This is a genomic window from Pseudooceanicola nitratireducens, assembly GCF_900109195.1.
Lineage (GTDB): Bacteria > Pseudomonadota > Alphaproteobacteria > Rhodobacterales > Rhodobacteraceae > Pseudooceanicola > Pseudooceanicola nitratireducens.
The window spans coordinates 393724-505278 of the sequence record NZ_FNZG01000003.1 but is presented as its reverse complement, the minus strand read 5'-3'; the positions used below and the strand labels follow the sequence as shown (position 1 = coordinate 505278).

Here is a 111555-nt window from a genome sequence, read left to right as displayed (position 1 = left end):
CGCAGGTCGGGCAGGCGCTGTCGCCGATGATTGCCGGTCAGACCGTGTCGGACTGGACCGCGCCCAATGGCGACAGCTACGACGTGCTGCTGCGCCTGCCGGAAGAGGTCCGCAATGACGCCAGCCGGCTTGGATCCCTTCCCGTGGCGACCAATGCCGACGGCACCGGCGTGGTGCGTCTGGACCAGATCGCCGTGGTCGAGGAATCGCGCGGCCCGGGGGAGATCACCCGCGAAGGGCGCGAACGCTCGGTCCAGGTCACCTCGGGTCTCGACGGGCTGGATATCCGCACGGCACAGCCGCAGATCCAGGAGGCGCTGGCCGCGCTGGAACTGCCGCCCGGCTATCGCACGGGCTTTGGCGGTGACAGCGAACAGATCGCGGAATCCGGGGCTTCGGCTGCGGCGGCGCTGCTGCTGGCGGTGGTCTTCATCTACCTCGTGCTGGCCTCGCAGTTCGGCAGTTTCGTGCAGCCGCTGGCGATCATGTCGTCGCTGCCGCTGGCGATCATCGGGGTGATGCTGGGGCTGATGGTCGGAGGATCGACGCTGAACATGTTCTCGATCATCGGCTTCATCATGCTGATGGGCTTGGTGGTGAAGAACGCGATCCTTCTGGTCGACAATGCCAATCAGCATCGCGCGGCAGGCATGAATCTGTTCGACGCCCTGGTCGAGGCCGGCACGACGCGCTTCCGTCCCATCGTGATGACCACGCTGGCGATGATCTTCGGGATGCTGCCGCTGGCGCTGAACATCCACGGCGGGTCGGGGCAGAACGCGCCCATGGCCCACGCGGTGATCGGGGGGCTGATTTCCTCGTCGTTGCTGACGCTGGTGGTGGTGCCGGTGCTGCTGACCTATATCGACGCCTTCCTGCGCGCGATCCGGCCGCTGCTGCCGCGCGCGCCGGATGACAGCCACGCCTGAACCTGTCAGGGTACTCCCGGGTAAGACGACCAGGAGGACCCTGACATGCAGATTGACCGCGACGCGACCCTGGCCTTTGACGTCTATGGCACGCTGATCGACCCGCACGCGCTGACCCCGGTGCTGACGGACCTAGTCGGAGGCCAAGCTGCTGCGCTGTCCCAGCTTTGGCGGCAGAAGCAGCTGGAATATTCGTTCCGGCGCGGGCTGATGCGGGATTTCGTGCCCTTCTCGGTGGTGACTGGCCAGGCGCTGGATTTTGCCCTGGCCGCGACGGGCCTGCGGCTGGACGACGCCGACCGCGTCCATCTTCTCGATCGCTATCGCAGCCTTGATGCCTATCCCGACGCCGCGCCCGCCCTGCGTGCGCTGGCGCAGCTTGGGGTGGGCCGACAGGCGTTTTCCAATGGCGATCCCGCGGATATCGTGGCGCTGTTGCGCGCCCAGGGCCTTTGGTCGGATCTGCAGGGGGCGGTCTCGGTTCTGCCCGTGGGGACCTTCAAACCCGATCCCGCCACCTATGCGCATTTCTGCGCCAGTACCGGCGCGCGCCCCGAAAGCTGCTGGCTGGTGTCGTCGAACCCTTTCGACGTGATCGGGGCGCTTGGGGCCGGCTGGCGCGCCGTGTGGATCCAACGCGATCCCGCGCTGCCCTTCGACACCTGGGGCGTTGCGCCGACGGTGACGCTGAACACCTTGGCGGATCTGCCCAAGCTGATTGCAGGCTGATCGCGGGTTGAGAGCAGGCAAGGGGGCTGTCTGCCCCCTTCCGCCACGACTGCCCTTGGCAGCCATGGCGACCCCCGAGGATATTTGAAAAAACCAAAGAGGGGGGGGGGCGGTCTGCTGCTCTTTGGTTTTTTGAAAATATCCCGGGGTGAGGTGCCAAGGCGCCGAGGGGCAGCGCCCCTCTAACCCCCATGCCAGAATTCGATACGTCGGGTGTTCGGTCTTCGGAGATTGACAAGCCTTTCCAACGCTTCCAAAAATATCCAACATTTTTCAGGGGGAGGCCCGATGCTGTTCAAGCGATCGGAAACTGGCGGTACGAAGGACGGCGACACGGTCGTCGCGATGCTGGCCGCCGCGCTTCGGCGCGACATCTCCTTCGGGGCGCTGCTGCCCGATCAGAAGCTGAAGATCGAGGCCCTGCGCCAGCGCTATGGCGGGTCGAACCATTCCATGCGCGAAAGCCTGCGTCTTCTAAGTGCAGAGGGCCTGGTCGAGGCCACGGCGCAGCGCGGGTTCCGCGTCACCTCGGCCACGCAGGAGGATCTGCGCGACATCTGCCTGGTGCGCGGCGAGGTCGAGAAGATCGCCCTTGGCCTGGCCATCGCGCAGGGCGACACGGCCTGGGAAGGGCGCGTTGTCGCGGCGCACCATGCCCTTGGCAAGGCCGAGCGCGCGGTGGCCGGGGCCCCGGACGATCTGACCGCGCTGGAGTGGGACGAGGCCTGCCGGGCCTTTTCGCATGCGCTGATCTCGGGCTGCGGATCGCCGCGTCTGATGGATCTGCATCGCAAGTTCTTTGATCAGAGCCGCCGGTTCCGCCTTGCGCTGTTGCGCGAGGGGCGGCTGGATTTCGCGGGCCGCGCCGCGCGGCGGGATGGGCTGTTGCAGGCCGTTCTGGACCGGCAACAGGACAGGGCCATCGCCCTGCTGGATGCCGATATCGCGGCGGATTTCGGTCTGGGGGCAGTGGGGGCAGTGGGGGCAGTGGGAGGTGCGGATGCGTCCTCGGGCCCGGTCCCTGGCTGAGACAAGTTGAAACAATCGGCCCAGGGAAGATCCAGACGGCCGGAAGATGGGAAGAGCAGGGTCCGGGGGACCGGACCTGAGAACAGGACCAAGTGGGGCGGGACGCACAGCTGCGGCTCTGTCCGAAGATCATCGGGAGGAGAGATCATGATCAAACTCAACCGCCGTCAGGCACTCATCATGGGCGGCGCAGCCGCTGCCACCGCCCTGGCCGCGCCGGCCATCGCGCAGGGCACCAAGATCAAGGTGGGCGCGCTGCGCTTCACCTCGCATTCCGGCAGCTTCGTCGCCAAGGACCGCGGCTATTTCGCCGATGCGGGCCTGGACGTCGAACTGGAGTTTTTCCAGGCGGCCCAGCCCATGGCCGTGGCCATCGCCAGCGGTGATATCGACTATGCGGTCACCGCGATTTCCGGCGGGTTGATCAGCCTGGCGCAGAAGGGCGCGATCAAGGTCATCGGCGGCGCGCTGATCGAGGAAGAAGGCATCGACGGTCAGCAGATCCTGGCCTCGGACGCGGCCTTCCAGGCGGGCGTCACCGATCCGTCGAAGCTGGGCGGCAAAAGCTATGGCGTCACCCAGACCGGGTCGTCCTTCCACTATGTCGGGTCGCGCATCGCTCAGGCCGAGGGCATCGAGATGTCCTTCAAGCCGCTGCAGAAGGTCGGCGCGGTCGTCGGTGCGATCAAGTCGGGCCAGATCGACGCCTGGAACATTGTTCCCCATATCGCCAAGCCGCTGGCGGGGTCCGGAGCCGTGCATATCATCGGCGCGGTGCAGGATTACCTGCCGGGTTACCAGACCACGACCGTCTTCACCTCGGCCAAGAATGCGGCTGATCAGCGCGACAAGACCGAGGCCTTCCTGGCCGGGTTCTCCAAGGGTGTCGCCGACTATAACTCGACCATGATCGACCAGTCCGGCGGCGACGCGGGCATCGACGAGATGGTCAAGCTGATCCACCAGTATGTCTATGCCGACCGCCCCTTCGAGAAGGCCAAGCCCTCGATCGTGAACGGTACAATGCGGATCAATGAGGGGGCCAAGCTGAACATGGCCTCGGTGAAGGATCAGCTGGAGTGGTTCCAGTCCGGCGGCTACGTCGATGCCAGCGTCACCATCGACGACCTGGTCGACACCTCCTACGTCGAGATCGTGGGCTAAGCCCTTTCCGCACCAAGAAAAACGCGGGCGTCCGGTACGATGTGCCGGGCGCTGGCGCATCGCCGGCGACAGCCATGGGCGATGCAGGACGGCCCGAGCAATTTCCGGGCAAACCACAGGATCGGAGCCCGGCCGGGACCAAAAGGACAGACATGGACATCAAGCTAGAGGCCATCGGCCATTCCTACGACGGGGTCCGTGTGATGCGCGACATCACGCTGGATATCCCGGACGGCAGGATCGTCTGCATCGTCGGCCCCTCGGGCTGCGGCAAGTCGACCCTGCTGCGGTTCATCGGCGGGTTGGAACGTCCCATGGAGGGCCGGGTGGTGCAGATGGGCGAGGCCCCCGAGGGCTGCCTGAACCCGCTGACCTATATCTTCCAGGACTTCGCGCTGCTGCCCTGGCGGTCTGTCGCGGGGAACATCTCTCTCGTGCTGGAAGACCATGGGATCAAGGGGGCGAAGGCCAAGGCGATCATCGACGACGTGCTGGCCCGCACCAAGCTAAGCGATTTTGCCCAGGCCCTGCCCAAGCAGCTCTCGGGCGGGATGAAACAGCGGGTCGCCATCGCGCGGGCGCTGGCGGTGAACCCGGCGGTGATGCTGATGGACGAACCTTTGTCGGCGCTGGACAGCCAGACGCGGGAATTGCTGATGGACGATCTCGTCTCGCTCTGGTCGCGGCAGCCCTTCACGGCCGTTTATGTCACCCACAACCTGAACGAGGCCGTGCGCCTGGGCCACAAGATCGTCGTCCTGTCGCGTCGGCCCGGCCAGATCCGCGAGGTGGTCGAAATCGACAAGCCGCTGGATCAGCGCCAGTTCGGCGATGCGGACCTGGACGAGAAACAGAAATACCTTTGGCAGCTGATGCGCGAAGAGGCGCGGGCTGCGGATGCGGAGCTTTTGAATGTCTGACGCCACGCTTAACACGTCTCGCGCGGCCGGCACGCAAGGGCCGGACAAGCAGGCCGCCGCCATGGGTGAAACCGGCAAGCCGGTGGCCTTTCGCGGTGGCGGCTTCGCGCCGCGCTCGCCCAAGTGGGTGGGGGTCGCGGTCTTTGTCGTTCTGATCGCCATTGCCGAATGGGGCACGCGCACGGGCTGGATTTCCGCCCTGACTTTGCCGCGCCCGTCGGACGTGCTTGCCACCTTCCAAGAGCTTTACCAGTCCGGCATGCTCTTCAAGCATCTCGGGCCGTCGTTGGCGCGTCTGGCCGTGGGCGCGCTGATCGGGGTCAGCGTGGGCGTTAGCGTCGGTGTGTTGATCGGGCTGTTTTCCTATGTTCGCGCGGGCCTTGTGCCTCTGGTCGCGGCCATCTTCCCGATCCCCAAGATCGCGCTTCTGCCGCTGTTCGTCATCTGGTTCGGCATCGGTGAGGGGTCGAAATACGCGCTGATCGCCTTTGGCACCTTCACGCCCACGGTGGTCGCCACCTATGGCGCGGTGGACAATGTGGACCGCACGCTGATCCGCATGGGGCAAAGCTTTGGCCTGTCGTGGTGGTCGATCGTGCGCAAGATCGTCCTGCCGGGGGCGATGCCGGGGATCCTCTCGGGGCTGCGGATTTCGCTGGCCATCGCCATTATCCTGCTGGTCGCGGCGGAAATGCTGGGCGCGGAATATGGCATCGGGGCCTATATCCTGCAGGCCGGGTCGCTGTACGATCTGGAACGGCTGTTTGCGGGCGTGGTGATCCTGTCGGTGCTGGGGGTGGTGACCAGCACGGTGATCGGGTTGATCGAACGGCGCGTGCTGGGGTGGCGGACATGACGACCGGCCCGGATTACGACGTCATCGTCGCGGGTGGTGGCACGGCCGGTGTGGCGGCGGCCGTGGGCGCGGCGCGCGAAGGGGCCAGGGTGCTGCTGCTGGAACGCCACGGCTGTCTGGGCGGTGCTGCGGCGGTGCGAAATGTGCTGACGCTGTGCGGGCTTTACACCCTGGGGGACGACATGACCCCGGTTGTCGGCGGCATCGGGGCCGAGGTCGTCGCGGCCCTGGAAGACCGAAGTGCCATCACCGGGCCGCAGCGGTTCCGGGGGGTCTTTTCCTCGTTCGAGCCCGAGGCGATGAAGCTGGTGCTGGATCAGCTGGTGGCGGGCGCGGGCGTCGACACCCGCTTTGGCTGTCACGTCAGCGCCGCGACGCGCGACGGCGACCGGATCACCGGCGTCACCTTTTCCGATCATGGCGGCGACACCAGCGTCACCGCCCGCGCCTTTGTCGATTGCACGGGCGAGGGCGATCTGGCGCATCTGGGCGGGGCCTCGACCCGCTATGGCAATACGGATGGCGTGAACCTAGGCACGCTTGGCACCCGCTTCGGCGGGATCCCGGCCGATGTCACCGTCACGGCCCAGCAGATCGCCGAGGCGATCGGCGACATTGGCTTTGCCCCCGGCACGGTCACCAAGGACCGCTGCGTCATCGTGCGGCTGCCGGGATCGGCGGACATGGTGCTGTATCTCGCCTCGGCGGATTATGACCCGCGCGATGCCGCCAGCCTCAGCCGGGCCGAGATGGACGCCCGCCGCCAGGCCTGGGCCTATCTGGATGCGATCCGCACCATTCCGGGCTGTGCCCGCGCCTACCTGGTGTCGACGGGGCCGGAAATCGGCACCCGCGAAAGTCGCCATCTGAACGCGAGGCGACAGTTCACCTGGGCGGATATCGAGGCACGCGCCAGCCACGACGACACCATTGCCCTGGGGGCCTGGGCCGCTGAATGGCACGACCGGGGCAGTTATGCGTCCAGCTTCGATTACCCGCCCGAGAAGGCCGCCTATGAAATCCCGCTGTCCTGCCTGCATTCGGTCGATACGCCGAACCTGTTCTGTGCCGGGCGGCTGGCGGATGGCGACCGCAAGGGCGGCGCGGCGATCCGGGTGATGGGCACGGCCATGGCCACGGGGCAGGCGGCTGGTGTGGCGGCGGCGCTTGTGGCCCAAGACGCCTTTGACCCGGCCGAGGTCCGCGCAAGGCTGCGCCAGGGCGGGGCCCTGCTATCGGTGCAAGACCTGTCTTGAGCCAGGATACCCCCTGACAGCCCAGAAGGGGCTTGGCGGCGGTCCCGGGGCCTGTCACCAATGCCCCCGACATAATCGCAACGGGAGGAGACGCGGCGATGCACGAGGAGAGAGAGATACTCTGGACCCCCAGTCCGGAACAGGCAGAGGCATCGCGCATGGCGGAGTTCCTGCGCTGGCTCAAGGACGAACGGGGGCTGGAGTTCGAAGATTACCAGGCGCTCTGGCGCTGGTCGGTCAGCGACCTTGACGGGTTCTGGACCGCGATCATCGCCTTCTGCGACCTGCCCGTGTCCGGCTGGCACGCGGTTCTGCCCGAACGCAAGATGCCCGGGGCCGACTGGTTCCCCGGGGCCAAGACCAACCTGGCCGCCCAGATCCTGCGTCATGCCAGGGACCGGCCGGAGGCCGTGGCGCTGGTCGGCCAGTCCGAAACCTTCGGCCGCGAGGAACTGACCTGGGCCGAGCTGGACGTCCGCGTCGGATCGCTTCAGGCCAGCCTGCGCGCCATGGGCGTCGGGCGGGGCGACCGGGTGGTGGCCGTGCTGCCCAACACGCCCGCGTCGGTCATTGCCTTTCTGGCGGTGTCCGGGCTGGGGGCGATCTGGTCGCTGTGTGCGCCGGACATGGGTCATGTGGCGATCCTGGACCGGTTCCGCCAGATCGAACCCAAGGTGCTGATCGCGCAGGACGGCTATGCGCATGGCGGCAAGACCCACGACCGTGGCGATCTGCTGGCCAGCCTCGCCGGAGAGCTGGAGACGCTGGAGGCGAAGATCATGCTGGCCGCCGTGCGCGAGGGGGCCGGTTGGACCGGGCAGGGCTGGACGCTCTGGTCCGAGACCCAGGCGGATCCGCAGCCGGCAACGGTCGAAATGATGGAATTCTCGGACCCGGTCTGGGTGGTCTATTCCTCAGGCACCACGGGCAATCCCAAGCCGATCGTGCACGGCCATGGCGGCGTGCTGATCGAAGGCGCGAAACAGGCGCTGCATCAGGATCTTGGCCCCGAGGATCGCTTCAGCTGGCTGACCTCTTCGGGTTGGATCATGTGGAATTCGCAGCTGAACGCGCTGTGTGCCGGGTCGATGGTGGCGCTGTTCGACGGGGCCCCGAATTATCCTGACATGCTGGAAGTCTGGCGCATGGTCGCCCGCGAGAAGCTGACCTATTTCGGCGCGGGGGCGGCGTTCTTCCAGGGCTGCCTGAAGGCCGGGGTGCGGCCGGGGGCCGCGCTGGACCTGTCGTCGCTGCGCGCGCTTGGATCAACCGGGTCGCCGCTGAGCCAGGAGGGCTATGACTGGATCTATTCCGAGGTGAAGCGCGATCTCTGGCTGGGTCCGATCTCGGGTGGGACCGACCTTGCCGGGGCCTTTGTCGGGTCGAACCCCATGCTGCCCGTCCGCGCCGGAGAGATGCAGTGCCGGATGCTGGGCAATGCTGTGCGGGCCTTTGACGAGGACGGCAACGAGGTCATCGGCCAGGTCGGTGAATTGGTCTGCACCGAACCCCTTCCGTCGATGCCGCTGTATTTCTGGGGGGATACGGATGGGTCGCGGCTGCATGACAGCTATTTCGACACCTATCCCGGCATCTGGCGGCACGGCGACTGGATCGAATTCTCGCCCGAGGGCGGGTCGGTGATCTATGGCCGCTCGGACGCGACGATCAACCGGCGCGGGCTGCGGCTGGGCAGTTCCGAGATCTACCGCGCGGTCGAAGGGCTGGATGCGGTGCTGGACAGCCTGGTGATCGACCTGGAATTCCTGGGCCGCGACAGTTTCATGGTGCTTTTCGTGGTGCCGAAACAGGGCGGGCTGACGGAGGCCCTGCGCGATCAGATCCGGGGCGCGATCCGCGAGGCGGTTTCCGCCCGGTTCCTGCCGGATGAGATCGTCGAGATCACGGATGTGCCGCGCACCCTGTCGGGCAAGAAGCTGGAAGTGCCGGTGAAGAAGCTGCTGCTGGGGCAGGACCCGGCCAAGGTCGTGAACCGCGACAGCATGGCCAATCCCCACAGCTTCGACCAGTTCCTCGCCTATGCAAAGTCGCGTGAGGCGCTGGCGGGCTGAAAGGGCGTTCGGTCCCGTCCGGAGGCTTGCGCCGGGCGGGGTCTGCTCCTCCGCCCTTTTGGGCGTCCTCGCGCGAGCTTACGCTGTAAGTTTAGCCGTCGCGCCAGCGGGGATCGTCGGCGGGGCCGCGTTCAGGGTCTGGATCGCAAAGCCGGCGGCCTGTTTGTAGACGGCCATCAGATCGTCCTTTTCCTGCGGGCTGACCACGTCGTCGATGTGGTCGAACTGTCCGCCGCAGCGGTCGTCGATCAGGTTCAGAAGGGCAAAGGGCCCGGCGCCGCGATTGCGCAGCACCAGCGCCGAGACCGGTTCGCACAGCGCCGCGTCAAAGGCCGATAGCGCGGCAGGCGTGACGCCATGGGCCAGCATCTGCGCCCCGATCACGCGGGCGTCGATGATTGCCTGGCTCGCCCCGTTCGATCCCGTGGGATACATCACATGCGCCGCATCGCCCATTAGCGCCACGCGGCCATCAGCCCAGGTCGGCACCGGGTCGCGGTCGATCATCGGGTATTCCCAGACGTCCGAGGTGGCATTCAGCAGGGCAGGCACGTCGAGCCAGTCGAAGGTCCAGCCATCGAAGTGATGCACGAATTCCGAATGCTCGACCTTGCGGTTCCAGTCGCCCGACCGCCAGCCGCCCGAGTTGTCAAAGGTGACCTCGGCGATCCAGTTCATGGTGACCAGCCCGTCGGCATCGGGGTGCGAGATCGGATAAAGCACCATGCGGTGGCGCGAGGTGCCCAGCCCGATGAAGGACGCGCCCGTTCGCATCGGCGCGATCTTCGTGGTGCCGCGCCACATCACCGCGCCGCCCCATTGAATCGGCGGCTGGTCGGGATACATATGCGCCCGCACCGCCGAATGCAGCCCGTCCGCCCCGATCAGAAGACGCCCGCGGGCAGTGTCCTCGGTTCCATCGGCGCGGGTGATGCGGGCGGTGACGCCGCTGGCGTCCTGGTCATAGCCGGTGACACGCGCGCCCAGCACCAGGCGATCCGCGCCCAGACGCTCGATCACCTTGTCCAGCAGCATCATCTGCAGCTGGCCCCGGTGCACGGCATATTGCGGCCAGTTGTATCCGGCCTCTTCCCCGCGGGGTTCGGCATAGGCCTCTTGTCCGCGCAGGCCCAGCAGGGTCCATTCGCGGATCGGCAGGCCGATGGCGTCCAGATCCGCGCGGGAAATCCCCAGGTCGATCAATTCGCGCACCGCATTGGGTTGCAGGTTGATGCCGACGCCAAGGGGGCGGGGGTCTTCCACGGTTTCAAAGACGCGGCAGGGGACGCCGATCTGATGCAGGGTCAGGGCCAGGGCCAGCCCGCCGATACCGCCACCGGCGATCAGGACCTCTTGGGATGTTTCGGCCTGTCTGTCTGCTGTCATCTTCGGTCCCTTTGCCTGTTCCCCCATGCCCGGGCGATGCCCGGACGCACTGTCGGGCGGTTTTACCATCCGGCGGGTCAGTTGCAACGCTCAAGGGCAGTGGCGGAGGGGTGCCGATCATAGTTGACATAAAAAGTCGGGATTGACTTGTCCGAGTGTTTTGGTCAGTTTCTGCGTCAGAAACGGAATCGAGCCATGATGTTTTTCGCCCCAGGTCCTTCTTTCCTTAGTCCTTTTAGTGCCGGACCTTCTGTATCCGGGCCCAAGTCCCGCAGCTTTACCGTCCCGGCGCAGCCCGGCCGAAAAGGGGGTCCCCATGCGTCCTGAGGCCGGAGCAAGCCCCGTCGGCAAGATGGACATGCTGCCCAAGGGAGAGGCCTGGTGGATCCGCGCGCTGCGCCTGTGGTGCGACGGGCTGGACGGGCAGATCATGCTGCGGGACGAATTGTGCGCCCGCATGGGCCCCGACAATGCCGAGGCCTTCTTTACCCGCTTTACCGATCTTGTGGCGCTGTTGCTGCGGCACGGCCGCCGGCCGCTGATGCGCCACGGGGTCACCTGCGACTGCGTCGGCGCGGACGAGGCGGTGTTTGCCCTGTTCTGCGCCCAGGCGGTGCACGACCGGGAAGAGGCGATGATGATCGCCTGCCTGATCATGCGCGCCGATGTCGCCCCGATTGCCGTTTCGCTGGCCCAGACCCTTGGGCTGGACCTTGCGCGCGGCGGTGCGGCCTCTGGCACCCGCCACGGGGCCTTTGGTGGTGCCCGGGACGACCTCCGTAAGGGCCGGCGCGATCTATCGAGCGATCTTGCTAGTGATTTTGCAAGTGATCTGACGCGGGGCCCGCAGGTGCCGCGCAACAAATTGAACTGACAGACAGGAAGACCCATGACCCCGATCAAGACAGCCACCGCAGTCCTTGCCCTTTGCGCCGCCCCCGCGGTTGCCGTGGCGCAGGACAAGGCCGCCGTTCTGACCACCTATGCCGATATCGCCCAGGCGGGCTATACCGACAGCCTGACCTCGGCTCTGGCGCTGAAACAGGCGGTCGAGGCCCTGGTCACTGACGCGAGCGAGGCCAACCTGGCCGCCGCCCGCGCTGCCTGGATCGCCGCCCGCGTGCCTTATCAGCAGACCGAAGTCTTCCGCTTTGGCAATGCGATCGTCGACGACTGGGAAGGCAAGGTGAACGCCTGGCCGCTGGACGAAGGTCTGATCGACTATGTGGATGCGGCCTATGGCGGTGCGACGGATGAAAACCAATACGCCGCGCTGAACGTCATCGCCAACCCCAGCTTCACCCTGTCGGGAGAAGAGATCGACGCCAGCGCGATCACGCCGGAATTCCTGTCCGAAACCCTGCACGAAGCCGACGAGGTCGAGGCGAACGTGGCCACCGGTTACCACGCCATCGAATTCCTGCTGTGGGGCCAGGATCTGAACGGCACCGCGCATGGCGCGGGCGCACGTCCGGCCAGCGACTATGCCCAGGGCGAGGCCTGCACGGGCGGCAATTGCGACCGCCGCGCGCAATATCTGACGGCTGCAACCGATCTGCTGATTTCGGATCTGGAATGGATGGCCGCGCAATGGGGCGAGGGCGGTGAGGCCCGCACGACCCTTCTGGCGGACGAGGACGCGGGCATCGTCGCCATGCTGACCGGCATGGGGTCGCTGTCCTACGGTGAACAGGCGGGCGAGCGGATGAAGCTGGGCGTCATGCTGAACGACCCCGAGGAAGAGCATGACTGTTTCTCGGACAACACCCACAACAGCCATTACTACGACGGGCTGGGCGTGCGGAACGTCTATACCGGCGAATATGTCGGCATCGACGGCCGTGTCGTGTCCGGTGCCTCGCTGTCCGCACTGGTGGCGGCGGCCGATGCGGGCGTGGACGCGGAACTGCGCGCCGCGCTGGATCACACCATGGGCGAGCTGGGTCAGCTGAAGGCCGCGGCCGAGGCCGGGTTCTCTTATGACCAGATGCTGGAGCGCGGCAATGCCGGCGGCGAGGCGCTGATCATGTCGGCGGTCGATGCGCTGGTCGGCCAGACCAAGTCGATCGAACGGGCCGTGACCGCGCTGCAGCTGGACCAGATCGGGTTCGAAGGCTCGGACAGCCTGGATAACCCCGACGCGGTTTTCCAGTAATCCCGCCGGGTTGACCCCGGGACGACACCAGATCGGGGCCCGCGCTGGGCCCCGGACACCCCCGCGAAACAGCACGCCAGAGATATCGGAACACCGCCATGATCGTCTGCCATTGCAATTCCATCAGCGACCGCGACATCCATGCCGCCATCGACTGGATGCGGGCCGCGGATGCGGACACGATCATCACGCCGGGCAAGGTCTATCGCGCGCTTGGCAAGAAGCCCGATTGCGGCGGCTGCCTGGATCTGTTCATCGGCACGATGGAGAAATCCGACCGTCTGGGGGTTCCTGCGGATCTGGCGAATTTGCGCCCAAGACGCGGGCGCTATGCCGTTAAATAACCGTTTTTGTTGGTTATTATTTTTTGAATGATTCTAAAAAGAGCTTGCTGGCGGGGCTTGCCAGACCTATGTTGATCAGGTGAAAATCAACGGGTCAGACACGCGGCCTGCCAGAAAGGACCATGCCATGAAGGGCGACGAAAAGGTAATCTCGTATCTCAATGATGCCTTGCGCAGCGAATTGACGGCCGTCAGCCAGTACTGGCTGCACTACCGTCTGCAGGAAGACTGGGGCTATGGCCACATCGCCGACAAGTCCCGCGCCGAAAGCATCGAGGAAATGCACCACGCCGACAAGCTGATCAGCCGGATCATCTTTCTGGGCGGCCACCCGAACCTGCAAAAGCTGGACGCGCTGCGGATCGGTGAGACCCTGAAAGAAACGATGGAGGCCGACCTGGCCGGCGAACACGACGCCCGCAACCTCTATATCGAGGCGCGCAACCATTGCGACAAGGTCGGCGACTTCGTTTCGAAGAACCTGTTCGAGGAACTGATCGCGGACGAGGAAGGCCATATCGACTTCCTCGAAACCCAGATCGAACTGCACGACCGTCTGGGGGCCGAGAAATACGGCCAGCTGCAGGCGAAACCGGCCAACGAGGCCGAGTAAGCTTTGGGCCTTCGGGTCCGCCAGATCATCCGTCAAAGGCCGCGCCCGCCAGCGCGGCCTTTTTCCTTTGCGCCTAGCGGCCGTTCAGCCCCTTGCCCTGCAGGATCATCGGGCGGGCCTTTTCGATCCGGGCGCTGCGGGTCGCGGATTGCCTGGCCTGACCGATGTGCAGCGTCCAGGCGCGGCGTCGCCCTGGGGTGAGGGCGGCAAAGGCCTGTGCCAGGTCTGCGTCGCGATCCAGGGCGTCGGTCAGTTCCTGGGGCTGGGGCAGGTCATCCTTGGCGAATTCGACCTTCCGGCCCGAGGCCTCGACCGCGATCGCAGCCTGCACGTAGGCGCGCAGGGTATCGGCCAGCGCCTCGACCTCGTTCAGGCTGTGGAACTCTACCACCCGGGCACCGCGACTGTTGGGGCCGGGCGGGCGCAGGATGTCGGCCGGATCCTCTAGCAGTGCGCCCTTGAAGAAGGACAGAACGCAGCGATCCTTGAACCCCGCCGGCATGCAGATATTGCCGCCCGCGTGGGTATAGACCGGCTGATGCCACTTCAATTCCTCGCTCAGGGGCAGGCTGCGCAGCAGTTCGCGCAGGGCCAGATGTTCTGCGCGCCACTGGGTCAGCGTGGCGTAGTGCAGTTCAATCTTTTCCGCGTCGTCCATGGGGGCCTCCCGGGCTGGCGAAGCCTAGCCCGGGGGGAGGGGCCGGGCAACGTGTCACAGGTGCTCGCGGGGTTTTCCGATTGAAACGCTCGGGAATACGTGGCACCCGGCGGGCAGAGGTAACTGCCATGCGCCAATTCGCCCAGCCGATCCTTCTGGCCGCCCTGATCGCGGCCCCCCTGACAGCCGCCGGGGCGCAGGATCTGACCGCGCCCTTCCTGAAAGTCACGCCCCGCACCGCGGATGAGGCCGCGCGCATCGCCCGGGTCACTGCGCCGACACAGGACTTCTCCGCCGCCGAAAAATTCGAGGCCAACCCCGCCGGGGCCGCCACCGTCCGCGCCCGCACCGATGCGGATGCCTTTTCCCAGCCCTCGGGCAATATCTCGTTCGAAAGGGAACTGGACTTCAAGCTGGGCAACGGGCTGTTCAAGAAGCTCTGGGTGTCTTCGCCGTCCTCGACGCTGGCGTCCGACGGGCTGGGGCCTTTGTACAACGCGCGGTCCTGCCAGCGCTGTCACCTGAAGGACGGGCGCGGCCATCCGCCTGAAGGACCCGGGGATGACGCGGTGTCGATGTTCCTGCGGATCTCGGTTCCCGCCGGTGCCAAGGACGAGATGACACGGATCGAGGCCTTCCTGACCTCGCAGGGCGAGGCGCTGATCCGCACGCGCCCCGATCCGGTCTATGGCGGCCAGATGCAGGATTTCGGCGTCGCGGGCCATCCGGCCGAATACCGTCTGGACGTCACCTGGGAAGAAATCCCGGTGCAGATGAATGGCGAACACGCCAGCCTGCGCAAGCCCACATGGACGGCCCAGGATCTGGGCTATGGTCCGCTGGCCCCGGGGGCCATGCTGTCGCCGCGCGTCGCACCGCAGATGCTGGGGCTGGGGCTGTTGGAAGCCATACCAGCCACCGACATCCTGGCCCTGGCCGATCCGCTGGATGCGGATGGCGACGGGATCTCGGGGCGGGCGCAGGTGGTCTGGTCGTTTGAACAGGACCGGCCGATGCTGGGCCGCTTCGGCTACAAGGCCGGCGCGCCGACGGTGCGGGAACAATCGGCGGCGGCCTTTGCGGGGGATGTGGGCATCTCGACCCCGCTGTTTCCCGCCCATTGGGGCGATTGCACCGACGGCCAGCCCGCCTGCCGCACCGCGCCCCATGGCGGCGATGACGCCCGCGGGACCGAGATCGACGCCGAGGGGCTGGACCTTGTCACCTTCTATTCGCGCAACCTTGGTGTGCCCGCCCGCCGGGACACGGACGCACCCGAGGTCCTGAACGGCAAGCGCATCTTCCATCAGGCCCGCTGCACCGCCTGCCATGTGCCGAAATTCGTCACCAACCGTCTGCCCGACCAGCCCGAGCAAAGCTTTCAGCTGATCTGGCCCTTCACCGACCTGCTGCTGCATGACATGGGCGAGGGGCTGGCGGACAACCGGCCCGAAGGGCTGGCCTCGGGGCGGGAATGGAAAACCCCTCCGCTCTGGGGGATCGGCTTGACGCCGCAGGTGAATGGGCATTCCTATTACCTGCATGACGGCCGCGCCCGGTCGCTTCTGGAAGCCGTGCTCTGGCACGGAGGAGAGGCGCAATCCGCCCGCGACCACGTCATCGGCCTGACGCCGCAGGACCGTGCCGATCTGATCCGCTATCTGGAAAGCCTATGAAACATCTGACCCTTGCCTCGCTGATCCTGTCCCTTGGCTGTGCCGCGCCGCTGTCCGCCGGCGTGCCCGAGGCGGTGCAGGACCACGCGCTGCCGGCCGTGCAAAGCTTTGCCGTGCAGGCCCGTGCCCTGGCGGTGAATGCCGCAGCCGATTGCACCGCCGCTGCGGTGATCCCATCCTATCACAATGCGTTCGACGCCTGGCTGGGGCTGGCGCATCTGGGGTTCGGCCCCTTGGAGACCGACGGCCGCGCACTGACGATTGCCTTCTGGCCCGACAAGCGGGGCATGGTCGCCTCGACCGTGGCGCGGCTGGTGGCGGATCAGGATGCGGCGGTGGCGGATGCCGGCGAATTTGCGCAGGTCTCGATCGCCGGGCGGGGGCTGTTTGCGCTGGAACGGCTGCTGTTCGACCCGGAGTATGCGGGCTATGGTCGCGAGGATTACAGCTGCCGGCTGGTCGCCGCCATCGCCGGGGATCTGGACCAGATGGCCGGGGCGATTGCCGCCGACTGGTCGGACGAGGCCGCGGCGCTTCTGAGCGCCGGGGAGGAGGGCAATACACGCTACCTGAATGACGCCGAGGCCGCGCAGCGCCTTTACACCGCGCTGCTGGCGGGGCTGGAGTTCGTGGCCGATCAACGGCTTGGCCGTCCGCTTGGCACCTTCGACCGCCCCCGCCCCGAACGGGCCGAGGCGCGCCGCTCGGATCGGTCGCTGCGCAATGTGACCCTGTCGATTTCGGCTTTGTCGGATCTGGCGCAGGCCCTGTCGACCGCGCCGACGCCCGTCACCGATCAGGCCTTTGCCGATGCGCTGGACGAGGCGCGGGCGCTGGATGATCCGATCTTCGACGGCGTTTCGGATCCGTCTGGCCGGCTGCGGGTCGAGATCCTGCAACAGCGGGTCCAGGCCATCCGCACTGCCGTCAGCGCCGAGATCGGCGCGCAGCTGGGCGTGGGTACCGGGTTCAATTCGGCCGACGGGGACTGAGGGCGGATTGCCGGAGGACAGGCAGGACACGGCTGGCCCCGGTCCAACCCCTCCCGGATCGCGGTTCGGCGGGATGCGGCCGTTCAGGGCGGTGACCTGGGCCGCTACCCGGTGTCGGACTGCAAGCCCGACGTGGCAGTCCAAAACGGCATGACGAACACCAACGGACAAGGCCAGGCGGGGCACCCCACTCCTTGGTCAGGAAAGGCAAAGACATGACGACACGGCGCGGCTTTCTGGCCTCCCTTCTGGCGGCAAGCACCATGCCACGGCTTAGCTGGGCGGATGCGGGCAATCCCGCCTATCTCTCCGCCGCGCGCGAGGGTGACGGGGGCTATGCGCTGTTCGGCCTGTCGGAAACGGGCGCGGATGTCTTCCGCATCCCTCTGCCCGGGCGCGGCCATGCGGCCACCGCCCATCCCACGGCCCCCGAGGCCGTCGCCTTTGCCCGCCGCCCCGGCACCTTCGCGCTGGTGATCGACTGCGTCACCGGCCATGTCGCGCATCGGCTGGAAAGCCCCTCGGGGAGGCATTTCTATGGCCATGGGGCCTTTGTCGCCGGGGGCGACATCCTGTGCACCACCGAAAATGACATCGACAGCGGCGAAGGTCGGATCGGCTTCTGGTCACGCCGCGAGGGCTATGCCCGGATCGGAGAGATTGCCTCGGGCGGGATCGGCCCGCATGAGATCCTCGCACTGCCCGGCGATGTGCTGGCAGTGGCGAACGGCGGCATCCGCACCCATCCCTCGCGCGGGCGGGACAAGCTGAATATCCCCGAGATGCGCCCGAACCTGGCCTATGCGCGGGTTTCGGGCGTGGAAGAGGTGGTCGAGCTGGATCCCGACCTGCACCTCGCCTCGATCCGCCACCTGGCGAGCGACGGCACCACGGTCGGCTTTGCCATGCAGTGGCAAGGCGACCTTCCCGATCCCGCGCCGCTGCTGGGGCTGCACCGGCGCGGCTCTGCGCCGGTTTTGTGTTCCGCTGACCTGGCCGAGCAGATGGCGATGCAGGGCTACGCCGGCAGCATCGCCATGACGGGGGATCTCGTCGGCATCACCTCTCCCCGGGGTGGGCGGGTACACCTGTTCGGGCTGGACGGGGCCTTCCGTGCCGCCCTGCGCCGCGCGGATGTCTGTGGTCTGGCTTCACGCGGCGCAGCCCTGCTGGCGACGGACGGGCTGGGCGGTGTGCTGTCACTGGCGTCCGACCGGATGGAACCGCTCCGCGTTGCGCCCCGGGCCTGGGACAATCACCTGGTTCGGATCGTCTAGGCATTGCGGGGGATGGTGCGGCCGGGCAACGTCCGCGGCCTACGCCCCCTTAATCCGCGTCACGCGGGCGAGGGGGCGCTGTTCCGTCACGCCAGAGGCGTGCAACGTAGAGGTTAACGAGGGGGCGCTGCCCCCTCGCGCTCCCCCGGGATATTTTTGGCAAGAGGATGGAGGGATCGGGTGGTTGCCTTGGGGACCGGGTGGCCCTGCGTTTGTCTGGATTGATCCGGTGCGACGGGGGCGCGGCCCCCCCTGGATCATCTTGCCGAAAATACTCCCGCCGGAGGCGTTACGCGCTTTCCGCCGGCGCGGCGATATGAGGCTGGGCGGCGATCACGAGGGGGGCGAGTTCCGCGCCGCCGGTGGCCAGGTGCGCAAGCAATTGCCGGCGCATGCGGGGTTCCCAGAAATCATTGATATGGGCGGCGACACGTTCCGCCTGATCGTCGCCGGGCTGGGAGGCAAAGAAGGTGGCGATCTGGTTCGCCATGGTGATCATCTTCTTGGGGCTCATGGGGTGTTTCCTGTCAGGCGGGACGTATGGGTGAAGGCAAGGACCGAGGCAGCCCTGGAAAGGGCGACGAGGGTCACCCCCGCGGCATCGGCCGTGGCGATGGCGCGCGTGGTCGGGGCCGAGACCGCGATCAGCATGCCCGACCCGGCGAGGGCGCATTTCTGCACCAGCTCGATCGACACGCGGGAGGTCAGGACGAAGGCACCGGTCGCGGGGGAGATCCCTTGGCGGGTCAGCGCGCCGATCACCTTGTCGAGGGCGTTGTGGCGGCCCACGTCTTCGCGCGCGAGGAGGAGGCCGTCGCGGGTCAGGAAGCCCGCCGCATGGACCGACCGGGTGGCGTCGTGCAGGGTTTGGGCGGCGCGCAGGGTCTGGGTCGCGGTAAGCACGGATGCGAGGGGCAGGCGCGGGTCTGCGGTGATGTGGGGCAGGGCGCGCGTGGCCTCTGACAGGCTATCGATGCCGCAGAGGCCGCAGCCCACGGGCCCGGCCATGGCGCGGCGGCGGGTGGTCAGGGCGCGGGCCTGATCCTCGGCCAGCCACATGCGCAGCTCCGTCCCCGCGTCGTGGGTTTCGATGGAGAGGTCGGTGATCTGGTCGGGGTGGGTGATGATTCCTTCCGTCAGGGAAAAGCCATAGGCGAAGTCCGTCAGGTCCGAGGGGCTGGCCATCATCACCGCCTGGGTCGAGCCGTTGTAGGACAGCGCCACGGGCACTTCTTCGGCCAAGGCGCGCGACACCTTGCGTGGCGGGGCCGAGGCGCTGAGCTCCAGCGCCTCGCACGTCACGGCCCCCTGTGGCAGCTGGCTCATTCCGCGGCCGGAAGGATGCGCCGGGCCTGTTCGGCCTGGGCGGCGTAGTCTTCCTGCCAGTCCGACGGCCCGTTCGAGGGCGAGATCTGCACCGCCGTCACCTTGTATTCCGGGCAGTTGGTGGCCCAGTCGGAGAAATCCGTGGTCACCACATTGGCCTGGGTGTCGGGGTGGTGGAAGGTGGTATAGACAACGCCGGGGCTGACCCGGTCGGTGATCGTGGCGCGCAGCGTCGTCTCGCCCGAGCGCGAGGCGAGGCGGATCCAGTCACCTTCGCGGATGCCGCGGTTTTCCGCGTCATGGGGGTGGATTTCCAGCAGGTCCTGATCGTGCCAGACGTTGTTGTCGGTCCGCCGGGTCTGTGCGCCCACGTTGTACTGCGACAGGATCCGCCCCGTGGTCAGTAGCAGCGGGAAGCGCGGGCCGGTCTTTTCGTCCGTCGGCACGTATTCGGTGACGATGAAGCGGCCCTTGCCCCGCACGAAGGCGTCCACGTGCATCAGCGGCGTGCCCTCGGGCGTGGCGTCGTTGCAGGGCCATTGCACCGATCCCATTTCCTCGAGCAGGTCATAGGTGACGCGGGCGAAGCTGGGGGTGGTGGCGGCGATTTCTTCCATGATCTGGGCGGGGTGGGTGTAGTGCCAGCCCGCGCCCATGGCATTGGCCAGCATCTGGGTGATTTCCCAGTCGGCATAGCCGTTGCGGGGCTTCATCACCTCGCGGACGCGGTTGATGCGACGTTCGGCATTGGTGAAGGTGCCCTCTTTCTCCAGGAAGGAGGAGCCGGGCAGGAAGACATGGGCGTAATTCGCCGTCTCGTTCAGGAAGAGGTCATGCACGATGACGCAGTCCATGGCCGCAAGACCGGCGGCCACGTGTTTTGTGTCGGGGTCGGATTGCAAGATATCCTCGCCCTGGACATAGAGCGCCTTGAAGGTGCCCTCGACCGCGGCGTCGAGCATGTTGGGGATGCGCAGGCCCGGTTCGGGGTCGATCTGCACGCCCCAGGCGGATTCGAAAATCGCGCGGACCTCTGGGTTTTTCACATGGCGATAGCCGGGCAATTCATGCGGGAAGCTGCCCATGTCGCAGGAGCCCTGGACGTTGTTCTGACCGCGCAGCGGGTTCACGCCCACGCCCTTGCGGCCGATATTGCCGGTCAGCATGGCGAGGTTGGCGATGCCCATCACGGTGGTCGAACCCTGGGAATGTTCGGTGACGCCAAGGCCGTAGTAGATCGCGCCATTGCCGCCCGTGGCAAAGGCACGCGCGGCTTCGCGCAGGGCCTGGGCCGGAACGCCGGTCAGCAGTTCGGTGGTTTCCGGCGCGTGGCGGGGATCACGGATGAACTCGGCATATTGGGCGTAGTCGTCCCAGTCGCAGCGGGTGCGGATAAAGTCTTCGTCCGCCAGGCCCTCGGTCATGATGACATGGGCGATGGCCGAGACGACGGCGACATTGGTGCCCGGGCGGAGGGGCAGGTGATGCGACGCCCCCATGTGCGGGCTGGCCAGCAGGTCGATGCGGCGCGGGTCGATGACGATCAGGGTTGCACCCTGGCGCAGACGTTTGCGCAGGCGCGAGGCAAAGACCGGGTGGCCGTCGGTCGGGTTGGCCCCGATGACGATGACGACGTCCGTATCCTCTACGCTGTCGAAATCCTGCGTGCCGGCGGAGGTGCCGAAGGTCTGACCCAAGCCGTAGCCCGTGGGCGAATGACAGACCCGGGCGCAGGTGTCGGTGTTGTTGTTCATGAAGACCGCGCGGGTGAGCTTCTGCACCAGGTAGGTTTCTTCATTCGTGCAGCGCGAGGAGGTGATGACGCCAAGCGCCTTGCGGCCGTGGGTTTCGCGGATGTTCGTCAGGCGGGCGGCGGTGAATTGCATCGCCTCGTCCCAGGAGACCTCGCGCCAGGGATCCGAGACCTTGTCCCGGATCATCGGGTTCAGGATCCGGTCGGGGTGTTCGGCATAGCCATAGGCAAAGCGGCCCTTGACGCAGGAATGGCCGCGATTGGCCTTGCCGTGCTTGTAGGGCGTCATGCGCACCAGTTTGTCGCCGTTGAGTTCCGCCTTGAAGGAACAGCCGACGCCGCAATAGGCGCAGGTGGTCAGGACAGATCGGTCGGGCGTGCCCATTTCGGCCACGGATTTTTCCTGAAGCGTGGCGGTCGGGCAGGCCTGGACGCAGGCACCGCAGGACACGCAGTCGGAGGAGAGCACAGAGTCAGAGGCCCCGCCGAAGGAGACGCGGCTGTCAAAGCCCCGGCCTTCGATGGTCAGGGCAAAGGTGCCCTGGACCTCTTCACAGGCGCGGACGCAGCGCGAGCAGACGATGCATTTCGCCGGGTCGTAGGTGAAATAGGGGTTGCTGTCATCCTTGGGGATGTAGCGGAAGTTCTCGTCCCGCCCTTGCGTGCGGGCCTCGTGATGGGTGGCGAGGGGCTGATCGGTGGCGGTGTAGCGCACGTCGCGCAGGCCGACCATGCCGGCCATGTCCTGCAATTCGCAATCGCCATTGGCGGAACAGGTCAGGCAGTCGAGCGGGTGGTCGGAGATATAAAGCTCCATCACGCCCTTGCGGAGTTTGTGCAGGCGGTCGGACTGGGTGCGGACCGACATGCCCTGTGACACGGGGGTGGTGCAGGAGGCGGGGGTGCCGCGCCGCCCTTCGATTTCCACCAGGCAGAGACGGCAGGAGCCGAAGGCCTCGACAGAGTCGGTGGCGCAGAGCTTGGGGATCCTGATGCCCGCCTGCATCGCCGCGCGCATGACGGAGGTGCCTTCGGGCACGGTGACGTCGAAGCCGTCGACCTTGAGTGTCACGGTGGCGTCGGATTTCGGCAGGGGCGTGCCCATGTCCCAGTCCTTGGGCGGAATGACGAAGTCTTTCATGTGCTTAGTCCTTTGCCTTCAGGCGGGCGAGTTCATGGGCGACGATGGCATTGGCATGGCCATGGCCCAGCCCGTGGTCGGTTTTCAGCAGGGTGACGATCTGCATGTGTTTCAGCGCCGCATTGGCGCGGACGATCGAGAGCCAGTGGTCGATGGGCTGGCCATACTTTGCCTCGATCGAGGGGAAGTAGGAGGCGGGGCCTTTGACAGGGGGCGTTTTGGTCATCGCGCGCCCTTCGGCTGGGCTGGGAGGGGGCGCTGCCCCCGCTGCCGTTGGCAGCCACCCGGGATATTTCCGGCAAGAGGATGGGGGCGGGTCATTCTGCGGCCTCTCTGGTTGCGCCGAAGTCCTGCGGGAAGAGGCGAAGGGCGGACAGGACCGGGTAGGGGGTGAAGCCGCCGAGCGCGCAGAGCGAGCCGGAGGTCATCGTGTCGCAGAGATCGGTGAGCAGGTCGGTGGCGGCGGTATCGCCGGCGCGGATGCGGTCGATGGTTTCGACGCCGCGCACCGCGCCGATCCGGCAGGGGGTGCATTTGCCGCAGCTTTCCACGGCGCAGAACTCCATGGCGAAGCGGGCCAGGGTGCCCATGTCGGCGGTGTCGTCGAAGACGGTGATGCCGGCATGGCCGATCAGCCCGCCCGCCTGGTCGAAGTCCTCATAGCCGAAGGGCGTGTCGAACTGGTGCGGCGCGAAATAGGCCCCGAGAGGGCCGCCGACCTGCACCGCCTTGACCGGACGCCCCGAGGCCGTGCCGCCGCCGATGTCGTTGACCAGATCGCCCAGGGGCAGGCCGAAGGCGGTCTCAAAGAGGCCGCCGTGGCGCACGTTGCCGGCGATCTGGATCGGCATGGTGCCGCGTGACCGGCCAAGGCCGAAGTCGGCGTAATGCTGCGCGCCCTTTTCGAAGATCACCGGGATCGTCGCCAGCGACAGGACGTTGTTCACCACCGTGGGCTTGCCGAAGGCCCCTTCGAGCGCGGGCAGGGGCGGCTTGGCCCGGACCACGCCGCGCTTGCCTTCGAGAGAGTTGAGGAGCGAGGTTTCCTCGCCACAGACATAGGCACCGGCACCGACGCGGACCTCCATGTCAAAGGCATGGGAAGAGCCCAGCAGGGAATGGCCCAGCAGCCCGTGTTCGCGGGCGATCCGTATCGCCCGGTCCATCACGGCGATGGCGTCGGGATATTCCGAGCGGATGTAGACGAAGCCCTTGGTGGCATGGGTGGCGAGGCCGGCGATCGCCATGCCCTCGATCAGCGAAAGGGGGTCGCCCTCCATGATCATGCGGTCGGCAAAGGTGCCGCTGTCGCCTTCGTCGGCGTTGCAGACGATGTATTTCTGATCGGCCTGTGCCTGGCGGACCGTGTCCCACTTGATACCCGTGGGGAAGCCCGCGCCGCCGCGGCCGCGCAGGCCGGAGGTTTTTGTTTCCTCGACGATTTCGGCGGCGGTCATTTCCAGGGCGCGGCGCAGGCCGGTCAACCCGCCGTGGGCGATGTAGTCGTCCATCGACAAGGGATCGGTGATGCCGCAGCGGGCGAAGGTCAGGCGAGTTTGGCGGGCGAGGAAGGGGATATCCTCGGTCGGGCCCAGGTTCGGGGCGGTGCCATCCAGCAGCGCGTCGATCTGATCGGCGGTGACGGGACCATGGGCGATGCGCGGACCGCCGTCGCGCGAGATCTCGACCAGGGGTTCCAGCCAGATCATGCCGCGGCTGCCGGTGCGGACCAGGCGGATGTCGATGCCGCGGGCCGCGGCGCGGTCCTGCAGGGCGCGGGCGATGTCGTCGGCCCCAAGCGCCTTGGCCGCGCTGTCGAGGGATACATAGATGGTCAGGGGATGGGTCATGCCTGGACCTCCAGTGCGGCGGTGATCCGAGGGGCGTCGGCCCGGCCCAGCACCTTGCCGTCGATCATCGCGGCGGGGCCACAGGCGCAGAGGCCAAGGCAATAGACCGGCTCGATCGTCAGGCGGCCGTCCTGGGTGGTGCCGAAGGCGTCGAGGCCGAAGTGCGCCAGCACCTGCTGGATGGTGGCATCGGCACCGACCGACTGGCAGGCCTCGGCCCGGCAGAGCTTCAGCACGTGGCGACCGGCAGGGGCAGAGCGGAAGTCATGGTAGAAGCTGACGACGCCATGCACCTCGGCCCGGGTCAGGTTCAGCGCCTCGGCGATCAGGGGCAGGGCAGTGTCTGGGATATGGTCAAAGCGCGCCTGAAGCCCGTGCAGGATCGGCAACAGCGGGCCGTCGCGGTGCTTTTCTGCCGCGATGACGTCGCGGATATCGTCATCCGTGGGGGCGGCCCGGGCGGGGCGCATCGGTGGCTGGGTGGTCTGCATCTGGCGTCCGATCTGAAAGGTCCTGCGAGCGTGCCAGCCTACCATGGGTAAATCAATATCGCAGATCCGTCGGCTGATAGGGGTTTTCTATGATGCGTTCCGGGGCGCGATGTCCTTGGCTGTCTGCATCAGCGCGGCAAGGACAGGGGTGTGGGGTTCCTGAAATTCGGTCACCAGGCCGACGCGATGGCTTAGCGCAGCCCCGGCGATCGGCACGGCCACGGTGGCCCGGCCCGCCACCAGGAAGTCTGCCATGTCGCTGGGTAGGATCGTGACCCATCCGCCGCGCGCCACGGTCGCCGCCAGAACCACCGTCGAATTGCTTTCAATCGTTGCCATAGGCGTAACCCCGGCCTCGTGGAAATTGCGGTTGATGATCCGGCGGTTCTGCATGTCGGGCGTCAGCAGGCAGAGGTTCTGCGCGCCGAGATCGCCCCAGGTGACCTGATCGCGCCCGGCCAGGGGGTGATCGCGGTGACAGACCAGGTGATAGGCCTCGGTGTAAAGCTGCACTGTGGACACCCGGCCAAGGGGTTCGTTGTCCAGATAGGTCAGGCCTGCGTCGATTTCGAGATTGTCCAGCAATGTCTTGATGTTCTGCGACGTGGTCGAGGTGATCTGAAAGCTGACACCCGGGTGTTTCACCGTCATCTCGGCGGCCAGGTGCGAAGCCCAGGTCAACGCCGTGGGGATCACGCCCAGGCGGATCTTGCCGGTCAGCCCGTCGCGTTTCGCCCGCATCTCGTCGCGCAGACGGCGGCTGTCGCCGACGATGCGCCGGGCCATGACAAGGGCGCGCTGGCCCTCGGGTGTCAGCCCGCCGAAGCGGGATCCGCGTTCCACCAGCTTGACGCCCAGGTGATCCTCAAGCTGCTTGATCCCGGCGGACAGGGTCGGCTGCGTGATGCCAAGCGCCTCGGCCGCGCGGCCAAAGTGGCGTTCCTGGGCGAGGGCGATGAGCATCTCGAGTTTGGCGATCATGGCAGGCCTTGGCTTGTGATAGGAAATTCTTATCAAGCTCGGCAGAGTTGATCTATTGAATTCGATGATCTGTCAGGGGCGGCGGGCGATAACTGCTTGGTGCCGGAAGCGTGACGGCATCGTGACGCGGCTGTGTTCGGGTCTTTGCCCGCGGCGCGGTCCTGAAGGCGGGGCCGCGCAGGGCCCGCGCGTCAAAGGGGAACCGCGCCGCCCCTGCGGATTTCCGATTGCGGGCCCCGCCGCGATGTCCTATAGCCGCCCAAGCGGCACCCATAGCTCAGCTGGATAGAGCGCTGCCCTCCGAAGGCAGAGGTCTGAGGTTCGAATCCTCATGGGTGCGCCATTTCCTTAGATTAAGATGATCGGTCGAAGGCGGTTGCGCGTTTGGATCTGGTCGGTGTCTGCCGCTTTCAGCGCCTTGGCGGGGCGACGGTGGTGGCCAAAAGGGCCGCCATGCGCGCTGGTCACGAAAAAACTTTCCACGGGTGATACCTGCGCCGAAGCGGCGAAATGGGATGTTTGCGCGGGGCGTGGCACCCGCCAAAATGCTAGTCGTAGTGCGCCGGGAAGACCCTTGGCATGAAGGCGGATCGTGGCCGGAAAGGTCCCGGAAAATCGGTCCAAAATCGCGCTGATCAAGTGATCTAAATGACTATAGGAATTACCGCTATCCCATTGGTTGTAAGGCGTTTATTCCAAAAATTACCACTTGAAAACCCCTCTTTCCACCCTGACGATCAAAGCCCGCTTTCGGAGGTGTGCGATGGCAGTGATTCAGAATGGGTTTGTGCAACTGGGCTTTTCCAGGTTTCCGGCGGAATTCAAGGCGACGAGGTTGGGGGGCATCCTGTTTGCCTCGAAAGATCAGCTGAAGGCCTGCGCGGCGGCCGGGGCGGGAAAGATCCTGCTGTCCGGGGACCGCGCGCTTGAAGTCGTCTTTGACGAATTCTCGGAGGACTGGCCCTATCTGAGGTTCAAGCTGACCTGACCAAGCGGCGCACCGGAGAAAGCGCATGGCACGGCATTCCCCGTCTTGCCGGGCGCAGGGAAACCGGGCAGTCTGCGTCCAGGGCAGGCGATGGCGTCGCCAGCGCGGATGCGCGCCCGATCACCCATCCTGAACGCCGGGGTCTTGCTTTTCGCGAACCGCAGAAAGGGGACCCGCCCCGCTGTGGTCGCGCCACAAGGAGGAATGTTCCGATGGACCGTCCCGATTTCTACCGTTTCCACCAGGGCGACCGCGTCTTGCCCTTTGCGCCCGAGGAATACGATGCCCGCCTGGCCGGGCTGCGTGCCGCGATGGAGGACGCCGGCGTCGAGGCCTGCGTTTTCACCTCGATGCACAATATCGCCTATTACTCGGGGTTTCTGTATTGTGCCTTCGGGCGGCCCTACGGGCTTGTCGTGACCGCAAGCGAAAGCGTCACCATCAGCGCTGGCATCGACGCGGCGCAGCCCTGGCGGCGCTGTCACGGCGACAACATCACCTATACCGACTGGCAGCGGAACAACTTCTGGCGGGCCGTGGCCTCGGTCACCGGGCAGGGGGCGGTCGTGGGGATCGAGGGCGATCACCTGACGCTGGTGCAGCGTGACCTGCTGGAAGATTTCCTGAACCCCGCCGTGACGCTGGATGTGGCCCCGGCGACGATGAATCAGCGCATGCACAAATCGCCGGCGGAACTGGCGCTGATCCGGCAGGGGGCGCAGGTGGCGGATGTGGGCGGCTATGCCATCCGCGACGCGATCCGGGCGGGGGCGCGGGAAATCGACGTGGCCATGGCCGGGCGCGATGCGATGGAGCTGGAGATCGCCAAGCGCTTTCCCGACGCGGAATATCGCGACACCTGGGTCTGGTTCCAGTCGGGCATCAACACAGACGGCGCGCATAATCCGGTGACGGCGCGGGTGCTGCAACGGGGCGATATCCTGTCGCTGAACACTTTCCCGATGATCTCGGGCTATTACACGGCGCTGGAACGGACGCTCTTCGTGCAAGAGGTCGACCCCGCCAGCCTGAAGATCTGGGAGGCAAACGTCGCCGCCCATGAATACGGCATGAGCCTGCTGAAACCCGGTGTCTCCTGCGCCGAGGTGACCGGGGCGATCAACAGTTTCTTCGAGGAGCGGGACCTGCTGCAATACCGCACCTTCGGCTATGGCCATTCCTTCGGGGTGCTATCGCATTACTACGGCCGCGAAGCCGGGCTTGAGCTGCGCGAGGACATCGACACGGTGTTGGAGCCGGGGATGGTGATCTCGATGGAGCCGATGCTGACGATCCCCGAGGGCACGCCGGGCGCAGGCGGCTACCGGGAACATGACATCCTGATCATCACTGAAGACGGGAACGAGAACATCACCGGATACCCCTATGGGCCCGGGTTCAACGTCGTCGGCTAGAGCTTTCGGTTAGGACGAAAAACCGCCGGCGGGGTCACCTGGCCGGCGGTGCGTGGTTCAGCGGGTGGCGCGGGCCTCTTGCACCCAGGCGATGATCGTGCGGCGCGCCTCGGGGTCCATCTGGATCGCATTGGGCGGCGGCATGGCGTGGCTTAGCCCCGCCTGCACATAGATCTGATCGGCATGGCGCGCCACATCGCCCGGCGTCTCAAGATAGACGCCCTTGGGGGCCCATTGCATGTTGCCCCATACCGGTTCGCGGGCATGGCACATGGAACAATTGCCAACCACGCTGTCATAGGCGTCGCCAAAGCTGGGCAGGGCGGCCAGGCGTTCTTCCTGGGCGGTCAGGGGGCGGGCCTCGGCCTCTTCCCAGGTTTCACTGGGGCGCGCAGTCGACAGCCAGGCAATCACGAACATCAGAAGGACGGTGACGCCCCAGGTCCAGTGCGGGCCGCTGCCGGTGCGGTGCATGGTGTTGAAGTAATGCCGGATCGTCACCCCCGTCAGGAAGATCAGCGAGGCGATGATCCAGGAATATTCCGTGGCGAAGGCCAGCGGATAATGGTTCGACAGCATCAGGAAGACGACCGGCAGCGTCAGGTAATTGTTGTGGGTCGACCGCACCTTGGCGATCTTGCCATACTTCGCGTCCGGGGTCCGGCCTGCCTTCAGATCGGCCACCACGATGCGCTGGTTCGGCATGATCTGGAAGAAGACATTGGCGGTCATGATGGTGGCGGTGAAGGCCCCCAGGTGCAGCAGCGCGGCACGGCCGGTGAAGATCTGGTTGTAGCCCCAGGACATGACCACCAGCATGACAAACAGCAGCAGCATCAGCAGGGTCGGCTGTTCGGACAGTCTGGATTTGCACAGCCAATCATAGATCAGCCAGCCGATGGTCAGTGACCCGCCCGAGATCAGGATGCCTTGCCACAGGCTCAGTTCGGCCTTGGTGGGGTCCAGCAGGAACAGCTCTCCTCCGACCCAGTAGACGATCATCAAAAGCGCGGCGCCGGACAGCCAGGTCGTGTAGCTTTGCCATTTGTGCCAGGTCAGATGTTCCGGCATCCGCGCGGGGGCCACCATATATTTCACGGTGTGATAGAAGCCGCCGCCGTGAACCTCCCATTCCTCGCCATGGGCACCATCGGGCAGGGCGCGGTTGGGTTTCAGCATCAGGTCCAGCGCGATGAAGTAGAAGGACGCGCCGATCCAGGCCATGGCGGTGACGACATGAAGCCAGCGGACGGAAAAGGCGATCCAGTCCCAGAGAATGGCAAGATCATACATGGCGGGTCCTTGTTTGCTGGCGTGTCGGGGTGGTGTGGCCACAGTCTAGGCCTGACCCATTTGTTTTGCTATTGCTGTGAAAGTTCAAGCAGCATCAAAAATATCCGAAGAATGTCCTATCTCGACAATATCCGCACCTTCGTTCGTGTCTATGAATTGGGCAGCATGTCCGCCGCCGGGCGTGATTTGCGGATCTCTCCGGCGGTGACGTCATCGCGGATTTCCCAGCTTGAGGATCACCTGGGCGTGCGGCTGTTTCAGCGCACCACCCGCAGCCTGACGCCGACGGAACAGGGCCAGACCTTCTATCGTGGCGCGACCGAGATCCTGGCCACCGTCGAAACCGCCGAGGCGCAGATCGCCAATATCACCGAGAACCTGCGCGGATCGCTGTATGTGGCGGCCCCCCTGGGCGTCGGGCGGCGGCTGATTGCGCCGCTGGTGCCGCAGTTCCTGGCCGATTACCCCGAGGTCAGCCTGCGTCTGCGCCTGACGGACCGGAAGGTCGACCTGACGACGGAAGGACTGGACCTGGCGTTCTTCCTGGGCCAGCCCGAGGACAGCAACCTGCGCATCCGAAAGATCGCGGATGTCGATCGGGTGCTTTGCGCCGCGCCCGACTATGTAGCCCGGCGGGGGATGCCCCGGGATGGCGACGATCTGGTAGCGGGCGGGCATGAATGCCTGTCGCTGCGCTTTCCGGGAGCGACGGAATTCCAGTGGCGGCTGCAGACGCCAGAGGGGCCGAAACGCTTCCGCGTCGCGGGGCGCTACGAATCCGACGATGGCGATGTGCTGACCGACTGGGCGCTGTCGGGGCAGGGCGTGGTGATGAAACCCGTGTTCGAGGTCGCCGACCACCTGGCCGAGGGGCGGCTGATCCCCGTGGCCCAGGCCACCCCGCCCGAACCGATCCAGATGGCCTGTTTGTACACGCATCGGCGCCGGCAGGATCCCAAGACCCGGCTGTTCATGGAATTCGTGACCGACCGGATCGCGGATCAGGTGCGGGGTCAAGTCGGGGGCCAGACAGGAGGCAAGGCTGGGGACCAGATCGGTGCCGGAGCCGCTGGTTAGGCCCGCTCAGCTGCCGCGATAGGTGCTCATCCCGTAGGGGGACAGCAGCAGGGGCACGTGGTAATGCGCCTCGGGATCGGCCATGCCAAAGCGGATCGGCACCTGGTCAAGGAACAGGATCTCTCCGTCCGCCTGGCCACTTTCGCGCAGGTAGTCGCCGGCGAAGAAGATCAGCTCATAGGTGCCGGGTTTGAATTTGTCCGCTGGCAGGATCGGCGCATCGGTGCGGCCGTCGGCATTGGTGACCGTCTCGGCGATCTTCTTGTGGGAATTGCCGCTGACGCGGTACAGCGCGATCTTGATGCCCTGCGCCGGGCAGCCCCGGGCGGTGTCCAGAACATGGGTCGTGAGATATCCGGTCATCTTGATCTTGCTCCTGTGTCCGGCCCGAATGGCGCGTCTTTTTTAACCTTAGCCGTGGTCTTCCTTCTGGGCCAATCCCAGGAATTAGACAAAGCCGGTCTGCCAGAAGGCTGTTTATCGTTTTTTTTGAAAAACCGCCGGCATTTTCTGGTTTAATTGTCGGGACAAGAAAAGGACTTCCAGGTGACACGCTACCCCCGAGATATGACCGGATACGGCAACCGCATGCCCCAGGCCGCCTGGCCGAACGGGGCCAAGATCGCCGTCCAGATCGTGCTGAACTATGAAGAGGGCGGGGAAAACAACATCCTGCATGGCGATGCCGCGTCCGAGGCGTTCCTGTCCGAGATCACCGGCGCCCAGCCCTGGCCCGGTCAGCGGCACTGGAACATGGAAACCATCTATGAATACGGGTCGCGGGCCGGGTTCTGGCGGGTGCATGACCTGCTGAAGAATCTACCGGTCACCGTCTATGGCGTGGCCACCGCGCTGGCCCGCGCGCCGCAGCAGCTGGCCGCGATGAAGGCCGCAGGATGGGAGATCGCCAGCCACGGGCTGAAATGGGTCGAACACAAGGACATGGACGCCGAGGAAGAGCGCGCCCAGATCCGCGAGGCGATCCGCCTGCACACCGAGGTCGTGGGCACCCCGCCGCGCGGCTGGTACACCGGGCGCTGTTCGATGAACACCGTCGCCCTGGTGGCGGAAGAGGGCGATTTCGCCTATATCGCAGACAGTTACGCCGATGATCTGCCCTATTGGGTCGAAGCGGGGGGCAAGGATCAGCTGATCGTGCCCTATACGATGGACTGCAACGACATGCGCTTTGCGATCCAGGCCGGCTTTACCGACGGCCAGCAGTTCGAGGGCTATCTGAAAGACAGTTTCGACATGCTTTATGCCGAAGGGGTCGCGGGGGCGCCCAAGATGCTGTCGATCGGCTTGCATTGCCGTCTGGCGGGGCGTCCGGGCCGAGCCCTGGCGCTGAAGCGGGCCCTGGAGCATATGGCGGGGCACGATGGTGTCTGGTTCGCCACGCGCGAAGAGATCGCGGATCACTGGGCCAAGGTGCATCCGCCCGTGCATATCCAGCGTCCGTCGCAGATGAGCCGCGCGGACTTCGTCGCGGCCTACGGCGGCATTTTCGAACATTCCCCCTGGATCGCCGAGGGCGCGCATGGGCTGGAGCTTGGACCGACCCATGACAATGCCGCCGGGGTGCATAATGCGCTGGCGCGGGTCTTCCGGTCCGCCAGCGAGGATCAGCGCCTGGGCGTGCTGCGCGCGCACCCGGATCTGGCGGGGAAACTGGCCGCGGCGGGGCGTCTGACGGCGGACTCGACGGCGGAACAGGCGGGCGCGGGGCTGGACCTGCTGACCGACGCGGAACGCGCAACGTTCACCGATCTGAACACCCGCTACACCGAAAAGCACGGCTTTCCCTTCATCATCGCGGTAAAGGACAACACCAAGGCCAGCATCCTTGCGGCCTTCCAGCGCCGCATCGACAACGACCGCGCGACCGAGTTCGCAGAGGCCTGCCGCCAGGTCGAACGCATCGCCGAACTGCGCCTGATCGAGAAATTCGGATGAGCCGCGAGATCCGCATCCAGCCGCTGACGGCGCAGGCCTTTGCCCCCTTTGGCGATGTGCTGTCCGTCGCGGGCGATCCGGACAAGATGATCAACGCGGGCCTTTGCGGGCGCTATCACGACCGGGCGCAGATGGCGTTTGACGGCGGCCGCGCCGGGATCAGCCTGTTTCAGGCCCAGCTGCGGGCGCTGCCGCACAGTCTGGATCTGGTGGAACGCCACCCCGAGGGCAGCCAGGCCTTCCTGCCGATGAGCATGGATCCCTTCCTGGTCATCGTCGCCCCCGATCAGGGCGGCGTGCCGGGGCTGCCCCTGGCCTTCCTGACCCAGCCGGGGCAGGGCGTGAACTATCATCGCGGCACCTGGCACGGGGTGCTGACGCCGCTGTCGGGGCCAGGGCTGTTCGCCGTGGTCGACCGGATCGGTCCGGGTGCCAACCTGGAAGAGCATTTTTTCGACACGCCCTATCAGGTGGTGGACTAGCGCCGCCGCGCTCAGGGCGTGCCCGCCGCGAAAGGGGCAGGCGGAGGATATCGGCAGGGCTCGACCCTGCCTGGTCGGCCCGGGTTCTGCACGCAGGTCCGCGCACGGGGCCGGACCGCATAATCAAGGCCCGGAAAGGGCCATAGCACAGCGGGCCGCATCCCGGACGGGCCGCACAAATGGGAGGGACACCATGTCAGACGCATCCATCGGAACGCCGGAACAGCTGCGCGATCCGAATTACACGCCACCGCTTGCCAAGGCGGTGCCCCTGGGGATCCAGCACGTGCTGGCGATGTTCGTGTCGAACGTGACACCGGCGATCATCGTCTGCGGCGCGGCGGGCTTCGGCTTTGGGTCGAACAGCGCTGATTTCCCGCAGATGATCTACATGATCCAAATGTCGATGTTCTTTGCCGGCATCGCGACCCTGTTCCAGTCGATCGGCTTCGGCCCCGTTGGCGCGCGGCTTCCGATCGTGCAGGGGACATCCTTTGCCTTCATCCCGATCATGATCCCGCTGGTCGCCGGCAAAGGGGTCGAGGCCATGTCGGTCCTGATGGGCGGCATCCTCGTGGGCGGTCTGTTCCACGCTTTCCTTGGGCTGTTCATCGGCAAGCTGCGCTTTGCCCTGCCACCGCTGGTCACCGGGCTGGTGGTGACGATGATCGGCCTGGCGTTGGTCAAGGTCGGCATCCAGTACGCCGCCGGCGGTGTGCCCGCCATCGGCACCCCGGAATACGGGTCGGGCCTGAACTGGCTGATGGCCGGCACGGTGATCTTGGTGACCCTGGGGCTGAAGTTCTTCACCCGGGGGATGCTGTCGGTTTCGGCTGTGCTGGTCGGGCTGCTGGTCGGCTATGTCGTGGCCTTTGCCCTGGGCCAGGTGAACCTGGGCAACGTCGGGCGCGCGGCCCCCTTTGCGCTTCCCAACCCGCTGCATTTCGGGATGGAATTCTCGGTCGCGGCGGTGATCGGTTTCTGCGCCATGTCCTTCGTCTCGGCGGTGGAAACCGTGGGCGATGTTTCGGGCATCACCAAGGGCGGCGCGGGGCGTGAAGCCACGGACAAGGAGATCCAGGGCGCGACCTTTGCCGACGGTCTGGGCACCGCGGTCTCGGGCCTGTTCGGGGCGCTGCCCAATACCTCGTTCAGCCAGAACGTCGGGCTGATCGCCATGACCGGCGTGATGAGCCGCACGGTCGTGACCATCGGGGCGCTGTTCCTGATCCTCTGCGGGTTGGTGCCCAAGATCGGGGCGGTGATCTCCTCGGTCCCGATCGAGGTGCTGGGCGGCGGCGTCATCGTCATGTTCGGCATGGTCGTCGCAGCCGGTATCTCGATGCTGTCGGACGTGACCTGGAACCGCCGCAACATGGTGATCTTCGCCATCGCCCTGTCGCTTGGCCTGGGGCTTCAGCTGGAGCCGGGGGCGCTGCAGTACCTGCCGGGCACGCTGAAGGTGCTGATGACCAGCGGCATCCTGCCCGCCGCGCTGATCGCGATCATCCTGAACCTGGTCCTGCCGGATGAGCTGTCGGATGAATCGACCGAAGAGGTCTCGGGCGGGATGTCCGGGCACCGTCGGTAGTGCCGGTCTGAAATGGGTAAAAGGGTCCGGGTAAGGACCCGCGGGGGCGGTGCAGCGATGCGCCGCCCTTTGTCGTTTAGGGGGTGGGTGTAAAGCGTGCTTGACATGATGCGGGCTGCGGGTATTGTAAAGGTCACTTTACACGGAGGATCCGCATGACCCGAAACAGTCTTTTGCGCCTTGCGCTGCCGGTCGGGCTAAGCCTGCTGGCCTATGTCGTCGCTCTGGTGGTGTCTTTGCGCGTGCTGGGGCGGGGGATCGACAGCCCGGCGCTGGCGACCGCGATCAGCGTCGCCCCCATGCTGCCCGCCTGCGTGCTGGCGCTGTCCATCGTCCGCCTGTCGCGCCGCGCGGACGAGATGCAGCAACGCATCCAGCTTGAGGCGATCACCATGGCCTTTGTGGGCACGGCGCTGATTTCCTTCAGCTACGGGTTCCTGGAAAACGTCGGCTTTCCGCGACTGTCGGCCTTTGCGGTCTGGCCGCTGATGGCGGGGCTTTGGGTGCTGGGCGGGATCATCGCCACACTGCGCTACCGATGAAGAACATCATCCGCGATCTGCGCAGCGAAAGGGGCTGGTCCCAGGCGCAGCTGGCCGCACAGCTGGGCGTGTCGCGACAGACGGTGATCGCGCTGGAGCGCGGGCGCTATGATCCCAGCCTGCCGCTGGCCTTTACCATCGCCGCAACCTTCCAGCGCCGGATCGAGGAGATCTTCACCCCCGATCCATCCTGAACCGCGCGGGTCAGCGGCGGATCAGCGGCGGGTCAGCGACCGGCGGGCGGACGCAGCGGCATGTGCCGGTTCACGTCCTTGTAGAGCAGATAACGGAACTTGCCCGGCCCCCCGGCGTAACAGGCCTGCGGGCAGAAGGCGCGCAGCCACATGTAATCGCCGGCCTCGACCTCGACCCAGTCGTTGTTCAGGCGATAGACGGCCTTGCCTTCAAGCACGTAAAGCCCGTGCTCCATCACGTGGGTTTCCAGGAAGGGGATCACGCCGCCGGGTTCAAAGGTGACGATGGTCACATGCATGTCGTGGCGCAGGTCGGCCGGGTCGACAAAGCGGGTGGTGGCCCATTTGCCATCGGTGCCGGGCATCGGCGTGGGGGTGATATCCTGTTCGTTCAGGATCAGCACGTCGGGCGTGTCGAGCCCCTCGACCGGTTCATAGGCCTTGCGGATCCAGTGAAAGCGCAGGGTCTGATCGCCGGTGTTGCGCAGGGTCCAGCCGCAGGCAGGGGGCAGGTAGGCATAGCCGCCGGGGGTCAGCTCGTGCGTCTTGCCGCCCACGGTCAGGGAGGCGCTGCCTTCGACGACGAACAGCACGGCCTCGGCCTGGGCGTCGGTCTCGGGGCGGTCGGACCCGCCGCCGGGCTGCACCTCCATGATGTATTGCGAAAAGGTTTCCGCGAAACCGCTAAGAGGGCGCGACAGGACCCAAAGGCGCGTGCCGTCCCAGAAGGGCAGGAAACTGGTGACGATGTCGCGCATCGTGCCCTTGGGGATCACCGCGTAGCTTTCCGTAAAGATCGCGCGGTCGGTCAGAAGCTGGTCCTGGCCGGGGTGGCCGCCGTGGGGGGCGTAATAGGTCGGTGTCATTGCGGATCCTGAGAAAGGCTGCCCCGGGGGCTGTTGGTCAAAATATGCGCCCGGGCCGGGGGCAGGACCAGAGCGAAAGCGCCAAAGGCTCTGTTCGGAAAGTTTTGATAATCACGCGGGGCTTGCGCGGTTCGGGCGAAAATCAGGGGCGCATGTCAGGGGAACCGATCACGCCCGGCGGATTGGCGTCGGGTCCGAGGCGCGGCGGATCTCTCCGCTTCTGCTGATCTTGGTGGACCGCACGATGTCCGCGCCGCGGTGTGCGACGGAAATCCCGACCTCGTTCACCTCGTCGTCGCGGCCCTGGAAACAGGCGTGCATAGCCTGCAGGATGCCCACGTCCTCCAGCTGGTTGATGCGGGGATTGGGGTTGTTGCGCACGCTCGGCACGGTGCCGGGGAACAGGTAGATGCAGGGCGGCGGCAGCCGGTAGGGTCCGACCTCGGTCAGGCGATCGGGCGTGTCCCAAAGCTTGGGGCAAGGCCGGGCCGTGGTGCCGCAGATCCAGTCCCAGACCACCAGCCCGTCGATGCGCTGATTGCGGTCGATCATCTCGGCGCTCAGCCGGGTGTGGATGCCGGACCAGACGTTGTGGCGCGGATCGGCCCCGGGATTCGAACAAACCGACCAGAGGATGAATTCATCCGCATGTGGGGGGCGTTCGAAGATATTGGTGTTGTTGCCGTCCAGACAGCCCTTCAGCTCGATACAGGCGGTGCGGCCATTGTTCAGCCGCACGGAGTAATCGTGGCGGTTGGCTTCGCCGGCGGATTGCCAATGGGCGATGTAGCCGCCCGATTGCATGTGATCCAGCACCAGCGCAACAAAGCCGCGTTTTTCCTTCATCGAGGCCGAGAACTGCCCGCGAATCCGTTCGATCGCGCCGCGGAACAGGCCGGATTGATAGAAATCCTGTTCGTCTAGCCCATGCTCGCCCAGCTTATGCGCCTCGGTCTTCAGGACCTCGGCGAAGTCGAGGATCTTGCGGCGCAGCTCCTCGTTCTTCTCGCAGGGGATCTCGCTCATGCCTGGGCCTGTTCGGGGGCGGGCTGATGCGCGGCCAGAACGGGCTGGAAGATATGCCGGGCGATGTGGCGCACGACCGGAACGGCGATGCCGTCGCCGGTCAGGTGATAGGCCTCGTTATAGCGTTCGGGCAGCTTGTAGCTGTCGGGCAGGCCCATCAGGCGCGCGGTTTCGCGGGTCGACATCAGGCGGGACCGGATCGAATTGCCCTCGACCACCATGATCAGCTGGCGCGAGGATCCGCCGGCCGGGGTGCGCAGGCAGCCGGCGATGTCATCGAACCGGATCTCGGCGCGCTGCACCTTGATGCCGTGTTCGACGCGGGTGCGCTTGTAGATCGTGCCGACCATGCGGGTCTTGGCCTGGCGGGCGGTTTCGACCTTGGCCAGGTTGACCTCGGACATCATCGACAGAAGCGCGGTTGTCTCGGCCTTGGAGTGCCACTTGCACGAGGTCGGGGCATCCTCGATCACGTCGACAAGATCCAGCGTCCGGGGAGACGGGCGGGGCATCTGCCACCACAGCCAGTCCTTCTGCAGCTTGCGCGGCAGCCGGTCATAGGCATTTTGCAGGCCCTTGGTGTGCCAGGGCAGGGTGGGGGCGCTGCCGGTCTGGTCGGCGGGAATGGCGATGTCCTGGCGCACGGCGACCAGGAACAGGCGCGGTCGCGACTGCGGCACGAACAGCGCCGCATCGGCCACCAGCGCGCCATAGCGATAGCCCAGGTTGCGCAGCGCCTCGCAGATGGCGGCAAAGTCCTGCCCCTTGTGCGAGGTCAGCGTGCCCAGCACGTTTTCCAGCGCGATGATCGCAGGTGCCCGGCCTTCGTCACGCAGCGCCTGGATCAGCGAGATGAAGGGATAGAAGGTGCCCGACCGCTTGCCACCCAGGCCCGCGCCGCTTCCGGCCAGCGACAGATCCTGGCAGGGGAAGGACCCCCAGATCAGATCGGCGCGGCCCGGCATGTCCTCGGGGGCGATGTTGCGGATGTCGTCCACCACCAGGTGGTCAGAACCCCAGTTGGACGCATAGGTCGCGCCCTTCTTTGGGTCGAAGTCATTGGCCAGCAGGCAGGTCCAATCGGATCCCAAGCCCGCGCGCGCCATGCCCCCGCCTGCGAAGAACTCGTAAAAAGTTCTCGTCATGTTCTGCTCCTGTTTTGTCGATAGAAAACAGATTGGCGGCGGGGTCGCAATAAAAAAGGCGCGGAAGACCCGCGCCTTTGTGGCTTGTGATGCGGCCGCATCGGGCCGCGCCACGGGGCTTAATCGCAGGGCTTATTCGCTGAAGGTCGCCAGATAGGCCGCCACGTCGCCGGCGTTCTTGCGCATCTTGAAGGTCATCTTCGATTTTGCGCCCTTGTCGTCCAGGGTTTCCTGCAGGAAGGCCTTGGGGTCCTCGATATAGGCGGCCAGGCTGGCTTCGTCCCAGACCAGTCCCGCGTCGCCTGCGGCTTTCAGGTCGTCGCCATAGCTGAAATCCTCGGCGGTGCCGGCGGTGCGGCCGATCACGCCATAAAGGTTCGGGCCGGTCTTGCCGCCCTTGACGATGGCCTCATCGGCCGATGCGATCATGTGGCAGGATTTGCATTTGCGGAATTCCTTCTCGCCGGTGGCGGCGTCGCCTTCGGCAAAGACAGGGGCGGCCAGGGCCATCAGGGCTGCGGCAAGGGTCAGGGTCTGTTTCATTGGGCTTCCTCGTCCTCGGATTGGGTTGCGCGCTTCGCAGCAATAAATAGGGCATCCCCGATCAGGGCAACAGTGCTTTGGTCCTGTAGAATTGTCGCACCACCTGTCGCACGGGTCCGGCCGTGGTGCAGGGAATCGGTGTGTCTGTGTGGCTTGGGGCCGGCTGTTCGGCGGGTGGTCAGGCGCCGAAGGTCTGGTCGAAGGTCACGCGCAGGGCGACGTCCAGATCCTCCATCGTGACCGGAAGGCCTAGATCGACAAGGCTGGTCACGCCGTGGCCCTGGATGCCGCAGGGCACGATGCCGTCGAAATGGCCCAGGTCCGGATCGACGTTGATCGAGATGCCGTGGAAACTGACCCATTTGCGCAGGCGGATGCCGATGGCGGCGATCTTGTCTTCGCGCATGCTGCCATCGGGCAGGGCGGGCTTTTCGGGGCGGGGCACCCAGACGCCGACGCGACCGTCGCGGATTTCGCCGTGGATGTTGAACTGATCCAGGGTGGCGATCACCCAGGTTTCCAGCTTCTGGACAAAGGCGCGCACGTCCCGCCCGCGGCGGTTTAGGTCGAGCATCACGTAGACCACACGCTGGCCGGGCCCGTGATAGGTGTATTGCCCGCCACGCCGGGTGTCGAAGACGGGGAAGCGGTCGGGGTCGATCAGGTCCTCGCGCCGGGCCGAGGTGCCGGCGGTGTAAAGCGCGGGATGTTCGACCAGCCAGACCAGTTCCTTTGCAGTGCCCGCGGCGATGGCATTGGCGCGGTCTTCCATGCGGGCCACGGCGTCGTCATAGGGGGTCAGGCCCGGCGCGATCTCCCATTCGACATCTGCATCGACCTGAGTGTTGTCGATCTGATCGGGGGAAATCTGGGACATGGCGGTACACCTGAGGGTGGAAGGGGGCTGGTCTGCAGGGATAGGCGCGGGCGCGGGGAATGTCCACGGGCGGGCGGGGCAAGGCCGGTCTTATGGGGCGGTCGGGGGCACCCGGTTAGGGATCGTCCGGTCTGAAATCGCGGCGCATTGCAATGCAATTGCAACGGGAAATCCCCGCCGCCGCAATGGCTTGGCCAATAGGTTAATCCTATCAAAATGAAAAACCACGAAATTGACTCAAAAAGGGCTTCTGAATTGCCGGGTGCCGGGCGTAGCATTGCCGCAATTTCTGACCCTAAGGAGAATTTCGATGACTAGACGCACACTACCTGTCCTTGTGGCGCTGTCCCTGGCAGTCACCGCACCGGTTTCGGCCATGGCAGACAACCTTGGCGCGGCGATCGTCGGCGGGATCATCGGCGGCGCGATCATGAATTCGCAAAAGCCTCGCCAGAAGACCTATGTTAAGAAAAGCTACAATAGCGCGGCGCGGGCCCAGAACCGCGAAGTGCAGACCTCGCTGAATTATTTCGGCTTCCCGGCCGGCACGCCGGACGGCGTTCTTGGGTCGCGGTCGCGCACGGCGATTTCGCAATACCAGGCGCACCTGGGCTATCCGGTGACCGGGGCGCTGACCGAATACGAACGCCAGTTCCTGGTGTCCTCCTACAATCGCGCCCAGCTGGGCGGACCGCAGGTCGTGAAGATCCTGCAGCGCAGCCAGCAGGGGCCGCGCGCGCTTTTGACCGCCTTCCAGAAGGAACAGGGCGGCGGCGGCACCATGATGGCCGGTGGCCACGGGGGCTTTGGCTATGCCGGGCTTCCGGTGGAAGTGTCGGACGCGGTGGATGAAATCGCCCAAAGTTCCGAGCCTTCGGCAGAACAACTGCTGCAGCGCGCGGGATTTATCCAGACGGCGGATCTGAACGGCGACGGCAAGAACGACTATGTCATCGACACCGCCGTGACCGGGTCCAGCTTCTGGTGTGGTCAGACCGAATGCGCGACGCTTCTGTTCGCCTCGACCTCGGACGGGTACGCGCGCAAGCAGTTCATGTACAAGCTGAACGCACAGCGCACGAACAAGATCACCACGGCGGATTTCCAGTGTGACTATGCCGGGTGCAAGATGAACGACCCGATGCTGGCCTCGGCCACGGCGGTTCCGGCCCCGGCACCCGCAGCACCCGCCCCGGCGGCCCCGCAGGCGGGGGGCACGACGATGGCCTCGGCCTCGATCTCGGCGATCCCGATGTTCACCGCACCGGCCCCGACGGTGGCCCCGTCGCTGGCCAGCTATTGCGACAAAGTCGGTGTGCTGACCAACTCCAACGGTGGCTATGTCACGGCTGTGTCGATGACCGACAGCCAGCTGGCGCTGAGCGAACAGATGTGCCTGACCCGGACCTACGCCATCGCGCGCGGGGAATCGATGATCACCCAGGTCGCGGGTCTGAGCGCCGAACAGGTGGACGCCCAGTGTGACGCCTTTGGTCCCGCGCTTGCGCCCTATGTGGCTGCGCTGGAAGGCGGATCCGCGCAGGACGTCATGGGCCAGGTGCGCAGCTTTGCCCTGGGGGCCAATATGTCGATCGAACAGCTGCAGTCGACCGGGGCGATCTGCCTGTATTCGGGCTATCGCCGGGACAAGCAGGACGTGGCGCTTGGCGCGGCGCTGCTGTTGGTCGGTGCCGGTCAGGTCCCCTATGCCGAGACGGTCGGCCATCACCTGTCGCAGGGCTTTGGCGTGACCCAGAACGGCGAGACCGCGAAGGAATGGTATGACCTGGCGATCACCGCGCTGGATGGCGGGGCAGAGCCTGTCTATGCCCCGAGCCAGAAGGGCCGGGTCGAGCTTCTGAAAGCCGCCACCACCGGCGTTCCCTCTGGTCAGCCCGCCGCGACGCCGCAGCCCGCCGCGCTGCCGACGTTCAAGCTGGAGTGATCGGGCAAGCCGGGATCGGCGGGCTGCAATGTTCCGCCGATTTCCCGACCAAAGGCCGGTGAAAGCCAAACCAAAGACGGACGCCGCCCCTTCGGAGAAACCCAGGGGGCGGCGTTTTCGATTTCCCCCGGCCTTGCCGATTTTTCCGCTTCACAATGGTGAAAGGTCTCGGTATACGCCCGGAACCAAGTCAAGACAGTGCGGTCGTGGCGGAATTGGTAGACGCGCAGCGTTGAGGTCGCTGTTCCTTAACCGGAGTGGAAGTTCGAGTCTTCTCGACCGCACCAAATCTTTCACCTAAAGATATGATTTATATGGACTTCCCGAAGCGCTGCTTCGGCTGGTCCCCCATCTGGTCCCCCAGGCTGCGGATAAAGTCCAAAACCTCAGACACGATCACCAGCGAAACGCCGCCGGATTTGTAGATCGTGATGTGGCCCTCACGAGCCCAGTCGTAGATCTTGTCTTTGGACACGCCGAAGACGGCAGGGGCCTCGGTTGGGCGGCAGGAGGCGGGGGTGATCGTGCGTGGATGATGGGTCATTGCGGGATCCCTGTTTCAGCCTCGGTATATCGGCCCTCGAGCCGAGCAAGATATTCTCGCAGCATTGCGATCATGCTGTCCCGGTTCCCGTTGCTGATGTAGTTGACGCGTCCGTCTTCGATTTTGCCGAATTCCGACACGAGCAAAACAAAGCCGAACCGGCGGGCGGGCATCGTTTCCGAGTTCAGGATCTTGTCGATCCCCTCGGCAAGCGCGTTCATCGTGGCGTGGTGTTGTGCTTCGATATGGTCGGTCATGCTGCGGCCTCTCTTTTGATCAAGTGCTGGGTGTTGGCTTCTGCCAAGGCTTTCGCAACTTGAGGGCAGACGCTGTTCCCGACGCAGCTGATCTGCACGTCCTTGGAGAACGCTTTGAAGGTCCAGTCGTCGCCGTTCTCATGCCAAACGCCCTCGATCACGTAGTCTGTCGGAAAGCCTTGTGCGGTGAACAGTTCACGGGGCGTGAGCATGCGCATACCGACGTCCACGACTACGTAGGTTTCACCTTCAATCTCCAGCGTAACGAATTCACGCTCGTCCCATAGGTCGTGTTCGCGAAGGAGATCGGCAACCTTGCGAGCCTTGGCTTCGTGCTCGGCGCTGAATGGCGGCGCGGCCAGCTGCGTCTGAAGGTGCCCCATCCGATCCTTTACGGTGATGGTGTGCATGGGCTCGTCAGTGCGCGCGCCGTCGCCGGTCCCGTAATATTTCGCGAAGTAGGCGGCGACCGGGTTTTGATGGCTTCCAGTGGCCGTCACGCTCGATAGCGGTGTGTCAGCTCGACGACCGATCACCCCGGTGTTGTGTTGGGCCAAGTATGCCGCCACCGGTGCATGTTTGACCCCGCCTGCTACGATAGTTCCCAAGGGCGCAGCGACGTCCAGTGAGCGGGGTGCTTGCCCTTTTCGTTCGCCGTACCCGGTTTGAACCAGGGTGGGAACGATCACCGCGTTCTGGTCTTTGAGGCTAGCCGTGATCGTATGATGTGGCGCATCAATATCGCGAACTTGGCCACCGTGCTGGGCATAGGTCAGCACCGGGGAAATTAGGGCAGAATGACCGCCACCCGCCAAAACAGTGGGGTGTGGATTTGTGATGGCGCTGTCGCGCCTGGCGGTGCCCTTCATGCTCATAAGTGATGGCGCAAGGAGGCCAAGGGGGGCTGCGCCGCCTGGCTTTTTGATCCAGCTGTTGGCAGTGACTGTTGCGAGTGGGGCTGACACGGCGTGGCCAGTGCCTCCCGTCGTGAACTTGGCGATGGAAGGGCTGACGACTGCGTGCCCGATTGCCGTCGCAGTGACGACGCCGAAAGGCGCGTCCATTGGGTACTCTCGGCGTCCGCCGCTGTCGCCGTGTGCAATGCTTACCAGGAAAGGATTTGCCGCATTCACCACATACTTGCTTAGGCCCCGGGCTACTCGGGCCAATGTATTGTGGGCCAGCGGCCGCACGGCGCGCAGGGCGTATTTTTCCATGATCTCTGCCTTGCTGTCGAAAATCGACGGGCAGGGCAAAGACCAGTCGATGCATTCCGCGGCCGTCCGCCAGGGCTGCAGTTTACCAGAGGCCACTTCAGAAGATGCCGGGTCGCCATGAGATGGCTGCGGCCAGACAATCGGCAGGCCGTCGAATCGAATGATGACGAATAGCCGCTTCCGGATTGTCGGAGCCCCGTAATCGCATCCCCGGAGCTCCCTTTGCTCGATCTTGCCACCAAGGCGTTTGATCGCCTTCCGCCACGCAGTGAAGGTCTCGCCGCGTCGATCCGGGCAGGGCATCAATCCCTTGGGTGTTTCGATCAGGGGCCCCCACGTGGCGAACTCCTCGACATTCTCCATCATCACGACGTCGACGCGCCCGCCGCTCTTCTGGATCCTCTCGATCCATCCGGGGATAATCCAAGCCAGGTCGCGGATATTGCGTGCTACAGGTTTGCCCCCCTTCGCCTTCGAGAAATGCTTGCAGTCTGGCGAGAACCACATCAGACCGATGTGCCGGCCGGCGAGATGGTCCAGCGGGTCAATCCGATAGACGTTCTCGCTCAGATGCAGCGTGTCGGGATGGTTGGCAGCATGGAGTGCCAGCGCGGCCGGGTTGTGGTTGATCGCGATATCCGGCGACCGGCCGAGGGCCATCTCGATGCCAGTTGATGCCCCGCCGCCGCCTGCGAAGCTATCGACGATCAGGGGTCGATCCACAAGCGTCGGCGGCGATCCTTCCATTTCGAAAAGGGTGCTTCCGTCCATCATGCAGCAATCCGTTTAGAAGTGGTTGATCCGAGTTTGCGGAAGGTCAGAGTGGCCATCACCAGAACCTCCCAAAGGCAATGGCGATCTGGAGGCAGGCGCTCAGGCCGAGAAGCGGGGCCAAAGCAAGGATGGCCCGATGCCATCCGCACAGAACATACGGAAGGGCATTTTTCATCATGAGAACCATCAGCCCCAACCAAGCCGACCGACAGCCCTTAAGAAGCGAGCTTGTCAGCGGCTGCACCAGGCACTTCGAACCAAGCGAGACCAATGAGCGCGATCGTACGGACCGCTTCCCCCGCGGCTGGTGGCTGGCCTTGCGTTCGCGAGCGCAGCTATTCTGCGGCGACCGGCGGCGGGCCTTGGCGGTACAGCTCATGCACGGGGTGATCATGCGGCGTCGCCTCCGTCCGGTTGGATTGCGGTCAGGCGACGTGCCAAGCTGTTTCGATCTTGGATGACATCCTTCGGTTCCCGGCTCAGGTTGGGATTGGGCGGTAGCGCTCTCGGCATATGCCCCCCGACTTCGGCGAGCGGAGCGGGCAGGCCGACGAAACGGCAAGCTGCCGCCCAAAGGTGCATCCAGCGCGAGGGTTCACCAAGTGAGGGGCGTTCAATGGTAGCGGCTATCCGATTGACCTTTACGGTCGCGCGGTAGCCAACGACGGGTCGGCAATCGTCGGCGCTGTCCAACCCCTGTAAGGAAACACCATGACGAACATCACTGCACAAGTCCGTATCAACAAGGAATTGGTAGGCAAGTTCCACCACTTCAAATCTGGCATCAACGCCAATGGCCGCTTTTATGTGATGCCCTTAGCCCCGAACGGGGTGACGGTTGTCGAGAGTGCCATCGAGACCTTCGCAACCGAGGACGAGCAGATCGCCTACACCAAGGCCCTACAGCGCACCGTACCGCAGCCGGTCGAAGTGGTGACGGATGCTGAAATGGACACCCCGCCGGATGACGATAGCTGATCCCGAGGGACCGCTGAATTTCGAGTTTCGGCCGGGGCGGAAGATCCACCCGGCCGTCGCTCTCTATGACGAGATGAAGATCATTGCGTCCGTCCGCACGGCCGAGGTGATCGAGTTCATGACGCGCCGGCCAGGCAAGGTCTCGACCTACGATGACCTAGCTCACGTCATCGACAGCGACATGACCCCGAGAGAGATCAATTTCGTGATGGGGAAGGTGCGAAAGTGGATCCGCGCCTCTGGCCTGCCGATCGAGATCATCTCTCTCTACGGCATTGGGTATGCGGCTGAGTTCACAGATCCTGAATTTCGGTTGCCCTGGTAGTCAACTCTTGCGGCGCAACCCCAAAGCGAAGACGCCAGAAACCAGCAGGGCTCCGCCTGCAGGAAGCGGGACTTCCGTGACGGTCCAATTGATCGCAAGACCTTCTGAATCGGTCAGATCTAGGTAGGTCAACGCCAGCTCACCATCTGGCGTACACGTGAAGGGCGGGGAGGGGAGGCAGTCATACGTCTCGACGGCGAAGTTGACCTGAATATCGCCAAGCGTTTTTGCAAACAACGGGAAGTCGAGATAGGTCACGCGAGCTCTAGGAAAATCTCGATTGAACGGGCCTGTGGATTTTGTGTCGATTGTCGTGGGAGTGCTGCTGATAATACGCGCTTCGAACTGGTAATCTAGGACTTCGGCGTTTTCATCTAGGGTCACGAACCCTCTGGCTGTATGGCCGTTCCAAGATGCATGATAGGTCGCTGCAAACGAAGGCAGTCCAAATACCGCCAAAAAGGCGGCTGCAATAAATCGCTTCATAGTCACTCTCCAATGAATTGAAGGGAATTTGCTGCGATTCGGCGTCAGCTGTCGAGTCTGCCACTAGCCCTGCAGTGCATCGCCGTCTTTGCGGATTGACCAATCCGACTGTTCGCGCCACATGCGAACCATGTACTTCCTCTGGATCAAATGCAGATGTGGCGCTGAAGGTGACTTCCCGATCGAGAACAGGCACTTCCGCATGACCCGGGGCGAGATCCTCTCGCTCGCGATTTGCCAGAAGTGCCGCACCAGGTCGGCGGTTGATATGAGGCGGTACTGGAACCCGACGCCAAACGCACTCGATGGTGCTCAGGAAAGAGGGCGCGGCCCAGAGCGGGATGGCTAGGATTGTCTAGGCCAAAGTGTGACCTGTCTCAAAATGCCCCATTGAAGCCGCTCTTTGAGCGTTTAGCCTGCGCCCAGTTGCTGAGGGGTGAACATGGTTGCTGGTATTCAGAGCGCATTGCTGCTTGTCGGTCCCCGCCGTTTGCGCGTCGACTACAAGGTGACGCGGAAGGGCGGTGCAATTTTTGCGGAAAATGATGTGCTCTTTGAGTGCGCCATGGATGGGGAGGCAACACTCCTTCTGACGCATGACCGTTCAATTCCAATTGCGTTCGAAGCCCATCAGCTGGGAAAGCCTTTCCTGCGCTTCACTTTGGTATGAGGCGAGGGGGAGGAGTGGTAGTGTGAGGTGGCTTGACTATGCTGGTCGAGAATGTCGCCTAAACCATATGGGCTAGTCTGTAGCGCTTATGGATCCTGATTGTTGCTGTTGGGCTCGCTTGACCGAGGAGCCGTTGAGCAGTCCGCATTGGATCAATGCTCGGCGTGCATTTTCTGTCGCGCCATACCTCTCGACGTATTCCAGAAGGGCGGTTTCGAGCAGTCGAGTTCTGTTGTCCATGGGATCCCCTTTGGCGGGCTTCGGGCAACGAGAACTCCACCTGAAAATGGTTAACAAAAGGTTTACGCTGATTGGCGATATGTGCACTCGGCCAAGGGCGCTTGGCTTGGCGACCAGCGTTTCCGAGAGCTGAGCGCTTGCGTCTCCTAATTTCTTGGCTCAGATGCTTGGGCATGAAGATATTGATGACATGCCTTTCTCTAGCCGTTGTCGACGGCGACACCCTCAAATGTGACGGCGAGAGTCTTCGACTAATCGGAAGCGGCGCGCCGAATGTCGAGGGCTTCGATACCCCGGAAACTTGGAAACCGCGCTGCCAGCGTGAACTTCAGCTCGGCCTTTTGGCAAAGGACCGCTTGGGCGAACTCGTTGAGCAGCCTGGTGCAAGGATCGAGGCGACTGCCGTCCGCGACCGGTACGGTCGGATCCTCGCATCTGTACGACTCCGCGATGGTCGCACGGCAGGGGATGTGCTGATCGAGGAAGGCTTGGCTCGCGTCTGGCGGCCTGGATACCGCGCCAGCTGGTGCGATTGAGATCAGGGGCCGCCGAGGAGGCCTCCTTTCCTAGGTACTAAGTGAGCGAGCCCAACAGAGCTTCTTTGATCCGGAGGCCACTGCCATTCGGCGGTAGGGGAAGATTCGCGAGAAGGTGAGCTGCGACTAAAAACGGGGGCAATCCAATAGGGTTGGCACCTTAGCTTCGGTGGGGCACGTTTCTTTGGTTGATCGGTGTTGTTTTGCCATCTTCCCGCTGATGTGCAGATCTCATCTCAGATTTTGTAGTGAATTGCCTTTGCTAGCAGGTTCGTCGCTTCGTCAGTTTCGCACTTGCTTCGGTGGGGTAGTATAGCGATTTCTTGCAATGACGAACGAGCCTGGCGGATGCTTCGCGTCGAAATAGATGTCTTCCTTTGGTTCCTCACCCGAGGTCGCTCGTGGCAACGTATGGCTCAAGTGAACGGACAATGGGGCTATCGGCAGGCCCTGAACATGCCCTGAACTGTCCGGATAATTGTTGAACACTCCTTTCACGCCTCCATCTTCGAGGTAGTATCTTTCATCGAACCCTGAGACTTCAGAAAGCACTTTGGCGCAGTCAGCTAAGTCTAGCTGGCAGCCAAATTCGTCAATGAGCTTTTTTTGAAGTGAATAAGTCGCTCGTGCCCTATCTTCTTTCGAATGGCTTTCTTGTCCTCCCAAATGCTCGACGCCTGTGAACCTGACCAGAACTCCTCTGGACGCTGTCGCCTTCTCTTCAAATGGCAGGTGATGAAACAATACCAAAGCATGTGTAATCTTCTCATTGGTCGTTCGGTTCAAAAAGTGCGTCTGATCGTACGAGACACTCAGGCAGATCGCTCCCCCGGCATTCTCGACAACAGCCCTTGGCTTGCGACGTTCAAGATATCCGACAACGTAGACTTGGGCGTTTTGTTGGTTGATTGCCCATCCCTTCGCTCCAATCCGGCGTGCGGGATCATCCAAGCGTAGCCAAAGGCACCGGACAGCCCCAGTATCGTGCACATAGAACCGAAAAAACGATGGGCGAGCATAGCCTGCCGCATCGGCTGAAAATAGCAGGTAGTCACCCATCAGTGGGCAATTATCTGGCACAGTTTTGGGTGCTCCGGTTCGCGAGAAGCGGCGAAAAAAGTGTGGTTCAGCTCCGGCTTCTAAACCCATTGTCGAACGCCACAAGACCCTTAGGGCTTGATTCTTCCTGGACTTGTAAGACTTCAGTTCGGGCGTGAGCTTGCAGATCGGGACTACGTAGCGTTTAGCAAAGTGGCAAGACTTGTGGTCTGTGTTGTTGAACTCCAAGAACCTGGACGCGCTGAAATTCGGAAAGCCAGCCTTTTCCCGAAGTGCTTGTGTGAGTTCCTGTAACAGCGGATCGAAGGCTAGTTCGTTTTTGGGATCGAAGCTGCCAATCAAACCCTGCAGCCGAGCGAGGCGAAAGAACTTAAACAGCCTAAGCCTCAGTGCAGGAGCGCTTTGTGGTCCATGCTCTAACGACAGGGATGCAATCTCAGCGTCAAGATTCGCATAGTAGTTTTTTTTGTTCTCAATCCTCATGATCGTGACGCTAGCATGAGGGGACTGGGAAAAAATAGGATATTCGAAACTCAACCAGAAAAAGTAGGATTTCATGGTCTTTGTGTAGCGCTTTGTTTTCTAAAGGTTATCCCGCTAGTCCCCGGGGGCATGCGGTTGCTGCGCTGCAAAAAATCAAATTTCTTTTTTTGACGCTGAGTGCAACGATAGTCCTGTGGATGGGTCGCAAAACTATCCCAGGCGTTGCAATCAGCACCGGCTGCATAAGGTGGTTGATGTCGGATTGCAATGTTTCATCGAAAATAAACAGGAGAAATCGATGTTCATGACCATGTCTGTACTGCCGGAAGATACTGACTTTACCTGGAGTGATCTGCTGCAAGCAGCCGGATTGATCCGCACACTTCTTGAGCTTCTCGGTCGGATTTTGAGGCTGCTTCACAAGCGGGAAGCGAAGAAGCCTGTCTTGGATCCTGTGCGTAAAGACTACGCTAGCTTTCTTGGGGATCGTACCTTCGCTGGCCTCTGATTGGCTCAATTTCCGGTCTTGGAAGGGGGGGCATGCGCTCCCCTTCCTTTCTAAAGGCGCTGTCCCTTTTGGCAGGTCAGAGTTCGGCAACTTTTTCCAAGTTCCTTCGCGGAGGTTTTCTATGATGCCGTATGAGCCATGGCTGGTCGGGCGTTATACATGCTGCCATTGTGGCAGGCACGCGGGGTCCTCATAGGGGCCAGCTTTCGAGCATTTGGATCTCCCGCTTGGAACGCAAAAAGGCCGCCCTTTGGGCGGCCCTCCATCATGAGTTGCTCACCAGTCTTTACGCAGAGCGCCGGCCAACTACGTTTCGACGTGAATACTGGGATGCGTGCGCATCGCGTTGAGCAGGCTCACGCAGGGCGGCCTGAATCATTTCGCTTTGCGACCAACGTTCAATAGCTGCCGCGCGGCGTTCGCGAGCATTCTTCATGAACTCGATCTGCTCATCTCTGTTCAAAGGTGCTTGACCCATGTCGATCTCCCAATGCGGTTACACGATTCGTGCATGCACAGTTCTGTATGTAGGGCAGGAGTTACGTCTTTACAAACATCCAGATGCTTTGCCCGTCGAAGCTGTTGCCTTTCCCGCCGTCGTATCCGGCGAGTCGAATCGCCTGCGAAACCTTTCTGTATTTGGTTAACGCCTTGGCGGGCAGATTAGGCTGCGAAGTTGTCATCACTATGACGTCAGGTCGCCGCTCGGCCACGATGCTGGTTATCACCGCACATATCACCTCGAGCACGGTCGTTCGGTCTGCGCCGGAGAGAAATCTTTGTGTTTCGAGCCCGTTATCAAAAAAGTTTTTGTTGTCGCCGCTTGTCTCGACAATCTCGAATAAGAGCTCCGCCTTGTTCGTACCCTCATAGGGTTCAAGGCGTATCAGAGCAACATGGGCGCTGTACAAATTGCCATTGACTGGATTGTGACCGATCGGAACTGTGGCAAGTATTTCAAGAGAATTTTTGTGAATTCTGATCTCATACGGTTCATCGTCGAAGATATCGATAGAAAACGGCATTCGTATCCTAAAAATTGGTGGTCAACGCCATCTACACTTGGTTTAGATTGCTGCACAACTTGATTTGGTCTGCTGCCTTCAGAAGTTGTTGGTTGCATAATCTGACAATTGCTCTTCGAACAGCGTGGATCCGTGCTAACTGCGGAAACAACCTCCATTTATGAGACACATATCTGATGGAAAGCCCAACTCTGACAGGTCGAAGCAGTTTTTCCCGATGCCTAATGAGGATCTCGAAGTGAACGCCTTCTACAAGACCTTCTGGATGCCGGTCCTAGTTGCTACCTGTGCCACTGTGGCAAATGCGCAGCCAATATCTCAGTTTAAGGGCTATTGGGCGTTTTCTCCGTCTGGTGACAGGGCTGCAAGAGGTTGGGAAATGTTGGGGGCTTCAACCCTTGAATGGCCCGACGGAGGTCAAGCTCTGGTAACTTATTGGAGATCTCCTTCGGGCGACGAAGCTAGTCGGTGCATCGACCACTTCGATGCGGCAATGATGCCCACAGGTGGAGTTTGCGAGGATGCGTCTGGCTCGGGTTTCGATCGGTAAAGGTGCTTTGATGCTAAATGTCCTGCGAAACAGGTACGTGCAGACGATAATCGTCATCATATTGACGCTCACTTCGCCGCTCTGGTTTCCGTTTCCGATATCGCAATGACTGGCTTGTCACTTGGCATCGCTGTGGCCTCTTGCTGCAATGCGACAAATGATCAATGGTCCCCTCGTTTGATTCTAGGTTTCAAGGGTTTTGATAATGCATAAGCTCTCTTCGTTCGCGCTATGCTTCTTGATCGCGGTATCGGGAGCTGCTCCTGCCCAGGCGCTAACGTCTCAGCAGAAGAATGCCGTTCGTTCTGCGAAGAACTACCTGTCATTCATGGCCTTCTCGCGTGCGGGTCTCATTGGTCAGCTGTCGTCGTCTGCGGGTGACGGGTACAGTGTTGATGATGCGACCGCAGCGGTCGATAGCATGACGGTCGATTGGGACGCCCAAGCCGTCAAAGCGGCAAAGACCTATCTCGACCTGATGGGCTTTTCCTGCTCTGGTTTGATCGAGCAACTCTCTTCAAATGCAGGCGATCAGTACACTCGGGAGCAGGCAGCCTACGGTGCGCAAGAGGCTGGCGCGTGCTGAAGAGATTACGCTTCCAGGGTGGCGATCTTGGCGAAGGCGGTGCCGGTCACATAGTCAGCCCAAGACTGCATGACGACGGCGCGGCGCTCCAATAGGTCCGACCGTGCGTAGCTTCTCTCCACGCTTGTTCCGATCTTGTGACCGAGGATGGTCTCTGCCACCTCAAAAGAGCATGCGTCTGTGTCTTGGACCCAGGTGCGGAAGGCCGTCCTTAAGCCGTGCGGGCGTCCTTTCTCGCCGATCCTGTCCAGATAGACCTCGACAGCCCTGGATGTCACCGAGCTGCCGCGGTGCCCTACGAACATCAGTTCCTTCGAAAGCCGGCGCTGCTGATCGACGATTTGCAACGCCTGTTTTGGTAGGGGCACCCGAAAGTCCTCGACCCGGCCGACGCGGCCTTTGACTCTGTCCTGGGGGACAGTCCAGATGTCCTGATCAACCTCGGAAACGCTTGCGGCCCTGCATCCGTCAAAGCGGACCATGGTGAGGATCATCCATCGCAGGCAGAGGCCCGAGGCCAGCTCTGGATCCAGTCTTTGCCACAGGCCGGGGATGTCCTGCCACTTCGTCGCGGTGATGTGCTTTGTGACGTGCCGTACCTCGCCGAGCATCCGCCTGGCCGCATCGACGGTAAAGGGATCTACACCAAGCCCCATGTATCGCCCCTCATCGAAGATGATCCGGAGACGCTGGATCGCCTTTTCGGCGGTCGGGTGCTTGCTGCGCCAGATTGGTTTCAGAGCGTCGTAGATGTCGTGCTGCGTGATGCCCGACATGTTTCGCCCGCCCAGCCGGGGAATGACGTGCTTGTCAATCGGGCTGCGCCAGCGGCCACGGACGCCGCCGCCTCTAAGCCCGTCCTTCTTTGCCTCAAACACAATGTCGAACAGCTCTGCCAGGGTCGGGTCGCGTTTCTCGCGCTCGGCTTCTGCGGCGCGCTCAATCTCAGCGCTGCGCTCGACCATCGGATCGACGCCGGTGGCCAAGACCTCTGCCCACTTGTCGCGTGAGGCGCGGGCCCCTGCGAGCGACAGATCTGGCCAGGGCCCAAGGCCCATCTCTCGGCGTCGCTTTTGGTGAGAGTAGCGAAAGACCCACTTGCCTCTATCGCCCTTCTTGACGAGGATCAGGCCGCCGCCGTCTTGTAGCTTCCCGTCGGTGGCCTTCTTGATCGTCGCTGCTGTGAGTTGATGCCGCGCCACGTCAGTCCCCCATCTGGTCCCCCAAGTGCGGATTGCTGTGCAGCGTCGTATAACGACACATGGCGACAGATCAATCCCGGCAGGTCAATGCCTTACCCGGATTCGGCTTCGTGTGGCAACGCCGACAGATGCGGTTGGGAAGTTTCTCGACCGCACCATTTGATCCCCCCAGATCATCGTATCCCTGCCGTGTGGCGCGCCCTTTGGGGCGATTTTTGCGTTGTGGTGTCGGCACATGAAAAAAAACAGGCGCGCCCGGGGGCACGCCTGTTCGAAGGTCATTCAGAGGCGATCAGCGGGACTTGCGCCGCATCACGCCCGCGGCCCCAAGGGCCGAGATCAGAAGAACCGCGCCGGCGGGCAGGGGCACGGCGGGGGTGTTGGGCAGTTTCTCGACCACGTAAGTGATCGTGTAGTCCAGGCCCGCGTCGGTGCATTCGGCAGAGAACCCGGGGAAATTGGCCACATAGGTCTGCGCGCAGGTGCCCGTGGCGTCCAGCAGGTTCGAATAGATGCCTGCGCCGCGCGGGGCGAAGCTGGGGGCGTCGTAGCTGGCCGGGGCCACGTCAAAGGTCGATCCGACTGCCGTCGCCTCGAGCTGATCTTTCAGGAAGATCGTCGGGGTGGTGGTGCTTTCCTCCAGCGTCCAGGACGGCGCATTGGCGCCCCAGGTGTTCTGCTGCAGGAAACCTGCGGGCGGCGTGCTGAGGAAGTCGAAGGTCAGCCCGGGCAGGTTGGTCGCCCAGGCGATTGAGGCCGAGACCAGCTGATAGCCGGCGCTGATGCCGATCAGCCAGGCGTCGGCCGCATCCACCGGCGAATTGACGTTGCCGCTGAAGCTGTTGGAGCCTTCGACCAGGTAGAACAGGCCAAGGTCGGTCGGGCCGCCAAGCGTGTCGTAATCGCCGGGGCCGTCGACGGATTCGTCATATGCGCCGGTGTAGGGGATGACGGGCGATGCCTGGGCGGCAACGGGCAGGGCCGCGAGGGCGAGGCCCAGAAGTGCGTGGGTTTTCATGAAAATTCTCCCAAATGAATGGGGGGTGTATATCAGATTAACCCGCGCAGGGCCATGCGTTGCAGTGGCGCGGATCCTGCACAGGCCCTGTTGCGCTGACCGAAAGGGGCGGGGTCAACCCAGATCGAAGGTCGGCAGACTGTCCAGCGCGGTTTTCAGCGCGTCACCCCAGCCCTGGGACACGGTCTGAAAATAGGGGTCATCCAGCTCGATCCGGCCACTGCGGCCCAGGGTCAGGCTGTCGGCCTCGTACAGGTGATAATGGAAGGGCAGGCCCACGGTCAGGTTGGCCTTGAGGGTCGAATCGAAGCTGACCAGCAGAAGGCGCATCGCTTCTTCGAAGGACATGCCGGGTTCATAGGCGCGGACAAGGATCGGGCGGCCGTATTTCATTTCGCCGATCTGGAAGAAGGGCGTGTCGGTTCCGGCCTCGATGAAGTTGCCCTCGGGGTAGATCAGGAACAGCCGCGTCGGGCCGCCGTTGATCTGGCCGCCCAGGATGATCGTCGCGTTGAAGGCCGACGACGCCTGCTGGCCGTTCTGGTCGTGGTTCGCGATGACGTCGCGCAGGGTGTCGGCCACCAGGCGCGCCGCCTGGAACATCGACGGGGCCTTCAGGATCGAGGGTTCGCGATCATCGGGGGCCTTGGTGCGTTCATCCAGGATGCTGACCACGGCCTGGGTCGTCGCCAGGTTGCCGGCGGTCATCAGCGTCAGCACGCGGTCTCCGGGGATCTCCCAGTGGTGCATCTTGCGGAAGGTCGAAATGTTGTCGAGCCCGGCATTGGTCCGTGTGTCGGACATGAAGACCAGCCCGCGGTCCAGAACCATTCCCACGCAATAGGTCATCCGAGGCCCCGATCCCTGAAAGCAGCAGTTACTGCTGTTGTGCCACCTGTATCTGAACGGCGAGGGATTCCGTCTCTCCGCCGATCCGCGTGCCAATTACAGGCGCGGCATCGGAATAGTCCAGCCCTGTCGCAACGCGAACATAGCGTTCATCCGGACACATGGCATTGGAGACATCGAAACCGACCCAGCCCAGCCCCTCGATATGGGCCTCGGCCCAGGCATGCATGGCCTCCTGGTCGGTGCGGTCGTCCATCATCAGATAACCCGAGACATAGCGCGCCGGGATCCCCAGATCGCGGGCACAGGCGATGAAGACATGGGCGTGATCCTGGCAGACGCCGTGGCCTTCGATCACCGCATCCTCGGCCGACCAGTCGGCCTGCGATTTGCCCGGGGTATAGCTGACGGCCTCGGCCACCAGCGCCATCAGGTTGTGCATGCGGTCCAGTTCCGTGTCGCCTTCGACCTGGCGGGCCAAGCGGCGCACGGATGGCCCCGCCTTGGTCCTGTCGGTCTGCTTGGCGAACAGCCACAGGGGCGCGGCCCCCAGGTGGCGGCCGGTGACTCCGTTGGTGTTGCTGGTCTCGACGGTGCCGCGACAGGTCAGCGTCACCTCGGTCACGTCGCGCGACAGGGACATCAGCTGAACCTGGTTGCGGTGGTGGTCGAGAAACCCGGTTTCATGCTGGCCACCGGTGATGTCGATGGCCCAGTCTTTCACGGTCTGGCCCACATCGTCCAGCGGCGTCATGCGCAGCTGCTGCAGCCCGAAGATCACGGGCTGCTCGAACCGGTAGGTGGTCGTATGGGAAATGGTGATCTGCATCTTATTCGTAGAACCGATAGTCGATTTCGATCTGGGCCCCCACGTCGCCGATCGAGCGCAGGACGGTCTGGATATAATGGTGTAACCCTTCCTCGAAGACCGCGTCGATGGTTTTCGACAGATAGCGCTCTTCCAGTTCGGTCACCTTTTCATAGCTTTCCGGCGTTTCCCCATAGGTTTTCGCAAGATAGCCCAGGTTTCCACGGATCTTGCCGACACAGAAGGCCAGGCTGCGGGGCATCCGTTTGTCCAGGATCAGGAAGTCCGCGATATCCGTGGGCTTGTAGTCGTTGCCATAGGACATGCGGAACCCGCCCCGCGCCGAGACGGACCGCAGGATGGTTTCCCACTGCACGTTGTCGATGGACGATCCGACCGACATCACCGTGGGCAGCAGCACATAGTATTTCACGTCCAGGATCCGCGCCGTGTTGTCGGCGCGTTCCAGGAAGGTGCCGATGCGGGCGAAATCGTAGATGTCGTTGCGCATCATCGTGCCATGGGTCGCACCGCGCACAAGGGCGGTGATCTGGCGGATTTCGTTCAGGGCCTGGGGCAGGTCGCGTTCGTTGACCTTGCGCGCCAGCAGATCCTTGGACTTCATGTAGCAGCGGTTGACCGCTTCCCAGACCTCGGTCGTCAGGGCGGTGCGCACCATGCGGGCGTTCTGACGCGCGCCTTCAAGCGAGGTCAGCACAGACGAGGGGTTGGCCCGCGACCGCAGCATCCAGTCGACGGCCGCATCCTTGGTCAGCTCGTCGTTGTTGGCCTCGAAACTGGCCAGGACGCCGGCGGTCTGAAGGATGGATTTCCATTCGATCTCGGACGACGACAGCCGTGTCAGCCCGATCCTCTGGCCGGTTTCCACCAGCCGCGACGTGTTCTCGGCCCGCTCGAGATAGCGGTACATCCAGTAGAGGCCGTTTGCCGTTTTTCCTAGCATTCAGTCCTCCAATACCCAGGTGTCCTTGGTGCCGCCCCCCTGAGAGGAGTTGACCACCAGAGACCCTTTCTTCAGCGCTACGCGGGTCAGCCCGCCGGGCGTGATATTGACCTTGTTCGGGCTGACAAGGACGAAGGGGCGCAGGTCGACGTGGCGCGGCGACAGGCCCTTGTTGGAAAAGACCGGCACCGTCGACAAAGCCAGCGTCGGCTGGGCGATGTAATTCGCGGGTTTGGCTTCCAGTTTCTTGCGGAAATCCCGGATGTCCTTCTTGGTCGCGGTCGGGCCGATCAGCATGCCATAGCCGCCCGATCCGTGCACTTCCTTCACCACCAGTTCCTCAAGGTTGTCGAGGACATAGGCCAGGGCATCGGGTTCGGAACAGCGCCAGGTCGGCACGTTTTCCAGGATCGCCTTCTCTCCGGTATAGAATTCAACGATCTCGGGCATGTAGCTGTAGATCGCCTTGTCATCCGCGATGCCGGTGCCGGGCGCGTTCGCAATCGTGATGCCGCCGGCGCGGTAGACATCCATGATGCCGGGCACGCCCAGGGCGCTGTCGGGGTTGAAGTTCAGCGGATCCAGAAAATCGTCATCCACCCGGCGATAAAGAACGTCGATCGGCTTGTAGCCCTGGGTCGTGCGCATGGCGACACGGCCATCGACGACACGCAGGTCATGGCCTTCGACCAGTTCGACGCCCATCTGGTCCGCCAGGAAGGCATGTTCGAAATAGGCCGAATTGTAGATCCCCGGCGTCAGCACCGCGACGGTCGGGTTCGAGCCGGCCATTTCGGGCGCGCAGGCCGACAGCGAAGACCGCAGGTCGGACGGATAGGTCTCCACCCGCTGCACACGGTTGCGCGCGAAGAGTTCGGGGAACATCTGCAGCATGGTTTCGCGGTTTTCCAGCATGTAGCTGACACCGGACGGCGTGCGGGCGTTGTCTTCCAGCACGTAGAACTGGTTGTCGTCGGTGCGCACCAGGTCGATGCCGACGATATGGGTGTAGACGCCGCCGGGCGGGTTCACACCGATCATCTGCGGCAGGAAGGCCGCGTTGTTTTCTATCATCCGCGCGGGCAGGCGGCCCGATTTTATGATCTCTTGCCCGTGGTAGATGTCGTAGAGGAAGGCGTTGATCGCCCGGACCCTCTGTTCGATGCCACGGCTCAGGCGCTGCCATTCAGGGCCCGAAATGATCCGCGGGATGATGTCGAAGGGGATCAGCCGTTCCTCGGCCTCGGCGCGGCCGTAGACGTTGAAGGTGATGCCCGTGAGGCGAAACAATTCCTCGGCTTCGCGTTGCTTGGCCCTGAGACGGGCGGGTTCCTCGCCGTCGAACCAGTCTTTGAATAATGTGTAGGGGGCCCTCAGATCTTCTTCGCGGCCCCACATTTCGTCGAAAATTCGTTTTTCGGTCATGTCCCCACTCTGACGCATTCCGTTCCGTCCATCAGACGTGGCCGCGTCTCCCTTGACCATGGAAACTAACACGGGTTTCGCCGAAATCTATGATGTCTTTGAACTTTGCCGGATTTTTGGTCACAGGACCCGGCGTGCAATCTGTTGACTCTGCGGTAGATCCCTCTTCCCATGGGCGGAAATTCGGGGATTGCGTCGGGGAGGGACAGCATGACCAAGGTGCTGATCGCCAACAGGGGGGAGATCGCGCTGCGCATCGCGCGCACGCTGGCAGAGCAGGGCATGGAGAGCGTCGCGATCCACCCCGATGACGACGCCGGGGCGCTGCATGTGGCGCGGGCGGATCAGGCCCTGCGTATCCCGGGACGCGGCGCGCGCGCCTATCTCGACATTGATGCGGTGGTGCAAGCCGGGGTGCAGGCGGGCTGTGACCTGGTGCATCCGGGCTACGGCTTTCTAAGCGAAAACAGGGATTTCGCGGCCGCGGTCGAAGCGGCGGGGATGTTTTTTGTCGGCCCGACGCCCGACAGTCTTGAGCTATACGGCGACAAGCTGCGCGCCCGCGCGCTGGCCCAGGCGCATGGCGTGCCGATCCTGCAGGGCACCGGCGCGCTTGACGCCAGAGAGGCCACTGACTTCATGGCAGGTCTGCCCAAAGGCGCGACCGTTGTGCTCAAGGCCGTTGCGGGCGGCGGGGGGCGTGGCATGCGCGTGGTGACGGATCCGGCCGACCTGGCCCAGGCCCATGCCCGCTGCCGATCCGAGGCCCAGGCGGCCTTTGGCACTGGCGCGATCTATGCCGAACATTTCATCACCCGCGCCCGGCATATCGAGGTTCAGGTGCTGGGCGACGGGCAGGGCGGCGTGTTGACCCTGGGCGATCGCGACTGCACCCTGCAGCGCCGCCATCAGAAGGTGATCGAGATCGCGCCCGCCCCGGATCTGGACCAGGACCTGCGGCAGGCGCTGGCCGACCACGCCCGGACCCTGGCCGAGGCCGGGCAGTATCGCGGGCTGGGGACCTTTGAATTCCTGCTCGACATGGACAGCGGCGCGGCCTTCTTCATCGAGGCGAACCCCCGCATTCAGGTGGAACATACCGTCACGGAAGAGATCTTTGGCCTCGATCTGGTCGCGCTGCAATTGCGCATCGCGCAGGGGGCGCGGCTGGCCGATCTGGCGCTGACCCCCGTGGCGCGGGGCGTTGCGATCCAGGCGCGCGTCTGCCTGGAAGAGGTGACGCAGGATGGCACGGTGCAGCCCTCGGGCGGGGTGTTGTCGCGCTATGACCCGCCCGCCGGCCCCGGCGTGCGCGTCGATGGCCACGGGTTCGCGGGGTACGCGGCGGGCACGGCCTATGATTCCCTGATCGCCAAGGTGGTGGCGACGGGCCCGGACATGGGCCTGGCCCGCGCCCGCCTGGACCGCGCCCTTGCCGAATTCCGGATCGAGGGACCGGCGTCGAACATCGGCTGGCTGCGGGCGCTTCTGGCCGATCCGCTGGTGCAGGCGGGCAGGGCGCATACCACCCATATCGCCGCGATTGCCGGGGCGCTGGCCCAGGCGGCAGGGGGGCTGACGCCTGCGGGTGCGGCGATGGTGACCACGCAGGACAAGGCCCCGAAGGCAGTGGTTCCCGAAGGCCACCAATCGGTTGCGGCCCCGATGCAGGCGACGCTGACCGATTGGCGCGTCTCAGTCGGGGATGTGGTTCACGCAGGGCAAGAGATCGCGATCCTGGAAGCGATGAAGATGGAACACGTGGTGACCGCGCCCGCATCGGGGCAGGTCACGGCGCTGTTCCTGGGCCAGGGCGACACGGTGATGCAGGGCGACCCCCTGGCCGCTCTGCTGCCCGGCGAAGGGGCCGCCGATGCCACCGCGCAGGCCGAGGACCTGGACCTGGATCGCATCCGGCCGGATCTTCAGGACATGTTCGACCGCCGTGCGCTTGGCCTCGACGACGCCCGCCCCGAGGCCGTCGCCAAACGTCATGCCCGCGGCCAGCGCACCGCGCGCGAAAATATCGCGGATCTTGTCGATCCCGGATCCTTCAATGAATACGGGGGCTTCGCCGTGGCCGCGCAGTCCGGTCGACGCAGCCGCGCGGATCTTGAGGCGCAGACATCGGGTGATGGCATCCTGACCGGAACAGCGGCGATCAACGGCGATCTTTTCGGACCCGAGGCGACCCGCGCCGCCCTTGCCATCGGCGATTACAGCGTGCTGGCGGGCACCCAGGGGCAGCGCCATCATGGCAAGCTGGACCGCATCTTCCGCCTCGCGGGGGACCACGCCATTCCCATGGTGCTTTATGCCGAAGGCGGGGGCGGGCGGCCCGGCGATACCGATCGCAGCAATGTCTCGGGGCTGGATTCGCCGTCGTTTGCCGCCTTTGCCGAACTCTCGGGTAAGGTTCCGGTGGTCGGCGTGGTGGCCGGGCGCTGCTTTGCCGGGAACGCCGCGCTGCTGGGCTGTTCGGACGTGATCATCGCGACCGAGGACAGCAATATCGGCATGGCCGGTCCCGCGATGATCGAAGGCGGCGGGCTGGGCAGCTATCGCACGGAAGAGGTCGGGCCGATCGACGTGCAATGGGGCAATGGCGTCGTCGACATCCGCGTGAAGGACGAAGCCGAAGCCACTGCAATGGCGCGAAAATACCTTGGATACACCCAGGGCGACCTGCGCGACTGGACCGCCCCGGATCCGCGTCTTCTGCGTCATCTGATCCCCGAGAACCGGCTGCGCGTGCACGAGGTCCGCGATGTGATCGCCGCCTTGGCGGACACCGACAGCGTGCTTGAGCTGCGGCGCGGCTGGGGCCCGGGCATGGTCACCGCCTTCATTCGGATCGAAGGCCGGCCCTACGGGCTGATCGCCAACAACTCCAAGCATCTGGGCGGGGCGATCGATGCGGATGCGGCGGACAAGGCCGCGCGATTCCTGCAGCTGTGTGACGCCTATGGGCTGCCCGTGGTCTCTTTGGTGGATACGCCCGGTTTCATGGTGGGGCCCGAGGCCGAGAAGACCGCGCTGGTGCGCCATGTCAGCCGCATGTTCGTCGTCGGCGCGTCGCTGCGTGTGCCGATCTACGGCGTGGCGCTTCGCAAGGCCTATGGCCTGGGGGCCATGGCGATGGTCGGTGGCGGGTTCAAATCGGCGGCCGCCATGGCGTCCTGGCCGACCGGGGAATTCGGCGGCATGGGGCTTGAGGGCGCGGTGCGGCTTGGCTTCCGCAAGGAGCTTGAGGCGCAGCCGGACGAGGCGGCGAAACAGGCGCTGTTCGAGGAACTGTTGGGGCGGATGTACGCACAGGGCAAGGCGGTCGCCTATGCCTCGGCGGTGGAGTTGGACGCGGTCATCGACCCGGCCGAGACGCGCCGCTGGATCGCCAATGCGCGCCACGCCTGCCCGCCAGGTGGTGCAAAGGGGCGGCCTTTCGTGGATACTTGGTAGGGCGCTGGATTATATATTTACAATCTTTCGTCTTGATTGGCTGCTTCATTGGGCGATCATGATTGTGCAAAAGCGATAAATCTGTCCGTGTGTCCAAACCCCGCCATGACGATGGACGCACCCCGGCGAACCCTGTAGCCATGGTCAGGATCGCAGACGAAAAGGTGACAGGATGCAGCGCCAGATCCCCCTGACACGGGACATCGTTCTTGTGGGCGGCGGCCATGCCCACGCGCTGGTGCTGCGCATGTGGGGGATGAAACCCTTGCCCGGCGTGCGGCTGACCTTGGTCGATCCGCGCCCCGTGGCCCCCTATACCGGCATGCTGCCCGGCCATGTGGCGGGGCATTACACGGCGGATGAGATCGGCATCGACCTGGTGCGCCTGTGCCGCTTTGCCGGTGCGCGGCTGATCATCGGCGCGGCGGACGGGCTTGATCCCGTCAACCGCGTGCTGAGCGTGGGCAGCAGGCGCATCGGCTATGATCTTCTGTCGCTGGACATCGGCATCACCGGGGATCTGCCGCAGGTGCCCGGCTTTGACCGGCACGGCACGCCCGTGAAACCCTTCGTGCGCTTCGCCGCCGGGTGGGAGGACTTTGTGGCCAAGGGGCAGGGCCCAGCTGTGGTGATCGGCAACGGCCTGGGTGGGGTGGAACTGGCGCTGTCCATGGCGCGGCGGTTGGGACCGGGTCGGGTGAGCGTCGTCGGTGGCGAGCGTGTCGCCCATGTGGGCGCGGCGCTGAACCGGGTACTGCTGCGCCAGCTGCGCGCGCTTGGCGTTGTGCTGGTGCCCGGCCGCGTCGTCGGGGTCGAGGGCGGCGCGGTGCATCTGGCCGACGGGCGGATCCTGCCATCCGCCTTCACCGTCGGGGCCGCAGGGGCCACGCCGCAGCCCTGGCTGGAAGACACCGGTCTTCCGCTGAGCGATGGTTTCATCCGCACCGGGGCCGATCTGCAGGTCGAAGGCCATCCGGGCCATTTCGCCGCCGGGGATTGCGCGCATCTTGTGGCCTCACCCCGGCCCAAGGCGGGAGTCTTTGCGGTGCGCGCGGCGAAGGTGCTGTTTCACAACCTGCGTGCTGCCGCGATGGACAAACCCCTGCGCAACTTCCGTCCGCAGCGGCATTTCCTGCGGCTCGTCTCGCTTGGGGACCGCACGGCTTTGGCCGAAAAATGGCCCGCGCTGCCCCTGGCTCCGGCGGGGCGGCTGATCTGGCGCTGGAAGGATCGGATCGACCGGCGCTTCATGTCCAGACTGACCGATCTGCCACCTATGGTTGCGCCCGATTCGGGCGAAATCGCCACGGGCGTGCAAGAGATCCTGGGGCAGGCCCCCTTGTGTGCAGGCTGTGGATCCAAGGTCGGACCGGGCGTTCTGCATCAGGTTCTTTTGGGGATGGACCGTCCTGCGCGGGCGGATGTGATCAGCGGGCCGGGGGATGACGCGGGCGTGCTTGAGATCGGCGGCAGACGGCAGGTTCTGACCACCGATCACCTGCGCGCCTGTACCGAGGATCCCGGCCTGATGGCCCGGATCGCGGCGCAGCACGCGCTTGGCGATGTCCGTGCCATGGGGGCGGATCCGCAGTCGGCGCTGGTTCAGGTCATCCTGCCGCGCGCCTCGGACGCCATCCAGGCCCGCATGATGGAGGAGATCATGCAGGCCGCGGGCGATGTCTTCCACGCCGCCGGGGCGGTGATCCTGGGCGGGCACAGCACCATGGGGGCCGAGCTGACGATCGGGTTCACCGTCACGGGCCTGTGCGATGCGCCGATCACCCTGGGCGGCGCGCGTCCGGGCGATGTGCTGATCCTGACCGGGCGGATCGGATCCGGCGTGGAGCTGGCGGGCGAGATGCAGGGCAAGGCGCGCGGCGCGGATGTGGTGCAGCTGTGGCAGCGCATGGCGGAGGGGCCGGGCGACGTGGCGGCGCTGCGCGGGGCGCGGGCGATGACTGATGTGACGGGCTTTGGCCTGGCGGGGCATCTGATGGCGATTTGCCGGGCCTCGGGCACGGGGGCGCGGCTGGACCTGGCGCAGATCCCGCTGCATCCCGGCGCGCTGGAGCTGTCGGAACAGGGCGTGCGCTCAACGCTTTATCCGGCGAACCGCGACCATGCCCCGGTCTTCAGCCGCGAGGATGCGCGCACGGCCCTGTTGCATGATCCGCAGACGGCGGGCGGCTTCCTGGCCGCCGTCGCCCCGGATCAGGCCGAAGCGGTGCTGGCCGATCTGCGCGCGGCGGGGGTAGAGGCCAACCGGATCGGTGAGATCACCGAGGGGCCCGTCGGGATCACGGTCGGCACAAGCCCGACCTAACCGCTAGACGCCCTTGATCGACAGGATCTGCGCGGCGGCGCTGCGCAGGATCCCTTCGCTCAGGTCATTCAGCGGAACGATCGCGGCCACGGCGGCCTTGCGCGCGGTGGACCGGGCATAGCGGGGATCATAGTGATCGCGCATAAGTCCTTGGGCCAAGGCGGAAAATTCGCGCGCCTTTGCCTGTGCCTGCCAGTCGGCAATCTGATCGGCGGCATGATAGGGGCGCAGGGCGTCGATGATCATGCTCAGCGCGGCGGGATCGCCGGTCAATTCCGCATAAGTGTCGATCAGGTGACGGGCGCGGTCGGCCAGGGGGGCGGTGACGGCGATCCGGGGCGCGCCCAGCATCGCCTTCCACAGAGATCCGGGGATCAGGATGTCGCCGATCTTGTTGCTTTCCGCCTCAAGATAGACAGGGCGGGCGGGATCCAGACCTGCCAGCGCCCCGGCCAGGCGGCTTTCGAACATCTTCTGCGCCGGTTGCGGGCCGGACAGCCCGCCGAACAGCGATCCTCGGTGTTCGGCCAGCGCCTCGAGGTCGACGACCTGGGCGCCCTGGGCGGCCAAATGGTGCAGAAGGCGGGTCTTGGCCGTGCCGGTGTTGCCGTCGATCAGCACGGGCGACCAGGGTAGAGGGGCGTCGTGCAGCATGGCGGCGACCATGCGGCGATAGGCGCGATAGCCGCCCTCGACCACCTCGGCGCGCCAGCCGATCTGGTTCAGGATCACCGCGAAAGACCCCGACCGTTGTCCGCCACGCCAGCAATAGACCAGCGGGCGCCAGCCTCCGTTCCGGTCGGCCAGCGGGCCTTCGATATGGGCGGCGGCGTTGCGCGACACCAGCGCGGCGCCGACCTTGCGGGCGGCAAAGGGATCGACCTGCTTGTAGATCGTGCCGACGCGGGCGCGTTCCTCGTTCGACAGCACCGGCAGGGATATCGCGCCGGGCATGTGATCCTCGGCGTATTCGGCGGGGCTTCGGACGTCGATGATGTCGTCAAAGCCCAGGCGGGGCAGGTCGGGAAGCGGGGGCAGCGCAAGGGGCATGGCGGGTGGTTTCGATCCTGGTTGTTCACCCTGCATAATGTGGTTTGCACCCTGTTGCGACCCGAGATGGCGTTTTGACTTGAATTCGGACCCGCCCTTGGTTGACATGGCATCCCAAGAAGCGCCGATGATGACACGAATTCTAGCCCTTTTCCTCACCTTGATGACGCTGGCCCTGCCGGTGCGGGCCGAAAGCCTGCTGGTCTTTGCCGCCGCCAGCCTGGGCGGTCCGCTGGACCGCGCGGCCGAGCTTTGGGAAGACCGGACCGGGCAGGTGGTCGTGATCTCTTATGGCGGAAGCTCGGCCCTCGCGCGCCAGATCGAGGCCGGCGCCCCGGCGGATGTCTTCCTGTCGGCGAACGAGGGCTGGATGGACCACCTGGCCGCGCTTGGCCGGATCGACAATGCCACCCGTCGCGCCGTGCTGCGCAATCGCCTGGTTCTGGTGTCCCATGCGCGCGGGGCCCCGGTCGAGATCACGGCGACCACCTATCTGCCGGCGATGATCGGCTATGACCGGCTGGCCGTGGGGCTGATCGACGCCGTCCCCGCCGGGGTCTACGCGCGCGAGGCGCTGACCACCCTGGGGGCCTGGGACGGGCTGAAGGATCAGCTGGCACAGGCCGACAACGTGCGCGCGGCGCTGTCGCTGGTGGCCACGGGCGCGGCCCCCTGGGGCATCGTCTATGCCACCGACGCCATGGCTGAACCGCGGGTGTCGCTGCGCGGGGTCTTTCCCGAAACCAGCCATGCGCCGATCACCTATCCGGCGGCGCTGGTCGCGGGCGGCGATCCCAAGGGCGCGGATTTCCTGAGCTTTCTTGGCGGGCCCGAGATGCGGGCGGTCTTTGACGCGGCCGGGTTCCTGGCCGTCCCGACCCCGTGAGCGCCCTAGGCGACGCCGCCTGGCTTGGCCCGCAGGAATGGGCCGCGCTGCGCCTGTCGCTGAAAGTCGCCTTCTGGGCCACGCTGCTGTCGCTGCCTCTGGGCATCTGCGTCGCGCATCTGCTGGCGCGCGGGCGGTTCCGCGGGCGCGAAATCCTGAACGTCGTCGTGCATATGCCGCTGGTGCTGCCGCCGGTGGTCGTGGGCTATCTGCTGCTTGAGACCTTTTCGCCCGTGGCCCCCCTGGGACAGGCGCTGGCTCAGATCGGCGTGGTCTTTGCCTTCCGCTGGACGGGGGCGGCGCTGGCGGCGGCGGTCATGGGCTTTCCGCTGATGGTGCGCGCGATCCGCCTGGCGATCGAGGCGGTGGACCCCAAGCTGGAAGAGGCCGCCGCCACCCTGGGCGCCACGCGCCTGCGGGTCTTCTTCACCGTGTCGCTGCCTTTATCGCTGCCGGGGGTGCTGGCGGGGGCGGTGCTGGGCTTTGCCAAGGCCATGGGCGAATTCGGCGCGACCATCACCTTTGTCTCCAACATCCCCGGCGAGACGCGAACGCTGCCCTCGGCCATCTATGCCTTCCTGCAGCAGCCCGGGGCGGATGGCGCGGCCTGGCGGCTGGTGCTGGTCTCGGTGCTGGTGGCGACCCTGGCGCTGATCGCGTCCGAGGCCCTGGCACGCCGCATGGCGCGGAGGGTGCGCGCATGAGCCTGAAGGTCGATCTGCGCCATCCCCTGGGTGAAGTGGCTCTGGACGCAAGGTTCGAGGCCCCGCATGGGGTCACCGCGCTTTTTGGCCGGTCGGGCGCGGGAAAGACCAGCGTGATCAACGCGGTGGCGGGGCTTCTTCACCCCCATGCCGGCCGGGTCGAGGTGGACGGAGAGGTCCTGTTCGACGCCGCCAGGGGCATCAACGTCCCCGTGCATCGCCGCCGTTTCGGCTATGTCTTCCAGGATGCGCGGCTGTTCCCGCATCTCGATGTGCGGCGTAATCTTCTGTATGGCGCACCCGACGATCAGGGGCTGGGCCGGGTCTGTGATCTGCTGGGGATTGCGGATCTGCTGGCGCGTCGACCCGCGACGCTATCGGGCGGCGAAAAGGCGCGGGTGGCCATCGGGCGGGCGCTGCTGTCGCGCCCCCGGATGCTGCTGATGGACGAACCCTTCGCGGCCCTCGACCAGGCCCGCAAGGAAGAGATTCTGCCGTATCTCGAACGTCTGCGTGACGAGGGCGGCGTGCCGATCCTGTACGTGTCTCACAATGTCGAAGAGGTCGCCCGCCTGGCCGCCACCCTCGTGGTGCTGGACAGGGGCAGGGTGGTGCAATCCGGCCCGGCCGAGGCGCTGTTTGCCGATCCTGCTCTGGCCCCGTTGCTGGGACCGCGCGCCGCCGGAGCGATCCTGTCCGGCCGGGTGGTGGCGCATCACGACGACGGCCTGACCGAGGTCTCAGCCGCCGGAGGGCGCCTGTTCCTGCCGCAGGTCGGCCAGCCCGCCGGGACGGCGCTGCGGGTGCGGATCGAGGCGCAGGACGTCATGCTGGCGCTAGAGCCCCCGACAGGGATTTCCGCGCTGAACGTGCTGCCGGTGGTGATCGCCCAGATGCATCAGGGGCAGGGGCCGGGCGTGATGGTTCAGCTGCGCGCCGGTGAGGATCTTTTGCTGGCCCGCGTCACCCGCCGCTCTGCGCAGGCGCTTGGACTGGTGCCGGGGCTGGCCTGTCACGCGGTGATCAAATCGGTGGCCGTCGCCCCCGGCGGGGTTGGTCGCGGGTAGCTTGCGAAAAGGCCGCTGTGCGGTCGATGAGAGGCCCAGTTTGCCGTGACAGGGCCGATCTCGCTGACTTCAGCTATGGGTCCCGCCCGGCGGCAACGCCGGGCAGCGCCGACCCGCCCCCAGGGCGGCGCTATTGCGCCACCCTCGGGTCGGTCGCTGCCCTCAGAGCATGTGCCAGCCCTCACCGCTGCGGCAGCCGATGGAAGATATGCGTGAACGTCGCGGCCCCCATGATTGGGATCAACAGGTTCACCAGCGGCACCGACAGCGGCATCGCCATCAGTACCCCGGCCGCCCAGATCGTCAGGAAATGCTTCTTCCGCAAGACCTTGGCCTGGGCCCGGCCAACCCGGCGCATGGCGGCCAGCGTGTAATATTCCCGCCCCAGCAGGAACCCGTTCAGCCCCCAGAAGATGAACAGCGCAAAGGGCGCGAAGATCGCATAGACGAACAGCGCCAGGATGTTGGCCACGATGATCACGCTCAGAAAGCTGAGCGTATCGACCAGCGCCTCGGACAGGGGCAGGCGCGGCGCGGGGGGCAGGTCCGGGTAATGCCGGTCCTCGACCGCCTGCGCCACGTCGTCCAGGAACATCGAGGTGATGGCCGAGGCCACCGGCACCATCAGGAAGACCGACAGCACCAGCATCAGCCCGAAGGAGGACCAGGTCAGCAAGTCCTTCAGCCAGGTGACCTCTCCGATCAGGGGCAGGGTCGCGGTGTCGCCGACGCTCCACTGCAGGAAACCCAGGAACCCGGCGTAGACCGCCACCAGAAGCGCCAGGGTCAGCCCGATGCCGATCACCAGCACCCGGCGGAACCGGGGATCGCCCAGCTGGCCAAGTGCTCCGAAGAAGGACGACAGGATTACGCCGACAGCCACGTCGTGATCCCTTCCACATCCGGACGGGCGCGTTCAACGGGGGCGGTTGCGAAGCTGCCGATATGGACGATTCCCGCGACACGTTCACTGGTCTCAAGTCCTAGACCCTGTTCGACAAATCCCCGGTCGAAAGAAATCCAGCCGGTCACCCAGCCCGCGCCCCAGCCCGAGGCCAGCGCGGCGTTCACAAGGCTCAGACAGACCGCGCCGGCGGACAGCGTCTGTTCCAGCGGCGGCACCTTTTCCGAGGCCACGGGACGTTCCACCACGACCACCGCCAGGTTGCCCCGGTCGAATTGTCCGCGCGCCTTGGACTGGTCTTCCTCGGGGCGGCCTAGGGATTTTGCGCGGGCCTCGGCCAGGTCGGCCAGCCGGGCCATCGCGGGTTTCTCGATCACGATGAACCGCCAGGGGGCCAGCGCGCCGTGGTCGGGCGAGCGTGCGGCAAGGGTCAGAAGCGCGGTCAGCTCGTCCTTTGAGGGGACGGGCGTGGTCAGCAGTTTCGGCGAATGCGAGCGGCGTTTGGCCAGGAAATCAAGCGCGGCCTGGTTTTTCTCGGGCATGGGATCCTCTTTCTGTTGGCCGATATGTCGGGGCTGAGGGCCATGGGGTCAAGTCGGTTGGAGCGGATCTTCGAAGGTGGAAGAGGAGATGAGGGCAGCGACCGACCCGAGGGGGGCGCAATAGCGCCGCCCTGGGGGGCGGGTCGGCGCTGCCCGGCGTTGCCGCCGGGCGGGACACATGATCGAAGGGAGCAATATCTGCTGGGGAAACACTGCCCTTGGCGAATTTCCCAAAGGGTTAGTCGCTGCTAACCCCCAAACTCCGCCGCCATCTCACCGATCAGCCCGGAGATGAAGGCATCGAACCGGGCGTTCGGCTGGCGGGCGGCGACCGTGGCGGCCATCGGGTCGGGGGCCTTGTGGGACGATCCCGAGAGTTCCTCCAAAACACGGTGACCGCAGAAGGGCACATAGGCCTCGGAATAGCCGCCCTCGTGCACCAGCAGCAGGCGGCCCTCGCAAAGGCGCTCGGCGGCGTTCATCACACGGACGGTCATTTCGCCGAAGGTTTCGGCGGTGCACAGCATCCGGGCGATCGGGTCGAAGATCCCGGCGTCGAAGCCGCAGGCGACGATGATGACATCCGGCGCAAAGCGGTCAAGCGCGGGCAGGACGATGCGGTCCATCACCTCGAGATAACCCACATGGCCCGCACCCGGCGGCAGGGGGATGTTCATGTTGAACCCGTCCCCCTTGCCCCGGCCCCTGTCAGCAACATCGCCAGTATCCAGCGGATAGTTCTTTTCCTGGTGGATCGAAATCGTCAGCACATCGTCGCGGTCGTAATAGATGTGCTCGGTCCCGTTGCCGTGGTGCACATCCCAGTCGATCACCGCGACCCGGCGTGCGTGACCGGCGGCCTGTGCGGCCTCGATCGCGATGGCGATATTGGCCATCAGGCAGAAGCCATTGGGCCAGTCGGGCAGGCAATGGTGGCCGGGCGGGCGCGACAGGGCATAGGCGTTGGTGACATTGCCCTCCATCACGTCCATGAGCGCCTGTTTCGCCAGCCCGGCCGACAGGGCCGCAATCTCGTATCCGTCCTTGGCAAAGGGGGTGCGCAGGCCCAGCTCTCCGCCGCCGGCGTCGGACATGGATTTGAACTCATCCAGGTAGCTGGCGGGGTGGATGCGTTCCAGGTCGGCGCGGCTGGCGGGCGGGGCCGAGGTCATCACCAGATCGGCGGTGATCCCGGTGACCTCCATCAGGTTGCGCAGCCGGCGCTTGGTCTCGGGGCTTTCGGGCAGGCCGCCTGCGGCCAGCGGCTGGACCAGCCCGCCCAGGGGCAGGGTCAGGGCGTAATTGCCTCCCGCGTGCCAGAAACAGCGTTCGTCCCAGTAAAAGCCGGTTTTCCCGGCGCGCATGCTTGTCCCGTCTCGCGCCATGGCGCATCCTCCCTGTCATTGGGCCAGCGTGATCTGGCCTTTCCTTTTGGACAAGTGTGGCCCGGCGCAGGGTGCGGGGCAAGCGGGGATACGCGGGGATACATGGCACGGGATCTGCCGGATTTGACGGGGTTGGCGCAGTCGGGCGCGGAAATCACCGTGCGGGTGACACCCAAGGCCGCGCGCGACCGTATCGTGGTCGAAGAGGGTGCGATCCGCGTCTATACAACCACCGTGCCCGAGGGCGGGAAGGCCAACAAATCCGTCATCGCCCTGCTGGCCAAGGCCATGGGCGTGCCGAAATCGGCGCTGACGCTGGTGCGTGGGTGCACATCGCGGGACAAGGTCTTTGCGCTGAAGGGGTGAGCCTTACGCGGCGGGGGGCCGATCAGACCTCGCTCCGATCAGACCTCGTACTGATCAGCCCGGGCACCGGCCAGACCTGACGCAGACCAGACGCGGACCGGCCTAGTCCTGTTCCGAAGGACGAAGCGTATAGCTCCCCTCGGGCAGGTTGAAGGCCGCGGCAAGATCCCGCAGCTGCGCCATGGACAGGGTGATCTTCTGCACATTGTCCTGGCGGGGGTCATATTGTTCGATCGTGACACATTCCGCGAAGGCGTTGATGACAACGTCCTCCTGCAACATCGTGTCGGCCTCGTCATCGACAAGGGTGATCAGGGTGCTGTCAAATTCGTGCTCGATGGTGAACATGTATACTTCTTAGCCAGCTCATTGCCCCCGGGGCAAGCGGCTTTGCATTCCGAAGGGGTGATATGTTCGTGACATGACGGCAAAGTCAGGTTTGCGTGGTTGAAAATTCACCCCGAACTGCCGATAGATAGGGCCAAAGAGGCAGGACACATGCGCAAAGCCCAGATCATCAGAGCCCTATTCGTTCCGGTCCTTCTGGCGCTGGCCGCCTGTGATGTGCCGGTGCCGACCAGCACGCCCCCCAGCCAGCCCTCGCAGACGACCGAGGAGATCCCGGCCGACGTCCGCGCCGCCGCGCGCCGCTTCGTCACGGTGGCCGACCGGGTCGAACCCGTGGCCGAGGCCGCCTGCCGCGCGCAGGCCCCGGATCTGAACTGCGATTACAACATCGTCGTGGATGATCGCGCTGATGCCCCGATCAACGCCTTCCAGATGGTCGACGACAAGGGGCGGCCGGTGATCGCGGTGACCGTGCCGATGATCGCCTATGTGCAGAACGACGACGAGATGGCGTTCATCCTGTCGCACGAAGCCGCCCACCACATTGCCCGCCACCTGGACCGGCGGCGCGAATCGACACGGGCCGGGGCGCTGATCTTTGCCAGCGCGGCGGCGCGGGGCGGTGCCTCGGGGGCGGCGCTGGATACGGCGGCCCGCCTGGGGGCTGTGCTGGGATCGCGCGTCTACGCCAAGGACTATGAACTTGAGGCCGACGCCATCGGCGCGCGGATCGCCCGCGACGCGGGTTACAACGCGATCAATGGCGCGCGCTATTTCGAACGCTCTCCCGATCCGGGCAACCGGTTCCTGGGAACCCATCCGCCCAATGCAAACCGGGTCGAGGCCGTGCGCCGCGCCCTCCGCTGAACCGGGCAACACGCTTCAGGGGGCCGATCATGGCCCCCTTTTTGTTGCCGCACCCCCAAGGTTTTCCGCTTTTTTCTCAGGTTTGATCCGGATCAAGGTCGCACGCCCGGGGCCGGTCTATCCCATGGCCATCAGCCGGGAGAGACCGCATGCCGAAACTGGGACACATCCACACACATCTGAACCTCGTGCGCCGCATGGGCCAGGCGACGGGCGTCGATCTGTCCGAGGCGATGCAGGCCGGGCAGGTCACCTCTCCCGAGTGGGCCGAGATGGTCACCAACTGCCGGGGCTGTGCCTGTGCGGACAGCTGCAGGGGCTGGCTGGACCAGCAGTCATTGGCGGGGCGGACCGACCGCGCCCCCGACTATTGCGAAAACACCGCAACCTTCGCCCGGCTGGCCCGGGTGGCCGCGGAATAAGGATCGAAGACATGGGATTTTTCAGCCGACTCGTCAAACATGAGGCGCTGTTTCAGGGCATGAGCGAAAAGCTGGGCGTCGATTTCGGGCGGTTCATCCTGCGCGATGCCGATATGGTCGGGGACTACCGCGGGGCCGTTCTGGCCTGTGCCGCCTGCCGCGAGGGCGAGGCCTGTGCCAAGTGGCAGGCCAATCACGACACCGCCCGCAGCGCGCCGTCCTATTGCCGGAACAAGCGCCTGCTGGAAAGCCTGCGGGGCGATTGATCCGCCTCCGGCCTCGTCGGGTCGGAGACAAGGGATACCGGTCCTTCGCCAGCAGCAACGGTCATGGGGCGTTGCTGCACTGGGCAGAGCGGGGGACAGGTCAGACGCCGGCGCAGTCGTGGGGACAATGCGCCGGCGTCGTAATTTCAGGGTGATCCGGGCGATTGGAAAGGGCCGGGTCGCAGGGCCCGATCACGCGATTCTTAAACCCGGCGACCCCAGAGATCGTATTCGCTGGCCTCGTCGACCTCGACGGTGACGATGTCGCCGGCGCTCAGGCCTTCAGTGCCTTCGTCGATGAACAGGTTGCCGTCGATCTCGGGCGCATCGGCCTTGGTCCGACAGGTGGCGATGCCGTCCTCGTCGATGTCGTCGACGATCACGTCCATCACTTTTCCAACCTTTGCGGCCAGTTTCGCCTCGGAAATGGCCTGAGCCTTTTCCATAAAGCGATCCCAACGGTCCTGCTTGACCTCATCCGGCACATGGTCGGGCAATTCGTTGGACCGCGCGCCATCGACGTTTTCGTACTGGAAGCAGCCGACGCGATCCAGCTGCGCCTCGTCCATCCAGTCCAGCAGGGTCTGGAATTCTTCTTCCGTCTCGCCGGGGTAGCCGACGATGAAGGTGGATCGCAGGGTTATGTCCGGGCAGATGTCGCGCCATTCGGCGATCCGGTCCAGCGTGCGTTCCGCCGCCGCCGGGCGTGCCATGCGGCGCAGCGTGTCGGTGTGGGCATGCTGGAAGGGGATGTCGAGATAGGGCAGGATCTTGCCCTCGGCCATCAGGGGGATCAGCTCGCGCACATGGGGGTAGGGGTAGATATAGTGCAGCCGCACCCAGGCCCCCAGTTCGCCCAGTTCGCGCGCCAGGTCGGTGATATGGGACCGGACCTCGCGGTCCTTCCAGGGGTTGGCGTCATGCTTGCGATCCACCCCATAGGCCGAGGTGTCCTGCGAGATCACCAGCAGCTCCTTGACGCCCGCATCCACCAGCTTTTCCGCTTCGCGCAGGATCGCATGGGCAGGGCGCGAGGCCAGTTTGCCGCGCATGTCGGGGATGATGCAGAATTTGCACTTGTGGTTACAGCCTTCGGAAATCTTAAGATAGCTGTAGTGCCGGGGTGTCAGGCTGACGCCGCTGGCAGGCAGCAGGTCGATAAACGGATCGGGCGCGGGCGGCACCGCGCCATGCACTGCGTCCAGCACCTGTTCATATTGATGCGGGCCGGTCACGGCCAGCACGCGGGGGTGCACGCCGGTGATATACTCGGGCTCGGCCCCCAGGCAGCCGGTCACGATGACCTTGCCGTTTTCATTCAGCGCCTCGCCGATGGCCTCAAGGCTTTCGGCCTTGGCGCTGTCAAGGAAACCGCAGGTGTTCACGATCACCGCATCGGCCCCGGTGTAGTCCGGGCTGATGGCGTAGCCTTCCGCGCGCAGGCGGGTCAGGATGCGTTCACTGTCGACCAGCGCCTTGGGGCAGCCAAGGGACACCATGCCGATCGACGGCTGGCCGGGGCGGCGCGTGTCGTCGAAACGGGGCGTAGGGGCAAGATCCGGGCGAAGGCTGGGAGGATTCTGGGACATGGCCCGCCTATACCGCGTTGCGGCCAGTTTGCAAGCGTCACCGCTTGCTGCCGGGGCGGGGGCTGCTATCGTGGCTCGGCGAAACCCTGCCGGAGGACCTGATGCGGCTGATACGTCTGTTGATCGGAACTGTGATCGTCTTTGCCCTGGTGCTGATCGGTGGTTTCTTTTTGATTCCCGGCGAGAAAATCGCCCAGATGGCCGCGGATGAGATCAGCCGCAGGACCGGCCGCGACGTGCAGATCGGCGGGGCCGCGCGGGTCACCTTCTGGCCCGAACTGGGGATCACCGCCGACGGGCTGAAGATCGCCAATGCGCCCTGGTCCGAGAACGGCCCGATGTTTCAGGCCAAGTCGGTGACCATCGGGGTGGATGCCGCGGCCCTGCTGAAGCGCGAGGTCCGGATCCGCGCGCTGACCGCCCAGGCCCCCGAGATCCTGCTGGAACGGAACCGCCAGGGCGTGGGCAACTGGGAGGTCACGTTGAATGGCGCGTCCGGTGGCGCGGCCCAGGATACGGCGGCCCCGGCCGGCACCGCACGCCCCACGCCCATCACCCTGGACCGGGCCGAGGTCACGGGGGCGTCGGTCTATTTCATCGACGCCCAGGCAGGCACCGAGATCAGCCAGCGCAACTTTGACCTGGTGCTGGCCTATCCCGACGATGGCGGCGCGGCGGATGTGGATCTGATCCTGCGCCCGGCGGGCGATCCGGTGCGGCTGCGCGGCGTTGTTTCGGACGTGGCGGGGCTTGCGGGCGGCGACATCAGCCCGCTTTCCCTGACGGTCGAGATGCCGGGCGCGAAGGGCAAATTCGATGGCCGCGCCTCTCTTACCCCCGAAGTGCAGGGCGCGCTTAGCCTCACGGCCTCGGACACGGGGCGGATGATGGCGGCCCTGGGACAGGCCGATCCGGGGCTGTCGCCCGGGTTGGGCCGGGATCTTGCGGTCGCGGGTGACATCACGCTGACCCGCGACAACCGGCTGGCCCTGCGTGAAGGCACGCTGTCCTCGGGCAAGAACTCGGCCCGGGTCGCGGCGGATCTGGCGCTTGGCGGCGACCGTCCGCGCCTGACCGCGCAGCTGACTGCCGGGGCGCTGGACCTGACGGCGCTGTCGTCCGACGCGGCTCCGGCGCAGGCGGGGGCGGCGCAAGTCGGCTGGTCCACCGCGCCGATCGACGCCAGCGCTCTGGGCGCGCTGGATGGTGAGATTTCGCTGAGTGCGCCCTCGGTCGCGCTTGGGGCGACGACTCTGGGCACGACGCGGGTTCTGGTGACACTGGACCGGGCGCGCGCGGTGGCGACCCTGCGCGAGGTTCAGGCCTTTGGCGGGGTGCTGACCGGGGAATTCGTCGCCAACAACCGCAATGGCCTGTCCGTCGGAGGAGACCTGACCGCCAGCGGCATCAAGCTGAAACAGGCGCTAAGCGAGCTTGCCGGCATCACCAGGTTCACCGGCGATGCCTCGGCCCGGGTGAAATTCCTGGGCTCGGGTCAATCGGTGGCGGCGATCATGAATTCCCTGTCCGGCGACGGCGGGATTGAAACAGGGCGCGGCACCATTGAAGGGCTGGACCTGGACCGGCTGTTCCGGGGCGGCGATCCGACCGGAGGCACCACGATCTTTGACGCGACCACCGCGAATTTTGCCATTGCCCAAGGGGTCCTGAGCAATTCTGACCTGCTGATGAAGCTGGCCGGGATCGAGGCGCGCGGCGAAGGCCGCGTCGACCTGGGCAAGCAGATGATCGACTATCTGTTCACGCCGGTCAGCCTGAAGGCCCGCGACGGGCGCGGCCTGGCGCTTCCAGTGCTGATCCGGGGCCCCTGGGCCAAACCGCGCATTTCCGTCGACGTGGAAAAGGCGATTGAACTGAACGCGGCGGAAGAGAAGAAGGAATTGGAAAACCGTGTGCGCGAGAAGGTGAAAGCCAAGGTCGAGAGCGAGCTTGGCATCACCCAGCAAGAGGGCGAAAGCGCCGAGGATGCGCTGCGCCGCAAGCTTGAAGACGAGGCCAAGAAGGGCCTGTTGAAGCTGTTGAACCGGTAATCGCGGCGCGCGCGGGGTGCCATTTAGGTGCCGCGCGCAGGGTGCCATCTATGCGCCGGGCGCAGGGTGGTCGTGGCAGGGGGCGGATGGCCCCCGGCAACACACCCTAAGGGGTTTTAAACCAGCCGCGCCACCAGCTGCGCGCGCAGGGCGGCGTCGATGCCGATCTGATCCAGATAGGCGATCGGCCCGCCATAGGTCGCGTCCAGGTGATCCAGCACCCCCAGCATGGTCCGCGGTTCCGAGGCCAGGATCTGCGCAGTGCGTTCCGGCGTCTGGCCCCGGTCGATGATGATCGCCCGCAGCTGATCCATCAGCGATGCGCCAAGCCGCGCGGTCAGCCCGTATTCGGCGGCGATCACGTCGCGGTGCACGCCCGCATTGGCCAGCAGCAGCATGGCAATCAGCCCGGTGCGGTCCTTGCCGGCGGTGCAGTGGAAATAGACCCCGCCCGGCGCGGCCTGGGCGATGGTGCGCAGCACGGCCGCCATGTTCTCCTGGCAGGTGTCCAGCGCCAGGCGATAGCGCACGCCAAAGTCGAACTGCCCGCCGGTTTCCTCGGCCATGCGGTCGATCGGGTCCAGCCCGTCAAACAGGGGAATGTTCACGTAGAGGACACGCGGATCATCGGCCAGGGGGTTGGGCGCATGGGCAATTTCGTCGCTTCGGCGCAGGTCGATGATGGTCGACAGGCCGCGCGCCAGAAGATCCTCGTGATCATCGGGGGCGATACCGGTCAGCGCACAGCCGCGCCAGATCGCATCCGCCCGGGTGGTGCCGCCCTGGTCTGTCTCATAGCCGCCAAGGCACCGGATATTGTGGACGCCGGGATAGGGCAGGGCTTGGGTGGTCAGGGTGACGGTCATGGGGGCTCCTCTCGCTGTGGCGCAAGGTACGGGAATGCGCGGGCGGGGCAAGAGGCAACCCGGCGGGCCGTTCCTATGGGGCCGGACTACCCGCATGTGCGCAAGGGGCGGGCGGTCGGCAAAACGGCCCCGGAAGGGGCCGCTGATCAGGATCCGGAAAGGATCAATTGTCGGGATAGGCGTTGTCCAGACGACCCCACCAATCCATGTCCTCGACCGTGATCCAGCCCGAGACGATGATCCCGCCGATGATCGCGAAAAGCACGATGGAAATCCCGGTGGTGATCCAGATCTTGGCCTTGAGGTGATGCACTTCGGGGGCACCCGACTGGGTGCCGGGGGTGACCTTGCCCACGTCCTGCTGCGTCTTCAGCTTGATCGGCACGACGCAGAGCAGGGTCATGAACCAGATGACGGCAAAGAGAACCAGGGCAGAGGTGGGACCCATCAGACCTGCTCCAGTTCCACGAGGCAGCCGTTGAAATCCTTCGGATGCAGGAACAGTACGGGTTTGCCATGGGCGCCGATCTTCGGTTCGCCCGTGCCCAGGACGCGCGCGCCGGTGGACTTCAGGTGATCGCGCGCGGCGAGGATGTCGTCGACCTCGTAGCAGACATGGTGGATGCCGCCGCTTGGGTTCTTGTCGAGAAAGCCCTGGATGGGAGAGTTCTCGCCAAGCGGGTAGAGCAGTTCGATCTTGGTGTTGGGCAGTTCGATGAAGATCACGGTGACGCCGTGGTCGGGTTCGTCCTGCGGTTCGCCCACCTTGGCCCCAAGGGCGTTGCGGTATTGGTCCGCGGCGGCGGTCAGGTCGGGAACGGCAATGGCGACGTGGTTCAGGCGGCCAATCATGGGGATCTCCTCTTTGGTTGGCCCTTATATGCGGCGCGGCGCAGGTTCAGGCAAGCGGACAGGGCGACGCGGGGGGCGTTGGCGGGCGTGAGCCCTGGGAAAATGACGCAACGGCGCGGGCGTTAACCGCGGATTCAGATCTGCGGCGCTAGGCTGAGGCGGGGCTGGATATTCCAGAAAGGAGACCCGGATGGACGACAAGACATACCTGCCGCGCGATCACGTGCCGACGCCGTCGCGGCCGCTGCTGGGCATGACGATCCTGGTGGTCGAAGACAGCCGCTATGCAAGCGAGGCGATGCGCCTGATGTGTGTCCGCTCGGGCGCGCGCATCCGTCGGGCGGATTGCCTGGGCTCGGCCCGGCGGCACCTGCAGGTCTATCGCCCGACGGTGATGATCGTCGATCTGGGGCTGCCGGACGGATCGGGCCTGGACCTGATCCGCGATCTGTCCCGCGCGGTGCCCCGGGTGGACGTGCTGCTGGCCGCCTCGGGCGACGACGGCGCCGAAGAGGCCGCGTTCGAGGCCGGGGCAGACGGGTTCCTGGCCAAGCCGGTGACCAAGCTGGCCGCCTTCCAGAACGCCATCCTGGCCCATGTTGCGCCTGACCGGCGGCCCGCTGGCCCCCGGCTGGTCGATCCCGATGACATCCAGCCAGACGCCATGGCCTATCACGACGACATGGTCGCCATGGCCGAGGCGCTAGAAGGGCCGGCCGATGGCCCCGTCCTGCGCTATATCACGCAGTTCCTGTCGGGTGTGGCCCGGTCGGCGCGGGATACGGTTCTGCTGGACGCGGTGGACGCGCTGCGGGCGGATCAGCGGGCCGGCTGCGATGTTGCGCCGGGGATCGCCCAGGTCTCGGGCCTGCTGCGGGACCGGATGGTGCAACGGGCGCGGATCTGACAGGGGGGGATGGGTCGAGGCTGGGATTCAGGACGGGCCTTGGGGCTGGCTTTGGCATGGCTCAGGGGCCAGAACCGTGTCCAGTTCTGACGGCACAAGCGAGTTCGTGCCAAGTGAAGTTCCACAAGCACATTCGGGTTCATGCCACATGAAGTTCAGGGTCGGCCCCGAGGTCAGAAAACCCCAAGCGTCAGCCCGGCGGCCAAGGCAGCCCCAAGGTCACGGCACAGGGCCAGATCCCCGTCCGGGATCAATTTCGGGGCCAGGATCTGGTCTGGCGTCTGCGCATTGGTGCAGATGATCAGCGGCTCTTGCACCTGTTTCAGCCGCCACCCCGTCGCGATGCGGGCGGTCTGGCGGGCGGCGTTGCTGCCGTCGGATCCGGCACAGACCATCTGGGCATAGGGCCGGCCTTCGATGCGGCCCAAGACCGGGTAATAGCTGCGGTCGAAGAAATCTTTCATGACACCTGCAATGGCGGCCAGATTTTCCGGCGCGGCAAAAACATAGCCGTCATGGGACAGAAGGTCATCGGGGCCTGCATCCGCTGCGCGGAGAAGGGTGGCGTCGCCTTCTGCAGTGGCCGCGGCATGGGCGGCGCGGGCCATCTGTTCGGTGCCGCCGGTGGCGGAGTGGTAGACGATCAGGAGGCGCGGCATCGGGTGCTGTCCTGCGGGTCGCGCGCATGCCCGTAAGGGCGGGTAAGCTTTTGCGTGGACGGGGGGGCTCCTCGGCCCTTGCGGGCCTCCTCGCTTTGGATGCGAGGGAATGTGGGGCGAAGAGATTTGCGGTGTGGTGGTTGTGCCAAAGCGTGGCCAGAGTCGGCGCTCTCGGGCCGGTCAGGTCTCACAGGCGATCCCGACAGGCCCCCCAAAGGCCCCGCCAAACCGAATATCCCCGCGGCGATCACGCAGCCCCGCCGGGGTCGCGCCAGCGGTTGGCGATCGGATAGCGGCGGTCCAGCCAGAAGGCGCGCTTGGTCAGGCGGGTGCCGGGCGCGGACTGGAAGCGTTTGTATTCACTGATGTAGATCAGGTGTTCGACCCGTTTCGCATCGGCGCGGTCATAGCCTGCGGCGACGCAATCCTCGATGGATCCGTCCAGATCGACAAGAATTTCCAGGATCGCGTCCAGCACCGGGTAATCGGGCAGGGAATCGCTGTCTTTCTGGTCCGCGCGAAGCTCGGCCGAGGGGGGCTTGGTGATGATGCGGTCGGGGATGACCTCTCCCTCCGGGCCCATCATCCAGTCGCGGTGATTGGCGTTGCGCCAGCGGCATTGTTCGAAGACGCGGGTCTTGTAGAGATCCTTGATCGGATTGTAGCCGCCCGCCATGTCGCCATAGATCGTGGCATAGCCGACCGCGACCTCGGATTTGTTGCCGGTGGTCAGCAGCATTTCGCCGAACTTGTTCGACAGGGCCATCAGCAGCAGACCGCGCAGACGGGACTGGATGTTTTCCTCGGTCGTGTCGGGTGTCGTGCCTTCGAACAGCGGGGCCAGCGTGTCTGTGATCGCCGCGCGGCCGGCGCCGATCGGCACGTAGTCATAGCGGCAGCCCAGGTTTTCGGCCACGGCCTTCGCGTCTTCCAGCGAATGCTCTGACGTGTATTCCGAGGGCAGCATGACGCAGCGCACGTTCTCGGCCCCAAGCGCATCGACGGCGATCGTGGCGACGATGGCGCTGTCGATCCCGCCCGAGAGGCCCAGCAGAACCTTGCCGAAGCCCGTCTTGCGGCAATAGTCCCGCAGCGACAGCACCATGCAGCGGTAATCCTGTTCCCAGTCGTCGGGCGGCGCGATCTTGTCGCCCTCGCGGATGCGCCAGCCGTCATCGGTGCGGTCCAGGTCCACATGCACGACAGCGGTGTCGAAGACCGGCATGTGAAAGGCCATGGCCCCGCCGGGGTTCAGCCCGAAGGTGCCGCCGTCAAAGACCTGGTCATCCTGGCCGCCCACCATGTTGAGGTAGATCAGCGGCAGCCCCGTTTCGACCACGCGCGACACCATGTGGTTGTAGCGGGTGTCCATCTTGCCGCGGTAGTAGGGCGAGCCATTGGGCACCAGGAGGAATTCCGCCCCGGTCTCGGCCAGGGTTTCGGGCACTTCGGGGTGCCAGGCGTCTTCGCAGATCGGGCTGCCGATGCGCGTGTTTCCAACGGCATAGGGCCCGCCAAGCGGCCCGCTGTCATAGAGCCGGACCTCGTCGAAGACGGTTTCATTGGGCAGGTTATGCTTCAGCGCGCGGCTGACGATCTTGCCCTTGGTCAGCACGTAGTAGGCATTGTAGAGAGAGGCCCCTTCCAGAGCGGGGCCGCCGATGGCGATCGAGGGGCCGTCGGTGCAGTCACGGGCCAGGGCCTCGATCGCGGCGATGGCCGTCTGGTGAAAGATCGGTTTTTCGACCAGGTCCTGGGTCTGGTAACCGGTGATGAACATTTCCGGAAAGGCGACCAGGTCGGCCCCGGCGGCTTTGCCCTGTTCCCAGGCGTCGCGCGCCTTGGCGGCATTGCCGGCAATGTCGCCGACCGTCGGGTTGAGCTGGCACAAAGTGATGCGGAAGCTGTCGGTCATCGGGGCCTCGTTCGTCCTGTCCGTGCCTGCTTAGCGGCAGGGGGCGGCAAGGAAAAGGTGATTTGGCCAAAAGGCATTGCGGGTCAGCCGTCTGCGTCTTAGGTTTTGACCCGATCCGGCCCGCAAGATGGCCGGGGATCGGCCGCTGATTGGCCGAGGTTTGGCGGATGTCCCGGGGGGCAAGGTGATGCGCAAGGTACAGCAAAGATCGGATCGGACTAGGCGTCTGGGCGCGCATGCGCTTGCTGTCGGGCGGGCTGTTACCCTGTCGGCGGGGCTGGGCCTGACGGGGTTGGGTGTTGGTGCGGCTCCTTCCTGGGCGCAGGAGGTCCAGACCAAGCAATATGACGACGGCGGCGTCTATGAGGGCACGTTCAAGGACGGACTTCAGCACGGCACCGGCACCTATACGCTGCCCAATGGCTACGAATATTCCGGCGACTGGGTCGAGGGCGAGATCCGCGGCCGAGGCACCGCCAAGTTTCCCAATGGATCGGTCTACGAGGGCGAATTTGCCAAGGGCAAACCCGATGGCGTGGGCAAGATCATCTTCTCGGACGGCGGCACCTATGAGGGCGACTGGGAAGAGGGCAAGATCAATGGCACCGGCGTTGCCTCTTACGCCAATGGCACCAGCTACGAGGGTCAGTTCCTGAACGCCATGCACCACGGGCGCGGCGTGATGAAGGCCCCGGGCGGCTATCTTTATGACGGTGAATGGGTCAACGGGGTGAAGGAAGGCGAGGGCCAGATCTCCTACCCCGACGGGGCGATCTACGTGGGCCAGATCGTGCGCGGCGCGCGCGAGGGGCAGGGCAAGCTGACCATGCCCGACGGCCTGATCTATGAAGGGGCCTGGAAGAACGGCCAGATCGACGGGGTCGGCACGCTGACCCAGCCCAATGGCGACATCTACGAAGGCGCACTGGTCGAGGGCAAGCGCGAGGGCCGGGGCAAGGTCACCTATGCCAACGGCGACGTCTACGAGGGCGAATTCGAGAACGACCTGCGCCACGGCGAAGGCCAGTTTTCCGGCGCGGATGGCTATACCTACGCGGGCCAGTGGGTGCGCGGGAAGATCGAGGGCGTGGGCCGCGTGACCTATCCCGACGGGTCGGTCTACGAGGGCGAGTTCCGCGATGACCTGGCCAATGGCATCGGCAAGATCACCTATCCCGACGGCGCCACCTACGAGGGCCAGTGGAAGGACGGCGTGATCGACGGCCGCGGCATCGCCACCTATCCAAGCGGGCTGACCTATGAGGGAGAGTTCCGCAATGCCCAGAACCATGGGCAGGGCGTGATGTCCTATCCCGACGGCTATCGCTACGAAGGCCAGTGGGTCGATGGCGAACGCGAGGGCCAGGGCAAGGCGACCTATGCCGACGGGTCGGTCTACGAGGGCGGGTTCAAGGCCGGCAAGCGTGACGGCGAGGGCCGGATCGAGATGGCCGATGGCTTTGTTTACGAAGGCGGCTGGAAAGATGGCGAGATCACCGGCAAGGGCCGCGCCACCTATGCCAACGGCGATGTCTACGAAGGCTTCTTCGAGGGTGGCCGCCGCCAGGGGCAGGGCGTGATGACCTATGCCTCGGGCGAGGCCGAGCGCGGAGACTGGGTCAACGGGGCGCTGCGGGCGGAACCGGGGGCTGAGGCCGGTGGAAATGCCGGATCGGATGCGGCTGCGCAGAGCGGTGAGGGCACCGCGACCGAGTGACGGTTTGAGGACTGTGTGAAGGTTGGGCCGCCCGGCATGTCGGGCGGCCTTTTTCGTGGTGCGGGCAGGGAGGGGGGACGCTGTCCCCCCGCGACATTCGGGGAATGTCGCCCCCCCTGGGATATTTGTGAAAACCAAAGAGGGGGGGGCGGTTTTTCGCAGGCGAACAGGGGTGGTCCGGGAATGTGGCGGAATTGCCGACGTGGCGCGCGGAATGGGGGCGGGCGCGGCTTTGCGCTTTGCAGTGGCGGGGTGCGGCTGTATGGGAAGCGCATGAACATGATGACGCGCCATTCCGAGATCCGACGCCGACGCAGCCACGCCTGACGTCGACGGCGGCGATTGGCCAGTGTCCATCCCGCGTCCATCCCGTGTTCATCTGCACCAATATGGTGCAAAACCCCCTGAAAATGTTGACTTTGACCTTTGGGCTATGCTTCCTCAGGACTTCCATATGCAAAGGATAACGCGATGATCCCGTCCGTTCTGCCGACCTATTCCCGTGCCCCCCTTCATTTCGTGAAGGGCGAGGGTTCCTGGCTGATCGAGGAGGACGGGCGCCGATTTCTCGACCTCGGGTCGGGGATCGCGGTGGCGGCGCTTGGCCATTCCAACCCGGTGGTGGTGGATGCGCTGGTGAGCCAGGCCCAGAAGCTGTGGCACGTGTCGAACCTCTATGAGATCCCGCAGCAGCAGGCGCTGGCCGACAAGCTGGTCGATGCAACCTTTGCCGATACGGTCTTCTTTACCAACTCGGGCACCGAGAGCATGGAGCTGGGCGTAAAGATGGCGCGCAAGTACTGGTACGAGAAGGGCCAGCCCGAGCGGGTCGAGATCGTGTCCTTCACCGGGGCCTTCCATGGCCGGTCCTCGGCCGCGATCGCCGCCGCCCCGACCGAGAAGATGGTCAAGGGCTTCGGGCCGCTTCTGCCCGGCTTCCGCCAGGTTTCCTGGGGGGACCTGGAGGCGCTGAAGTCGGTGGTCACCGACAAGACCGCCGCCATCCTCATCGAACCGGTGCAGGGCGAGGGCGGCATCAACGTTGCGCCCGACGGTCTGCTGAAGGCGATCCGCGCGCTGTGTGACGAGACCGGCACGTTGTTCATCGCCGACGAGATCCAGTGCGGCATGGGCCGGACCGGGCGTCTGTTTGCCCATGAATGGGCCGGGGTGACGCCGGATATCATGCTGGTGGCCAAGGGCATCGGCGGCGGTTTCCCCCTGGGCGCGGTGCTGGCGACCGAGGATGCAGCCAGCGGCATGGTCGCGGGCACCCATGGGTCGACCTATGGCGGCAACCCCCTGGGCTGTGCCGTGGGCCTGGCCGTGGTGGGCGCGATCACCGAGCCGGGTTTCCTGGAAGAGGTCGGGCGCAAGGGCGCGCTGCTGCGTCAGAAGCTGGAAGGGCTGGTGGCCGAGAACCCCGAGGTCTTCGAGGCGGTGCGCGGTCAGGGTTTCATGCTGGGGCTGAAGTGCAAGGTCGCGCCCGCGGATCTGGTCAAGGCCGGCTATGAGGAAGAGCTGATCACCGTGCCCGCCGCCGACAACGTCGTGCGCCTTCTGCCCGCCCTGACGCTGAGCGAAGAGGAGATCGCAGAGGCGGTGGAGCGGCTGGATCGCACCGCCAAGCGCATCGCGGTGCAGGGGTAAGGCGGCCGGGGGCTGCCCCGAAGGGCCGAGGCCCTTGGGGGCGATACCCCGAGATATCAAGACGGGGCGCGCGCGCGGGCAGGGCCCGCCGCGCACCGGACAGACAGGACAAGACGATGAAACATTTTCTGGACATTCACACCACCACGCCCGGTGATCTGCGGGCCATGATCGACCAGGGCCGCGCCATGAAAGAGGCCCGCGCCGGCCGCCCGAAGGGGGCCCCGGACGACGAACAGCCCCTGGCCGGTCACATGGTCGCGCTGATCTTCGAAAAGCCCTCGACCCGGACGCGGGTGTCCTTCGACGTGGGGGTGCGCCAGATGGGCGGGCAGACCATGGTGCTGTCCGGCCAGGACATGCAGCTGGGCCACGGAGAAACCATCGCCGATACCGCCCGGGTGCTGTCGCGCTACGTGGATCTGATCATGATCCGGACCTTCGATGAATCGGTCCTGCAGGAGATGGCGGAATACGCCAGCGTGCCGGTGATCAACGGCCTGACGGACCGGACCCACCCCTGCCAGATCATGGCGGATGTGCTGACCTTCGAAGAACACCGCGGCCCGATCAAAGGCAAGAACGTGGTCTGGATGGGCGACGGCAACAATGTCTTTGCGTCTTTCCTGCATGCGGCCCAGCAGTTCGACTTCAACCTGACCTTCTGCGGTCCGCAACAGCTGGACCCGGATCGGGAATTCGTCGACATGGCGCGCGAAGCGGGTGTGAATTTCACCATCCAGCGTGATCCCTGGAAGGGGGTCGAGAACGCGGACCTGGTCGTCGCGGACACCTGGGTGTCGATGCATGACGCCCAATCCTCGCGCGAGCGGCGGCACAACCTGTTGCGCGCGTACCAGGTCAATGACCGGCTGATGGAAGCCGCGGGCAAGGACGCGCTGTTCATGCATTGCCTGCCGGCGCATCGCGAAGAGGAAGTGACATCTTCTGTGATGGACGGGCCCCAGTCGGTTATCTTCGACGAGGCCGAGAACCGGTTGCACGCCCAGAAGGCCGTGATGCGCTGGTGCCTGGATAAATAAAGATAAGGGAGGGCGCTGCCCTCCCTCGGCGGCAAGCCGCATCACCCTCCCGGGATATTTCTGGCAAGAGGATGGGGTGGGCGCGCCCCTGACATCCTCTTGCTATAAATGTCCCCGCCGGAGGCTTCACGCCAAAGGCGTGAATTTTCAACGATGGCGGTGCTCAGGCCTTGCGGGGTTTGGCGCGCAGGGTGGGGTCGGCCTGGGTCGGGTCCTCGGGCCAGGGGTGTTTGGGATAGCGCGCGCGCATGTCCTTGCGCACGTCGGCGTAGCTGCCGGACCAGAAGCCGGGCAGGTCGGATGTGGTCTGGATCGGCCGGCCGGCCGGGGAAAGCAAGGTGAGTTTCAAAGGCGTGCCGCCGACCGAAGGGTGCGAGGTCTGGCCGAAGAGCTCCTGCAGGCGAAGCGAGACCTCGGGCGGGTCAGAGGCGTAGTCGATGGCGATGGTGCGGCCCAGAGGCGTGGTGAAGCCCGGCGGCGCGATCCGGTCAAGCGCCTGTGCCTGGTCCCAGTCTAGCCGGGCCTTGAGCGCAGGCAGGATGTCAAAGCGCCGCCAGCTTGCGGCATCGCGGATCCCCGAAAGATAGGGCAGCAGCCAGTCTTCGGCCGTGTCCAGAAGGCCCTGATCGGAATGGTCCGGCAGGTTCATGCTGTCTGCGGCCAGGCGCGCGCGGGCGAGGAACAGGCGCGCCTTGTCGGAAATCGTCAGCCCGAGGTCGCGCACCCCGTCCAGCATGGCGCGGGCGATGGCCTCTTTCGGGGCGTCCTTCCAGATCCGGTCGTCCAGTACGGCGTGGCCCAGACGCTCTTGCTGGCGGGCCTGGACGCGGCGGTCCTGTTTCGACCAGCTGCAGCTGTCGACCCATTGGATGCGGTCGGGAAAGGCTGCGCGGATCTCGGCCGCGGTGATCTGAACGGCCTGGCGGATCTTGGCTTCGCGCGGGTTGCCGTCCAGGTCTGTGGCCACGAGGAAGGGCGCGGCGGCAAGCGTGTCGCCCTCGGGCAGCACGGCCCCCTTGCCGCCCGACAGGACATAACGCGGTGTGTCACCCTTACGGCGCTGGCCGATGCGGTCGGGATAGGCAAGGGCGGCCATTTCGGCAAGCGGCATGGGTGCCTGGGTCTTCAGGTCGGGAGCCAGGCGGGAAAGGCGTCGGGCGTCTTCGCGGATGCGCGCGATCCCGCCGCGGTCCGGGGCCCAGGGGCGGCGGGCGGCGAAGACCTTGGGGTCGGCGATGGCCTCGATCCGCAGAGAGAGGTCCGTGGGGGCCCCACGCGGCAGGGGATCGCGTTCGGCCAGCAGCGCGGCCAGCGTGGCGGCGGGTTTCCCGGCCCGGACCAGCATGTTGGCCAAGCGCGGATGGGTTGGAAGCGCCGCCAGCGCGCGGCCATGGTCGGTGATCTGGCCGGATTTCAACGCGCCAAGATCGGTCAGCAGGGCCAGGCCCTCGGCATAGGTGCCGGCATTGGGCGGGGTCAGCAGGGGCACCGCATCGGGCGCGGCCCCCCATTGCGCGAGGTCCAGGGCCAGGGGGGCAAGATCGGCAGTTTCGATTTCCGGCGGGGCGAAAGGGGGCAGCGCGCCTTCCTCGCCCCTGGTCCAGAGGCGATAGCAGGTGCCATCGGCCACTCGGCCTGCGCGGCCGGCGCGCTGTGTCGCCTCGGCCCGGGACGCACGTTCGGTGACCAGCCGCGACATGCCCGAGCCGGGATCGAAGCGGGCACGCCGGGCGAGGCCTGCGTCGATCACCACACGGATGTCTTCGATGGTCAGAGAGGTTTCCGCGATCGAAGTGGCCAGCACGATCTTGCGCCCCTTTTGTGCGGGCCGGATCGCGGCGCGTTGCGCGGCCAGGGGCATCGCGCCGAAGAGCGTATGCAGCGCCACTTCGGCGGGCAGGCGGTCGCGCAACCGGGCCTCGGTGCGGCGGATCTCTCCTTCGCCGGGAAGGAAGACCAGCAACCCGCCGGAGGTTTCCGGCAGGGCGCGCAGCACGGCCTCGGCCGCGGCCTGGTCGATGCGTGTTTCCCGCGGCAGGGGGCGGTCGAGGTGGCGGATGTCGACGGGGAAGGCGCGCCCTTCCGAGGTCAGGATCGGGGCTTGCATCAGCTCGGCCACCGGTGCGGCATCGAGCGTCGCGGACATGGCCAGCAGGATCAGGTCGTCGCGCAGGGCCCCGGCGATTTCCAGGCAGAGCGCCAGGCCAAGGTCGGCATTTAGGGACCGTTCGTGGAATTCGTCAAAGATCACGGCGCCGATGCCCGAAAGCTCGGGGTCGGACTGGATCATGCGGGTCAGGATGCCTTCGGTCACGACCTCGATCCTCGTGGATTTCGAGGTCTGGGCATCGCCGCGCACCCGGTAGCCGACGGTCTGGCCGGTCTCTTCGCCCAGGGTCGCCGCCATGCGGTCGGCGGCGGCACGGGCGGCCAGGCGCCGGGGTTCGAGCATGACGATCTTCTGCGCGGTGAGGCTTGCGTCGAGCATGGCCAGCGGCACGCGGGTGGTCTTGCCCGCGCCCGGCGGGGCCTGCAGCACGGCCCGCCCCTTGGCGCGCAGGGCGGTGATCAGGTCGGGCAGGATGTCGTCGATGGGCAGGGCGTCGCGTGTCATGCGGGCGTTATGGGCGATCGGCGGGCGCAAGGCCAGATGGGGCGGGCTTGTGGGGCGTCGCCCGGAACGGGCGCAGCAGGAAGATGCCCGGGACGGGCGCTTTGAGGAGACGCCCGGGACGGGACCGGGAAAGGGCGCGCGGGTTGCTGCGCCGCGGGTGGCGTTGCATAACCGCGCAGGGCCCGCGCGGATCGGGGCCGACAGGGCAAGGACGGGACGACATGGATATAGACGCGCTGGCCGAAAAGATCGCCGCAGGGGACCGCAGAAGCCTGGCCCGGGCCATCACGCTGGTGGAAAGCGGCCGGGCTGATCATCGGGCGGATGCCGTGGCGCTGCTTGAGACGCTGGCGCGCAAAGGGGACCGCCGGGCGCTGCGCATCGGGCTGTCGGGCACGCCGGGGGTGGGGAAATCCACCTTTATCGAGGCCTTCGGCATGATGCTGACGGCGCGCGGGCTGCGGGTGGCGGTTCTGGCGGTGGATCCGTCCTCGGCCCGGTCGGGGGGATCGATCCTGGGCGACAAGACCCGGATGGAGCGGCTGTCGCGCGAACCGCTGGCCTTTATCCGGCCCTCGCCGTCGCAGAGCCAGCTGGGCGGGGTTGCCCGACGGTCGCGGGAAGCGGTGGCGCTGTGCGAGGCGGCAGGGTTCGACGTGGTGCTGGTGGAAACCGTGGGCGTCGGCCAGTCCGAGACGATGGTGTCGGAAATGACCGATCTGTTCCTGTTGCTGCTGGCCCCGGCGGGGGGCGATGAGCTTCAGGGGGTCAAGCGCGGCATCATGGAGATGGCCGACATGATCCTGGTGAACAAGGCGGACGGAGAGCTGAAGTCCACCGCTACACGGACCTGCGCGGATTATGCCGGCGCGCTGCGGCTGCTGCGCAAGCGGCCGCAGGATCCGGAGGGCTTTCCCAAGGCGATGACCGTCTCGGCGGTGGAGGAAACCGGGCTTGAGGGGGCCTGGGACGAGATGCAGGCGCTGTCGGACTGGCGGCGCGAGAACGGGTTCTTCGATGCCCGGCGGGCCGACCAGGCGCGGTATTGGTTCGGCGAGGACGTGCGCAATGGGTTGTTGGCGCGGCTGATGGAATCAGGGGCGCGGGCGCGCATGGCGGAATTGGGCGACGCGGTGGCGGCGGGCGAGATGACCGCCACGGCGGCGGCCGAGGAGATGCTGGCGGCGCTGAAGTCCTGAGGGGTGTGCGGGCGGCTGGCCGGGGTTGCCTCCGGCGGGAGTATTTTGAGCAGGTGATTGGGATCTGGGGGGCGCGGACCTCGGGAGGGGGCGCGCGCGTTAAGGTCAATGGGGGTTAGGGTTAACGAGGGTTAAGGTTAATGCCTGAAGGGGCTGGGTTGGTCCTGGAAGGATGCAGGTGAAGGTCAGCGGGCAGGGCGTGCCAGGGGCGTTCTGGTGCCTGCGGGCGAGGGGAAGCCTTGGTGGAGGCACAGGCTTTGGCAGGGGGATCCACATCTTGGGGGAAAGGGAGTGGAGAATCCGAGGGACGGGGCTTGACGAGGGGGGGGAAGGGGCGTATCAGGCGCGAACTGAATTCGGGGCACGGCCTTTGGCGGTGCCCGTTTGTTTTACCGAAGATGGGCGCGACCGTTCGCCCGACAGAGACACGAGGAGTGACCCCATGTCGCGCCGCTGCGAACTGACCGGCAAAGGCCCCATGACTGGCAACAACGTCAGCCATGCAAACAACAAGACCCGTCGTCGGTTTCTTCCGAACCTGAACGACGTGTCCCTGCGTTCCGAAGCACTGGGCCGCAACATCAAGCTGCGCATTTCCGCAGCCGCCCTGCGCACCGTGGACCACCGCGGTGGCCTGGACAAGTTCCTGGCCAAGGCAAAAGACAGCGAGCTGTCGGCCAACGCGCTGAAGGTCAAGAAAGAAATCGAAAAGAGCCAGGCAACCGCCTGATCTGACGATCCTATGCTTTGAGGCAGCCTCGCACCCCTATGGGATGCGGGGCTGTTTCTTTTTGTCGCCGTGACATTGCCGGCGGGGCGGGATAGCGGATGGGTATGACCTTGCTGCATCGCCATGTCCTGTCGCTTGTGCTGAGCCTTCTGGTTGTCCTGACCGGGCAGGCGGCGGCCGTGGCGCATGGGGCACCGGGCCCGGCGGGCCGGATGGAGCTGTGCACGGGCAGCGGGCCGGTGATGGTCTATGTGGATGCCGAGGGGCAGCCCCTGGGCGATCCGGTCTATTGCCCGGAGTTTGCGCTGTCGCTGATTCTTGCGCTGGATCTGCCGGATGTGACGGCGGGGCCGGTGGCGTTGACGGTGGTGCCGCAGGGATATGTGGCACCGGTCGTGGGCGCGGCGCGGCAGGCGCTGGTCGAGCGTGTGGCGCGGGGGCCGCCGGTGCGGATCTGAAACCGGTTTTTCCACTTCAGATCAAAGGACAACGCCATGTTGATGCGTTCCATCGCCCTTGCCGGGCTTTCCACCCTTGCCTTCACCACCGCCGCCCTGGCCGAGATCGAGGTGCATGACGCCTATGCACGATCCTCTGGCCCGATGGCCATGGCGGGGGCGGCCTTCCTGCATATCGCCAACTCCGGCCCCGAGGATGACCGCCTGATCGCGGCCCGGGCCGATGTGGCCAAGCGGGTCGAGCTGCACACCCATATCGACGCGGGCGACGGCGTCATGAAGATGCGCGAGGTCGAGGACGGGTTTCCGGTCGCGGCGGGTAGCGTGCATATGTTGAAGCGCGGCGGGGATCACGTGATGTTCATGGGGCTGACTGGCCCGTTTGAGCAGGGCATGACTTTCCCGCTGGTGCTTGTCTTTGAAAAGGCAGGCGAAATCACCGTGGACGTGACCGTCGATCTGGAGCGTCAGGACGCTATGGATCATGGGATGGATCACGGCAAGATGGACCATGGCAGCATGGACCACGGCAAGATGACCCACACCGAATGATCCGCGCAGACTGACCCGGAACGACTGGCCCGCGCAGACTGGTCCGAAAAGGCTAGCGGGTCAGCAGTTCCTCCACCCAGGCGGGGACTGTCTGGGTGGCGGGGCCGAAGCGGGTCTCGGCGAAGTCCGAGACCACAGCCGAGGGCTCCAGGTTGATTTCGACCGTATGGGCCCCGGCGGTATAGGCCTCCTGCACGAATCCGGCGGCGGGGTAGACCTGTCCGCTGGTGCCGATCGCGGCAAAAAGCGTGGCCTGCGACAGGGCGTCCAGGATCCTCTCCATGTGATAGGGCATTTCGCCGAACCAGACCACATCGGGGCGCGCGGCGGGGGCGGCGCAGGCGGGGCAGGGATGGCCCGGCTGCATCTCGTCTGGGGCGGTCCAGCGGTGGTCGCAGGCGGCGCAAAGCGCGCCCGCCAGTTCGCCATGCATGTGAATCACGTCCCCCGATCCGCCCTTTTCATGCAAGGCATCAACATTCTGGGTGATCAGGGTGACTGTGCCAGGATAGTCGCGCTGCAGCCGGGCGATGGCCATATGTGCGGCATTGGGGGCGACCTGGGCGGCCCGCTGGCGGCGGGCGTTGTAGAAGGCGTGGACCAGGGCCGGATCACGGGCGAATCCTTCTGGCGTGGCGACATCCTCGACCCGCCGGTTTTCCCACAGGCCGCCCGCGCCGCGGAAGGTACCCATGCCGCTTTCGGCGGAAATGCCCGCGCCGGTCAGAATGACGATGTTTTCCATGGGTGAACCTCTCGGGCCTCTCGGGATTGCGATCTGCGGTCTGGCTGGGCTAAGCCTAGCGCATGACACATGACGCCCGCATCCTCTTTGTCTGCCTTGGAAATATCTGCAGGTCCCCGGCCGCCGAAGGGGTGGTGCGCCAGATGGCGCTGAACCGGGGAATGGCGCTTGATCTGGACAGCTGCGGCACCGGCGGCTGGCACGTCGGAGAGGCCCCCTATGGCCTTATGGAACAGGCGGCGCGCGACCGGGGGTATGACCTTGCGGACCTGCGGGCGCGGCAGTTTTCCAGTGCGGATTTCGCGCGGTTCGACCTGATCCTTTGCATGGACGCGCAGAACCTGGCGGATGTTGAGGCGCAGCGGCCTAAGGGGGCAAAGGTGCCCGCGCGGCTGTTCACCGAATACGCGCCCGAAATGGGGGCCGACAAGGTGCCGGATCCCTATTACACCCGCGATTTCGACGGGGCACTGCAGCTGATCGAGGCCTGCGCGCTGGGGCTGCTGGACGACCTGGCAAGCTGACATATTCAGCTGATATAGCGAAAACGCCGAAAACCCGGTGCGCGGAGGCGCTACCGGGCAGGGCCGTGTCAAAGACGGATCAGATCAGGAACAGGTTTCCGAGGCCACGGCCCCGAAGGCCTTGTAACGCAGCCAGAATTGTTCGTGCCGCGCGTTCGAGGACATGCGGATGTCCTGTGCCATCTGCGGCTTGCGGAAGATCTGGGCGGCCAGCTTCTGGTCCGACTGGTCCAGCGTCAGGTTGGCGGCCTGCTGGATGCAGCCGCAGACCGCGCTGTTGCGGTTCTTGCTGTCCGACGCCATGCAGGCGCGGGTGATCGGGCCTGCCTGGGCCGGGATCGAGGATAGGATAAGGGCGGCACCGGCCGCCGTCAGGATAATGCGCATTCTACTGCCTTTGTCCCGTGCCGGAGAGTGCTTTGCTGCTCCGGGCCGTTGGTTCGGTTCACTACGGTCCGCCGGGTCAGGCGCGATTGATCCTGATCCGGCTGGCCGGACCATGGCGCATTTTTCGGCGTTTTTCAACTTTTCCACAGGGGGGTGTGGCGGCGATGCGCAAGGGTTTGCCTATCCTCCGGGCAGACCTGCGGGGGCAGGGGGGGCGGACAGGCGAAGGCATGAAAAAAGCGCCGGGGACTGGCCCGGCGCTTCTGGTTTGCGGTGAAGGGAAGGACGTCACGTGGTGCTGCCGTACCAGGGGCCCATGACGACCTGCGGGGTGTCGTTCGCCTCGGCCAGAAGTTTGGCGAACAGCTCGGGGTCGCTGTCGCGGTAGTGGTAGGGATAGACCACCTTGGGGCCGAATTCGGCAACGGCGCTGGCGGCCTGATCCTCGGTCATGGTGTAGGGCAGGTTGAAGGGCACGAAGGCGATGTCAATGTCGGTCAGGGCGCGCATCTCGGGGATGTCTTCGGTATCGCCGGCGATGTAGATCCGCAGGCCGTCCACCGACAGGACATAGCCGTTGTCGCGGCCCTGCGGGTGATAGTTCAGACGGTCCTGGGTCGTGTTGTAGGCCGGGATCGCCTGAATCGGCAGGCCGCGGGCCTCGCCCTGGTCGCCGTTCGACAGGGACCGGGTCTTGGCCTTCATCTCTTCGGGCAGTTTCTCGAAGACCTCGGGGTTGGTGATCATGGCCAGGTTGTCGTGCCACAGACCGGACAGCGTGTCGGGGTCGTAGTGGTCGCCGTGGTGATGGGTGATCAGGATGAAATCGGGCATCGGCATGCCGTCATAGGCGTCCGCGCCACCTACGGGATCGACATAGAAGGTGCCTGCGGGCGTCTCCATCACGAAAGAGGCATGGGCGACGGGGTGGATCACCACCTCACCGCTGCGGGATTTGTAGACATCGCCGGTCATTTCGCCGGCCATGGTCTTGGCGGCGTGGCTTTCGGCCATGGCGGCATAGGGCCGGATCAGCAGGCTGCCGGTGGCCGCGGCCCCGGTCAGAAGGATGGAACGTCGTGAAAGCATGGGCAGGTCTCCCCCCTTGTGGCTGCCGGCGGATCGGGCTGTCGATCCTCGGGCAGGGCGTAAATTCTGTGACGTTGCGGAATGGTAGTGCGGCGAATTCCGCCGACCCTTCACGAAATCGTCAGAGCAGGGGGCTGCGCGTGTTCATGCCATCTTCCACGCCTTTCAATCCTCTGCTATCTGACCGGCCCATGACCGACCTAGATCATATCCGCAACTTCTCGATCGTTGCCCATATCGACCACGGGAAATCCACCCTGGCCGACCGTCTGATTCAATCGACCAACACCGTGTCCGAACGCGAGATGAAGGCACAGCTTCTCGATGCGATGGATATCGAACGGGAACGCGGCATCACCATCAAGGCGAACACGGTCCGCATCGAATACCGCGCCAAGGATGGCGAGGTCTACGTGCTGAACCTGATCGACACCCCCGGCCACGTCGATTTCGCCTATGAGGTGTCGCGGTCCATGCGCGCGGTCGAAGGATCGCTGCTGGTGGTGGACAGCACCCAAGGGGTCGAGGCGCAGACGCTGGCCAACGTCTATCAGGCGATCGACGCGGATCATGACATCGTGCCGGTGCTGAACAAGATCGACCTGCCCGCGTCGGAACCCGAACGGGTGAAGGAGCAGATCGAGGATGTGATCGGCATCGATGCCTCGGATGCGCTGCTTGTGTCCGCCAAGTCGGGCCTGGGGATCGAGGACACGCTAGAGGCCATCGTCGCCCGGCTGCCCGCGCCCAAGGGGGACCGCAACGCGCCGCTGAAGGCGATGCTGGTGGACAGCTGGTATGACGCCTATCTGGGCGTTGTCGTTCTGGTGCGGATCATGGATGGCGTCCTGAAGAAGGGCGACCAGATCAAGATGATGCAGACCGGCGCGCGCTATCCGGTGGACCGGATCGGTGTCTTCCGCCCCGCGATGCAGACCGTGGACGAATTGGGACCGGGCGAGATCGGGTTCCTGACCGCGCAGATCAAACAGGTCCGCGACACCAAGGTCGGCGATACGATCACGACCGAGAAGAAGGGCTGCGAGACGCCCTTGCCGGGCTTCAAACCCTCGGTCCCGGTGGTGTTCTGTGGCCTTTTCCCAGTGGATTCGGCCGAATTCGAAGACCTGCGCGACGCGATCGAGAAACTGGCGCTGAACGATGCCTCGTTCAGCTACGAGATGGAGACCTCGGCCGCGCTTGGCTTCGGCTTCCGCTGCGGTTTCCTTGGGCTGTTGCACCTTGAGGTGATCCGCGACCGGATCGAGCGTGAGTACGACATCGAGCTGATTACCACGGCCCCGTCGGTGATCTATCATGTCTACATGCGCGACGGCACCATGGTTGAACTGCACAACCCCGCCGATATGCCCGACCTGACCCATGTGGACCACCTGGAGGAACCCCGGATCAAGGCCACCATCATGGTGCCCGACGAATACCTGGGCGACGTGCTGAAGCTGTGCCAGGATCGCCGCGGCATCCAGGAAGACCTGACCTATGCCGGCGCGCGGGCCATGGTGGTCTATGACCTGCCCCTGAACGAGGTGGTCTTTGACTTCTATGACCGTCTGAAATCGGTGACCAAGGGCTATGCCTCTTTCGATTATCAGATGATGGGCTATCGCCAGGACAATCTGGTGAAGATGTCGATTCTGGTGAACGACGAACCGGTGGATGCGCTGTCGATCATGGTGCACCGCGACCGCGCCGAGATGCGCGGCCGGGCCATGTGCGAGAAGCTGAAGGATCTGATCCCGCGCCACATGTTCAAGATCCCGATCCAGGCGGCCATCGGCGGCAAGGTGATCGCGCGGGAAACCCTGGCCGCGCTGCGCAAGGACGTGACCGCCAAGTGCTATGGCGGCGACGCCACCCGGAAGCGGAAGCTTCTGGACAAGCAGAAGGCGGGCAAGAAGAAGATGCGCCAGTTCGGCAAGGTCGACATCCCGCAAGAGGCCTTTATCTCGGCCCTGAAGATGGACAATTAACTCCGTCAGATCCGGTACCAGGTCTGATCAAAGCCCCGCTTTTGGCGGGGCTTTTTCCTTTTCGGGGTGATCGATCGCCGGGCGAACACCGATTGATGCAAGTTCCGCCGGGTCGCGTGGCGGCAGGTCTTGAACTTTGTTGGGAATTGGTAATTCTGCGCGGCATCACATACCGACTTTTCAACCGACTTTTTGAAGATGCGCAACTTTCTGATCTGTCTTTCGCTTCCCCTGATACTTGCAGCCTGTGCCCAGACCGGTGCAGGCCCGGCTGGTCCCGATGACAGCTATTGCGCGCGCGCCGATAGCCCGATCTGCGCCTTCCTGAATGCCCCGCTGCGCCTGTCCCGAGGCGAGGTGCATCTGCCGCGCCGACCCTATCCATTTCAACCGCTTGCCGAAGAGCTGCGCTTTGTGGATCGTGGCGGGCGGCTGTGGATCGCACCGCAGGGGATCCTGACCGACGGGGCCTCGATCCCGCCGGCGCTGGTGCGGGTGGTCGGGCAGCCGCGCGATCCGTCCTTTGCCAAGGCGGCGGCGATCCACGACAGCTATTGCGGCGTCGGGAATGAGGACGCGCCCTATTATCACACGCGTAGCTGGAAAGAGACGCACCGCATGTTTTACGAGGCCCTGCGCGTTGGCGGCACCCCGGACATGGTGGCCAAGACGATGTTTGCGGCGGTCTACATGGGGGGACCGCGCTGGTCGATGACCCGGCGCGATCCGGTTGCGGATCCGGTGGTTGCTGACGACAGGGCGGTCGTGTCCTCTCGGCTGGCGCGGGCCACGGTCGACAATCCCCAGCTTGGGCATATCCCTGTGGACGTTTTGCAGGCGCGTCTGGTGCGGCTTGTGGCACGGATCGCGTCCGAGGGGCTGAGCCTGGCCGAGATCGAGGCCCAGGTCGATGGCGAAATCGACGCGCTTCAGGTCGAATTCCCGACGTCGATTTCCGATAGCCTATCGGGGTTTGTGGCCGAAGAACTGGGCCGCGCTCGGGACCCGATCGGTGGCAGCGGCGTGGTGGAACCGGCTGTAAGCACGTCGCTTCCGGCGTTCTGACAGGGGGCGGGGCGTGCCCCGCGCCGGACGCTGGCGGATGGTTCGAAATCTGCGTCGTCCGATCAGGCGGCTGTGATCCAGATCAATCCGGGATTGCGCCGTATTTGCTAGGCTATGCGGGCAGTTTCCAAAACGGAGGACGGGTCATGCTGCGTCTGGCATCCATGCTTTTTTCGCTGATCGGTACCACGCTGGCGGGGTCCGGCATCGTGGTGGCGCTTGTCTCGGGGCATGACACATTGCGCCCCATCCTGATCGCTGCCGCGATCGGGGGAATTCTGGCCGTTCCAGTGACCTATGCGGTGACGAAACGCCTGATGGCCTGAGGGGGCAGCCCCGGTCAGTTCCGGTCAGCTCCGGTCGGCCAAAGGATCTGGAGCCGAGAGGAAAGCGTCGACGGTGGCCTCGAAATCGCGGGGCTTTTCCGCGTGAAGCCAATGGCCGGTGCCGGGGATCTTGGCAAAACGCGCGCGGGGAAAGAGCGATTTGATCCGTGCGCGGTGCTCGGGCAGCACGTAGGGGCTGTCGCCGCCGGTCAGGAACAGGGTCGGGCCGTCGAACTGGCCGGTGAGCTCGGGGAAACCGACGATCTTGTCCATTTCGCGCCGCAGGGTGGCCAGGTTGAAGCGCCAGCGTTTTTCCGTGAGATCAAGGGATTGGGTCAGGAAGGCCTGAAGGCCTTCGTCGATGCCCTGTTCGGCCAGGGCTTCCTGCGCCTCTGACCGGCGGGTGAGGGGGGCGAGGTCCACGGCCTCCATCGCGTCGATCTTGTCGGTCTGGGTATGGGTGTAGGCCACGGGCGCGATGTCGGCCACGACCAGGCGGCGCAGCGCCTGGGGGTGGGTCACCGCAAGGGTCATCGCGGCCTTGCCGCCCATGGAATGACCCAGAAGGTCGGGGGTGCCATGGGCCTGCAGAACCTCGGCCAGGTCGCCGGCCATGTCGGCATAGCTTTGGGTGTCGTAATGCGGGCTGTTGCCGTGATTGCGCATGTCCACGGCGATGACCCGGCGCTTGGCGGAGAGCCGTTTGGCGATCACGGCCCAGTTGCGGGCCGAGCCGAAGAGCCCATGCGCGATGACAAGGGGCGGCAGGGCGTCGGAGTCTTTTTCGGGGCCGTCATGGACAATGGTCGTCAGCATGGCGCGACAGTAGCGCGGGGGATGGGCGGCGACCAGAGGCCTTGGTGCGGCGCATGGCGGATATGTTGGGAAGGATTGTCCGGCGATTGGATTGGCGGTATGGCATTGGCATGGCACGCGTTTTGAGAACCGAAGAGACGTTTGAGACCCGGCTGGACGAGGCCGAGGCGGCCCTGCGCAAGACCTTTGGCGGCAAGCCCGCCGGGTTCGAGGTGGCGCTGGCCCGCGCAGGCCGTCGCCTGCCGCGCCGGGCCCGCAAGGCGGGGCGCGAGGTTCTGGCGGCGCAGCAGCTGGCGGGGCATCCGCAGCTGCGGCTTCAGGTCGACTGGGCACGGGTGCACCGGGCGCTGGACCGCGTGATCGATGGTGCCAAATCGGTCGACATGAAGGACCGGCGCAAGGGCTGGGTGATCGGGGCCGCGGCCTCGCTTGCGTTCAACCTGCTGCTGTTCTTCACGCTTGTGGTGCTGTTCGCGCGCTGGCGCGGCTGGATCTGACCGTTTTGCGGCTGCTCGTCGCGCCCTGACGTGCGCGCCTCGCTTAGGTGGTGCGCTTGATCGAGCGTGGCGGGTCTTGGCGGGCGGCGGATGCCTCCGGCGGGGATATTTGGGAAAACCAAAGAGGGCAAAGGGAAAGGCCCCGCGGGGTGCGGGGCCTTTTGGTGTTGCCGTGCCGGTGTGGGATCACATGTCGGCGTAGAGCGGGAACCTGGCGCAGAGGGCCGAGACCTCGGCCTTGACCTTTTCCTCGACCTCGGCATTGCCGTCGGCACCGTTGGCGGCGAGACCGTCGACCACTTCGACGATCCAGTCGGCGATCTGGCGGAACTCGGCCTCGGCGAAGCCGCGGGTGGTGCCGGCGGGGGCACCGAGGCGGATCCCGGAGGTCACGAAGGGCGTTTCGGGGTCAAAGGGCACGCCGTTCTTGTTGCAGGTGATATGGGCGCGGCCCAGGGCGGCCTCGGCCGCCTTGCCGGTGACGCCTTTGGGGCGCAGGTCGGCGAGGCAGAGGTGGTTGTCGGTGCCACCGGAGACGATGTTGATCCCGCCCTTCATCAGCTGATCCGCCATGGCCTGGGCGTTCTTGACGACCTGGGCGGCGTAGTCCTTGAACTCGGGCCGCAGGGCTTCACCGAAGGCCACGGCCTTGGCGGCGATGACATGCATCAGCGGACCACCCTGGAGGCCGGGGAAGACGGCGGAGTTGATCTTTTTCGCGATGGTTTCGTCGTTGGTCAGGACCATGCCGCCACGGGGGCCGCGCAGGGATTTATGGGTGGTGGTGGTGACTACATCGGCGATGCCGATCGGCGAGGGATGTGCGCCGCCTGCGACAAGGCCCGCGATATGGGCCATGTCGACCATCAGGTAGGCGCCGATCTCATCGGCGATGTCGCGGAAGGCCTGCCAGTCCCAGACGCGGGAATAGGCGGTGCCGCCGGCGACGATCAGCTTGGGCTTATGCTCCAGCGCCTTGGCGCGGATGTCGTCCATGTCGAGCAGCTCGTCCTGCTGGCGCACGCCGTAGGACACCACGTTGAACCATTTGCCGGACATGTTGACCGGGGAGCCGTGGGTCAGGTGACCGCCGGAGTTCAGGTCGAGGCCCATGAAGGTGTCGCCGGGCTGCAGCAGCGCCAGGAACACGGCCTGGTTCATCTGGGAGCCCGAGTTGGGCTGCACGTTGGCATAGGCCGCGCCGAAAAGTTCCTTGGCGCGTTCGATGGCCAGGGTCTCGGCCACGTCGACGTATTGGCAGCCGCCGTAGTAGCGTTTGCCCGGATAGCCTTCGGCGTATTTGTTGGTCATGACCGAGCCCTGTGCTTCGAGCACGGCGGCGGATACGATGTTTTCCGAGGCGATCAGCTCGATCTCGTCGCGCTGGCGGCCAAGTTCGTTGCGGATCGCGCCGAAAATTTCGGGGTCACGGGTCTCAAGCGCTTCGGTGAAAAAGCCTGCGTCCTTGATGTCTTTCATGGCGTCGTCTCCCAGGTGCATTTGGCGGGTTGATTATAGGATAGCTGGTCGCGCGAAAAGGGGCGAAAGTGACGCTATGGCGACTGATTGCGGCAGGGGTGGTGGCGCGGATCATTTTATGGTTGGTATCTAAGGGGATGAGTGGACCGAACAAAGCCGCGGGACCGGAGGGATGGACATGAAACTGGCCTTTGTCGCCAGCCGGGGGCCGAGGGCCCGCGAGGCACGCGAGGCGCTGGTGGCGCGTTACGGGCACGTCTCGGAGGCGGATGCGGATGTGATCGTGGCCCTGGGCGGGGACGGGTTCATGCTGTCGACGCTGCACCGGACGCAAGGTCTGCGCGCGCCGGTCTACGGGATGAACCGGGGCACGGTCGGCTTCCTGATGAACGAATATCACGACGACGATCTGCTGGAGCGTCTGGCCGGGGCCGAGACGGCGCTGATCAACCCGCTGGCCATGCAGGCGACGCGGGCCGACGGCAAGGTGACCCAGGCGCTGGCCATCAACGAGGTCTCGCTGCTGCGCGCCGGACCCCAGGCGGCCAAGCTGCGGATTTCGGTCGATGGCAAGGTCCGGATGGAGGAGCTGGTCTGTGACGGGGCGCTGGTGGCCACGCCGGCGGGGTCCACGGCCTATAATTATTCGGCCCACGGGCCCGTGTTGCCGATCGACAGTGACGTGCTGGCGTTGACGGCGATTGCGCCCTTCCGGCCCCGGCGCTGGCGCGGGGCGCTGATCCCCGTGGCCTCTCATGTGCGGTTCGACGTGCTGGAGCCCGAGAAGCGGCCGGTCATGGCGGATGCGGACAGCCGGTCGGTGCCTAATGTGATCGCGGTCGAGATCGTGTCGGAGCCCAAGGTGGTGCATCGTTTGCTTTTTGATCCGGGCCACGGATTGGAGGAACGGCTGATCCAGGAGCAGTTCGTCTGATTGGTTGCGCTATTCCGGGCCGGTCTGCGCGGGCTATTGCCAGCTGGATCATAGCGCGGAACATTTCCCCGTCGTCGCGGGTTTGTCAGGTAACGCAACCTGACGGAGGATATTGTGATGAATTGGGATCAGATCGAAGGCAATTGGAAGCAGATCAAAGGTGAGGCACAGGCCCAGTGGGGCAAGCTGACCAATGATGATCTGGATGTGGCCGCAGGCAACCGCGAGAAGCTGGTTGGCAAGCTGCAGGAACGCTATGGCTATGCCAAGGAAGAGGCCGAGAAGGAAGTAGACAGCTTCATTGCGAAGCACTGAATCTGTGCTGAATTCAGTGCCGATACGAAGACGGGCGGGGATTTCCCCGCCCGTTTTGTGTTGGCCCGTTTTGCTTTGGGGCGTCTTTGTAAAGTGACTTTTGAATGCCGACGGGTTCAGGCCTTGTGGCGCGTCCTGCGATTGCGGACCGCCCCGAGGGAGCCGAGCGCGCCGAGAAACAGCATCGCAGCACCGGGCAGCGGAACCGCCGGGGTGATTTCGGCGGTGATGCCAGCCACGAAGGCGCGGTGGGCATATTGGCCAAGGGCTTGGTAATGCAGACCTTTATCCTCCAGCACGATGCTGGTCAGCGTTTCGCTAAGAAAAGCGTCCTCCAGGTCGAAGACCTGCATGTCGAGGCGGGCGACAGAATAGCCGCTGTCGTTCAGATGCCAGAGCGAGGTGTTCGGGCTGGTCGTGGTGTTCGAGAAGCTGGTGGACGCGAAGTCGCGGATTTCCACACCGCCGGTCAGTTCGAAGGTCTGGCTGACGGAATTGGTCGCGTTGAAGGTGATCGAGGTCAGGCCTGTGATGCTGCTGCCCCAGAAGGTGTTGATCAGGGTATAGATCTTGTCCACGCCGAACAGGTCCGTGGTCACATTCAGCGTCTTGGTGCCGGCATAGTCACCGACAGTGCTGCTCCAGACGTCGTTGCCGTCGCCGACGATATCGAAGGGGACGGTGGAGCCCTGGTTGCCGGTCATGTCGGTGCCGGGGGCCGGCGTGAAGGGCAGCCAGCCGTCGGTTAGCGGGAAAAGGTCTGCGTTCCGGTCGAAATCCACGGCAACATAGGTTCCGGCAGACGCAGCTGTAGCGATCGTTGCGGCAAAGGCCGCAGCGGCGAGGAATTTAATCATGGTCAATCCAGTCAAAAGCGAGAGAGGCCGGCAGGCAATAAATGCCGGCGAAATCCGCAAGCGATGCGGGGCTGGGAATCAGTTTTAATTGGTCTGATAGGCAAAATTATCGCGAGGAAAAGTTAATACAAAGATAATTTTTTCGCGGCCGAGGTAATTTGTTTTACAAAATTGCGCTTTTGATGCCGCCGTGTCGTGTTTCCACGTGCCGAGGGCGGTTTTTTGCAATCGGAGGTTCGTTTTGAAAACCTGAAAGGGGCGGCAGGCCAGTACCAAGGGGCACGCCGCGTTGGCCCGTCGGGGCGCAAGCCTCACATGCCCGCAAAGGCACGCCGCATGCGCTCAGACAGGCGGGTGGGTGCGTGCCGGGCACGCACCGCGCCGTTTACTTCGCCAGGCCGATGGTTTTCAGAGCGTCCCTGATTTCGTCCAGGATGGCCGGGTCGTCGATCGTTGCCGGCATCTTGAAGTCCTCGCTGTCGGCGATTTTGACCATCGTGGCGCGCAGGATCTTGCCCGACCGGGTCTTGGGCAGACGGTCCACCACCACGGCCAGCTTAAACGCGGCGACGGGGCCGATCTGGTCACGCACCAGTTTGACCGCTTCGCTGACGATTTCGTCGTGCGGGCGGTTCACGCCGGTGGTCAGGCACAGGAAGCCCACGGGCAGCTGACCTTTCAGCTGGTCGGTCACGCCGATTACCGCGCATTCGGCAACGTCGGGGTGGGCGGCCAGGACTTCCTCCATCCCGCCGGTGGACAGGCGGTGGCCGGCGACGTTGATGACGTCATCGGTGCGCGCCATGATGTACAGATAGCCGTCCTCGTCGATCATGCCCGCATCGCCGGTTTCATAATAGCCGGGGAAGGTGGTGAGATAGGATTTGCGGAACCGGTCTTCGGCGTTCCAAAGGCCGGGCAGGGTGCCGGGGGGCAGGGGCAGCTTGATCGCGATGGCTCCAAGCTCACCGGGTTTCATCGGATTGCCGGCCTCGTCCAGGATCTGCACGTCATAGCCCGGCATCGCAACGGAAGGAGAGCCGACCTTTACCGGAAGGTGTTCGATGCCCATGGGGTTGGCCACCATGGGATAGCCGGATTCCGTCTGCCACCAATGGTCGATAATCGGCAGGCCGGTTTTCTCATGCGCCCAGTTGATCGTGTCCGGGTCGGCGCGTTCGCCGGCCAGGTAGATCGTCTTGAGGCAGGAAAGGTCGTATTTCTTGATGAATTCGCCCTTGGGGTCTTCGCGTTTGACTGCGCGGAAGGCCGTGGGGGCGGTGAAGAAGCTTTTGACCTTATGTTCCGAGATCACGCGCCAGAAGGTGCCGGCGTCGGGGGTGCCGACGGGTTTGCCCTCGAAGACGATGGTGGTGTTGCCGTGGACCAGCGGGCCATAGGTGATGTAGCTGTGGCCGACGACCCAGCCCACGTCCGACGCGGCCCAGAACACGTCGCCGGGATCGACGTTGTAGATGTTCTTCATCGTCCAGTTCAGCGCCACCAGGTGCCCGGCGGTCGGGCGGATGACGCCCTTGGGCTGGCCGGTGGTGCCCGAGGTATACAGGATATAGGCCGGGTGGTTGCCTTCGACCGGCACACAATCCGCCGGTTCGACCCCGTATTGGAACCCGTGCCAGTTAACGTCTCGGCCCGGCGTCAGTTCTGCCACTTCGTTTTCGCGCTGGAAGATGACGCAGAAGTCGGGCTTGTGCGTGGCCAGGTCGATGGCCCCGTCCAAGAGCGGCTTGTAATGGACGACGCGGCCCGGCTCCAACCCGCAAGAGGCGGCGATGATCGCCTTGGGCTTGGCGTCGTCGATGCGCACGGCCAGTTCGTTCGAGGCAAAGCCGCCGAAGACCACCGAATGCACCGCGCCGATCCGGGCGCAGGCCAGCATCGCCTCGAGCGTTTCAGGGATCATCGGCATGTAGATGATGACGCGGTCGCCCTTTTCCACGCCCTTGGCCCGCAGGGCCCCGGCCAGAGTGGCGACACGATTGCGCAATTCATTGTAGCTGATCCAGCGCTTGGTGCCGGTGATGGGGCTGTCGTAGATGATGGCCGTCTGTTCGCCGCGGCCCTGTTCCACATGGCGATCGACTGCATTGTAGCAGGTGTTCACCTTGGCGTCGGTGAACCATTCGTAAAGCGGCGCCTTGCTGTCATCGAGAGCCTTGCTGGGTTTCACATCCCAGTCGATGGCCTCGGCCGCCTCCATCCAGAAGGCTTCGGGGTCGCTTTGCCATTTTGCATAGACGTCTTTGTATCCCATGTTTCGGTCCTCCTCCGACATGGGAAAGTCGTAGGATAGCGGGGTCGCACGTGGCAAGCACCTTGGCTGCAGGCGCGGCGCTTTGGCGCGGAATATTTGCAGAAATGCCCCTTTCTGTCCTGCAAAGTTTTGCAAATCGTCCTGTTTTTAGGGGTGTGAAGCAAAATTATTTGCAGTTTGCGGGTTTCGCCCGGATGTGCGCCTGCGATGGATGCCGTGCTGCGCGACGGGCGGTCTTTGCGGTTGCAGTACACGCTTTACGGGAAAATCGTAAATTGCAAAGCCCCTTTACAGGCGAGGGGCGGGTAGATTTAAAATGCATTCCGTCGATCATTCACTCGGCAATTGTGTAACTTTTTTCAATGGTAAATTACCTAGGGGGGTAACCATGTTTCTGAAATCCATCGTGCCGGCTGCTTTGGCAGCCGTCTTTTTCGTCGCACCTGTTCAGGCCGATACCATCACGCCGGACATCATTTTCGGGTCGGGCAATGTGAACCGCGGGTTCACTGTCGATACCAATCAGGGGGTCGAACTGGGCCTGCGGGCCAAGCGCCGCTATTCCTCGCCCAATGATCAGATCGGGGTTGGCATTGTTCAGGATGGTGCCGGCAATTACCTGATCAACAGCGCGGGGCAGACCGTGCCGTGGAACCGCTCTGTTTGGAACTTCGACTGGTCTATCAATTCCGACACCATCGACGGTTCGGACAGTTTGAACACCTACACCTATCTGATGAGCGTGGATTATGATCCAACCGCCGGGGTGACCATGTTCGACTACGACCCGCTTGGCGCGGTCGCCACGTCCTATGTCGGGACCAACTCGACCGGCAATGGCGGTGCCGGAATTGAATTGTCAGGGGCGGCCCACAGTCTTTTCGGCAACTTCTCGAACAACAACGTGGCGCAGAACTCGGTGAACATGGGCTTTCTGCCGCTTGCTCCGCTTGGGGCCGGCGAATATCAGGTCACGCTTTCGGCTTTCCTGAACGGCGACATCTTTGCCAGCACCTCCATCAACGTCTTTGTCGATACGCTGCCGCCGGCGGTGCCGCTGCCTGCGGGCGGGGTTCTTCTGTTGACGGCGCTTGGCGGCCTGGCGCTGCGCAAGGCGCGGCGCGCGGCCTAGGCGCGCCAGTTCCGGTAAGCGAAAAAACAAACGGCGGCCCCGCAAGGCCGCCGTTTTCGTTTATCCGTAATGTGCCACCGGCGTGCCCGCGATGGCCGCCATGTTCAGCAAGCCGCGCGGGGTGATCGACTGGCTGACGATATGGGCGCGGTTGCCCATGCCCATCAGGATCGGTCCGACCTCAAGCCCGCCGCCCTTCATCTTCAGGATGTTCCGCACCCCCGAGGCCGCATCCGCATGGGCAAAGATCAGCACGTTGGCTGCGCCCTGCATGCGGTTGCCGGGGAAGACCCGTTCGCGCAGCACCGGATCCAGGGCGGAATCGACGTTCATCTCGCCCTCGTAACAGAAATCGCGCGGGGCGCTGTCGAGGATGGCGATGGCGTCGCGCAGGCGCTGAGCCGTCTCGGTCTCCTGGTTGCCGAACTGGGACCGGCCGCACAGCGCGACATTCGGCACCAGGCCAAAGCGCTTCACGTGGCGGGCAGCACCGATGGCGGCCTTGGCCAGCTGCTCGGCCGTGGGGTTGGAATGCACATGGGTGTCAGCCAGGAACAGCGGCCCGTCTTCCAGGATCATCAGCGACAGCGCGCCATGCGGGTGCAGCCCGCCCTGGCCCAGGACCTGCTGGACGTAGTTCAGATGCCAGCGGTATTCGCCGAAGGTGCCGCAGATCAGGCTGTCGGCCTCTTCGCGGTGCACCATGACCGCGCCGATGGCGGTGGTGTTGGTGCGCATGACCGCGCGCGCCAGGTCCGGGGTCACGCCCTTGCGGGCCATCAGATCGTGATAGGTGCCCCAGTAGTCGCGATAGCGGGGGTCGTTTTCCGGGTTCACGATGGTGAAGTCGACGCCGGGCCGGATCTTCAGGCCGGCGCGTTCACAACGCGCCTCGATCACCTCGGGACGGCCGATCAGGATCGGCTGTTCGGTGGTCTCGTCCAGGATCGCCTGGGCGGCGCGCAGCACGCGCTCATCCTCGCCTTCGGCAAAGACGATCCGGCGCGAGGCGGTGCGCGCGGCCTCGAAGACCGGGCGCATCAGCAGGGCGGATTTGAAGACCGAGGATTTCAGCTTTTCGCGATAGGCGTTCAGATCCTCCAGCGGCCGCGTGGCCACGCCCGACTCCATCGCGGCCTTGGCAACGGCCGTGGACACGGTGGCCGACAGGCGCGGATCGAAGGGCTTGGGGATCAGGTAATCGGCGCCAAAGGTCAGCTGTTCCCCCTGGTAGGCGGCGGCGGCCTCGGCGCTGGTGGTGGCGCGGGCGAGGGCGGCGATACCTTCGATACAGGCCAGCTCCATCTCGTCGTTGATCTCGGTCGCGCCCACGTCCAGCGCGCCTCGGAAGATGAACGGGAAACACAGCACGTTGTTGACCTGGTTGGGGAAATCCGACCGGCCCGTTGCGATGATCGCATCCGGCACGACGGCGCGCGCCTCGTCCGGCATGATCTCGGGGGTGGGGTTCGCCAGGGCGAAGATCACCGGACGGCTGGCCATGCGCCCGACCTGTTCGGGCATCAGAACGCCGGGGCCGGACAGGCCCAGGAACAGGTCCGCTCCCTCGATCACATCGTCCAGCGTCCGCAGGTCCGTGGCTTGGGCAAAGGCCGCCTTCTGCGGGTTCATGTCCTCTGTCCGGCCCTCGTAAACCAGCCCGTGAATATCGCACAGCCAGACGTTTTCGCGCTTCACGCCCAGCTTGAGCAGCATGTTCAGACAGGCGATGCCCGCCGCTCCGCCGCCCGTCGACACCACCTTGATGTCCCCGAACTCCTTGCCCGCGACATGCAGCGCATTGGTCGCGGCCGCCCCCACGACGATCGCCGTGCCATGCTGGTCGTCATGGAACACGGGGATGTTCATCCTCTCGCGGCACAGTTTCTCGACCACGAAGCAATCGGGGGCCTTGATGTCTTCAAGGTTGATCGCGCCAAAGGTCGGCTCCAGCGCGCAGACGATATCGGCCAGCTTCTCGGGGTCGCTTTCGTTGACCTCGATGTCAAAGCAATCGATGCCGGCGAACTTCTTGAACAGGACGGCCTTGCCCTCCATCACTGGCTTCGAGGCCAGCGCCCCGATGTTCCCCAGCCCCAGAACGGCCGACCCGTTGGACACCACCGCCACAAGGTTCCCCCGAGCAGTATAACGCGAAGCATTGGCCGGATCGTCCTTGATCTCCAGGCAGGCCTCGGCCACGCCGGGCGAATAGGCCAGGCTCAGGTCGCGGCCGTTGGCCAGCGGCTTGGTGGCGCGGATTTCCAGTTTCCCGGGGCGCGGGACCTCGTGATAGGTCAGGGCCGCCTGGCGCAGGGTGTCGCGGGCATTCTTGTTGGTCTCGGTGGACATCTCGGGCTCCTCAAGGGGGATAGTTCAGCGTTAAACTAAATCCTGCGCGGGTGAAAGCCCCCTCCGGCGAAACCCCGCTCGCCGCGCCGCCTCCGGACCTTACCACCCATGCCCCCGCCGGGTTACCATTGACCAACCTTAACACGCATTAAGGTTAACAAATCCACCGATCATCTTGCCAAAAATACTCCCGCCGGAGGCCTCCTGCCATCCCCGTCGCCGCGACGGCAGCCAGCCCCGCACGGGAATCTGTCTTGCAATGCGCCCGCGCCGGGCCAACACTGCGGGTTCCGATCCGGGGTCCGGTCCGGCTCCGATATTAGAACAAACCGGCGATCCGCGCCGCCCGCCCGCGCCGGGCCCGGGGCCCCGCTGCTGATCAGACCCAGACATGCCGGGCCGCAGGCCCGTCCAAAGACGAAAGACATGTAGATGGCAGACAAGACCACCACAGGGACGACCGCAACGGCGACAGATCTCATGCAGGCCGCGCGCAAGGTGCGGGAAAACGCCTACGCGCCCTATTCCAACTTCAAGGTCGGGGCGGCGATCCGCGCGGCCTCGGGGCGGGTGTACACGGGCGTGAACGTGGAAAACGTGGCCTATCCCGAAGGCACCTGCGCCGAGGCCGGGGCCATCGCCGCCATGATCGCCGCCGGCGACACCGTGATCGAAGAGGTCGCCGTCATCGCCGACAGCCCGACCCCGGTGCCCTGCTGTGGCGGCTGCCGGCAGAAGCTGAACGAATTCGGCGCAGGCGACGTCCCTGTCACCATGGGCACGCTTACGGGCGCGACCCTGACCCTGACGCTGGCGGAAATCCTGCCGGGCCGCTTCGATGCGGGCCATATGGACAGCGCCGCGACAAAGGCCCGCTGACATGGACGCGCGCCGTATCATTGCCCGGTTGCGCAACGGCGAAACGCCCAGCCGGGAAGACCTGCAGTGGTTCGCCCAGGGCCTGGCCGACGGGGCCGTCTCGGACGCCCAGGCGGGGGCCTTTGCCATGGCCGCGCTGCTGAACGGGCTTTCTGACGACGGCCGCGTGGCGCTGACGCTGGCCATGCGCGACAGCGGGCGGGTGCTGTCCTGGGATCTGGACGGGCCGGTGCTGGACAAGCATTCCACCGGCGGCGTGGGCGATTGCGTCAGCCTGGTCCTGGCCCCGGCGCTGGCGGCCTGCGGGGCCTATGTGCCGATGATCTCGGGGCGGGGGCTGGGCCATACCGGCGGCACGCTCGACAAGCTCGAGGCGATCCCCGGCGTGCTGACCTCGGTGGACGAGGCGCGCTTTCGCCAGATCGTCGACCGGGCGGGCTGTGCCATCGTCTCGGCCACCCATGACATCGCGCCCGCCGACCGCCGCCTGTACGCGATCCGGGATGTGACCTCGACCGTGGAAAGCCTGGACCTGATCACCGCCTCGATCCTGTCCAAGAAACTGGCGGCAGGGTTGGACGGGCTGGTGCTGGACGTCAAGATCGGCTCGGGCGCCTTCATGAAGAACATGGACGAGGCGAAATCCCTGGCCGAGGCGCTTGTCGGCACCGCGAACGAGGCCGGCTGCAAGACGGCTGCGGTGATCTCCGACATGAACCAGCCACTGGCCCCCTCGCTTGGCAATGCGCTAGAGGTCGCGGCCTCTTGTGCGGTGCTGACGGGCCGGGACCAGGGCGCGCTGCTGGACCTGTCGGCCACGCTTGGCGGCGTGGTTCTGGCCGGTGCCGGGCTGGTGGCGGATGTTCCCGCGGGCCATGCGGCGATGATGGCGGCGATATCCTCGGGCGAGGCGGCCGAGCGTTTCGGTCGCATGATCGCCGCCATGGGAGGGCCGCTGCGCTTTGTCGAGGATCCGGGCCGGTTCCTGCCCGAATCCACCGTGATCCGCGAAATCCCCGCGCCCTGTGACGGCTATGTCTCGGCGATGGACGGGCAGGCGCTTGGCATGGTCGTGGTCGATCTGGGCGGCGGAAGGAAGGTCGAGGGCGACAAGATCGACTATGCGGTCGGCCTGTCGGACATCGCCCCGCTTGGCACCCGCGTTCGCAAGGGCCAGCCCATGGGCCGGGTCCACGCCGCCCGCATGGGCGACGCCGAGGCCGCGGTGCGCAGCGTTCAGGCCGCGATCCAGGTCGGCGAGGTGATGCCCGACGTGCCGCCCCTGATCCGCGAGGGGATCGGCTGATGGCACGTGTTTTCCTGGTCGTGATGGATTCGGTTGGCATCGGCGGTGCGCCGGATGCGGATCGCTTCTTCAACGGTGACGTGCCCGATACCGGGGCGAATACCCTGGCGCATATCGCCCAGGCCTGTGCGACGGGCCGGGCTGAACAGGGGCGATCCGGCCCGCTGCACGTTCCCAACCTCGATGCGCTTGGGCTGGGGGCAGCGGTGCGCCTGGCCTCGGGCGCGGCCACCCCGGGGTTGGACGCCGAACCAACCGGCACCTGGGGCGCGGCGAGCGAGGTAAGCCCCGGCAAGGACACCCCCTCGGGACATTGGGAGCTGGCGGGCGTGCCCGTCCCCTGGGACTGGCATTATTTCCCCGACGCCACCCCGGCCTTTCCGGACGATCTGGTGGCCCGGGTCTGCGACATCGCCGGGACCGACGGCATCCTGGGCAATTGCCACGCCAGCGGCACGGCGATCATCGCCGAACATGGGGCCACACACATGCGGACGAGCCAGCCCATCTGCTATACCTCGGCCGACAGCGTGTTCCAGATCGCCGCGCATGAAGAGACCTTCGGTCTGGAGAAATTGTTGGATTTGTGTAAGTCGCTTGCGCCGACCCTGCACGCGATGAAAGTCGGCCGCGTGATCGCGCGCCCCTTCGTGGGGGATGGCCCCGACACTTTCCAGCGCACGAAAAACCGCAAGGATTATGCCATCTCGCCGCCCGCACCGACGCTGCTGGACCGCGTGCAGGCCGCAGGTCATCCGACCCATGCCATCGGCAAGATCGGCGACATTTTTTCCATGTCCGGCATTGATGATGTCGTAAAAGGGACAGACGCCGAGCTGATGCAGCACCTCTCCAAGGCGGTAGACGAGGCCGAGGACGGATCGCTGACCTTCGCCAATTTCGTCGAATTCGACAGCCTCTATGGCCATCGCCGCGACATCTCGGGCTATGCCCGCGCGCTGGAATGGTTCGACGCGGAACTGGGGCAGATCCTGCCGCGCCTGCGGCCGACGGACCGCTTGATCCTGACCGCGGATCACGGCAATGACCCCAGCTGGATCGGCACGGACCACACGCGGGAACGGGTGCCGGTCCTGATCGCGGGGGCAGGGGCCGGGACGCTCGGCCTGATCCCCTTTACCGGCGTTGCCCG

109 protein-coding genes and 2 tRNA genes (2 of these 111 cut by a window edge) are annotated in these 111555 nt (G+C 64.9%); 62 read left to right on the top strand and 49 right to left on the bottom strand.

What is annotated here, in order from left to right; all coding sequences use genetic code 11:
* The 8 genes from BMX99_RS13080 to BMX99_RS13045 form a co-directional block, all read left to right on the top strand.
* Positions 1-929, top strand: the final stretch of a protein-coding gene (locus tag BMX99_RS13080; RefSeq protein WP_093452509.1) for an efflux RND transporter permease subunit. It extends 2179 nt beyond the left edge of the window; the window shows 929 of its 3108 coding nt (coding positions 2180-3108); the start codon falls outside the window, past its left edge; it ends in the stop codon at positions 927-929.
* Between the two features lie 45 nt (positions 930-974).
* Positions 975-1658 carry a haloacid dehalogenase type II gene (locus BMX99_RS13075; RefSeq protein WP_093452506.1) on the top strand — a complete coding sequence of 228 codons (684 nt, stop codon included), beginning with the start codon at positions 975-977 and terminating at the stop codon, positions 1656-1658.
* A 288-nt stretch (positions 1659-1946) separates the two neighbouring features.
* On the top strand, positions 1947-2687 hold the full coding sequence (locus tag BMX99_RS13070; RefSeq protein ID WP_093452503.1) for a GntR family transcriptional regulator: 741 nt from the start codon (positions 1947-1949) through the stop codon (positions 2685-2687).
* 147 nt (positions 2688-2834) lie between these two features.
* Positions 2835-3851: an ABC transporter substrate-binding protein gene (locus tag BMX99_RS13065; RefSeq protein ID WP_093452500.1), complete on the top strand. Its 1017-nt coding sequence runs from the start codon at positions 2835-2837 to the stop codon at positions 3849-3851.
* Between the two features lie 152 nt (positions 3852-4003).
* On the top strand, positions 4004-4771 hold the full coding sequence (locus BMX99_RS13060; RefSeq protein WP_093452497.1) for an ABC transporter ATP-binding protein: 768 nt from the start codon (positions 4004-4006) through the stop codon (positions 4769-4771).
* Positions 4772-4832: 61 nt separating this feature from the next.
* Positions 4833-5627: an ABC transporter permease gene (locus tag BMX99_RS13055; protein WP_093453323.1), complete on the top strand. Its 795-nt coding sequence runs from the start codon at positions 4833-4835 to the stop codon at positions 5625-5627.
* Entirely contained in the window at positions 5624-6883 is a 1260-nt protein-coding gene (locus tag BMX99_RS13050) for an FAD-dependent oxidoreductase (protein ID WP_093452495.1), read from the top strand. Before BMX99_RS13055 ends, BMX99_RS13050 begins: the two co-directional genes overlap by 4 nt.
* Positions 6884-7041: 158 nt before the next feature.
* Complete coding sequence (locus BMX99_RS13045; RefSeq protein WP_254772000.1) at positions 7042-8955, top strand: acetoacetate--CoA ligase; 1914 nt, start codon at positions 7042-7044, stop codon at positions 8953-8955.
* Positions 8956-9033: 78 nt separating this feature from the next.
* On the opposite strand, the gene BMX99_RS13040 is transcribed toward BMX99_RS13045, so the two are convergent.
* Positions 9034-10341 (bottom strand): flavin-dependent oxidoreductase, encoded by a 1308-nt coding sequence (locus tag BMX99_RS13040; RefSeq protein WP_093452489.1) that lies wholly within the window; start codon positions 10339-10341, stop codon positions 9034-9036.
* Positions 10342-10657: 316 nt separating this feature from the next.
* Here BMX99_RS13040 and BMX99_RS13035 point away from each other — a divergent pair, with 316 nt between their 5' ends.
* The 4 genes from BMX99_RS13035 to bfr all read left to right on the top strand — a co-directional run bounded on the left by BMX99_RS13035 (position 10658) and on the right by bfr (position 13453).
* On the top strand, positions 10658-11215 hold the full coding sequence (locus BMX99_RS13035) for a hypothetical protein (RefSeq protein WP_093452486.1): 558 nt from the start codon (positions 10658-10660) through the stop codon (positions 11213-11215).
* Between the two features lie 15 nt (positions 11216-11230).
* Positions 11231-12496: an imelysin family protein gene (locus BMX99_RS13030; protein ID WP_093452483.1), complete on the top strand. Its 1266-nt coding sequence runs from the start codon at positions 11231-11233 to the stop codon at positions 12494-12496.
* Positions 12497-12594: 98 nt separating this feature from the next.
* A complete protein-coding gene (locus BMX99_RS13025) occupies positions 12595-12840 on the top strand; it encodes a (2Fe-2S)-binding protein (RefSeq protein WP_093452480.1) in 246 nt (81 codons plus the stop codon).
* Positions 12841-12967: 127 nt separating this feature from the next.
* A complete protein-coding gene (bfr, locus tag BMX99_RS13020; RefSeq protein ID WP_093452477.1) occupies positions 12968-13453 on the top strand; it encodes a bacterioferritin in 486 nt (161 codons plus the stop codon).
* A gap of 73 nt (positions 13454-13526) precedes the next feature.
* On the opposite strand, the gene BMX99_RS13015 is transcribed toward bfr, so the two are convergent.
* Positions 13527-14111 carry a YdeI/OmpD-associated family protein gene (locus BMX99_RS13015; RefSeq protein ID WP_093452474.1) on the bottom strand — a complete coding sequence of 195 codons (585 nt, stop codon included), beginning with the start codon at positions 14109-14111 and terminating at the stop codon, positions 13527-13529.
* 128 nt (positions 14112-14239) lie between these two features.
* Between BMX99_RS13015 and BMX99_RS13010 the strand changes: the two genes are divergently transcribed.
* The 3 genes from BMX99_RS13010 to BMX99_RS13000 all read left to right on the top strand — a co-directional run bounded on the left by BMX99_RS13010 (position 14240) and on the right by BMX99_RS13000 (position 18056).
* A complete protein-coding gene (locus tag BMX99_RS13010) occupies positions 14240-15787 on the top strand; it encodes a di-heme oxidoreductase family protein (protein WP_170848725.1) in 1548 nt (515 codons plus the stop codon).
* Positions 15784-16779 carry an imelysin family protein gene (locus tag BMX99_RS13005; protein WP_093452471.1) on the top strand — a complete coding sequence of 332 codons (996 nt, stop codon included), beginning with the start codon at positions 15784-15786 and terminating at the stop codon, positions 16777-16779. Before BMX99_RS13010 ends, BMX99_RS13005 begins: the two co-directional genes overlap by 4 nt.
* A 215-nt stretch (positions 16780-16994) precedes the next feature.
* Positions 16995-18056, top strand: coding sequence for a DUF1513 domain-containing protein (locus BMX99_RS13000; protein WP_093452468.1), 1062 nt, complete (start codon positions 16995-16997; stop codon positions 18054-18056).
* Between the two features lie 289 nt (positions 18057-18345).
* On the opposite strand, the gene BMX99_RS12995 is transcribed toward BMX99_RS13000, so the two are convergent.
* The 7 genes from BMX99_RS12995 to BMX99_RS12965 all read right to left on the bottom strand — a co-directional run bounded on the left by BMX99_RS12995 (position 18346) and on the right by BMX99_RS12965 (position 25598).
* Positions 18346-18570, bottom strand: coding sequence for a formate dehydrogenase subunit delta (locus BMX99_RS12995; RefSeq protein WP_093452466.1), 225 nt, complete (start codon positions 18568-18570; stop codon positions 18346-18348).
* On the bottom strand, positions 18567-19382 hold the full coding sequence (fdhD, locus tag BMX99_RS12990; RefSeq protein ID WP_093452463.1) for a formate dehydrogenase accessory sulfurtransferase FdhD: 816 nt from the start codon (positions 19380-19382) through the stop codon (positions 18567-18569). Before fdhD ends, BMX99_RS12995 begins: the two co-directional genes overlap by 4 nt.
* The gene (gene fdhF, locus BMX99_RS12985) at positions 19379-22276 is read right to left on the bottom strand and encodes a formate dehydrogenase subunit alpha (protein WP_093452461.1); all 2898 of its coding nucleotides are present in this window, start codon (positions 22274-22276) and stop codon (positions 19379-19381) included. Before fdhF ends, fdhD begins: the two co-directional genes overlap by 4 nt.
* 4 nt (positions 22277-22280) lie before the next feature.
* A complete protein-coding gene (locus BMX99_RS12980; RefSeq protein ID WP_093452458.1) occupies positions 22281-22502 on the bottom strand; it encodes a DUF4287 domain-containing protein in 222 nt (73 codons plus the stop codon).
* A 91-nt stretch (positions 22503-22593) separates the two neighbouring features.
* The gene (locus tag BMX99_RS12975; protein WP_093453317.1) at positions 22594-24114 is read right to left on the bottom strand and encodes a formate dehydrogenase beta subunit; all 1521 of its coding nucleotides are present in this window, start codon (positions 24112-24114) and stop codon (positions 22594-22596) included.
* An 8-nt stretch (positions 24115-24122) separates the two neighbouring features.
* Positions 24123-24617, bottom strand: coding sequence for a formate dehydrogenase subunit gamma (locus BMX99_RS12970; protein WP_409371778.1), 495 nt, complete (start codon positions 24615-24617; stop codon positions 24123-24125).
* 87 nt (positions 24618-24704) lie between these two features.
* Entirely contained in the window at positions 24705-25598 is an 894-nt protein-coding gene (locus BMX99_RS12965) for a LysR family transcriptional regulator (protein ID WP_093452454.1), read from the bottom strand.
* 266 nt (positions 25599-25864) lie between these two features.
* Between BMX99_RS12965 and BMX99_RS12960 the strand changes: the two genes are divergently transcribed.
* The 3 genes from BMX99_RS12960 to BMX99_RS12950 all read left to right on the top strand — a co-directional run bounded on the left by BMX99_RS12960 (position 25865) and on the right by BMX99_RS12950 (position 28001).
* Positions 25865-25941, top strand: a tRNA-Arg gene (locus BMX99_RS12960).
* Positions 25942-26361: 420 nt separating this feature from the next.
* On the top strand, positions 26362-26586 hold the full coding sequence (locus BMX99_RS12955) for a hypothetical protein (protein ID WP_093452451.1): 225 nt from the start codon (positions 26362-26364) through the stop codon (positions 26584-26586).
* 212 nt (positions 26587-26798) lie between these two features.
* A complete protein-coding gene (locus BMX99_RS12950) occupies positions 26799-28001 on the top strand; it encodes an aminopeptidase P family protein (RefSeq protein ID WP_093452448.1) in 1203 nt (400 codons plus the stop codon).
* Positions 28002-28058: 57 nt separating this feature from the next.
* Here BMX99_RS12950 and BMX99_RS12945 read toward each other — a convergent pair whose 3' ends face one another.
* Complete coding sequence (locus tag BMX99_RS12945) at positions 28059-29294, bottom strand: urate hydroxylase PuuD (RefSeq protein ID WP_093452445.1); 1236 nt, start codon at positions 29292-29294, stop codon at positions 28059-28061.
* Positions 29295-29405: 111 nt separating this feature from the next.
* On the opposite strand from BMX99_RS12945, the gene BMX99_RS12940 reads away from it, so the two are divergent.
* A complete protein-coding gene (locus BMX99_RS12940; protein ID WP_093452443.1) occupies positions 29406-30371 on the top strand; it encodes a LysR family transcriptional regulator in 966 nt (321 codons plus the stop codon).
* Between the two features lie 6 nt (positions 30372-30377).
* Here BMX99_RS12940 and uraH read toward each other — a convergent pair whose 3' ends face one another.
* Positions 30378-30734, bottom strand: coding sequence for a hydroxyisourate hydrolase (gene uraH, locus BMX99_RS12935; RefSeq protein ID WP_093452441.1), 357 nt, complete (start codon positions 30732-30734; stop codon positions 30378-30380).
* A gap of 183 nt (positions 30735-30917) precedes the next feature.
* Here uraH and puuE point away from each other — a divergent pair, with 183 nt between their 5' ends.
* The 5 genes from puuE (at position 30918) to BMX99_RS12910 (ending at position 35136) form a co-directional block, all read left to right on the top strand.
* Positions 30918-32327 (top strand): allantoinase PuuE, encoded by a 1410-nt coding sequence (gene puuE, locus BMX99_RS12930; RefSeq protein WP_244525535.1) that lies wholly within the window; start codon positions 30918-30920, stop codon positions 32325-32327.
* Positions 32324-32809, top strand: coding sequence for an ureidoglycolate lyase (locus BMX99_RS12925; protein WP_093452435.1), 486 nt, complete (start codon positions 32324-32326; stop codon positions 32807-32809). Before puuE ends, BMX99_RS12925 begins: the two co-directional genes overlap by 4 nt.
* Positions 32810-33002: 193 nt before the next feature.
* Positions 33003-34400 (top strand): uracil-xanthine permease family protein, encoded by a 1398-nt coding sequence (locus BMX99_RS12920; RefSeq protein ID WP_093452432.1) that lies wholly within the window; start codon positions 33003-33005, stop codon positions 34398-34400.
* Between the two features lie 155 nt (positions 34401-34555).
* Positions 34556-34942 (top strand): hypothetical protein, encoded by a 387-nt coding sequence (locus BMX99_RS19895; RefSeq protein WP_093452429.1) that lies wholly within the window; start codon positions 34556-34558, stop codon positions 34940-34942.
* Positions 34939-35136: a helix-turn-helix transcriptional regulator gene (locus tag BMX99_RS12910; RefSeq protein ID WP_093452426.1), complete on the top strand. Its 198-nt coding sequence runs from the start codon at positions 34939-34941 to the stop codon at positions 35134-35136. The genes BMX99_RS19895 and BMX99_RS12910 overlap by 4 nt, the downstream gene beginning before the upstream one ends.
* 32 nt (positions 35137-35168) lie before the next feature.
* Here BMX99_RS12910 and BMX99_RS12905 read toward each other — a convergent pair whose 3' ends face one another.
* The 5 genes from BMX99_RS12905 to lipB form a co-directional block, all read right to left on the bottom strand.
* A complete protein-coding gene (locus tag BMX99_RS12905; RefSeq protein ID WP_093452423.1) occupies positions 35169-36002 on the bottom strand; it encodes a bifunctional allantoicase/(S)-ureidoglycine aminohydrolase in 834 nt (277 codons plus the stop codon).
* 168 nt (positions 36003-36170) lie between these two features.
* Entirely contained in the window at positions 36171-37028 is an 858-nt protein-coding gene (locus BMX99_RS12900; protein ID WP_093452420.1) for a hypothetical protein, read from the bottom strand.
* The gene (locus BMX99_RS12895; RefSeq protein ID WP_093452417.1) at positions 37025-38173 is read right to left on the bottom strand and encodes a DNA cytosine methyltransferase; all 1149 of its coding nucleotides are present in this window, start codon (positions 38171-38173) and stop codon (positions 37025-37027) included. The genes BMX99_RS12900 and BMX99_RS12895 overlap by 4 nt, the downstream gene beginning before the upstream one ends.
* A 132-nt stretch (positions 38174-38305) precedes the next feature.
* The gene (locus BMX99_RS12890; RefSeq protein ID WP_093452414.1) at positions 38306-38716 is read right to left on the bottom strand and encodes a c-type cytochrome; all 411 of its coding nucleotides are present in this window, start codon (positions 38714-38716) and stop codon (positions 38306-38308) included.
* A 178-nt stretch (positions 38717-38894) separates the two neighbouring features.
* Entirely contained in the window at positions 38895-39593 is a 699-nt protein-coding gene (gene lipB, locus BMX99_RS12885; protein WP_093452411.1) for a lipoyl(octanoyl) transferase LipB, read from the bottom strand.
* A gap of 310 nt (positions 39594-39903) precedes the next feature.
* On the opposite strand from lipB, the gene BMX99_RS12880 reads away from it, so the two are divergent.
* Entirely contained in the window at positions 39904-41538 is a 1635-nt protein-coding gene (locus tag BMX99_RS12880) for a peptidoglycan-binding domain-containing protein (protein ID WP_093452408.1), read from the top strand.
* A 200-nt stretch (positions 41539-41738) separates the two neighbouring features.
* A tRNA-Leu gene (locus BMX99_RS12875) sits at positions 41739-41825 on the top strand.
* Between the two features lie 23 nt (positions 41826-41848).
* Here the strand turns inward: BMX99_RS12875 and BMX99_RS12870 are convergent.
* The 3 genes from BMX99_RS12870 to BMX99_RS12860 are packed head-to-tail and all read right to left on the bottom strand — an operon-like array spanning position 41849 to position 44330.
* The gene (locus BMX99_RS12870) at positions 41849-42082 is read right to left on the bottom strand and encodes a helix-turn-helix domain-containing protein (protein WP_093452405.1); all 234 of its coding nucleotides are present in this window, start codon (positions 42080-42082) and stop codon (positions 41849-41851) included.
* Entirely contained in the window at positions 42079-42339 is a 261-nt protein-coding gene (locus tag BMX99_RS12865; protein WP_093452402.1) for a hypothetical protein, read from the bottom strand. Before BMX99_RS12865 ends, BMX99_RS12870 begins: the two co-directional genes overlap by 4 nt.
* On the bottom strand, positions 42336-44330 hold the full coding sequence (locus BMX99_RS12860; RefSeq protein ID WP_244525536.1) for a DNA cytosine methyltransferase: 1995 nt from the start codon (positions 44328-44330) through the stop codon (positions 42336-42338). Before BMX99_RS12860 ends, BMX99_RS12865 begins: the two co-directional genes overlap by 4 nt.
* 711 nt (positions 44331-45041) lie before the next feature.
* Between BMX99_RS12860 and BMX99_RS12855 the strand changes: the two genes are divergently transcribed.
* Both BMX99_RS12855 and BMX99_RS12850 read left to right on the top strand, forming a co-directional pair.
* Positions 45042-45308 carry a hypothetical protein gene (locus BMX99_RS12855; RefSeq protein ID WP_093452400.1) on the top strand — a complete coding sequence of 89 codons (267 nt, stop codon included), beginning with the start codon at positions 45042-45044 and terminating at the stop codon, positions 45306-45308.
* Entirely contained in the window at positions 45295-45633 is a 339-nt protein-coding gene (locus BMX99_RS12850; protein WP_093452397.1) for a helix-turn-helix domain-containing protein, read from the top strand. Before BMX99_RS12855 ends, BMX99_RS12850 begins: the two co-directional genes overlap by 14 nt.
* On the opposite strand, the gene BMX99_RS12845 is transcribed toward BMX99_RS12850, so the two are convergent.
* Positions 45634-46119, bottom strand: a complete 486-nt coding sequence (locus tag BMX99_RS12845) for a hypothetical protein (RefSeq protein ID WP_139199527.1) — start codon at positions 46117-46119, stop codon at positions 45634-45636.
* 442 nt (positions 46120-46561) lie between these two features.
* Here BMX99_RS12845 and BMX99_RS12840 point away from each other — a divergent pair, with 442 nt between their 5' ends.
* Both BMX99_RS12840 and BMX99_RS12835 read left to right on the top strand, forming a co-directional pair.
* Positions 46562-46789 (top strand): hypothetical protein, encoded by a 228-nt coding sequence (locus BMX99_RS12840; RefSeq protein WP_093452391.1) that lies wholly within the window; start codon positions 46562-46564, stop codon positions 46787-46789.
* Positions 46790-47202: 413 nt separating this feature from the next.
* Positions 47203-47565 carry a thermonuclease family protein gene (locus BMX99_RS12835; protein ID WP_093452388.1) on the top strand — a complete coding sequence of 121 codons (363 nt, stop codon included), beginning with the start codon at positions 47203-47205 and terminating at the stop codon, positions 47563-47565.
* Positions 47566-47847: 282 nt separating this feature from the next.
* On the opposite strand, the gene BMX99_RS19505 is transcribed toward BMX99_RS12835, so the two are convergent.
* Positions 47848-49182, bottom strand: coding sequence for a hypothetical protein (locus BMX99_RS19505; protein WP_139199525.1), 1335 nt, complete (start codon positions 49180-49182; stop codon positions 47848-47850).
* Positions 49183-49405: 223 nt separating this feature from the next.
* Between BMX99_RS19505 and BMX99_RS12830 the strand changes: the two genes are divergently transcribed.
* Positions 49406-49615 (top strand): hypothetical protein, encoded by a 210-nt coding sequence (locus tag BMX99_RS12830; protein ID WP_093452386.1) that lies wholly within the window; start codon positions 49406-49408, stop codon positions 49613-49615.
* Positions 49616-49901: 286 nt separating this feature from the next.
* Here the strand turns inward: BMX99_RS12830 and BMX99_RS19730 are convergent, their stop codons facing one another.
* Positions 49902-50093 (bottom strand): hypothetical protein, encoded by a 192-nt coding sequence (locus BMX99_RS19730; RefSeq protein ID WP_170848726.1) that lies wholly within the window; start codon positions 50091-50093, stop codon positions 49902-49904.
* A gap of 61 nt (positions 50094-50154) precedes the next feature.
* Positions 50155-50640: a hypothetical protein gene (locus BMX99_RS12825; protein WP_093452384.1), complete on the bottom strand. Its 486-nt coding sequence runs from the start codon at positions 50638-50640 to the stop codon at positions 50155-50157.
* Between the two features lie 755 nt (positions 50641-51395).
* On the opposite strand from BMX99_RS12825, the gene BMX99_RS12820 reads away from it, so the two are divergent.
* The gene (locus BMX99_RS12820) at positions 51396-51776 is read left to right on the top strand and encodes an Ltp family lipoprotein (RefSeq protein WP_093452381.1); all 381 of its coding nucleotides are present in this window, start codon (positions 51396-51398) and stop codon (positions 51774-51776) included.
* 5 nt (positions 51777-51781) lie between these two features.
* Here BMX99_RS12820 and BMX99_RS12815 read toward each other — a convergent pair whose 3' ends face one another.
* The 6 genes from BMX99_RS12815 to BMX99_RS12790 all read right to left on the bottom strand — a co-directional run bounded on the left by BMX99_RS12815 (position 51782) and on the right by BMX99_RS12790 (position 58042).
* On the bottom strand, positions 51782-52978 hold the full coding sequence (locus tag BMX99_RS12815; RefSeq protein WP_093452379.1) for a tyrosine-type recombinase/integrase: 1197 nt from the start codon (positions 52976-52978) through the stop codon (positions 51782-51784).
* A gap of 292 nt (positions 52979-53270) precedes the next feature.
* The gene (locus tag BMX99_RS12810) at positions 53271-53996 is read right to left on the bottom strand and encodes a VPLPA-CTERM sorting domain-containing protein (protein WP_093452376.1); all 726 of its coding nucleotides are present in this window, start codon (positions 53994-53996) and stop codon (positions 53271-53273) included.
* A gap of 114 nt (positions 53997-54110) precedes the next feature.
* Positions 54111-54845, bottom strand: coding sequence for a proteasome-type protease (locus BMX99_RS12805; protein ID WP_170848727.1), 735 nt, complete (start codon positions 54843-54845; stop codon positions 54111-54113).
* Between the two features lie 28 nt (positions 54846-54873).
* Positions 54874-55674: a transglutaminase family protein gene (locus tag BMX99_RS12800; protein ID WP_093452374.1), complete on the bottom strand. Its 801-nt coding sequence runs from the start codon at positions 55672-55674 to the stop codon at positions 54874-54876.
* Position 55675: 1 nt separating this feature from the next.
* Entirely contained in the window at positions 55676-56617 is a 942-nt protein-coding gene (locus BMX99_RS12795; protein ID WP_093452371.1) for an alpha-E domain-containing protein, read from the bottom strand.
* Positions 56618-58042, bottom strand: a complete 1425-nt coding sequence (locus BMX99_RS12790; RefSeq protein ID WP_093452369.1) for a circularly permuted type 2 ATP-grasp protein — start codon at positions 58040-58042, stop codon at positions 56618-56620.
* A 210-nt stretch (positions 58043-58252) separates the two neighbouring features.
* Between BMX99_RS12790 and BMX99_RS12785 the strand changes: the two genes are divergently transcribed.
* Together BMX99_RS12785 and selD are read left to right on the top strand one after the other, a co-directional pair.
* On the top strand, positions 58253-61501 hold the full coding sequence (locus tag BMX99_RS12785; protein WP_170848728.1) for an acetyl-CoA carboxylase family protein: 3249 nt from the start codon (positions 58253-58255) through the stop codon (positions 61499-61501).
* 172 nt (positions 61502-61673) lie between these two features.
* Positions 61674-63824, top strand: coding sequence for a selenide, water dikinase SelD (selD, locus tag BMX99_RS12780; RefSeq protein WP_093452363.1), 2151 nt, complete (start codon positions 61674-61676; stop codon positions 63822-63824).
* Positions 63825-63827: 3 nt separating this feature from the next.
* Here the strand turns inward: selD and mnmH are convergent, their stop codons facing one another.
* Complete coding sequence (gene mnmH, locus BMX99_RS12775; protein WP_093452360.1) at positions 63828-64874, bottom strand: tRNA 2-selenouridine(34) synthase MnmH; 1047 nt, start codon at positions 64872-64874, stop codon at positions 63828-63830.
* A gap of 130 nt (positions 64875-65004) precedes the next feature.
* On the opposite strand from mnmH, the gene modA reads away from it, so the two are divergent.
* The 3 genes from modA to modC are packed head-to-tail and all read left to right on the top strand — an operon-like array spanning position 65005 to position 67531.
* Positions 65005-65760 carry a molybdate ABC transporter substrate-binding protein gene (gene modA, locus BMX99_RS12770; RefSeq protein WP_093453305.1) on the top strand — a complete coding sequence of 252 codons (756 nt, stop codon included), beginning with the start codon at positions 65005-65007 and terminating at the stop codon, positions 65758-65760.
* Positions 65757-66464 (top strand): molybdate ABC transporter permease subunit, encoded by a 708-nt coding sequence (gene modB, locus BMX99_RS12765; RefSeq protein ID WP_093452357.1) that lies wholly within the window; start codon positions 65757-65759, stop codon positions 66462-66464. Before modA ends, modB begins: the two co-directional genes overlap by 4 nt.
* The gene (gene modC, locus BMX99_RS12760) at positions 66461-67531 is read left to right on the top strand and encodes a molybdenum ABC transporter ATP-binding protein (protein WP_093452354.1); all 1071 of its coding nucleotides are present in this window, start codon (positions 66461-66463) and stop codon (positions 67529-67531) included. Before modB ends, modC begins: the two co-directional genes overlap by 4 nt.
* Positions 67532-67712: 181 nt before the next feature.
* Here the strand turns inward: modC and BMX99_RS12755 are convergent, their stop codons facing one another.
* From BMX99_RS12755 to BMX99_RS12745, 3 genes are all read right to left on the bottom strand, one after another.
* Complete coding sequence (locus tag BMX99_RS12755; RefSeq protein ID WP_093452351.1) at positions 67713-68414, bottom strand: EI24 domain-containing protein; 702 nt, start codon at positions 68412-68414, stop codon at positions 67713-67715.
* Positions 68399-68977 (bottom strand): nitroreductase family protein, encoded by a 579-nt coding sequence (locus tag BMX99_RS12750; RefSeq protein ID WP_093452348.1) that lies wholly within the window; start codon positions 68975-68977, stop codon positions 68399-68401. The genes BMX99_RS12755 and BMX99_RS12750 overlap by 16 nt, the downstream gene beginning before the upstream one ends.
* Before the next feature lie 248 nt (positions 68978-69225).
* Entirely contained in the window at positions 69226-70341 is a 1116-nt protein-coding gene (locus tag BMX99_RS12745) for a class II histone deacetylase (protein ID WP_244525537.1), read from the bottom strand.
* 123 nt (positions 70342-70464) lie between these two features.
* Here BMX99_RS12745 and BMX99_RS12740 point away from each other — a divergent pair, with 123 nt between their 5' ends.
* Entirely contained in the window at positions 70465-70728 is a 264-nt protein-coding gene (locus BMX99_RS12740; RefSeq protein ID WP_093452343.1) for a DUF167 domain-containing protein, read from the top strand.
* A 102-nt stretch (positions 70729-70830) separates the two neighbouring features.
* Here BMX99_RS12740 and BMX99_RS12735 read toward each other — a convergent pair whose 3' ends face one another.
* Complete coding sequence (locus BMX99_RS12735) at positions 70831-71076, bottom strand: hypothetical protein (protein ID WP_093452341.1); 246 nt, start codon at positions 71074-71076, stop codon at positions 70831-70833.
* A 150-nt stretch (positions 71077-71226) separates the two neighbouring features.
* Here BMX99_RS12735 and BMX99_RS12730 point away from each other — a divergent pair, with 150 nt between their 5' ends.
* The 3 genes from BMX99_RS12730 to BMX99_RS12720 all read left to right on the top strand — a co-directional run bounded on the left by BMX99_RS12730 (position 71227) and on the right by BMX99_RS12720 (position 72631).
* Entirely contained in the window at positions 71227-71943 is a 717-nt protein-coding gene (locus BMX99_RS12730; RefSeq protein WP_093452339.1) for a M48 family metallopeptidase, read from the top strand.
* A gap of 149 nt (positions 71944-72092) precedes the next feature.
* Positions 72093-72365 carry a DUF6455 family protein gene (locus BMX99_RS12725; protein ID WP_093452337.1) on the top strand — a complete coding sequence of 91 codons (273 nt, stop codon included), beginning with the start codon at positions 72093-72095 and terminating at the stop codon, positions 72363-72365.
* 11 nt (positions 72366-72376) lie between these two features.
* On the top strand, positions 72377-72631 hold the full coding sequence (locus tag BMX99_RS12720) for a DUF6455 family protein (RefSeq protein ID WP_093452335.1): 255 nt from the start codon (positions 72377-72379) through the stop codon (positions 72629-72631).
* A 203-nt stretch (positions 72632-72834) separates the two neighbouring features.
* On the opposite strand, the gene rimO is transcribed toward BMX99_RS12720, so the two are convergent.
* Positions 72835-74220, bottom strand: coding sequence for a 30S ribosomal protein S12 methylthiotransferase RimO (gene rimO / locus BMX99_RS12715; protein ID WP_093452333.1), 1386 nt, complete (start codon positions 74218-74220; stop codon positions 72835-72837).
* A gap of 101 nt (positions 74221-74321) precedes the next feature.
* Between rimO and BMX99_RS12710 the strand changes: the two genes are divergently transcribed.
* Entirely contained in the window at positions 74322-76271 is a 1950-nt protein-coding gene (locus BMX99_RS12710) for an AsmA family protein (protein ID WP_139199523.1), read from the top strand.
* 116 nt (positions 76272-76387) lie between these two features.
* On the opposite strand, the gene BMX99_RS12705 is transcribed toward BMX99_RS12710, so the two are convergent.
* The 3 genes from BMX99_RS12705 to mce form a co-directional block, all read right to left on the bottom strand.
* Complete coding sequence (locus BMX99_RS12705) at positions 76388-77137, bottom strand: tyrosine-protein phosphatase (RefSeq protein ID WP_170848729.1); 750 nt, start codon at positions 77135-77137, stop codon at positions 76388-76390.
* A 163-nt stretch (positions 77138-77300) separates the two neighbouring features.
* Entirely contained in the window at positions 77301-77585 is a 285-nt protein-coding gene (locus BMX99_RS12700; RefSeq protein ID WP_093452327.1) for a DUF1467 family protein, read from the bottom strand.
* The gene (gene mce, locus BMX99_RS12695; protein WP_093452325.1) at positions 77585-77989 is read right to left on the bottom strand and encodes a methylmalonyl-CoA epimerase; all 405 of its coding nucleotides are present in this window, start codon (positions 77987-77989) and stop codon (positions 77585-77587) included. Before mce ends, BMX99_RS12700 begins: the two co-directional genes overlap by 1 nt.
* A 190-nt stretch (positions 77990-78179) precedes the next feature.
* On the opposite strand from mce, the gene BMX99_RS12690 reads away from it, so the two are divergent.
* Positions 78180-78896: a response regulator gene (locus BMX99_RS12690; protein ID WP_093452323.1), complete on the top strand. Its 717-nt coding sequence runs from the start codon at positions 78180-78182 to the stop codon at positions 78894-78896.
* 173 nt (positions 78897-79069) lie between these two features.
* Here BMX99_RS12690 and BMX99_RS12685 read toward each other — a convergent pair whose 3' ends face one another.
* Positions 79070-79555 carry a flavodoxin family protein gene (locus tag BMX99_RS12685; RefSeq protein WP_093452321.1) on the bottom strand — a complete coding sequence of 162 codons (486 nt, stop codon included), beginning with the start codon at positions 79553-79555 and terminating at the stop codon, positions 79070-79072.
* A 247-nt stretch (positions 79556-79802) separates the two neighbouring features.
* Complete coding sequence (locus BMX99_RS12680) at positions 79803-81470, bottom strand: NAD+ synthase (protein WP_093452319.1); 1668 nt, start codon at positions 81468-81470, stop codon at positions 79803-79805.
* A 187-nt stretch (positions 81471-81657) separates the two neighbouring features.
* On the opposite strand from BMX99_RS12680, the gene BMX99_RS12675 reads away from it, so the two are divergent.
* The 3 genes from BMX99_RS12675 (at position 81658) to argF (ending at position 85880) form a co-directional block, all read left to right on the top strand.
* On the top strand, positions 81658-83187 hold the full coding sequence (locus BMX99_RS12675; RefSeq protein WP_093453302.1) for an MORN repeat-containing protein: 1530 nt from the start codon (positions 81658-81660) through the stop codon (positions 83185-83187).
* Positions 83188-83658: 471 nt separating this feature from the next.
* Positions 83659-84837 (top strand): aspartate aminotransferase family protein, encoded by a 1179-nt coding sequence (locus BMX99_RS12670; RefSeq protein WP_093452317.1) that lies wholly within the window; start codon positions 83659-83661, stop codon positions 84835-84837.
* A 116-nt stretch (positions 84838-84953) separates the two neighbouring features.
* Positions 84954-85880: an ornithine carbamoyltransferase gene (gene argF, locus BMX99_RS12665; RefSeq protein WP_093452315.1), complete on the top strand. Its 927-nt coding sequence runs from the start codon at positions 84954-84956 to the stop codon at positions 85878-85880.
* A 163-nt stretch (positions 85881-86043) separates the two neighbouring features.
* Here the strand turns inward: argF and hrpB are convergent, their stop codons facing one another.
* A complete protein-coding gene (gene hrpB / locus BMX99_RS12660) occupies positions 86044-88494 on the bottom strand; it encodes an ATP-dependent helicase HrpB (RefSeq protein WP_093453299.1) in 2451 nt (816 codons plus the stop codon).
* Positions 88495-88715: 221 nt separating this feature from the next.
* On the opposite strand from hrpB, the gene meaB reads away from it, so the two are divergent.
* From meaB to BMX99_RS12640, 4 genes are all read left to right on the top strand, one after another.
* Positions 88716-89693: a methylmalonyl Co-A mutase-associated GTPase MeaB gene (gene meaB / locus BMX99_RS12655; protein WP_093452313.1), complete on the top strand. Its 978-nt coding sequence runs from the start codon at positions 88716-88718 to the stop codon at positions 89691-89693.
* Positions 89694-90135: 442 nt separating this feature from the next.
* On the top strand, positions 90136-90423 hold the full coding sequence (gene rpmB / locus BMX99_RS12650) for a 50S ribosomal protein L28 (protein ID WP_093452311.1): 288 nt from the start codon (positions 90136-90138) through the stop codon (positions 90421-90423).
* Between the two features lie 98 nt (positions 90424-90521).
* Positions 90522-90881, top strand: coding sequence for a hypothetical protein (locus tag BMX99_RS12645; RefSeq protein WP_139199521.1), 360 nt, complete (start codon positions 90522-90524; stop codon positions 90879-90881).
* Positions 90882-90917: 36 nt separating this feature from the next.
* A complete protein-coding gene (locus BMX99_RS12640) occupies positions 90918-91433 on the top strand; it encodes a copper chaperone PCu(A)C (protein ID WP_093452306.1) in 516 nt (171 codons plus the stop codon).
* 52 nt (positions 91434-91485) lie between these two features.
* Here BMX99_RS12640 and BMX99_RS12635 read toward each other — a convergent pair whose 3' ends face one another.
* A complete protein-coding gene (locus BMX99_RS12635; protein WP_093452304.1) occupies positions 91486-92178 on the bottom strand; it encodes an NAD-dependent deacylase in 693 nt (230 codons plus the stop codon).
* 62 nt (positions 92179-92240) lie between these two features.
* Between BMX99_RS12635 and BMX99_RS12630 the strand changes: the two genes are divergently transcribed.
* Positions 92241-92702, top strand: a complete 462-nt coding sequence (locus tag BMX99_RS12630) for a low molecular weight protein-tyrosine-phosphatase (RefSeq protein WP_093452302.1) — start codon at positions 92241-92243, stop codon at positions 92700-92702.
* A gap of 84 nt (positions 92703-92786) precedes the next feature.
* Here the strand turns inward: BMX99_RS12630 and BMX99_RS12625 are convergent, their stop codons facing one another.
* Complete coding sequence (locus tag BMX99_RS12625; protein ID WP_093452300.1) at positions 92787-93089, bottom strand: hypothetical protein; 303 nt, start codon at positions 93087-93089, stop codon at positions 92787-92789.
* 288 nt (positions 93090-93377) lie between these two features.
* Complete coding sequence (locus BMX99_RS12620) at positions 93378-94178, bottom strand: MBL fold metallo-hydrolase (protein WP_093452298.1); 801 nt, start codon at positions 94176-94178, stop codon at positions 93378-93380.
* Between the two features lie 191 nt (positions 94179-94369).
* On the opposite strand from BMX99_RS12620, the gene lepA reads away from it, so the two are divergent.
* From lepA to BMX99_RS12605, 3 genes are all read left to right on the top strand, one after another.
* On the top strand, positions 94370-96169 hold the full coding sequence (lepA, locus tag BMX99_RS12615) for a translation elongation factor 4 (protein WP_093452295.1): 1800 nt from the start codon (positions 94370-94372) through the stop codon (positions 96167-96169).
* A gap of 198 nt (positions 96170-96367) precedes the next feature.
* On the top strand, positions 96368-97234 hold the full coding sequence (locus BMX99_RS12610) for a DUF1353 domain-containing protein (RefSeq protein WP_093452293.1): 867 nt from the start codon (positions 96368-96370) through the stop codon (positions 97232-97234).
* 146 nt (positions 97235-97380) lie between these two features.
* Positions 97381-97560, top strand: a complete 180-nt coding sequence (locus tag BMX99_RS12605) for a CTP synthetase (protein ID WP_093452291.1) — start codon at positions 97381-97383, stop codon at positions 97558-97560.
* 24 nt (positions 97561-97584) lie between these two features.
* On the opposite strand, the gene BMX99_RS12600 is transcribed toward BMX99_RS12605, so the two are convergent.
* Complete coding sequence (locus BMX99_RS12600) at positions 97585-98376, bottom strand: alpha/beta fold hydrolase (RefSeq protein ID WP_093452289.1); 792 nt, start codon at positions 98374-98376, stop codon at positions 97585-97587.
* Between the two features lie 110 nt (positions 98377-98486).
* Here BMX99_RS12600 and BMX99_RS12595 point away from each other — a divergent pair, with 110 nt between their 5' ends.
* Entirely contained in the window at positions 98487-98873 is a 387-nt protein-coding gene (locus BMX99_RS12595; protein ID WP_139199520.1) for a hypothetical protein, read from the top strand.
* Positions 98874-99059: 186 nt separating this feature from the next.
* Here BMX99_RS12595 and glyA read toward each other — a convergent pair whose 3' ends face one another.
* A complete protein-coding gene (glyA, locus tag BMX99_RS12590; RefSeq protein ID WP_093453297.1) occupies positions 99060-100352 on the bottom strand; it encodes a serine hydroxymethyltransferase in 1293 nt (430 codons plus the stop codon).
* A 172-nt stretch (positions 100353-100524) separates the two neighbouring features.
* Here glyA and BMX99_RS12585 point away from each other — a divergent pair, with 172 nt between their 5' ends.
* Complete coding sequence (locus tag BMX99_RS12585; protein ID WP_093452285.1) at positions 100525-101286, top strand: NAD kinase; 762 nt, start codon at positions 100525-100527, stop codon at positions 101284-101286.
* Between the two features lie 117 nt (positions 101287-101403).
* Entirely contained in the window at positions 101404-101601 is a 198-nt protein-coding gene (locus tag BMX99_RS12580; protein ID WP_093452283.1) for a CsbD family protein, read from the top strand.
* Positions 101602-101717: 116 nt separating this feature from the next.
* On the opposite strand, the gene BMX99_RS12575 is transcribed toward BMX99_RS12580, so the two are convergent.
* Both BMX99_RS12575 and prpE read right to left on the bottom strand, forming a co-directional pair.
* Positions 101718-102458, bottom strand: a complete 741-nt coding sequence (locus BMX99_RS12575) for a VPLPA-CTERM sorting domain-containing protein (protein ID WP_139199518.1) — start codon at positions 102456-102458, stop codon at positions 101718-101720.
* A gap of 385 nt (positions 102459-102843) precedes the next feature.
* Positions 102844-104733, bottom strand: a complete 1890-nt coding sequence (gene prpE / locus BMX99_RS12570) for a propionate-CoA ligase PrpE (protein ID WP_093452279.1) — start codon at positions 104731-104733, stop codon at positions 102844-102846.
* A 50-nt stretch (positions 104734-104783) separates the two neighbouring features.
* Here prpE and BMX99_RS19725 point away from each other — a divergent pair, with 50 nt between their 5' ends.
* Both BMX99_RS19725 and BMX99_RS12565 read left to right on the top strand, forming a co-directional pair.
* Positions 104784-105086, top strand: coding sequence for a hypothetical protein (locus BMX99_RS19725; RefSeq protein ID WP_139216905.1), 303 nt, complete (start codon positions 104784-104786; stop codon positions 105084-105086).
* Between the two features lie 35 nt (positions 105087-105121).
* Complete coding sequence (locus tag BMX99_RS12565) at positions 105122-105865, top strand: VPLPA-CTERM sorting domain-containing protein (protein ID WP_093452277.1); 744 nt, start codon at positions 105122-105124, stop codon at positions 105863-105865.
* 60 nt (positions 105866-105925) lie between these two features.
* Here the strand turns inward: BMX99_RS12565 and BMX99_RS12560 are convergent, their stop codons facing one another.
* Positions 105926-108217 carry an NADP-dependent malic enzyme gene (locus BMX99_RS12560; RefSeq protein WP_093452275.1) on the bottom strand — a complete coding sequence of 764 codons (2292 nt, stop codon included), beginning with the start codon at positions 108215-108217 and terminating at the stop codon, positions 105926-105928.
* Positions 108218-108649: 432 nt separating this feature from the next.
* Between BMX99_RS12560 and BMX99_RS12555 the strand changes: the two genes are divergently transcribed.
* The 3 genes in view from BMX99_RS12555 to BMX99_RS12545 are tightly spaced (at most 1 nt apart) and all read left to right on the top strand, a layout consistent with a single transcriptional unit that may run on beyond the window.
* Complete coding sequence (locus BMX99_RS12555; RefSeq protein WP_093452273.1) at positions 108650-109096, top strand: cytidine deaminase; 447 nt, start codon at positions 108650-108652, stop codon at positions 109094-109096.
* A 1-nt stretch (position 109097) separates the two neighbouring features.
* Positions 109098-110402: a thymidine phosphorylase gene (locus BMX99_RS12550; RefSeq protein WP_093452271.1), complete on the top strand. Its 1305-nt coding sequence runs from the start codon at positions 109098-109100 to the stop codon at positions 110400-110402.
* On the top strand, positions 110402-111555 hold the 5' portion of the coding sequence (locus BMX99_RS12545) for a phosphopentomutase (protein ID WP_093452269.1). It continues 37 nt past the right edge of the window; the window shows 1154 of its 1191 coding nt (coding positions 1-1154); the start codon lies at positions 110402-110404; its stop codon lies off the right edge, out of view. Before BMX99_RS12550 ends, BMX99_RS12545 begins: the two co-directional genes overlap by 1 nt.

Bases quoted from the DNA above. Each gene is read 5' to 3' on its own strand.
- BMX99_RS13075 (WP_093452506.1), top strand. From the start codon at position 975: ATGCAGATTGACCGCGACGCGACCCTGGCCTTTGACGTCTATGGCACG.
- BMX99_RS13070 (WP_093452503.1), top strand. From the start codon at position 1,947: ATGCTGTTCAAGCGATCGGAAACTGGCGGTACGAAGGACGGCGACACG.
- BMX99_RS13065 (WP_093452500.1), top strand. From the start codon at position 2,835: ATGATCAAACTCAACCGCCGTCAGGCACTCATCATGGGCGGCGCAGCC.
- BMX99_RS13060 (WP_093452497.1), top strand. From the start codon at position 4,004: ATGGACATCAAGCTAGAGGCCATCGGCCATTCCTACGACGGGGTCCGT.
- BMX99_RS13055 (WP_093453323.1), top strand. From the start codon at position 4,833: ATGGGTGAAACCGGCAAGCCGGTGGCCTTTCGCGGTGGCGGCTTCGCG.
- BMX99_RS13050 (WP_093452495.1), top strand. From the start codon at position 5,624: ATGACGACCGGCCCGGATTACGACGTCATCGTCGCGGGTGGTGGCACG.
- BMX99_RS13045 (WP_254772000.1), top strand. From the start codon at position 7,042: ATGGCGGAGTTCCTGCGCTGGCTCAAGGACGAACGGGGGCTGGAGTTC.
- BMX99_RS13040 (WP_093452489.1), bottom strand. From the start codon at position 10,341: ATGACAGCAGACAGACAGGCCGAAACATCCCAAGAGGTCCTGATCGCC.
- BMX99_RS13035 (WP_093452486.1), top strand. From the start codon at position 10,658: ATGCGTCCTGAGGCCGGAGCAAGCCCCGTCGGCAAGATGGACATGCTG.
- BMX99_RS13030 (WP_093452483.1), top strand. From the start codon at position 11,231: ATGACCCCGATCAAGACAGCCACCGCAGTCCTTGCCCTTTGCGCCGCC.
- BMX99_RS13025 (WP_093452480.1), top strand. From the start codon at position 12,595: ATGATCGTCTGCCATTGCAATTCCATCAGCGACCGCGACATCCATGCC.
- bfr (WP_093452477.1), top strand. From the start codon at position 12,968: ATGAAGGGCGACGAAAAGGTAATCTCGTATCTCAATGATGCCTTGCGC.
- BMX99_RS13015 (WP_093452474.1), bottom strand. From the start codon at position 14,111: ATGGACGACGCGGAAAAGATTGAACTGCACTACGCCACGCTGACCCAG.
- BMX99_RS13010 (WP_170848725.1), top strand. From the start codon at position 14,240: ATGCGCCAATTCGCCCAGCCGATCCTTCTGGCCGCCCTGATCGCGGCC.
- BMX99_RS13005 (WP_093452471.1), top strand. From the start codon at position 15,784: ATGAAACATCTGACCCTTGCCTCGCTGATCCTGTCCCTTGGCTGTGCC.
- BMX99_RS13000 (WP_093452468.1), top strand. From the start codon at position 16,995: ATGACGACACGGCGCGGCTTTCTGGCCTCCCTTCTGGCGGCAAGCACC.
- BMX99_RS12995 (WP_093452466.1), bottom strand. From the start codon at position 18,570: ATGAGCCCCAAGAAGATGATCACCATGGCGAACCAGATCGCCACCTTC.
- fdhD (WP_093452463.1), bottom strand. From the start codon at position 19,382: ATGAGCCAGCTGCCACAGGGGGCCGTGACGTGCGAGGCGCTGGAGCTC.
- fdhF (WP_093452461.1), bottom strand. From the start codon at position 22,276: ATGAAAGACTTCGTCATTCCGCCCAAGGACTGGGACATGGGCACGCCC.
- BMX99_RS12980 (WP_093452458.1), bottom strand. From the start codon at position 22,502: ATGACCAAAACGCCCCCTGTCAAAGGCCCCGCCTCCTACTTCCCCTCG.
- BMX99_RS12970 (WP_409371778.1), bottom strand. From the start codon at position 24,617: ATGCAGACCACCCAGCCACCGATGCGCCCCGCCCGGGCCGCCCCCACG.
- BMX99_RS12965 (WP_093452454.1), bottom strand. From the start codon at position 25,598: ATGATCGCCAAACTCGAGATGCTCATCGCCCTCGCCCAGGAACGCCAC.
- BMX99_RS12955 (WP_093452451.1), top strand. From the start codon at position 26,362: ATGGCAGTGATTCAGAATGGGTTTGTGCAACTGGGCTTTTCCAGGTTT.
- BMX99_RS12950 (WP_093452448.1), top strand. From the start codon at position 26,799: ATGGACCGTCCCGATTTCTACCGTTTCCACCAGGGCGACCGCGTCTTG.
- BMX99_RS12945 (WP_093452445.1), bottom strand. From the start codon at position 29,294: ATGTATGATCTTGCCATTCTCTGGGACTGGATCGCCTTTTCCGTCCGC.
- BMX99_RS12940 (WP_093452443.1), top strand. From the start codon at position 29,406: ATGTCCTATCTCGACAATATCCGCACCTTCGTTCGTGTCTATGAATTG.
- uraH (WP_093452441.1), bottom strand. From the start codon at position 30,734: ATGACCGGATATCTCACGACCCATGTTCTGGACACCGCCCGGGGCTGC.
- BMX99_RS12925 (WP_093452435.1), top strand. From the start codon at position 32,324: ATGAGCCGCGAGATCCGCATCCAGCCGCTGACGGCGCAGGCCTTTGCC.
- BMX99_RS12920 (WP_093452432.1), top strand. From the start codon at position 33,003: ATGTCAGACGCATCCATCGGAACGCCGGAACAGCTGCGCGATCCGAAT.
- BMX99_RS19895 (WP_093452429.1), top strand. From the start codon at position 34,556: ATGACCCGAAACAGTCTTTTGCGCCTTGCGCTGCCGGTCGGGCTAAGC.
- BMX99_RS12910 (WP_093452426.1), top strand. From the start codon at position 34,939: ATGAAGAACATCATCCGCGATCTGCGCAGCGAAAGGGGCTGGTCCCAG.
- BMX99_RS12905 (WP_093452423.1), bottom strand. From the start codon at position 36,002: ATGACACCGACCTATTACGCCCCCCACGGCGGCCACCCCGGCCAGGAC.
- BMX99_RS12900 (WP_093452420.1), bottom strand. From the start codon at position 37,028: ATGAGCGAGATCCCCTGCGAGAAGAACGAGGAGCTGCGCCGCAAGATC.
- BMX99_RS12895 (WP_093452417.1), bottom strand. From the start codon at position 38,173: ATGACGAGAACTTTTTACGAGTTCTTCGCAGGCGGGGGCATGGCGCGC.
- BMX99_RS12890 (WP_093452414.1), bottom strand. From the start codon at position 38,716: ATGAAACAGACCCTGACCCTTGCCGCAGCCCTGATGGCCCTGGCCGCC.
- lipB (WP_093452411.1), bottom strand. From the start codon at position 39,593: ATGTCCCAGATTTCCCCCGATCAGATCGACAACACTCAGGTCGATGCA.
- BMX99_RS12880 (WP_093452408.1), top strand. From the start codon at position 39,904: ATGACTAGACGCACACTACCTGTCCTTGTGGCGCTGTCCCTGGCAGTC.
- BMX99_RS12870 (WP_093452405.1), bottom strand. From the start codon at position 42,082: ATGACCCATCATCCACGCACGATCACCCCCGCCTCCTGCCGCCCAACC.
- BMX99_RS12865 (WP_093452402.1), bottom strand. From the start codon at position 42,339: ATGACCGACCATATCGAAGCACAACACCACGCCACGATGAACGCGCTT.
- BMX99_RS12860 (WP_244525536.1), bottom strand. From the start codon at position 44,330: ATGATGGACGGAAGCACCCTTTTCGAAATGGAAGGATCGCCGCCGACG.
- BMX99_RS12855 (WP_093452400.1), top strand. From the start codon at position 45,042: ATGACGAACATCACTGCACAAGTCCGTATCAACAAGGAATTGGTAGGC.
- BMX99_RS12850 (WP_093452397.1), top strand. From the start codon at position 45,295: ATGACGATAGCTGATCCCGAGGGACCGCTGAATTTCGAGTTTCGGCCG.
- BMX99_RS12845 (WP_139199527.1), bottom strand. From the start codon at position 46,119: ATGAAGCGATTTATTGCAGCCGCCTTTTTGGCGGTATTTGGACTGCCT.
- BMX99_RS12840 (WP_093452391.1), top strand. From the start codon at position 46,562: ATGGTTGCTGGTATTCAGAGCGCATTGCTGCTTGTCGGTCCCCGCCGT.
- BMX99_RS12835 (WP_093452388.1), top strand. From the start codon at position 47,203: ATGAAGATATTGATGACATGCCTTTCTCTAGCCGTTGTCGACGGCGAC.
- BMX99_RS19505 (WP_139199525.1), bottom strand. From the start codon at position 49,182: ATGAAATCCTACTTTTTCTGGTTGAGTTTCGAATATCCTATTTTTTCC.
- BMX99_RS12830 (WP_093452386.1), top strand. From the start codon at position 49,406: ATGTTCATGACCATGTCTGTACTGCCGGAAGATACTGACTTTACCTGG.
- BMX99_RS19730 (WP_170848726.1), bottom strand. From the start codon at position 50,093: ATGGGTCAAGCACCTTTGAACAGAGATGAGCAGATCGAGTTCATGAAG.
- BMX99_RS12825 (WP_093452384.1), bottom strand. From the start codon at position 50,640: ATGCCGTTTTCTATCGATATCTTCGACGATGAACCGTATGAGATCAGA.
- BMX99_RS12820 (WP_093452381.1), top strand. From the start codon at position 51,396: ATGCATAAGCTCTCTTCGTTCGCGCTATGCTTCTTGATCGCGGTATCG.
- BMX99_RS12810 (WP_093452376.1), bottom strand. From the start codon at position 53,996: ATGAAAACCCACGCACTTCTGGGCCTCGCCCTCGCGGCCCTGCCCGTT.
- BMX99_RS12805 (WP_170848727.1), bottom strand. From the start codon at position 54,845: ATGACCTATTGCGTGGGAATGGTTCTGGACCGCGGGCTGGTCTTCATG.
- BMX99_RS12800 (WP_093452374.1), bottom strand. From the start codon at position 55,674: ATGCAGATCACCATTTCCCATACGACCACCTACCGGTTCGAGCAGCCC.
- BMX99_RS12795 (WP_093452371.1), bottom strand. From the start codon at position 56,617: ATGCTAGGAAAAACGGCAAACGGCCTCTACTGGATGTACCGCTATCTC.
- BMX99_RS12790 (WP_093452369.1), bottom strand. From the start codon at position 58,042: ATGACCGAAAAACGAATTTTCGACGAAATGTGGGGCCGCGAAGAAGAT.
- BMX99_RS12785 (WP_170848728.1), top strand. From the start codon at position 58,253: ATGACCAAGGTGCTGATCGCCAACAGGGGGGAGATCGCGCTGCGCATC.
- selD (WP_093452363.1), top strand. From the start codon at position 61,674: ATGCAGCGCCAGATCCCCCTGACACGGGACATCGTTCTTGTGGGCGGC.
- mnmH (WP_093452360.1), bottom strand. From the start codon at position 64,874: ATGCCCCTTGCGCTGCCCCCGCTTCCCGACCTGCCCCGCCTGGGCTTT.
- modA (WP_093453305.1), top strand. From the start codon at position 65,005: ATGACACGAATTCTAGCCCTTTTCCTCACCTTGATGACGCTGGCCCTG.
- modC (WP_093452354.1), top strand. From the start codon at position 66,461: ATGAGCCTGAAGGTCGATCTGCGCCATCCCCTGGGTGAAGTGGCTCTG.
- BMX99_RS12750 (WP_093452348.1), bottom strand. From the start codon at position 68,977: ATGCCCGAGAAAAACCAGGCCGCGCTTGATTTCCTGGCCAAACGCCGC.
- BMX99_RS12745 (WP_244525537.1), bottom strand. From the start codon at position 70,341: ATGCGCGCCGGGAAAACCGGCTTTTACTGGGACGAACGCTGTTTCTGG.
- BMX99_RS12740 (WP_093452343.1), top strand. From the start codon at position 70,465: ATGGCACGGGATCTGCCGGATTTGACGGGGTTGGCGCAGTCGGGCGCG.
- BMX99_RS12735 (WP_093452341.1), bottom strand. From the start codon at position 71,076: ATGTTCACCATCGAGCACGAATTTGACAGCACCCTGATCACCCTTGTC.
- BMX99_RS12730 (WP_093452339.1), top strand. From the start codon at position 71,227: ATGCGCAAAGCCCAGATCATCAGAGCCCTATTCGTTCCGGTCCTTCTG.
- BMX99_RS12725 (WP_093452337.1), top strand. From the start codon at position 72,093: ATGCCGAAACTGGGACACATCCACACACATCTGAACCTCGTGCGCCGC.
- BMX99_RS12720 (WP_093452335.1), top strand. From the start codon at position 72,377: ATGGGATTTTTCAGCCGACTCGTCAAACATGAGGCGCTGTTTCAGGGC.
- rimO (WP_093452333.1), bottom strand. From the start codon at position 74,220: ATGTCCCAGAATCCTCCCAGCCTTCGCCCGGATCTTGCCCCTACGCCC.
- BMX99_RS12710 (WP_139199523.1), top strand. From the start codon at position 74,322: ATGCGGCTGATACGTCTGTTGATCGGAACTGTGATCGTCTTTGCCCTG.
- BMX99_RS12705 (WP_170848729.1), bottom strand. From the start codon at position 77,137: ATGACCGTCACCCTGACCACCCAAGCCCTGCCCTATCCCGGCGTCCAC.
- BMX99_RS12700 (WP_093452327.1), bottom strand. From the start codon at position 77,585: ATGGGTCCCACCTCTGCCCTGGTTCTCTTTGCCGTCATCTGGTTCATG.
- mce (WP_093452325.1), bottom strand. From the start codon at position 77,989: ATGATTGGCCGCCTGAACCACGTCGCCATTGCCGTTCCCGACCTGACC.
- BMX99_RS12690 (WP_093452323.1), top strand. From the start codon at position 78,180: ATGGACGACAAGACATACCTGCCGCGCGATCACGTGCCGACGCCGTCG.
- BMX99_RS12685 (WP_093452321.1), bottom strand. From the start codon at position 79,555: ATGCCGCGCCTCCTGATCGTCTACCACTCCGCCACCGGCGGCACCGAA.
- BMX99_RS12680 (WP_093452319.1), bottom strand. From the start codon at position 81,470: ATGACCGACAGCTTCCGCATCACTTTGTGCCAGCTCAACCCGACGGTC.
- BMX99_RS12675 (WP_093453302.1), top strand. From the start codon at position 81,658: ATGCGCAAGGTACAGCAAAGATCGGATCGGACTAGGCGTCTGGGCGCG.
- BMX99_RS12670 (WP_093452317.1), top strand. From the start codon at position 83,659: ATGATCCCGTCCGTTCTGCCGACCTATTCCCGTGCCCCCCTTCATTTC.
- argF (WP_093452315.1), top strand. From the start codon at position 84,954: ATGAAACATTTTCTGGACATTCACACCACCACGCCCGGTGATCTGCGG.
- hrpB (WP_093453299.1), bottom strand. From the start codon at position 88,494: ATGACACGCGACGCCCTGCCCATCGACGACATCCTGCCCGACCTGATC.
- meaB (WP_093452313.1), top strand. From the start codon at position 88,716: ATGGATATAGACGCGCTGGCCGAAAAGATCGCCGCAGGGGACCGCAGA.
- rpmB (WP_093452311.1), top strand. From the start codon at position 90,136: ATGTCGCGCCGCTGCGAACTGACCGGCAAAGGCCCCATGACTGGCAAC.
- BMX99_RS12645 (WP_139199521.1), top strand. From the start codon at position 90,522: ATGGGTATGACCTTGCTGCATCGCCATGTCCTGTCGCTTGTGCTGAGC.
- BMX99_RS12640 (WP_093452306.1), top strand. From the start codon at position 90,918: ATGTTGATGCGTTCCATCGCCCTTGCCGGGCTTTCCACCCTTGCCTTC.
- BMX99_RS12635 (WP_093452304.1), bottom strand. From the start codon at position 92,178: ATGGAAAACATCGTCATTCTGACCGGCGCGGGCATTTCCGCCGAAAGC.
- BMX99_RS12630 (WP_093452302.1), top strand. From the start codon at position 92,241: ATGACACATGACGCCCGCATCCTCTTTGTCTGCCTTGGAAATATCTGC.
- BMX99_RS12625 (WP_093452300.1), bottom strand. From the start codon at position 93,089: ATGCGCATTATCCTGACGGCGGCCGGTGCCGCCCTTATCCTATCCTCG.
- BMX99_RS12620 (WP_093452298.1), bottom strand. From the start codon at position 94,178: ATGCTTTCACGACGTTCCATCCTTCTGACCGGGGCCGCGGCCACCGGC.
- lepA (WP_093452295.1), top strand. From the start codon at position 94,370: ATGACCGACCTAGATCATATCCGCAACTTCTCGATCGTTGCCCATATC.
- BMX99_RS12610 (WP_093452293.1), top strand. From the start codon at position 96,368: ATGCGCAACTTTCTGATCTGTCTTTCGCTTCCCCTGATACTTGCAGCC.
- BMX99_RS12605 (WP_093452291.1), top strand. From the start codon at position 97,381: ATGCTGCGTCTGGCATCCATGCTTTTTTCGCTGATCGGTACCACGCTG.
- BMX99_RS12600 (WP_093452289.1), bottom strand. From the start codon at position 98,376: ATGCTGACGACCATTGTCCATGACGGCCCCGAAAAAGACTCCGACGCC.
- BMX99_RS12595 (WP_139199520.1), top strand. From the start codon at position 98,487: ATGGCACGCGTTTTGAGAACCGAAGAGACGTTTGAGACCCGGCTGGAC.
- glyA (WP_093453297.1), bottom strand. From the start codon at position 100,352: ATGAAAGACATCAAGGACGCAGGCTTTTTCACCGAAGCGCTTGAGACC.
- BMX99_RS12585 (WP_093452285.1), top strand. From the start codon at position 100,525: ATGGACATGAAACTGGCCTTTGTCGCCAGCCGGGGGCCGAGGGCCCGC.
- BMX99_RS12580 (WP_093452283.1), top strand. From the start codon at position 101,404: ATGAATTGGGATCAGATCGAAGGCAATTGGAAGCAGATCAAAGGTGAG.
- BMX99_RS12575 (WP_139199518.1), bottom strand. From the start codon at position 102,458: ATGATTAAATTCCTCGCCGCTGCGGCCTTTGCCGCAACGATCGCTACA.
- prpE (WP_093452279.1), bottom strand. From the start codon at position 104,733: ATGGGATACAAAGACGTCTATGCAAAATGGCAAAGCGACCCCGAAGCC.
- BMX99_RS12565 (WP_093452277.1), top strand. From the start codon at position 105,122: ATGTTTCTGAAATCCATCGTGCCGGCTGCTTTGGCAGCCGTCTTTTTC.
- BMX99_RS12560 (WP_093452275.1), bottom strand. From the start codon at position 108,217: ATGTCCACCGAGACCAACAAGAATGCCCGCGACACCCTGCGCCAGGCG.
- BMX99_RS12555 (WP_093452273.1), top strand. From the start codon at position 108,650: ATGGCAGACAAGACCACCACAGGGACGACCGCAACGGCGACAGATCTC.
- BMX99_RS12550 (WP_093452271.1), top strand. From the start codon at position 109,098: ATGGACGCGCGCCGTATCATTGCCCGGTTGCGCAACGGCGAAACGCCC.